72 protein-coding genes and 1 riboswitch are annotated in these 98,478 nt (G+C 73.4%); of the genes, 20 read left to right on the top strand and 52 right to left on the bottom strand.

Annotated features, from left to right (window positions below; genetic code table 11):
• Positions 1-235: 235 nt before the first annotated feature.
• Positions 236-1,339 carry a helix-turn-helix transcriptional regulator gene (locus ACZ5OX_RS12650; RefSeq protein WP_465629895.1) on the bottom strand — a complete coding sequence of 368 codons (1,104 nt, stop codon included), beginning with the start codon at positions 1,337-1,339 and terminating at the stop codon, positions 236-238.
• A 150-nt stretch (positions 1,340-1,489) separates the two neighbouring features.
• Here ACZ5OX_RS12650 and ACZ5OX_RS12645 point away from each other — a divergent pair, with 150 nt between their 5' ends.
• Positions 1,490-2,233, top strand: coding sequence for a helix-turn-helix transcriptional regulator (locus tag ACZ5OX_RS12645; RefSeq protein ID WP_465629894.1), 744 nt, complete (start codon positions 1,490-1,492; stop codon positions 2,231-2,233).
• Between the two features lie 25 nt (positions 2,234-2,258).
• On the opposite strand, the gene ACZ5OX_RS12640 is transcribed toward ACZ5OX_RS12645, so the two are convergent.
• From ACZ5OX_RS12640 to ACZ5OX_RS12565, 16 genes are all read right to left on the bottom strand, one after another.
• Positions 2,259-3,059, bottom strand: coding sequence for a metal-dependent hydrolase (locus tag ACZ5OX_RS12640; protein ID WP_449787632.1), 801 nt, complete (start codon positions 3,057-3,059; stop codon positions 2,259-2,261).
• Between the two features lie 117 nt (positions 3,060-3,176).
• Complete coding sequence (locus ACZ5OX_RS12635; RefSeq protein WP_465629893.1) at positions 3,177-3,998, bottom strand: lipase family protein; 822 nt, start codon at positions 3,996-3,998, stop codon at positions 3,177-3,179.
• A 175-nt stretch (positions 3,999-4,173) separates the two neighbouring features.
• Positions 4,174-4,443 (bottom strand): hypothetical protein, encoded by a 270-nt coding sequence (locus tag ACZ5OX_RS12630; protein WP_465629892.1) that lies wholly within the window; start codon positions 4,441-4,443, stop codon positions 4,174-4,176.
• 434 nt (positions 4,444-4,877) lie between these two features.
• Positions 4,878-5,465, bottom strand: a complete 588-nt coding sequence (locus ACZ5OX_RS12625; RefSeq protein WP_465629891.1) for a restriction endonuclease — start codon at positions 5,463-5,465, stop codon at positions 4,878-4,880.
• A 233-nt stretch (positions 5,466-5,698) separates the two neighbouring features.
• The gene (locus ACZ5OX_RS12620) at positions 5,699-6,157 is read right to left on the bottom strand and encodes an SRPBCC family protein (RefSeq protein ID WP_449787635.1); all 459 of its coding nucleotides are present in this window, start codon (positions 6,155-6,157) and stop codon (positions 5,699-5,701) included.
• A 43-nt stretch (positions 6,158-6,200) separates the two neighbouring features.
• Complete coding sequence (locus tag ACZ5OX_RS12615; RefSeq protein WP_465629890.1) at positions 6,201-7,235, bottom strand: ANTAR domain-containing protein; 1,035 nt, start codon at positions 7,233-7,235, stop codon at positions 6,201-6,203.
• 141 nt (positions 7,236-7,376) lie between these two features.
• Entirely contained in the window at positions 7,377-8,102 is a 726-nt protein-coding gene (locus tag ACZ5OX_RS12610) for an ANTAR domain-containing protein (RefSeq protein WP_465629889.1), read from the bottom strand.
• Positions 8,103-8,161: 59 nt separating this feature from the next.
• Positions 8,162-8,905 (bottom strand): GAF and ANTAR domain-containing protein, encoded by a 744-nt coding sequence (locus ACZ5OX_RS12605; RefSeq protein ID WP_465629888.1) that lies wholly within the window; start codon positions 8,903-8,905, stop codon positions 8,162-8,164.
• A 650-nt stretch (positions 8,906-9,555) separates the two neighbouring features.
• Positions 9,556-12,027 carry a SpoIIE family protein phosphatase gene (locus ACZ5OX_RS12600; protein WP_465629887.1) on the bottom strand — a complete coding sequence of 824 codons (2,472 nt, stop codon included), beginning with the start codon at positions 12,025-12,027 and terminating at the stop codon, positions 9,556-9,558.
• Positions 12,020-12,343 (bottom strand): STAS domain-containing protein, encoded by a 324-nt coding sequence (locus ACZ5OX_RS12595; protein ID WP_449787640.1) that lies wholly within the window; start codon positions 12,341-12,343, stop codon positions 12,020-12,022. The genes ACZ5OX_RS12600 and ACZ5OX_RS12595 overlap by 8 nt, the downstream gene beginning before the upstream one ends.
• A 91-nt stretch (positions 12,344-12,434) precedes the next feature.
• Entirely contained in the window at positions 12,435-13,397 is a 963-nt protein-coding gene (locus tag ACZ5OX_RS12590) for a SigB/SigF/SigG family RNA polymerase sigma factor (protein WP_465629886.1), read from the bottom strand.
• Between the two features lie 175 nt (positions 13,398-13,572).
• Complete coding sequence (locus ACZ5OX_RS12585) at positions 13,573-15,270, bottom strand: multicopper oxidase family protein (RefSeq protein ID WP_465629885.1); 1,698 nt, start codon at positions 15,268-15,270, stop codon at positions 13,573-13,575.
• A gap of 86 nt (positions 15,271-15,356) precedes the next feature.
• Positions 15,357-16,550 (bottom strand): ABC transporter ATP-binding protein, encoded by a 1,194-nt coding sequence (locus ACZ5OX_RS12580; protein ID WP_465629884.1) that lies wholly within the window; start codon positions 16,548-16,550, stop codon positions 15,357-15,359.
• A 71-nt stretch (positions 16,551-16,621) separates the two neighbouring features.
• Entirely contained in the window at positions 16,622-17,455 is an 834-nt protein-coding gene (locus ACZ5OX_RS12575) for a carbohydrate ABC transporter permease (RefSeq protein ID WP_465629883.1), read from the bottom strand.
• Positions 17,452-18,384, bottom strand: a complete 933-nt coding sequence (locus tag ACZ5OX_RS12570) for a carbohydrate ABC transporter permease (protein ID WP_465629882.1) — start codon at positions 18,382-18,384, stop codon at positions 17,452-17,454. Before ACZ5OX_RS12570 ends, ACZ5OX_RS12575 begins: the two co-directional genes overlap by 4 nt.
• A complete protein-coding gene (locus ACZ5OX_RS12565; protein ID WP_465629881.1) occupies positions 18,381-19,658 on the bottom strand; it encodes an ABC transporter substrate-binding protein in 1,278 nt (425 codons plus the stop codon). Before ACZ5OX_RS12565 ends, ACZ5OX_RS12570 begins: the two co-directional genes overlap by 4 nt.
• A gap of 205 nt (positions 19,659-19,863) precedes the next feature.
• Between ACZ5OX_RS12565 and ACZ5OX_RS12560 the strand changes: the two genes are divergently transcribed.
• Complete coding sequence (locus ACZ5OX_RS12560; protein WP_465629880.1) at positions 19,864-20,712, top strand: universal stress protein; 849 nt, start codon at positions 19,864-19,866, stop codon at positions 20,710-20,712.
• A gap of 28 nt (positions 20,713-20,740) precedes the next feature.
• On the opposite strand, the gene ACZ5OX_RS12555 is transcribed toward ACZ5OX_RS12560, so the two are convergent.
• The 3 genes from ACZ5OX_RS12555 to ACZ5OX_RS12545 are packed head-to-tail and all read right to left on the bottom strand — an operon-like array spanning position 20,741 to position 23,660.
• Complete coding sequence (locus tag ACZ5OX_RS12555; RefSeq protein WP_465629879.1) at positions 20,741-21,574, bottom strand: ABC transporter ATP-binding protein; 834 nt, start codon at positions 21,572-21,574, stop codon at positions 20,741-20,743.
• Positions 21,571-22,665 (bottom strand): FecCD family ABC transporter permease, encoded by a 1,095-nt coding sequence (locus ACZ5OX_RS12550; protein ID WP_465629878.1) that lies wholly within the window; start codon positions 22,663-22,665, stop codon positions 21,571-21,573. Before ACZ5OX_RS12550 ends, ACZ5OX_RS12555 begins: the two co-directional genes overlap by 4 nt.
• A complete protein-coding gene (locus tag ACZ5OX_RS12545) occupies positions 22,662-23,660 on the bottom strand; it encodes a FecCD family ABC transporter permease (protein WP_465629877.1) in 999 nt (332 codons plus the stop codon). Before ACZ5OX_RS12545 ends, ACZ5OX_RS12550 begins: the two co-directional genes overlap by 4 nt.
• Positions 23,661-23,751: 91 nt before the next feature.
• Here ACZ5OX_RS12545 and ACZ5OX_RS12540 point away from each other — a divergent pair, with 91 nt between their 5' ends.
• On the top strand, positions 23,752-24,714 hold the full coding sequence (locus tag ACZ5OX_RS12540; protein ID WP_465629876.1) for an ABC transporter substrate-binding protein: 963 nt from the start codon (positions 23,752-23,754) through the stop codon (positions 24,712-24,714).
• A 108-nt stretch (positions 24,715-24,822) separates the two neighbouring features.
• Here the strand turns inward: ACZ5OX_RS12540 and ACZ5OX_RS12535 are convergent, their stop codons facing one another.
• Complete coding sequence (locus ACZ5OX_RS12535; protein WP_465629875.1) at positions 24,823-25,242, bottom strand: MarR family winged helix-turn-helix transcriptional regulator; 420 nt, start codon at positions 25,240-25,242, stop codon at positions 24,823-24,825.
• A gap of 69 nt (positions 25,243-25,311) precedes the next feature.
• Here ACZ5OX_RS12535 and ACZ5OX_RS12530 point away from each other — a divergent pair, with 69 nt between their 5' ends.
• Positions 25,312-26,166, top strand: coding sequence for an SDR family oxidoreductase (locus ACZ5OX_RS12530; protein ID WP_465629874.1), 855 nt, complete (start codon positions 25,312-25,314; stop codon positions 26,164-26,166).
• On the opposite strand, the gene ACZ5OX_RS12525 is transcribed toward ACZ5OX_RS12530, so the two are convergent.
• From ACZ5OX_RS12525 to ACZ5OX_RS12515, 3 genes are all read right to left on the bottom strand, one after another.
• The gene (locus ACZ5OX_RS12525) at positions 26,167-26,376 is read right to left on the bottom strand and encodes a hypothetical protein (RefSeq protein WP_465629873.1); all 210 of its coding nucleotides are present in this window, start codon (positions 26,374-26,376) and stop codon (positions 26,167-26,169) included. It lies immediately after the preceding gene.
• 34 nt (positions 26,377-26,410) lie between these two features.
• Complete coding sequence (gene metE, locus ACZ5OX_RS12520) at positions 26,411-28,726, bottom strand: 5-methyltetrahydropteroyltriglutamate--homocysteine S-methyltransferase (protein ID WP_465629872.1); 2,316 nt, start codon at positions 28,724-28,726, stop codon at positions 26,411-26,413.
• A gap of 173 nt (positions 28,727-28,899) precedes the next feature.
• Positions 28,900-29,108, bottom strand: a riboswitch (cobalamin riboswitch).
• 90 nt (positions 29,109-29,198) lie between these two features.
• A complete protein-coding gene (locus ACZ5OX_RS12515; protein WP_465629871.1) occupies positions 29,199-29,651 on the bottom strand; it encodes an acyl-CoA thioesterase in 453 nt (150 codons plus the stop codon).
• Between the two features lie 497 nt (positions 29,652-30,148).
• Here ACZ5OX_RS12515 and cobF point away from each other — a divergent pair, with 497 nt between their 5' ends.
• A complete protein-coding gene (gene cobF / locus ACZ5OX_RS12510; RefSeq protein ID WP_465629870.1) occupies positions 30,149-30,907 on the top strand; it encodes a precorrin-6A synthase (deacetylating) in 759 nt (252 codons plus the stop codon).
• 106 nt (positions 30,908-31,013) lie between these two features.
• Here cobF and ACZ5OX_RS12505 read toward each other — a convergent pair whose 3' ends face one another.
• From ACZ5OX_RS12505 to ACZ5OX_RS12475, 7 genes are all read right to left on the bottom strand, one after another.
• Positions 31,014-31,466: a MarR family winged helix-turn-helix transcriptional regulator gene (locus ACZ5OX_RS12505; RefSeq protein ID WP_465629869.1), complete on the bottom strand. Its 453-nt coding sequence runs from the start codon at positions 31,464-31,466 to the stop codon at positions 31,014-31,016.
• Positions 31,466-32,929: an MFS transporter gene (locus tag ACZ5OX_RS12500; RefSeq protein WP_465629868.1), complete on the bottom strand. Its 1,464-nt coding sequence runs from the start codon at positions 32,927-32,929 to the stop codon at positions 31,466-31,468. The genes ACZ5OX_RS12505 and ACZ5OX_RS12500 overlap by 1 nt, the downstream gene beginning before the upstream one ends.
• Before the next feature lie 159 nt (positions 32,930-33,088).
• Positions 33,089-33,445, bottom strand: coding sequence for a zinc ribbon domain-containing protein YjdM (locus ACZ5OX_RS12495; protein ID WP_465629867.1), 357 nt, complete (start codon positions 33,443-33,445; stop codon positions 33,089-33,091).
• A 53-nt stretch (positions 33,446-33,498) separates the two neighbouring features.
• Positions 33,499-35,322: a SulP family inorganic anion transporter gene (locus ACZ5OX_RS12490; RefSeq protein ID WP_465629866.1), complete on the bottom strand. Its 1,824-nt coding sequence runs from the start codon at positions 35,320-35,322 to the stop codon at positions 33,499-33,501.
• Positions 35,323-35,628: 306 nt separating this feature from the next.
• Positions 35,629-36,675: an IPT/TIG domain-containing protein gene (locus ACZ5OX_RS12485; RefSeq protein ID WP_465629865.1), complete on the bottom strand. Its 1,047-nt coding sequence runs from the start codon at positions 36,673-36,675 to the stop codon at positions 35,629-35,631.
• Between the two features lie 156 nt (positions 36,676-36,831).
• Positions 36,832-38,943 (bottom strand): HelD family protein, encoded by a 2,112-nt coding sequence (locus ACZ5OX_RS12480; protein WP_465629864.1) that lies wholly within the window; start codon positions 38,941-38,943, stop codon positions 36,832-36,834.
• Between the two features lie 116 nt (positions 38,944-39,059).
• A complete protein-coding gene (locus ACZ5OX_RS12475; protein WP_465629863.1) occupies positions 39,060-40,679 on the bottom strand; it encodes an ADP-ribosyltransferase domain-containing protein in 1,620 nt (539 codons plus the stop codon).
• A 252-nt stretch (positions 40,680-40,931) separates the two neighbouring features.
• Between ACZ5OX_RS12475 and ACZ5OX_RS12470 the strand changes: the two genes are divergently transcribed.
• The gene (locus tag ACZ5OX_RS12470; protein ID WP_465629862.1) at positions 40,932-41,618 is read left to right on the top strand and encodes a macro domain-containing protein; all 687 of its coding nucleotides are present in this window, start codon (positions 40,932-40,934) and stop codon (positions 41,616-41,618) included.
• Positions 41,619-41,728: 110 nt separating this feature from the next.
• On the opposite strand, the gene ACZ5OX_RS12465 is transcribed toward ACZ5OX_RS12470, so the two are convergent.
• The gene (locus ACZ5OX_RS12465; RefSeq protein ID WP_465629861.1) at positions 41,729-42,391 is read right to left on the bottom strand and encodes a TetR/AcrR family transcriptional regulator; all 663 of its coding nucleotides are present in this window, start codon (positions 42,389-42,391) and stop codon (positions 41,729-41,731) included.
• Between the two features lie 100 nt (positions 42,392-42,491).
• Here ACZ5OX_RS12465 and ACZ5OX_RS12460 point away from each other — a divergent pair, with 100 nt between their 5' ends.
• The gene (locus tag ACZ5OX_RS12460) at positions 42,492-43,505 is read left to right on the top strand and encodes a zinc-binding dehydrogenase (protein ID WP_465629860.1); all 1,014 of its coding nucleotides are present in this window, start codon (positions 42,492-42,494) and stop codon (positions 43,503-43,505) included.
• A 91-nt stretch (positions 43,506-43,596) separates the two neighbouring features.
• Here ACZ5OX_RS12460 and ACZ5OX_RS12455 read toward each other — a convergent pair whose 3' ends face one another.
• Positions 43,597-44,310, bottom strand: coding sequence for a DUF6159 family protein (locus tag ACZ5OX_RS12455; protein WP_465629859.1), 714 nt, complete (start codon positions 44,308-44,310; stop codon positions 43,597-43,599).
• Positions 44,311-44,534: 224 nt separating this feature from the next.
• Here ACZ5OX_RS12455 and ACZ5OX_RS12450 point away from each other — a divergent pair, with 224 nt between their 5' ends.
• Positions 44,535-47,357: a penicillin acylase family protein gene (locus ACZ5OX_RS12450; protein WP_465629858.1), complete on the top strand. Its 2,823-nt coding sequence runs from the start codon at positions 44,535-44,537 to the stop codon at positions 47,355-47,357.
• Between the two features lie 42 nt (positions 47,358-47,399).
• Here ACZ5OX_RS12450 and ACZ5OX_RS12445 read toward each other — a convergent pair whose 3' ends face one another.
• Positions 47,400-47,711: a hypothetical protein gene (locus ACZ5OX_RS12445; protein ID WP_465629857.1), complete on the bottom strand. Its 312-nt coding sequence runs from the start codon at positions 47,709-47,711 to the stop codon at positions 47,400-47,402.
• 175 nt (positions 47,712-47,886) lie between these two features.
• Between ACZ5OX_RS12445 and ACZ5OX_RS12440 the strand changes: the two genes are divergently transcribed.
• The 3 genes from ACZ5OX_RS12440 (at position 47,887) to ACZ5OX_RS12430 (ending at position 51,352) form a co-directional block, all read left to right on the top strand.
• Positions 47,887-48,441 carry a YceI family protein gene (locus tag ACZ5OX_RS12440; RefSeq protein WP_465629856.1) on the top strand — a complete coding sequence of 185 codons (555 nt, stop codon included), beginning with the start codon at positions 47,887-47,889 and terminating at the stop codon, positions 48,439-48,441.
• Positions 48,442-48,562: 121 nt separating this feature from the next.
• Complete coding sequence (locus ACZ5OX_RS12435) at positions 48,563-49,825, top strand: threonine synthase (RefSeq protein WP_465629855.1); 1,263 nt, start codon at positions 48,563-48,565, stop codon at positions 49,823-49,825.
• Between the two features lie 141 nt (positions 49,826-49,966).
• Positions 49,967-51,352, top strand: a complete 1,386-nt coding sequence (locus tag ACZ5OX_RS12430) for a hypothetical protein (RefSeq protein ID WP_465629854.1) — start codon at positions 49,967-49,969, stop codon at positions 51,350-51,352.
• Positions 51,353-51,411: 59 nt separating this feature from the next.
• On the opposite strand, the gene ACZ5OX_RS12425 is transcribed toward ACZ5OX_RS12430, so the two are convergent.
• From ACZ5OX_RS12425 to ACZ5OX_RS12400, 6 genes are all read right to left on the bottom strand, one after another.
• Positions 51,412-52,467: a zinc-binding dehydrogenase gene (locus tag ACZ5OX_RS12425; protein WP_465629853.1), complete on the bottom strand. Its 1,056-nt coding sequence runs from the start codon at positions 52,465-52,467 to the stop codon at positions 51,412-51,414.
• Positions 52,464-54,128, bottom strand: coding sequence for a phytoene desaturase family protein (locus tag ACZ5OX_RS12420; protein ID WP_465630132.1), 1,665 nt, complete (start codon positions 54,126-54,128; stop codon positions 52,464-52,466). The genes ACZ5OX_RS12425 and ACZ5OX_RS12420 overlap by 4 nt, the downstream gene beginning before the upstream one ends.
• Before the next feature lie 29 nt (positions 54,129-54,157).
• Positions 54,158-55,897 (bottom strand): phytoene desaturase family protein, encoded by a 1,740-nt coding sequence (locus tag ACZ5OX_RS12415; RefSeq protein ID WP_465629852.1) that lies wholly within the window; start codon positions 55,895-55,897, stop codon positions 54,158-54,160.
• Positions 55,884-65,129, bottom strand: coding sequence for a non-ribosomal peptide synthetase/type I polyketide synthase (locus tag ACZ5OX_RS12410; protein WP_465629851.1), 9,246 nt, complete (start codon positions 65,127-65,129; stop codon positions 55,884-55,886). Before ACZ5OX_RS12410 ends, ACZ5OX_RS12415 begins: the two co-directional genes overlap by 14 nt.
• A gap of 71 nt (positions 65,130-65,200) precedes the next feature.
• A complete protein-coding gene (locus ACZ5OX_RS12405) occupies positions 65,201-66,058 on the bottom strand; it encodes a sterol desaturase family protein (RefSeq protein WP_465629850.1) in 858 nt (285 codons plus the stop codon).
• Between the two features lie 310 nt (positions 66,059-66,368).
• Positions 66,369-67,802: a helix-turn-helix domain-containing protein gene (locus ACZ5OX_RS12400; RefSeq protein WP_465629849.1), complete on the bottom strand. Its 1,434-nt coding sequence runs from the start codon at positions 67,800-67,802 to the stop codon at positions 66,369-66,371.
• A gap of 356 nt (positions 67,803-68,158) precedes the next feature.
• Here ACZ5OX_RS12400 and ACZ5OX_RS12395 point away from each other — a divergent pair, with 356 nt between their 5' ends.
• Positions 68,159-71,365 carry a M28 family peptidase gene (locus tag ACZ5OX_RS12395; RefSeq protein WP_465629848.1) on the top strand — a complete coding sequence of 1,069 codons (3,207 nt, stop codon included), beginning with the start codon at positions 68,159-68,161 and terminating at the stop codon, positions 71,363-71,365.
• A 91-nt stretch (positions 71,366-71,456) separates the two neighbouring features.
• Here the strand turns inward: ACZ5OX_RS12395 and ACZ5OX_RS12390 are convergent, their stop codons facing one another.
• Together ACZ5OX_RS12390 and ACZ5OX_RS12385 are read right to left on the bottom strand one after the other, a co-directional pair.
• Positions 71,457-72,086, bottom strand: a complete 630-nt coding sequence (locus ACZ5OX_RS12390) for a hypothetical protein (protein ID WP_465629847.1) — start codon at positions 72,084-72,086, stop codon at positions 71,457-71,459.
• Between the two features lie 347 nt (positions 72,087-72,433).
• Positions 72,434-73,072 carry a hypothetical protein gene (locus tag ACZ5OX_RS12385; protein WP_465629846.1) on the bottom strand — a complete coding sequence of 213 codons (639 nt, stop codon included), beginning with the start codon at positions 73,070-73,072 and terminating at the stop codon, positions 72,434-72,436.
• A gap of 195 nt (positions 73,073-73,267) precedes the next feature.
• Here ACZ5OX_RS12385 and ACZ5OX_RS12380 point away from each other — a divergent pair, with 195 nt between their 5' ends.
• Both ACZ5OX_RS12380 and ACZ5OX_RS12375 read left to right on the top strand, forming a co-directional pair.
• Positions 73,268-74,506, top strand: coding sequence for a cytochrome P450 (locus ACZ5OX_RS12380; protein WP_465629845.1), 1,239 nt, complete (start codon positions 73,268-73,270; stop codon positions 74,504-74,506).
• A gap of 201 nt (positions 74,507-74,707) precedes the next feature.
• A complete protein-coding gene (locus tag ACZ5OX_RS12375; protein ID WP_465629844.1) occupies positions 74,708-76,483 on the top strand; it encodes a penicillin-binding transpeptidase domain-containing protein in 1,776 nt (591 codons plus the stop codon).
• A 45-nt stretch (positions 76,484-76,528) separates the two neighbouring features.
• On the opposite strand, the gene ACZ5OX_RS12370 is transcribed toward ACZ5OX_RS12375, so the two are convergent.
• The 3 genes from ACZ5OX_RS12370 to ACZ5OX_RS12360 form a co-directional block, all read right to left on the bottom strand.
• Positions 76,529-77,260: a TetR/AcrR family transcriptional regulator gene (locus ACZ5OX_RS12370; protein WP_465629843.1), complete on the bottom strand. Its 732-nt coding sequence runs from the start codon at positions 77,258-77,260 to the stop codon at positions 76,529-76,531.
• 141 nt (positions 77,261-77,401) lie between these two features.
• Entirely contained in the window at positions 77,402-78,010 is a 609-nt protein-coding gene (locus ACZ5OX_RS12365; RefSeq protein ID WP_465629842.1) for a RipA family octameric membrane protein, read from the bottom strand.
• On the bottom strand, positions 78,007-79,323 hold the full coding sequence (locus tag ACZ5OX_RS12360) for a hypothetical protein (RefSeq protein ID WP_465629841.1): 1,317 nt from the start codon (positions 79,321-79,323) through the stop codon (positions 78,007-78,009). The genes ACZ5OX_RS12365 and ACZ5OX_RS12360 overlap by 4 nt, the downstream gene beginning before the upstream one ends.
• A gap of 235 nt (positions 79,324-79,558) precedes the next feature.
• Here ACZ5OX_RS12360 and ACZ5OX_RS12355 point away from each other — a divergent pair, with 235 nt between their 5' ends.
• A complete protein-coding gene (locus ACZ5OX_RS12355) occupies positions 79,559-80,467 on the top strand; it encodes a UTP--glucose-1-phosphate uridylyltransferase (RefSeq protein WP_402399100.1) in 909 nt (302 codons plus the stop codon).
• 86 nt (positions 80,468-80,553) lie between these two features.
• Here the strand turns inward: ACZ5OX_RS12355 and ACZ5OX_RS12350 are convergent, their stop codons facing one another.
• The gene (locus ACZ5OX_RS12350; protein WP_465629840.1) at positions 80,554-81,321 is read right to left on the bottom strand and encodes a hypothetical protein; all 768 of its coding nucleotides are present in this window, start codon (positions 81,319-81,321) and stop codon (positions 80,554-80,556) included.
• Positions 81,322-81,550: 229 nt separating this feature from the next.
• On the opposite strand from ACZ5OX_RS12350, the gene ACZ5OX_RS12345 reads away from it, so the two are divergent.
• The 4 genes from ACZ5OX_RS12345 to ACZ5OX_RS12330 all read left to right on the top strand — a co-directional run bounded on the left by ACZ5OX_RS12345 (position 81,551) and on the right by ACZ5OX_RS12330 (position 84,473).
• Positions 81,551-81,808: a ricin-type beta-trefoil lectin domain protein gene (locus ACZ5OX_RS12345; protein ID WP_465630131.1), complete on the top strand. Its 258-nt coding sequence runs from the start codon at positions 81,551-81,553 to the stop codon at positions 81,806-81,808.
• A gap of 98 nt (positions 81,809-81,906) precedes the next feature.
• Positions 81,907-82,110 (top strand): hypothetical protein, encoded by a 204-nt coding sequence (locus ACZ5OX_RS12340; RefSeq protein ID WP_465629839.1) that lies wholly within the window; start codon positions 81,907-81,909, stop codon positions 82,108-82,110.
• Positions 82,111-82,209: 99 nt separating this feature from the next.
• Complete coding sequence (locus tag ACZ5OX_RS12335) at positions 82,210-83,028, top strand: glycerophosphodiester phosphodiesterase (protein ID WP_465629838.1); 819 nt, start codon at positions 82,210-82,212, stop codon at positions 83,026-83,028.
• Positions 83,025-84,473: an MFS transporter gene (locus ACZ5OX_RS12330; protein ID WP_465629837.1), complete on the top strand. Its 1,449-nt coding sequence runs from the start codon at positions 83,025-83,027 to the stop codon at positions 84,471-84,473. The genes ACZ5OX_RS12335 and ACZ5OX_RS12330 overlap by 4 nt, the downstream gene beginning before the upstream one ends.
• Before the next feature lie 129 nt (positions 84,474-84,602).
• Here ACZ5OX_RS12330 and ACZ5OX_RS12325 read toward each other — a convergent pair whose 3' ends face one another.
• The 6 genes from ACZ5OX_RS12325 to ACZ5OX_RS12300 form a co-directional block, all read right to left on the bottom strand.
• Positions 84,603-86,441 carry a DUF8189 domain-containing protein gene (locus ACZ5OX_RS12325; RefSeq protein ID WP_465629836.1) on the bottom strand — a complete coding sequence of 613 codons (1,839 nt, stop codon included), beginning with the start codon at positions 86,439-86,441 and terminating at the stop codon, positions 84,603-84,605.
• Positions 86,442-86,548: 107 nt separating this feature from the next.
• The gene (locus ACZ5OX_RS12320; protein WP_465629835.1) at positions 86,549-88,189 is read right to left on the bottom strand and encodes a trypsin-like serine protease; all 1,641 of its coding nucleotides are present in this window, start codon (positions 88,187-88,189) and stop codon (positions 86,549-86,551) included.
• A gap of 157 nt (positions 88,190-88,346) precedes the next feature.
• A complete protein-coding gene (locus tag ACZ5OX_RS12315) occupies positions 88,347-90,092 on the bottom strand; it encodes a trypsin-like serine protease (RefSeq protein ID WP_465629834.1) in 1,746 nt (581 codons plus the stop codon).
• A gap of 95 nt (positions 90,093-90,187) precedes the next feature.
• Positions 90,188-91,762, bottom strand: coding sequence for a trypsin-like serine protease (locus ACZ5OX_RS12310; protein WP_465629833.1), 1,575 nt, complete (start codon positions 91,760-91,762; stop codon positions 90,188-90,190).
• Positions 91,763-91,856: 94 nt separating this feature from the next.
• Positions 91,857-93,404, bottom strand: a complete 1,548-nt coding sequence (locus ACZ5OX_RS12305; RefSeq protein ID WP_465629832.1) for a trypsin-like serine protease — start codon at positions 93,402-93,404, stop codon at positions 91,857-91,859.
• Positions 93,405-93,762: 358 nt separating this feature from the next.
• Complete coding sequence (locus tag ACZ5OX_RS12300; protein ID WP_465629831.1) at positions 93,763-94,266, bottom strand: hypothetical protein; 504 nt, start codon at positions 94,264-94,266, stop codon at positions 93,763-93,765.
• A gap of 397 nt (positions 94,267-94,663) precedes the next feature.
• Here ACZ5OX_RS12300 and ACZ5OX_RS12295 point away from each other — a divergent pair, with 397 nt between their 5' ends.
• A complete protein-coding gene (locus ACZ5OX_RS12295) occupies positions 94,664-98,290 on the top strand; it encodes a CdiA C-terminal domain-containing protein (protein WP_465629830.1) in 3,627 nt (1,208 codons plus the stop codon).
• Positions 98,291-98,478: the final 188 nt, after the last annotated feature.

Genomic DNA, 98,478 nt, shown 5'->3' with positions numbered 1-98,478 from the left:
GGACCAACGAGGAGAGGACACACTGATGTCGAAGATCCTGGCCCTTCAGGCCCTTGAGAGCGACACCGCGACGTCGGCCGTGGTGAGCAGCTTCCTGAGCACCGATTCCCACCTGTGGGTGGACAGCCCGGTCGAGTCCGAGAAGTAACCGCCGATCGGCGACGCGGCTGCCCGTCGGGCCCACCCCGACGGGCAGCCGCCCTTGCGCACCCTGCGGCCGGCACGGCGACCCGCCTCAGCGCGGCACCGCGCCGGCCGCAGGGGCGCCCACCGGAGCGCCTGCCGGGAGGTCCGCCGGGATGGTCAGCCCTTCGCGCTCGGCCAGCACCCCGGCCTGGAACCGGCTCTGCGCCCCGAGCCGCGCCAGCAGCTCGGCGACGTGGCGCCGGCAGGTACGGGTCGACATGCCCAGCCGCCGGGCGATCGTGTCGTCCTTCTCCCCCGCGGCGAGCAGCCGGGCGATCGCGTCCGAGACGTCGCGGGACACCGTACGGGCCGCGGCAGGCGCGGCGTCGTACGGCACGGCCTGGCCCCACTCGTGTTCGAAGAGCCGGACGAAGTGCGCCACCAGGGCCGGTTCCCGGACCATCAGCGCCCCGCCGGTGGCCCGCCGGGCCGGCACGAAGGCCGTGATCCGGTCCACCACGACCAGTTTGGCCGGCACCTCCGCGCGGGTGCGGATCTCCGCCCCTTCGGCGATGACCCGCTCCGCGTAGGAGCGGGTCGGCGGGTCGAACCGGGTCGGGTGCTGGTACACGCTCCGCAGCCGCACGCCCCGCTCCAGCATCTCCAGGTCCCGGGGCAGCAGCTCGGCCAGGGCCGCCTGCGGGTGCCCGCCGCCCGGCCGGATCGCCAGCACCTCCTCCTTCGCGGCGCCCACCACCGAGTCGAGGGCCGAGCGCAGGACGTACGCGTCCTCCAGCAGCCGGACCGAGCCGTCCGAGCCACCGCCCTGCGACCGGTACACCGGCGCCAGCGAGGCCACCTCCGCGCGCAGCCTGGCCAGCTCCGCCTGTCGGCGCCCCAACTCGGCCTCCTCCAGGCGCAGCCGTGCCTCCTCCTGCCCGGTCAGCCGCGCCACGGCCGCCTCCGGACCGACCGTCACGTAGCAGCCGCGCTCGGCGCCCGGACGCCGGACCAGCAGGCAGAGCGCCGCCAGCAGGTCGACGGCCCGGCGGCACCGCGCCTCGGTGAGCCCGAGCGCGCCGGCCATCCGCGCCGGGTCGGCCGGCCCGAGCCGCCCGTGCCGCACCGCCCACTCGTAGACCAGCCGCGTCTCGTGGTCGAGCAGGGCCCCCCGCCCCGACGACCGGATCGTGTCCGTGTTCACCGGATTCATCCACCCCTCCTCAGTCGGCCATTCATCTTCCTGACCCCCCTCGGCCCTTGGCCGCCGCCGTGACCTGTGACGACTATCGAACAACCGCTCCGGAGACCTGCCGTTCACCGGACGCGTCGTCCACCGCCACCTGCTGTCAAGAGGGCCGCCATGAAAGAACGTGGAACCGCCCGGGTCGCGTTCACCGCACCCGCCCCGGCGGACCGGGGAGCCGTACGCGACACGGCGGAGCGGGCCGCCGTCCGCGACACGGTCGGCGACCGGCTGCGGCGGGCCCGCCGGGAGGTCTTCCTCTGCTGCCCCGGCGGCGACCCGACCGCGGCGGCGCTGGCCGACCTGGTGCTCGCCGAGCTGGCGCCGACCGAGCAGCCGCGCGGCGGCCCCGCGCCGCGCACCCGGATCGTCCAGCAGCACCCCGCCCGCTTCCACCTGCCCGCCCAGCGCCAGGCCCGGGCCGCCACGCGGGCCGGCGCCGAGGTGCGGACCACCGACGAGAGCTACGGTCCGCTGCTGGTCATCGACCGGGAGAGCGCCTTCCTGGCGGAACGGGGGCGGCCCGAGGGGCTGGTGCTGGTGACGCAGCCGTCGGTGGTGGGCCACCTGGCCGACTCCTTCGAGACGCTCTGGCACCGGGGCGCGGCCTTCCACAGCGGGCCGGCCGCCGCCCGCGCCGTCTCCGACGACCTCCGCACCGCGATCCTGCGGCTGCTCGCCGACGGGCTGAAGGACGAGACCATCGCCCGCCGGCTCGGGCTGTCGCTGCGCAACTGCCGGCGGCACATCGCCGGCCTGTACAGCGCGCTGGGCGCCGACAGCCGCTTCCAGGCGGGCGTGCTGGCGGAGCGCCACGGCCTCACCGGGAAGGCGCCGGAGGCCGCCGGCGAGCCCCGGTGAACGCCCCCGCCGGCGGTGGCCGACCTCAGCCGTTGCCGAAGAAGCCGAGCGCCCCCACCGCGCAGACCCCGCCGGCCCCCATGAACACCGGGGTCAGCACCTTGATCTCCACCCAGCTGCCGGCCCGGAACCGCATGCCCTTCGGCGGCCCGACCGGGTACCACCGCCGGCGCCCGATCGGGATCGGCCACAGCACCGGACAGCCCGAGACGGTCAACGCGTCGCCCAGGCAGTGCACCAGCGCGCCGAGCGCGATCGGCAGCCCGATCCACAGGTACTGCTGCCCGGGCTCCTCGAACAGCCACTGCGAGCCGTTGCCGGGCTTGTCGAGGACCTCCGCGAGCATCCACGCGCTGGCCGCGCCCAGCAGCCACACCAGGACGTCGCTGGAGACCCGGGCCTGCCGCCACAGCAGGCCCTCGATCGCCAGCACCATGTGCACGAACAGCACCACCAGCACGCCCCAGCGGCCGCCGAACACGGCCACCGCCGCGGCGCCCGCCCCGCACAGCACCGCCCAGAGCCAGGTGTGCGTCAGCGTCCGGTGGCCGCCCGAGCGCCGCGGGTCACCCTTGCCCCGGGTGGCCTTGTACACCGCGTACGAGAGGTTGTCGATCACCTCGCAGAGCGCCCGGGACACCGGCCCGAACGCCCTGGATATCGTCGCCGCCTTGTGGTCCAGGTCCGGCGCCAGCGCCGCCCCGGCACAGATCAGCGCCCCCGCGAGCAGGACCGGCCAGGGCATCGGCTCCCCCATGCCGGCCGCCACCGCGCCCACCCCCAGCCATGCGGTCGCACCCGACAGCGAATGCGCCGGTCCCATCATGTCCGTACACCACCGATCCTCATCAGCTCCGTCCTCACCGCGAGGACCTGACATCACGGCAGCCTATCCGTCCAAGATCACCGACCGGCCGCGGTCGGCCGCCCCCCCGCCCGCAGCTCAGGCCAGGGCCTTCTCCAGCGCCGCGAGGTAACTCCGCATCAGGTGGTCGCGGATGCCCTCGCCGTCCGGGGCGAACGCCGCGGCACCCAGCCCCTTGGCCCGGCCGGCCAGCCCGGCGACCAGCCCGGCCTTCTCCTGGACCCGGCCCGCGGAGTCGATGTGGCGCAGCGCGTCGACGTGGGTGAAGGCGGGCTCCGGGGGCAGCTCGGGGACGATGTCGTTGCCGTGGACGAAGCGGTAGGTGCGCCCCTTCAGGCCCTTGTCGTACGCGGCGGCGAGCAGCCGGTCGCAGGTGCGGGGCTGGCCGAAGGTGTAGACGCCGTCGGCCGCCAGCCGGGGGTCCTCCAGGTCGAGCCGGGCGGCGGCGAGCATGGCGAGGGCGCCGCCGAGGCTGTGGCCGGTGAACCAGACCGTCTGGTCGCCGGTCCGCAGGTCGGAGAGGGCCTTGGCGACGTCGGGGTAGATCGACTCCAGGGCCTCGGCGAAGCCGTAGTGGACGAAGCCCGTCCGGGCGGGCCCCGGCCAGGGCGGGGTCGTGGCGTCGGTGAGCCAGTCACGGATCTGCGCGGGCTCGGTGCCCCGGAACGCCGTGACGATCATGTTCTCGCCGGCCATCGTGTACGCCTGGGTGTCCTGCAGCGGGAACGGCGGGGTGAACCGCGTCTGGTGGTGGCGCACGGTGTCGAAGCCCCAGTCGCGGGCCTGCTCGTCGATGGTGGCCTCGTCCTTGTACGCCAGGTCGGACGCCCTGGCCAGCCAGTAGGCGAGCGGAAGGCTGTAACCGGTGACGCGCTGGTCGAAGACGGTGGGGACGGCCATGGAAACACTCCTGTCGGATCGACGGACGGAACGACTGGTCCACCCGGAGCCCGACCGGCACCTACCACACACCGCGACACCCCGGTGACCAGGAGTGACGCTACCCTCCCATCCCCTCCCCCAACGACCACACCACCCCCGACACCCCGCGGCACCCCAGCCGCGGGCCCGCCGATCAGGCCTCCGGGATGTCCGCTTTCGCCGAGCCGAGCATGCGGCCGGGAATGACGACGAGTCGCTCACCCGGACCCAGCGCGACACCTTCCGGGAGACGGCCGCGGTAGTCCTCGGTGAGGTCCCGACCGATCACGGCGACATCGCCGTTCGAGAGCTGCCAGATGTCCGGGCACTCATCCCTGCCGTCGGACACTCCGAGCTCCTTCGCGGACTCCCCCAGGCGCTTCTCGAACGAAGCGGACCGATCGGCTTCCCATCCACGATCCACAACTGCCCCCGCCCATCGGTCTCGTGGCGTCGCGCACCGGCTCCGCATCCTACGCCTGACGCCAAGTCAGTAGTCTGTTCGGCACATTCGCCGTCAAGTGAGAGGAGCCGCCGCCGTGGACGACGGAACACCCCTGGGCGAGCAGCGCCGCGCTGCCGCCGACGGCAGCGCGGCGCGAACGCAAGAGCTGGTGGCGGGAGTTACGTCGGCCTCGCCCGGCGCCGCGAGGAGGACGCCGTGAGCGGCAGGATTCCGCGTGAGCGGCAGGGCCGGTGGCACGACCGGCGGGGTCGTGGGTCGCGTGGGCCGGCCAGGGGGCCGGAGCAGCCGCTGATGCCGTTGCCGGACGGGGTCGCGCTGCCCGAGGAGTTCGAGCGGGAGCCGTCGCAGGACGGGAGCGGCGGACCCGGCGACGTCGCGCGATAGCCTCCGGGTCAGGCCCACGGGGGCCTGCCCCGGCCGTCCGCCCACAGGGCGAGCGCCCGCTGGTCGACGGCGCGGATGCCGACCTGGGTGCAGAAGGCGGCGGCGGCCTTGGTGAAGGAGCTTGTCGTCACCACGGCGGCCAGATCGCAGTGGTGCACGTCGCGGTAGGTGCCGTTGACCACCTGGACGTCGTTCGAGCCGACGAAGGTCCGCGGTCCGTAGCGCTTGGCCTGGATGAGGATGCGCTGCCCGGTGGGGGTGGTGGCCAGGACGTCCGCCGCAAGGTCGCCGGCCCCGCCGACGACCCTGACCTTCGTGCAGCCGTCCCGGCGGCACAGGTCCGCCAGGGCGTGTTCGAAGGCCTTCGGTGTCATCGCCAGGAACGGCCCGATGTGCCGCAGTCGGGCGGTCCGCGCCTCCACCTCCCGTTGACGGGCGCGCACCCGCGAGCGCAGTACGGCGACGCCCACCGCGGCTGCGGCGATCAGCAGGGCGGTGACCAGGAGGAGGTGCTGGGCCGACCAGCGGACCACCGCCGTGGCCAGAACGAGCACGACCACCGCGGTCGCACCCAGCAGCGGAGCGTTGCGCTTCATCCGCCGCGCCCGGCGGGCAGCGGTCGACCGGCGTCGCCGGACAGGCCTGCGGGCCATGGCACCCCCCTCACCCCACGGTGTTCGGGCGAGCCTAGGAGCAACCGCGCCCGACGCGCCCGCGATCCCGGTGAACTCCACCCTCCGCGCCGCCGAGTTGACCGGATCCCGCCCCCCGACGGCCGGTAGCCGGGTCGCGGCGTCGCGGGAGGAGGTGGAACCGGCCGGCGGCGGGCTCAGTCCGGGTCGGGCCGCCCCCGCCGGTCGCCCTCCTCCCGGGCGCGTTCCTCGATGAACTCCTTGAACCGTCTCAGGTCCGCCTTCACCCGGTGGCCGACCGTGCCCGTGGCGCCGGCGGCCGCCCGCGCCGCGCCCTGGGGCCGGAGGTCGACGGCCATGGCGACCCGGGTGTGGCCCGGGTCGAGCCGCTGGAAGGTCACCACGTCCTCCTGGTCCACCTCGCCGTCGGTGGTCCGCCAGGCGATCCGTTCGTCGGGCTCCTGGTCGACGGTCTCGGTGTCGAACTCGCGGGTGACGCCGCCGAGGCTGGTGCGCCAGTGGTTGTGGCGGCCGTCCAGCCGGGTCACCGAGTCGACGCCCTCCATGAAGCGCGGGAACTCCTCGAACAGCGTCCACTGGTGGTAGGCGGCATGCAGGGGCACGGCCACGTCCACGGACTCCTTCACTCTGTTCATCAGGTCCTCCTCGGACGGTGGGGTCGGCGCCCTCCCGGCCCCGCTACGAGCCGCTCCACCCGCCGGGCGGCACCGACGACGGCGCCGGCGAAAGCACCGACGACGGCACCGACGAAAGCACCGGAGGCGGCACCGACGAAAGCACCGCCGAAGACCCGGCCGACGCGGAAGACACGGAAGACGGCCGCTCGCCCTCGGCGAGGTGCCGGGCCACCGACTCGAGGTCCGTGCCGAGCCGTTGGGCGGCCCGGACCAGCAGGCTCAGCGCGGTGTGCGGGGTCACGTCGAACCTCTCGGCGGTGATGCCGATGGCCAGGCCGGTGGCGTGCCGGCGGTCCAGCAGGTCGGCCACCGCCCTGGACAGCGCGAAGCGGTCGAGTGCGGCCGACGCCTGAAGGGCGAGCACCTCCACCAGCCCGAGGGCGGGCGTGCCGGGCTCGACGGGTGTGCGCAGGTAGGCGCTGAACACGGTGCAGCCGTGCGGGTGGGTGCGCAGGTGGGCGCCGGCCACGGCCCGTACACCGCAGCGCCGGGCCCGGTCGGCGAACCGGTCCGGCCGGCCCGGGTCCAGCCGGACCACGACCTGTCCCTCGCCCTGGCGGCGGAGCCGGGGCAGCGGGCCCGCCTCCGCCCCGCCCTGGGCGCGTTCGAGGGCCAGCAGGTACGACGGTGTCGCCGCGAAGGTCTCGACCGAGCCGTCGTCGTGCCAGGTGCTCACGGCGGCGCCCACGCAGTCCGGGACGGTGACGCCGGTCAGCTGCACCACGTCGTGCAGGCTCGGGACGGGCCCGGACCGCGCCCGTTCGCGGGCCGCGAGTTCGCCGAGTTCGGTCAGCAGCGCCGCGCGGGCCCACTCGGTCGCCGGGGCGCCGGCGGCCGCTCCGCCGGGGCCGGCCGGGCCTTGACGGTCCAGCAGGATGCGGGCCCTGGTGACGGCCCGGTCCGCGTCGGCCTCCCCCGTGTAGATGCCGATCGTGTAGCAGACGTCGCGCAGTCGTTGACCGGCCTCCGGCGAGCCCGACAAGGACAGGGCCTCGTACTCCGCGACCAGTCGGCCGAGGGCAGCGACATCCACCATGGGCATGAGCACCTCCGTTTGTTTACGGAAAGTATGCGCCGATCACGCTGCGAAACCACGTCGCCGGGCGAGGCGCCCGCACGGGCCGGCCCCGAGCGGTCTGCCCACCCGCCGGAGTCACGGCCGCCAGGGTCACGGCCGTCAGCCCGTCAGCAGCCCGGCCGGGTCCAGCCGGCCCTCGACCAGCGCGCGGGCCGCGTCGGCCACCCCGCCGCCGCTGCGGCGGGCGTGGGAGCGGAGCGCCTCGAAGGCGGCGTCCATGTCGAGTCCGCCGGCTTCCGCGAGCACGCCCTTCGCCCGCTCGATGGCGGTGCGGTCCGCGAGCGCGCCGCTGATCTCCTCCGCGGCCGTCCGTTCCCGTCCGTACCGGCGCTGGAGCAGGGCGATGACCGCCAGGTCCGCGAGCGGCTGGACGACGTCCGGCCCCTCGTGGTCGGGCCCGGCACCGGTCCGGACGTCGAACACGTTGAGGGTGCCCATGACCCGGCCGTCCAGGCGCAGCGGCACCGCGCGCACGGAGCGGAAGCCGAGTGCGACGGCCTTCGGGGCGAACCTGGGCCACCGTGCCCGGGCCAGGTCGAGGTCGTGCTCCACGACCTGCTCGCCGGTCCGCTGGCAGTCCAGGCAGGGGCCTTCGCCGGTGGCGATCTGGAGGCTCTCCAGGCGCCGGACCAGGTCGCTGGAGTACGCGACGTCCCGCAGTTCCCCGTGCCGGTCCGCGACGACCAGCCCAGCCCCGGCCGTCCCGCTGAGCGCCGTGCAGACCTCGGTGAGCCGGTGCAGGAACTCGACGGTGTCGTAACCCGGGCCGACGAGCGTGCCGGTGAGCCCGGCGAACGCCTCGTTCACCCGGGCCTCGCGCGTCATGGCGGCCTCCATCTCCCCTCCTGGCAAGGCTACGCCGGAGGTCCGGCGTCGGTCATCCGTCATCGGTCCTCCTCCGTGAACCGCAGTCGCCGCTCCACCAAGTCGTGCGCGACCTCGTCGATCTCCCGGCCGCGCGCGAAGGCGTGGGCCCGCAGCCGGTCGAGTGCCTCCGCGGCGGGCACGCCCAGCTGCACCATGATCATGCCGACCGCCTGGTCCACCTCGACGCCGTTGAGCGGCGACTCGTCCAGCCACGGCTGTTGCGGCAGTGCTCCGGACGGGGCCAGGAAGGAGCCGACGATCGCGAGGGTCACGCTGGTCGCGGCGACCTGGATGTCGGCTGCCCGCGTCCGTTCCGGGACGCCCGGCCGCGCGCCGTAGAGGCTGAGGACGCCGATCCCGGACGTGCCGAGGTGGAGCGGTGAGGCGTAGGCGCTGCGCAGCGTCGGGCCGGCGGGGCCGGCCGGTGTCCCCAGGCCGGCGGCCAGGTCGACGGTGAGGACCGGCCAGCGCACCTCCTCGGGCGACAGCAGGTCGGCGACGGCGACCGGGCTCCGGGTGCGGAAAGCGTCCACGCTCGGGCCCTCCCCGAGACCGAACTGCCGCTCCTCGATCCGCCGCGCCCGGTCGTCGCTGGCCCAGACCCCGGCCCGGTGCCCGGGGTCGGCCATCAGGGTGATCGCCGCGGCGTCGGCGGCCAGCGCCTCGACGCAGGCGACGCAGAGCCGCTCGGGCAGGGAGGGGAGGCCCGGGCCGTTGACGGCCTCGGCCACGATCTGCGCGATGCGCGTCAGATCGGCCATCTCCGCGCCTCGTTCTTCCGTTCGTTCTTCCGTCGTCCTGCCACCGTCGTACGGCGGTCGGCTGTCCGGGGGGCCACGCCGTCCGTGCCGCGACGTGATCATCGCAGTATAGGTGTTCACGACCGGACGGCCGCCCGACGTCAGCCGGACGGCACCCCGACGACAGCTCGACGGCGCCCCGCCCCCCGGCGGCGCTCGGCCGCCCCGGCACCGGACGCCACCGGCATCCGGCCACCCCCGCCAACCGGGCGTCCGACCACCCCTTGCGCGCCTACCCCGATCGGCCCCGGACACACTCCGGCGCCCGGGTCCGACGGGCCCGTACCCGGCCGGCCGCCCCGGTGCGGACACCACTCCCCCGCCCACCCACCGGTGGTCGCGCCGGCTGCGCCGGTCGCTGGACGCACCGGCCTGGCGCACGCCCTCCGCAACACCACCGGCGTGCCGCTGCCCCTGCTGGAGGGCTGCCCGCGCTGCCCCTGGCCCGGCAGCACGTTCCGGCTCCGGGACGGCGGATGGTGCACGGCCCGGCCACCGCGCCCCGGCCAGGCCCTGGAGACCCGGGTGCTCTCCGGGCGCCTGGACGCCCGGCTCCCCCGGCGCCCGAGGGCCGCGCCGACAACTCCGACTCCCGTCGATGGCACCCGACTTCAGACCGCCCCGGCAACACGCTCCCCCCGGACGCGCGGTCGCTGACGCCCCGGGCGCCGCCGCAGCCGGACGGCCAGCAGGCAGCTGTCGTCGTCCGGGTTGGGGCCGCCGAGGCGGGCGGCGATGTGGTCCAGGCAGTCCGCCAGGTCGCGGGCGCCGCACTCCTCGGCCGCGCGCAGCAGCCGGTCCGGGCGGATGGTGCCGTCGTCCCGGCGGTTCAGCAGGCCGTCGGTCCAGAACAGCACGGTGTCCTCGGCCGCCCGCAGCGGCAGTACGGTGTCGCGGCAGCGGGTCTCCGGCAGGGCCCCGAGGACGGTCCCGGTGGGGCCCTCGGCGAGGACGGCGGTCGTCCCCCGCAGCACGGCCGGCGGCGAGTGCCCGGCCGCGGTCCAGGTGAGCGTCCCCGCCTCCGGGTCGAGCAGGCCGCACAGCACGCTGGCGATCCGGCTGCCGCCCTGGTGGCAGAGCATCGTGTTGAGCCGCCCGAGCATCTCCGCGGGCCCCTGGCCGGTGTAGCAGAGGCCGTGCAGCGCGTGCCGGAGTTCCGTCATGCCGACGGCGGCGGCCAGGCCGTGGCCGCTGACGTCGCCGACGGCGAGCAGGACCCGGCCGTCGGCGAGGGCGGCCAGGTCGTACCAGTCGCCGCCGACCCTGGGGCGGTCCCCGGCGGGCAGGTAGCGGGCGGCGTGGTCGAGGACGGCGGCGTCGGGCTCGGGCTCGTGGGGCCCGGCCACCAGGGCGTTCTGCAGGGCCCGGACGGTCCGGTGCTCGGCCCCGGCCCGGCGGCGCTGCTCGGCGAGCCGGGCCCGGGCGTCCGCCAGGGCCCGCTCGGTGCGGTGCCACCGGCTGACGTCCTGCAGCACGCCCCGGATCACCCGAGGGCGGCCGGTGTCCGGGTCCCCGGCCGCCTCCGCGGTGACCCGCAGGGTGCGCGGCGCCTCGCCGGGCCGCTCGGTGTCGAACTCCAGGGCCGCGGTCCGCCGCCCGGCCAGCAGCCGGCGCAGGAACAGCCGGGCGGCCGGTCGGTCGGCGGGGTGCACGCGGGCCACCAGCTCGGTCGGCGCGACCGGCTCGGTGCGGTCGGGGTCGAGGCCGAGCAGCCACAGGGCCTGCGCGGACAGCTCCGGCGGCGATCCGGGCGCCCACTCGAAGCTGCCCAGTCCGGCCAGCCGCTGCGCCCGGTGCAGCCGGGCCGCGCGCTCGGCGCCGTTCCCGGGGCGCCAGGTGAGCAGCACGCCGTCGAGGAACGGCTCCGCCCGCAGGACCAGCGTCCGGTCCGGTCCGGCACCGGTGAAGTCCTCCGCCCGCCCCTCGTACCCGGCGCCGGTCGTCGCGGCCTCCAGGATCCGCGCGAAGTGCCCGGTCGTGACCAGTCCGGGGTGGAGTTCGCTCAGGCGCCGGCCTGCCGCCGCGCCGAGGCCGGCGGCGGCGTTGGCGTACCGGACCCGCAGGTCGGTGATCGCACCGCCGGGGGTGGTCCCGCGGACGGCCGAGAGCACCAGGACGGGGTCGAACACGGCGTCCAGCACGGCGCGGACCCAGTGCTCGCCGCCGGGCACCGCCGCCGGCGGCTCGTCCTCGTCGGTGGCCTCGAACCGCAGCAGGTGCCCCGCGACGAGCGCGGACAGCGCGTCGACGTACCTGGTCGCCGCGCGGGCCCGCACGGCCGGCACGTCCCAGCCGAGGCTCATCGCCCCGACGATCCGCTCGCCGCGGCGCAGCGGTACGGCGCACGCGCTGCGGCCGGGGACGATCCGTCCGCTGCCCGGCGACCGGCCGCCGTGGCTGCGCTCGAACTCCCAGACCAGGCTGCCGCCGTGGGCGGCGGCCACCAGCGGCACCCCGGTCTCCGGCGGGATGCGCTGCCACTGGCTGACCCGGCGGGGCGCCACGCCGTGGCTGCCGACCAGGAGCAGCGCGCCGTCCGGCTCCAGTCGGCCCAGCACCACGGCGACGACGCCGACCGGGGCCAGGGCCACCTGGTGCAGCAGTCGGGCCAGTTCCTCGGGCGTCTCCGCGCTGGCCAGGGCCGAGGCCGCCAGGTGGTAGCGCGCGGCCAGGCCGGGCGCCGCGGCGGCCGGGGCGGCCTTCGGCGGCCCGGGCACGGGCGCGAGTACGGGGACGGGCGCGGGAACCGGGAGCCCAGGCGCGGAGCCGGGCTCCGCCGCCGTGTCCGCGCCGGTGAGCGCCGCCGTCCCCGTGAGCGGGGCGGCGAGGCCGACCAGGCCGGCGGCGATGTCCGCGAGCCGGCGGTTGGTGTCCTGCGAGAGCTGGACGAGGTGCCCGAAGGCCTCCTCCGGCGTGCACTCCAGCCGCTCCGCGAGCATGCCCTTGGCCTGCTCGATGACGCCCCTGGTGCGCATCGCGCGCCGCAATCCCTCGGCCTCGGCGCGCAGCCGGTCGACGGCCTCCCGCAGCACCGCCGCCTCGTCGGTCAGGGCGGGTTCCGCGGGGTTCCGGTCCTCACGCACAGGCCGCCGCCACGTCCGGGTAGAGCGGCAGCACCGTGGCGACGCCGCTCAGCTCCACGAGGTCCCGCACCCTCGGTACCGCCCCGGCCAGCCGCAGCGTGCCCTGCTCGCCGCGCACCCGCCGGGCGGCGCCGATCAGGACGTTGAGGCCGGTGGAGTCGAGGAAACCGACGGCCGTGAGGTCCACGACCACGCGGGTGGCGCCCGTGTCCGCGAGCGCGTCGAACAGGTGCCGCACCTCGCGGGCGGAGAAGTCGTCGAGGTCCCCGCTGAGCGGCACCACCGTCCAGCCGTTGGCGACCGGAAAGTCCTTCATCACGGACCGTCCTCGTTGCTCGGCCCGGCCTCCGCCCCCGCCCGGGCTCCCCTCCCAGGCTAACCACCCGTGCCCCGGGCCTCCCACTCCCTCACCCGCACGCGGGCTCGTCGGCCCAGCCGGGGGCGCCGCGGTCCTCCAGCTCCTCCCGCAGCCAGGCCAGCGTGGCGCTGAGCAGCCGCGAGACGTGCATCTGGGAGACCCCGATCCGCTCGGCGATCCGGGACTGTGTCCAGCCGTCCCAGAACCGCAGCTTCAGGACGGTCTGCTCGCGTTCGGGCAGTCGGGCCAGCAGCGGCCGCACGGCGATGCGGAAGTCGACGAGTTCGATGCCGGGGTCGCACCCGCCGAGGTGGTCCAGCAGGGCACTGCCGGTCTGGTCGGCGTCCTGGTCGCGCAGCGCGTCGAGGGAGTCGGGGCGGTAGACCCGGCCCGCCATGAGGCCCTCGGTGGCCTGTTCGACGGTGAGGTGGAGGTCCTCGGCGATCTCCCCGGGCTGCGGGAGGCGGCCGAGTTCCTGCTCGAGGCGGTCGGAGCCGCGGGCGACGGAGAGGTAGAGCTCCTGCATGCCGCGCGGGACCCGCACCGGCCAGGAGGTGTCGCGGAAGAACCGCTTGATCTCGCCCGCGATGGTGGGGATGGCGTAGGTGACGAACTCGACGCCGCGCCGCGGGTCGTAGCCGTCGACGGCCTTGATCAGACCGATCGTGCCGACCTGGAGGATGTCCTCCATCTCCTCGGCGCGGTGCCGGAAACGGGCCGCGATGAAGCGCACCAGCGGCATGTTCAGTTCGATGATCGTGCCGCGGACGTAGCTGTAGGCGTGGCTCTCCCGGGCCAGCCCGGCCAGCCGCTCGAACAGGGCGTCGCTCAGCTCCCTGGCCTCGGACTTCCCCATGCGGCGCAGTGCGGCCGCCGTCGGTCGTCGCGGCAGGTCGGGCGGCAGGCCCGCGGGCACGGCTTCCCTGTCAGCGGCTTCCCGGTCGGTGGTTTCGAGGTCGGTGGTTTCGAGGTCGGTGGTTTCCAGGTCGGTGGTTTCCAGGTGGATGGACACGTGATCGCTCCTGGGCATCGGGGTGAACGCCCGGCGACGCGTGCTGGAGCCACACCTCGTGCGCCCCGGGCCTCTTCCCCCAGGACCTGTGCCCGGCTTCTTCAAGCGCGGTCCCGGTGGCACCGCCAACGGTGCCGGAGCAGCCGGAACGGTCACGGCCGCTGCATGACGGGTTCTACCCCGGGATGCGGGTCCGAACTCCTGTTCCGGCCGTTTTCCTGTTCCGCCCGCCCTGCCGCCGCGGCCCGCGGGGCCGCTGCGGCTGGACGTAGTCGATCAGCTGCATCATGCCGAGGTCCTCGTGTTGGAGCTGGTGGCAGTGCAGGACGGTGCGGCCGGTGAAGTCCTCGTACCTGACGAGGAGGGTGACGGTGTCGCCCGGCTTGCCGCCGGCCAGGTCGACGGTGTCCTGCCAGACCGGCGGGTCGAGCCGGACGCCGTTGCGGTGGGTGACGAGGACGTGGTTGGTGTGCAGGTGGAAGGGGTGGTGGACGACCGGCAAGCTGTCGTCGGTGCGCAGGGTCCACCGCTCGACGGTGCCGAGTTCCAGGGTGTGGTTGACGTACTCGGGGTCGAACAGGCCGTAGTCGGGGTCGCGGGTGAGGTCGCCCGCGGGGTCGGCGGCCGGGGTGGGGTGGCTGCCGAGGATGCGGTAGGCGTTGGGGAAGGGCTTGGCGAAGACCCCGGGGTCGACGTGGAAGACCACGGTGCGGTCGGCGCCGGGGTTGGCGATGTCCTTCTCGTCGAGGAACGGTCTGCCCTGCGGCAGCGAGGAGGGCAGCGCCATGGGCGGCCGGACGGCCGCTCCCGCCACCTCGATCGTCATCAGCGGGACGGGTACGCCCTTGGCCCGCAGTTCGTACGTCCCCGGTTCCCCGCCCCGGACCAGCACGTCGGCGCGGTTGCCCACGGCCAGGGTCACCGCCTCGGTGGCGACCGGCGCGGGGAAGGTGATCCCGTCCATGGCGATCTGATGCATCGTCAACTTCCCTTCCTCGCCGATGACCTGGAGCGAGAGGGTGGTGAACGCGGTGGCCGCGACCAGGCGCCAGCGCTGCACCTCGCCGGGGCGCAGCGCGAGGGTGGGGTTGACCGCGCCGTTGACGGTGAAGGTGGGTGGGACGGCGGCCAGGGCGTCGCCGGAGGTGAACGCGGGCACCTTTCCGTCCTTGACCCGGAGTTCGTTGACGCAGACGACGAGGTCGGCGGCGGCCTTGATCTGCGGCACCTCGTCGACGTCGCCCTCGACGATGATGACCCCGGCCATCCCTCCGGCGATCTGCTCGGCGGTGGCCCCGTGCACGTGCGGGTGGTACCAGTAGGTCCCGGCCGGGTGGTCGCGCGGGATCTCGACGGTGGTCAGGTAGCGCGGCTCCGCGGCTCCGGCCGCGGCCTCCTCGGCGGTGCGCGGCGGGAACTCGCGCAGGATGTTGTCGGCGTTGCCGGACGGCGAGACGTGCAGGCCGTGGGTGTGCAGGTTGAAGCTGTTCGGCCGGTGCGGCCGGTTGTGGCCGCCGTGGCGTGACGGGCTCGACGGCTCGGGCGGGTTCGGCGGCAGGCCGTTGATCTGGGCCAGCCAGAGCGTGTCCCCGCCGCGCACCCGCAGGGTCGGCCCCGGGATGGTCCCGTTGTAGGTGCGCGTGGTGACCGTCCCGTAGCCCGGGACGGGGGTGGCGGTGAACCGTACGTCGAGGGTCTGGTCGAGGATCACCCTCTGCGGGCCGGAGGCCGGGCGCCGTACGACCGGCTGCGGGAAGGAACTCGCCGCCGCGGCGGGCCGGGCGAGGATCCCGTCGGAGGCCGCCGCGAGGACGGCGGCTGCGGGAACGGCCTTGAGCGCCGATCGGCGGCTGATTCGGACATCTTCTCTCATAGCCGGGCAATCTAGGTCGGCTTCCGCGGGACCCCGGTCAGGCACACCGCTCACCCACGAGGGGTTGGGCCTTCCGCAGTACCCGGCTACGCATGCTCCGGATGGGTCAGGTTGGCCCCGCTGCGGGGGTCGAAGACGTGGATGCGCGCGGTGTCCACCCACAGCTCCAGCGGGCTGCCCTCGGCGGCCCGGGTGGCGGTGTTCAGCCGGGCGACCACCCGGTGCTCCAGCATGCCGGTGTCCGCCCGGCCCGAGTCGGCGGCGAGCTCGGCGAGTTCCTCGGTCACCGCCGGTCCGCCCTCCTCCGCGAAGTGGACGTAGACGTCCGAGCCGACCGACTCCCGGACCTCCACCGTCACCGTGACGGTGACCCCGCCGGGGTGCCCCTCGGCCAGGGCGGCGTCCTCGAAGTCCTCGGGGCGGATGCCGACGATCAGGTCGCGCGGCGCGTCCGCGCGCTCCAGGGCGCGCCGGGTGCGGTCGTCCAGCGGAAGGTCGCCCAACGACGTCCGCAGCGAGGCGCGCCCGGCGTCCTGCCGCAGCGCGGCGCCGAGGAAGTTCATGCCGGGCGAGCCGATGAACCCGGCGACGAAGAGGTTCACCGGTTCGTCGTACAACTGCTGCGGGGAGCCGACCTGCTGGACGACACCGGCGCGCATCACCACCACCCGGTCGCCGAGCGTCATCGCCTCGACCTGGTCGTGGGTGACGTAGACGGTGGTGGTGCCCAGACGGCGCTGGAGCGCGGCGATCTGGGTGCGCATCTGCACCCGGAGCTTGGCGTCCAGGTTGGACAGCGGCTCGTCCATCAGGAAGACCTTGGGGTCGCGGACGATCGCCCGGCCCATCGCGACCCGCTGGCGCTGCCCGCCGGAGAGGTTGGCGGGTTTGCGGTCCAGGTGCCGGGTGAGGTCCAGGATGCGGGCGGCCTCCTCGACCTTGGCGGCGATGGTCGCCCTGTCGACCTTGGCCAGCCGCAGCGCGAAGCCCATGTTGTCGCGCACGCTCATGTGCGGGTAGAGGGCGTAGCTCTGGAAGACCATCGCGATGTCGCGGTCCTTGGGCGCGCGGTCGTTGACCACCTCCCCGGCGATCCGCAGGGTGCCCTCGGTGATGTCCTCCAGCCCGGCGATCATGTTGAGGGTGGTGGACTTGCCGCAGCCGGACGGCCCGACCAGGATCACGAACTCGCCGTCGGCGATGGTGAGGTCGATGTCGCGGACGGCGAGGGCGCCGTCGGGGTAGCGCTTGGTGATGCCGTCGAGGACGATCTCGGCCACGATCCGCCTTCCTGGTCCGCCGGGTGGGGCGGCCCGTCCACTCGGGTCCGACTCGGGGGTTCGACTCGGGTTCAGCCTTTGACTGCGCCGGCGGTGAGCCCGGCGACGATGCGGCGCTGGAACAGCAGCACGAAGACCACGATCGGGATCGTGATGATCACGGCGGCGGCCGCGATCGAGCCGGTCGGCTGCTCGAACTGGGAGCTCCCGGTGAAGAAGGCGATGGCCGCCGGGACCGTCCGGGCCGAGGTGGTGGAGGTCAGCGAGATCGCGAACAGGAAGTCGTTCCAGCAGAAGATGAAGACCAGGATGCCGGTGGTGAACACCCCCGGCGCCGCCAGCGGCGCGATGACCAGCCGGAACGCCTGCCAGGGCGTGGCGCCGTCCACCTTGGCCGCCTTCTCCAGGTCCCAGGGGATCTCCCGGAAGAACGCCGAGAGCGTGTAGATCGCCAGCGGCAGCGAGAAGGTCATGTACGGGATGATCAGCCCGGCCCAGGTGTCGAACAGGCCGAGTGCCCGCTCGATGTCGAACAGCGGCGAGACCAGCGAGATCGGCGGGAACATCGCGATCAGCAGGGACACCCCGATCAGCAGCCGCTTGCCGGGGAAGCGCAGCCGGGCCACCGCGTACGCGGCCATGGTGCCCAGCACGACGGCGATGGCGGTGGCGGTCACCGCGATGCCGATCGAGTTGACCAGGGCCCGGGTGAACTCCGAAGTCTCGAAGATGCCGCGGTAGTTGGCGAGGGTCCACTTCCGGGGCACGAACGCGCCGTCGGAGAGGGTGCTCGGGTCCTTGAAGGAGAGCGCCACGATCCACCACACCGGGAAGAGCGCGTAGAGCACGACCACCAGGTTGGCGACGCCCCAGCCGGTCAGCGTCCGGTTGTGCCGGCCGCTCATCGGTGCTCCGGTTCCGCGCCCGGCGTCGCCGTGCCGAACAGCTTGACGAAGACCACGGCGATCAGCGCCACGCAGACGAAGATCAGCACCGAGATCGCCGAGCCGATGCCCAGGTTGAGCGCGGTGAACAGGTTGTCGTAGCCGAGGATCGACACCGAGCCGGTGCCGTTGGAGCCGCCGGTCAGCACGTAGATGTTGTCGAAGATCCGGAAGGCGTCCAGGGTGCGGAAGAGCAGCGCGACCAGGATCGCCGGCTTCATCAGCGGCAGGATCACCAGCCGCAGCCGCTGCCCGAAGCCCGCGCCGTCCACCATCGCCGCCCGGACCGTCTCGTCCGGCACGAGGGCCAGGCCGGCGAGCAGCAGCAGCGCCATGAACGGGGTGGTCTTCCACACCTCCGCGAGGATGATCAGACCGACGGCCGGCCACCGCTCCGTCAGCGGCGCACTGCCCTCCGGCAGCAGGGCGGCCAGGTAGCCGGTGCCCGGGGTCCAGGCGTACTGCCAGGAGTAGGCCGCCACCACGGTGACGATCCCGTACGGCACCAGCACCGCGGTGCGCACCGTGCCGCGCCCGAAGAGCGTCCGGTGCATCACCAGCGCGAGCGCCAGGCCGAGCGCCAGCTCCACGGCCACCGACACCACGGTGATCAGCACCGTGACGCCGAGCGCCTGCCACCAGTACGGCGAGGCCAGCACCGCGCCGTAGTTGGCGAGCCCGACCCAGTGCGCCTGCTCGGGGAAGCGCAGGTCGTAGCGCTGCAGGGACAGGTAGACGGCGTAGCCGATCGGGTAGGCGGTGACGGCGAGCATCACGATCACCGCGGGGGCGCACAGCAGCCAGCCCAGCCGGCGCTCCTGGCGGGCGCCGAGCGAGGGCCCGGCCGGTCGCGGTACGGCCGCGGCGGCGGCCTCGGTGGACGGTGTCACGGGATCAGCCCCTTCGAGCCGAGGGCGTCCTGGATCTGCCCGCGGAGGTCGGCCACGTCCTTCTCCGGATGGATGCCGGCGGGCGGGGAGAGGGTGTGCGAGACGGCGATGGAGACGTTCTGGTAGGCCGGGGTCTGCGGCCGCACGCTGGCTGAGTCGAGGGCGGCCAGCACGTCGGCGGCGAACGGGTAGCTGGCGGTGAGTTCGGCCGTCTCGTACAGGCTGCGCAGCGAGGGCGGCAGGCCGCCCTTCAGCGCGTTGGTGAGCTGGTTGTCCCGGTCGCGCAGGCAGAGGGTGGCCTCGGCGGCGAGGTCCGGGTGCCGGCTGTAGGCGCCCACCGCCAGGTCGATCCCGCCGATGGTCACGGTGGCGGGGCGGTCGGCGCTCACCGCGGGGTACGGGGCCCAGCGGAAGTGCGGGAACAGCTCCGGCCGGTTGGCCTTCATCGAGGGGTAGACGAAGGGGTAGTTGAGTTCGAAGGCGGCCGTGCCGGACTCCATCGCGAGCCGGTTCTGGTCCTCCATCTGGTTCGGCAGCGAGGGGTCGGCGGCCACCGACGTCGCCAGGTCGCGCATCACCCCGGCGGCCGTGACGGCCGGCTCCCCGAGCGAGGGCGCCTGCGCGTCGGGGGTGAGGATGGTGCCGCCCGCGCTGGTGACCAGCGTGTTGAACCAGACCGTCAGCCCCTCGTACTGGGCGCCCTGGATCTCCACGAAGTGCGGCTTGCCCTCGTCGGCCAGCTCCCGCGCCCGGGAGAGCATCTGCGCCCAGGTGTCGGGCGGGGTCGGCACCAGGTCGTCGCGGTACCAGAGCAGCTGGGTGTTGGAGTTGTACGGCACCGCGTACAGCCGGTCCCGCCAGGTCGCGGTGCGCACCGCCGCGGCGAGGGTGTCGGCGGTGGCCTGTTCGCGCATCGCCCCGGTCCACTCGCGGATCCAGCCGGCCTCGGCGAACTCGGCGGGCCAGGTGACGTCCAGGCCGAGGATGTCGACCTCGGTGTCGTGCGCCGCCATCCGGCGCACCAGCTGCTGGCGCTGGCCGTCGGCGCCGCGCGGCAGCTTGTTGTAGCGGATCGTGTAGCGGCCGCCGGACCGCTGCCCGCAACGGTCGGCGGCCTGCTGGAGGGCACCCGAGTCGTCCGGGAAGTTGTACCAGTTCAGGGTGACCGGGCCGCCGCCCCCGCCACCCCCGCAGCCGACCAGGGCGGAGGCGAGCACGGCCAGTCCGGCGGCGGCGCTCGCCCACCGCGAGCGGAGACGGGGGACCCTCGGCATCGTTCTCCCGGAGTGGGACGGACCGGTCCGGGAGACCCTAGCCGGGCTCCCCCGCCCGGCCCGGGCTGTGCCGCGCCGCCCGCCCGCCGACCAGCCGGACGGCCGAACCGGGGGCCGGGCCTCCGGGAGGCGCCGGTCGGGGCCCGCGCGGATACTGGGCGCACACGCAGAGACCTCCGGCCGCACCGGAACCGAGGAGCACGCCGTGACCGGACCCGTCGTCGTCGGATTCGACGGCTCACCCGAGAGCCAGGCCGCCGCCGTGTGGGCCGCCCGCGAGGCGCAGCGCCGCGGCCTGCGCCTGGACGTCCTCCAGGCCTGGCCCCGCCCGAAGCACCTCGCTCCCGGCAGCGAACGCGGCGACCACCAAGCACTGGCGCAACTCGCCGAACACGAGGGCGAGTTGCGCTCCCTCGCGCCCGAGGTGGAGGTCGCCGCCTCCTCCGTGGCCGGCGATCCCGTGGAGGCGCTGGAGGCCGCCGGGCGGAGCGCCGCCGTGCTGGTGCTCGGCTCGCGCGGCCTGAGCACCCTGCGCGGGTTCCTGGTCGGCTCGGTGAGCCAGGAGGTGCTGCGGCGGGCGGCCTGCCCGGTGGTGCTGGTCCGCTCCGACGCGGACGAGCCGGAGGGCGAGGTGACGCTCGGCCTGGACCTCGGGCGCCCGGCGGAGCCGGTGCTGGCCTTCGCCTTCGAGGCCGCCGCGCTCCGCTCGGCGCCGCTGCGCGTGGTGCACGTCTGGTCCCCGCCGGCCGGCAGCGAGTACATGTCCTACGGGGCGATCGGCGGGCTGGAGCGCGAGACGTCCGCGGCCGAGGACAGCGGGCTGGCGCGGGCCCTGGCGCCCTGGCGGGCCCACCACCCGGAGGTCGAGGTGACCACCGAGCTGATCCGGGGCAAGCCCGCCGTGGACCTGGTGGACGCCGCCGCGTCGTCCCGGCTGCTGGTGGTCGGCCGCAGGGTCCGGCACCTGCCGCTGCGCCACCACCACATCGGCCCGGTCGCGCACGCCGCGATCCACCACGTGCACTGCCCGGTCGCGGTCGTCCCGTACGGCTGAGGGCGCTGCGGGTGCGCCGCCCGGGAGGTCAGCGGGTCCGGGGGGCGAGGCCGACGGGGCAGACGACCGGGGTGCCGTGGACCGGGTCGGTGAGGATCGCGCTCTCCACCCCGTACAGCTCGCGCACCAGCTCCGGGGTGACGATGTCGCGCGGCGCACCCTGGGCGGCGACCTTCCCGTCCCGCATGGCCACCATGTGGTCGGCGTAGCGGCAGGCGGTACTGAGGTCGTGCAGGACGAGGACGATGGTGCGGCCGCGCGCGGTCAGGCCGCGCACCATCTCCAGCACCTCCAGGGCGTGGCCCATGTCCAGCGCCGAGGTGGGTTCGTCCAGCATCAGGATGTCGGTGTCCTGGGCGACGGCCATGGCGATCCAGGCGCGCTGGCGCTGGCCGCCGGAGAGGGTGTCCAGCGGGCGGTCGGCCAGCTCGTGCAGGTCGGCGGCGGTGAGCGCGTGCTCGACCGCCTCGGCGTCGGCGGCGGACCACTGCCGCAGCAGGCCCTGGTGCGGCTGGCGGCCGTAGCGGACCAGGTCACGGACGGTCAGCCCGTCCGGGGCGGTGGCGGACTGCGGCAGCAGGCCGATGATCCGGGCGATCGCCCGGGTGGAGAGCGAGGTCAGCGGCTTGCCGTCGAGCAGCACGGCGCCGGAGCGCGGGGCGATGGTCCGGGCGAGGCCGCCGAGCAGGGTGGACTTGCCGCAGCCGTTCGGGCCGACGATGACGGTGACCTGCTGCCGCGGCAGTTCGAGGTCCAGCTCGCGGACCACGATGGTGCGGTCGTGGCCGAGGCTGAGCGCACTGGTCGCCAGGCGGTGGGCCGGGGCGGCGGCGGTCGCGGCGGTCGCGGTGCGGGCGGTCATGCGGTCCTCCGGGGACGGGTGGTGAGCAGCAGCCAGAGCAGGTAGGGGCCGCCCACGACGGCGGTGACCAGGCCGGCCGGCACCTCCAGCGGCGACAGGACGGTGCGGCCGATCAGGTCGGCGAGCAGGGTGAAGGCGGCGCCGGCGGCGGCCGAGGTGAGCACCGGCACGCAGCGCGGCCCGGCGATCCGGCGGGCGGCCTCGGGCGCGGCGAGCGCGATCATGCCGAGCGGTCCTGCGACGGCCACCGCCAGGCCCGCGCAGACCACGGCGACCGCCAGGACGCCGATCCGCAGGCCGCGCACCCGGACGCCCAGTCCGGTGGCGACGGCGTCGGAGAAGCGCAGCAATGACAGTCGCCGGCCGAGCAGCACGGCGGCGGGCAGGCAGGCCAGCAGGCCGAGTTCGAGGAGGCCGACGGTGTCGGCGTCCCGGCTGTTGAGGGTGCCGACCGTCCAGCCGTAGGCGGAGTTGGCGGCGTCGATGGCGGCGCGGGAGAGCATCAGGTTGGTCACCGCGCCGAAGACCGCGCCGATGCCGAGGCCGACGACCAGGAAGCGGTAACCGTTGCGGCCGGCCCCGCCGCCGAGCGCGAAGGCGAGCGAGGCGGCGGTGGCGGCGCCCACCAGGGCGGCGGCGGAGGGCAGCAGCTGGGTGGCGACGCCGGTGACTGAGGCGACGGCGAAGGCGGTGGCGCCCTCGTTGAAACCGACGGTGTCCGGGGTGGCCAGCCGGTTCTGGGCGAGGGTCTGCATCAGGCAGCCCGCGACGCCGAGGGCGGCGCCGACGGCCAGGGCCGCCTCGGCGCGGGGCAGCCGCAGCTTCTCCACCAGCAGCACGTCGCGCGCGGTGCCGTCGCCGAAGGCGGCGCGCAGGGCGGTCACCGGATTCAGGTTCGTCTCGCCGACGGCCAGGCAGACGGCGGTCACCGCGACCACGACGAGCAGCAGGGCGGTGCAGCCGAGCAGCGGCCGGACCGGGACGAGCACCGAGCGGCCGCTCAGGGCGAGCAGCCGGGTGCCGGGCGGGGTCGACGGCCGGGGCGCGGCCGAGTGGGTGTCGGGGTTCGAGGCTTTCAGGGTGGGGGTCACAGCGCGGGCATTCTGTGCGAGCGGACGACGGCGACCAGGACGGGGGCGCCGCACAGGGCGGTCATCACGCCGAGCGGCATCTCGTACGGGCGGGCGACCAGTCGGGAGGCCACGTCGGCGAGCAGCACGACGGCCGGCCCGAGCAGGGCGGAGACCACGAGCAGTCGGCGCAGGTCGGGGCCGACCAGGGCCCGGGCGGCGAAGGGCACCACCAGGCCGACGAAGGAGACCGGCCCGGCGATCGCGGTGGCGGCGCCGACCAGCAGGGCGACGGCTGCCACCGCGAGGGCGCGGGCCCGGCGGGGCTTGTGGCCGAGGCCGGTGGCGACGTCGTCGCCGAGGCTGAGCGCGGTCAGCGCCGGGCCGGAGAGCAGCGCCAGGACCAGGCCGAGCAGCAGCACCGGCAGCACGGCCAGCAGTTGGTCGGTGCCCCGGCCGGCGACCGAGCCGATGGTCCAGAACCGGATCTCGTCCGCGGCCCGGGCGTCGGACAGCAGCAGTACGGAGGAGCCGGCGTTCATCAGCCCGCTCAGCGCCGCTCCGGCCAGCACCAGCCGGACGGGGTCGTCGCCGGTGCCGCGCAGCCGGGCGGCACCGAGCGCCAGCAGGCAGCCGGCGGCGGCGCCCAGCACGGCGACGTACGGGCCGACGCTCGCCGCGCCGGCGCCGAGCACGATCGCGATCACCACGGCGAAGGAGGCGCCGGTGCTCACTCCGAGCAGGCCGGGCTCGGCCAGCGGGTTGCGGGCGGCGGCCTGGAGCACGGTGCCGGCCACGCCGAGCGCGAGGCCGACCGCGAGGGCCACGGCGGTGCGCGGGGCGCGCAGGTGGAACACGGTGAACCGGGAGTCGGAGTCGCCGTCACCGAGCAGGGTGGCGAACGCCCGTGACGGCCCCACATCGCCCGCGCCGAGCAGCAGGCTCGCCAGCACGGCGAGCAGCAGGATCCCGCCGGCGGGCAGCAGTCCGCGCAGCAGGAGTGATCGGGTTGTCACACCGGGCCTCCCCCGTCAGGGCTTTACGTACGGTTAGGCTAACCTCAGAAAAACGGTTCGCCCGTAAACTACCATTGCTCGGAGAACACCCATGCTTGGCACCCGCTTTACCAAGACCGTGCTCGGCGCGGCCGTCGTCGGCGCCCTCTCCCTGGGCCTGACCGCGTGCGGCTCCTCCGGGTCCGACGGCTCCGCGGGTGACTCCGGCTCCTCGTCCACCGCCGCCGCGAAGGACGGCAAGCGCAGCATCGACACCGCCTTCGGCGCCGTGGAGGTCCCGGCCGAGGCCAAGCGGGTCGTCGCCCTCAACGACACCTCGCTGGACACCGCACTCTCACTCGGCGTCACCCCGGTCGGCACCAGCTCCAGCCGCGGCGGCACCACCGCCCCCGCCTACCTGAAGGCCGACGCCATCCCGCTGGTGGCCACGGTCAAGGAGCCCAACATCGAGGCGATCCTCAAGGCCACGCCCGACCTCATCCTGGCCTCCTCGGGCATCGAGAAGTCCCAGTACGAGAAGCTCTCCGCGGTCGCCCCGACCATCGTCCCCAAGGCCGGCGACTGGCGCTCGGTGCTCGCCGTGTACGGCGACGCGCTCGGCCACAAGGACGACCTGACGGCCAAGCTGGACGCCCTGGACAAGCGCGCCGCCAAGGCCGGCGAGGGCAGGACCGGCAGCGCCGTGGTGATGCGCTGGATGCCCAACGGGCCGATCGTGATGAACACCACCAACATGCCCGGCGACCTGCTGAAGAAGGCCGGCGCCGGCACCATGCCGATCGCCGACGACCTGGGCGCCCAGCCCCACTCGGACCCGCTGTCCCTGGAGAACCTCAACAAGGCCGACGCCGACCGGGTGTTCGTCGCCACCCTCAACGCCGACGGCGAGAAGGCCCTGGAGAGCGCCCGCAAGCAGGAGGCCTTCACCCGCCTCAAGGCGGTGGGCACCAACCAGCTCATGGGCGTCGACGGCCAGGTGTGGAGCAGCAGCTCCGGCCCGATCGCGGCGGAGAAGGTCGTCGAGGACATCGAGAAGGCCTTCGGCGCGAAGTAGCCCCACCCGGCAGGGAATTACCCCCCCCCCGAGAACTTCCGAAGGGATTCCGAAGGAGTTCCGAGGGAAGGGCCGCAGCCCCCCGGACAACCGCCCGGGGGGCTGCCGTCATGCCTCCAGGACCAGCCGCAGGAGCTCGCGCAGGGACTCGCGCTGCTCGGCGCCGAGCCGGGCCAGCGGGTCTCCGGCGAAGGGCATCCGGGCCCGCAGGTCGGCGGCGACCTCGCGCCCGGCGGCGGTGGCGGCGACCCGCTTCACGCGGCGGTCGGCGGGGTCGACGCTGCGCTCGACCAGACCGCGGGACTCCAGCCGGTCGATGATCACCGTCACGTTGGACGGCTCCGCGTGCAGCTTCTCGGCGATCCGGCGGGTCGGGACCGGCGCTTCGGCCGCGAGCAGCGCCTTGGCCTGCAGCGCGGTCAGCTCGTGGACCGCCGCGGCCGCCTCGGACTCCCGGCCGTAGCGGCGGTTGATGGCCGCGAAGAGTCCGACGATCTCGGGGGTGAGGTCATCCGATGGGTGGGGCATGACCACCAGGGTATCGAGGTGCTTGACAAAGTGAAATATCGGACCACATAGTTATGGATCATATTGGTTATGAACCATAAGCATATGGAGTCCAGCGCGATGAGCAACAAGACCGTCCTGATCACCGGCACCTCCTCCGGCATCGGCCTGACCACCGCCGTCGCCGCAGCCCGCGGCGGCTGGCACGTGATCGCCACCATGCGGAACACCGCGAAGGCCGGCGCACTGCTGGCCGCCGCCGAGCAGGCCGGGGTCACCGTCGACGTCCGGGCGCTGGACGTCACCGACCCGGCCTCGGTCGAGGCCTGCCTGTCCGGCGTCGACCGGCTGGACGCCCTGGTCAACAACGCCGGCGCCGGCCACATCGGCACCCTGGAGCAGGAGAGCGTCGACGACGTCCGCGCCGTCATGGAGGTCAACTTCTTCGGCGTACTGCACGTCACCAAGGCCGCCCTGCCCCTGCTGCGGGCGAGCAAGGGCCGGGTGCTGACCGTGACCAGCGTCGGCGGCGTGGTCGGCCAGCCCTTCAACGAGGCGTACTGCGCTGCCAAGTTCGCGGTGGAGGGCTTCATGGAGTCCCTCGCCCCGGTCGCGGCCACCGCCGGGGTGTCCGTCAGCGTGGTCGAACCTGGCGCGGTGGCCAGCGAGTTCGTCAGCAACGTGGGCCTCACGGACGACGCCGCCGAGCAGGCCGGGCCGTACGCGCCGGCCCTGGCCGGCTACCTGGAGCGCACCCGCAACGCCTTCGCCAACGCACAGGCGGCCGAGGACGTGGCCACCCGCATCCTCGGCCTGCTCGAGGCCGAGCGCCCCGCCTTCCGGCTGCTCACCTCCGACGCCGCCCGGGCCTTCGCCGGGGTGAAGCTCAAGGACCTCGACGGCTCGGCCGTGCAGACGCTGACCGCCGGCTGGGTCACCCCGTGATCACCCGAGCCGCAGGGCCGGCCAGGTAGCCGGCCGGGCCCCGCGGGCGTCCGGGACACGGCAGCCGGGCACCGTCCACGGGTGCGGCAGCGGCTGCCCCTGGGCGCGCCGCTCGCGGTCGAGCTCGGCACCGGCCGCGCCGCCCGGTACACCCTCCGTCAACGCCCGCTGGAGGACGCGCAGCCGCCGGGGCGGGCGCGGCGGCCTCACCGCGCCCGCTCCGGCTCCCGCCAGCCGACCTCCGTCAGCCGGCCAGTTCCGCGCGCAGCGTCCGGGCGGCGGCGACCAGGCTCTCCAGCGAGGCCCGGGTCTCCGGCCAGCCGCGGGTCTTCAACCCGCAGTCCGGGTTGACCCAGAGCCGCTCCGCCGGGATCGCCGCCAGGCCCGCGCGCAGCAGGGAGACCGCCTCCGCGGTGCCGGGGACGCGCGGCGAGTGGATGTCCCAGACGCCGGGGCCCACCTCGCGCGGGTAGCCCGCCTCGGCGAGTTCACCGGCCACCTCCATGTGGGAGCGGGTGGCCTCCAGCGAGATGACGTCCGCGTCGAGGTCGTCGATCGCGGTCATGATCGCGCCGAACTCGGCGTAGCACATGTGGGTGTGGATCTGGGTGTCGGCCCGCACCCCGGAAGTGGCCAGCCGGAAGGCCTCGGTGGCCCAGTCCAGGTACGCCGGGCGGGCGGCGGCCCGCAGCGGGAGGGTCTCGCGCAGGGCCGGTTCGTCCACCTGGACCACGGCCGCGCCCGCCGCCTCCAGGTCGCCGACCTCGTCGCGCAGGGCGAGGGCGACCTGGCGGGCGGTGTCGGCGAGCGGCTGGTCGTCGCGGACGAAGGACCACGCGAGCATGGTGACCGGGCCGGTGAGCATGCCCTTGACCGGGCGGTCGGTCAGGCTCTGCGCGTAGCCGAACCAGTCGGTGGTCATCGGGTGCGGGCGGGAGATGTCCCCGGCCAGCACCGGCGGGCGTACGTACCGGGTGCCGTACGACTGGACCCAGCCGTGCCGGGTGGCGAGGTAGCCGGTGAGCTGCTCGGCGAAGTACTGGACCATGTCGTTGCGTTCGGGCTCGCCGTGCACCAGGACGTCCAGGCCGGCCTTCTCCTGGTAGGCGATGACCTCGCGGATCTCGGCCTCCATCCGCTCCCGGTAGGTGTTCGCGTCGATCCGACCAGCCGTCAGATCGGCGCGTGCGGTGCGCAGTTCGGTGGTCTGCGGGAAGGATCCGATGGTGGTGGTCGGCAGCAGCGGCAGGCCGAGCCGGGCGCGCTGGGCCTCGGCCCGCTGCGGGTAGGCCTGGGCCCGGCGGGTGTCGTCGGCGGTGACGGCGGCGGCCCGGGCGCGCACCGCCGGGTCGTGGGTGATCGGGGAGTTGGCGCGGGAGGCGAGGTCGGCTCGGTTGGCGGCGAGTTCGGCGGTGATCGCGCCGGTGCCCTCGCGCAGGCCGCGGGCGAGCAGCGCCGTCTCGGCGGCCTTCTGCTTGGCGAAGGCCAGCCAGCGGGCGATCTGCGGGTCCAACTCCCGTTCGGCGGCGGCGTCGAGCGGGACGTGCAGCAGGGAGCAGGACGGCGCGACGTCGACGATGCCGGCGAGGCCCAGCAGGGTCGCCAGGGTGGACAGCGACTTCTCCAGGTCGTTGATCCAGATGTTGCGCCCGTCGATCACCCCGGCGACCAGCCGCTTGCCGGGCAGGCCGCCGACGGCGGCGAGGTCCTCCAGGTTGGCGGCGGCCGGACCGGTGAAGTCCAGCGCCAGGCCCTCCACCGGGGCCTTGGCCAGCACCGGCAGCGCCTCGCCGAGCCGGTCGAAGTAGCTCGCGATCAGCAGCTTGGGCCGCTCGGTGAGGGCGCCGAGCTCGCGGTAGGCCCGGGCGGCGGCGTTCAGCTCGGCCGGGGTCCGGTCCTGGACCAGCGCGGGCTCGTCCAGCTGGACCCACTCGGCCCCCGCGGCCCCGAGCGCCGCGAGCAGCTCCGCGTAGACCGGCAGCAGCCGGTCCAGCAGGGTGATCGGCTGGAAGTCCTCGGCCACCCCGGGGGCCGGCTTGGCCAGCAGCAGGTAGGTCACCGGACCGACCAGCACCGGACGGGCGGTGTGGCCGAGCGCGAGGGCCTCCTCGAACTCGCCGACCGCCTTGGCCGGGTTCGCGGCGAACACCGTGTCCGGCCCCAACTCCGGCACCAGGTAGTGGTAGTTGGTGTCGAACCACTTGGTCATCTCCAGCGGCGCGACGTCCTGGTTGCCGCGCGCCATCGCGAAGTACCCGTCCAGCGGGTCGGCGTCGACCGCCTCCCGGTGCCGCGGCGGGATCGCGCCGACCGCCACGCTGGCGTCCAGCACGTGGTCGTAGAACGAGAAGTCACCGGTCGGGACCTCCCCGACCCCCGCCTCGGCGAGCTGGGCCCAGTTGGTCCGGCGCAGGTCGGCCGCGGTCGACAGCAGCGCCTCGGCCGTGACCACGCCCTTCCAGTAGCCCTCGATCGCCTTCTTCAGTTCACGGTCACGACCCTGCCGGGGGTAGCCGTACGCGGTGGCCACGGACGCCGCGGCTGCGGACTTCGCTGTCAAGGGACTCTCCTTCGCGAGCCTGAATCCTCAAGTGCACCGGTGGTGGCACGAGGACGCGAAGGGATGACGAACCGGACGGACACCCGCACCCGTGCACGGCTCCGCCTGGTATGGTCGCCGACCCGCCCACGAGGTCACCGGATGGCCGCACGCGAACGGTCGCGCACGGGCAGTGGCAGGTCTTCGGACTCGTGGGCACGCCCACCCGGCCGAAACCGGGGCGGACACCTACTGGCCGTCGCTTCCCAGACCCGTCCCGGGTCCAGTGCGTATGACGGCGGTCGTTCCCACTCACCGCTGCGGGGCAGTCCCGGACTGGCCAGTTGAAAGGCGTCACCGGGTTCCCTCTTACGACACCCCGCCTGGCGGACGGGGCGAACCAGCTGCGTCGCCAGCTTAGGGGCAGAAGGTCGCCGTCGAGGCGGAAATCTCGAAAGGCGTCCGTATCGTGGGACGTCGCCGCCGCGTACGGCTACTCGGCCGAAGGTCCGCGCAGCTTGTCGGGGCCGCCGTCCTCCGGGACCAGCTCGGGGACGGGGTGGGGCCGCCCCTGCGAGTCGATCGCCACGAAGACCAGCTCCGCCGTCGCCACCCGGGTCACCGGCCCGGCGAGGTTCCAACGCTCCGAGGTCACCTCCACCGACACGTCCATCGAGGTCCGCCCGACGCTGCCGACCCGGGCTCGGACGGTGAGGAGGTCTCCCGCCCGGACGGGCGCGAGGAACGACATCCCCCGGACGGAGACGGTGACCGCGGGAACACCGGCGTGCCGGCCCGCGGCCGCGGCGGCCGCGTCGTCGATCAGCTTCATCATCACGCCGCCGTGCACCGAACCGTAGAGGTTGGTGTCGTGGTCGCTCATGATGTGGGCGAGGGTGACCGCCGAGTCGGCCGGGGTGCGGGAGAGGACAGCGGGACTGGTCACAGCGACGGCCCGCCCGTCATGGCGCCGTGGGAATCGTGGTCGGCGTTCCGCTGCACGGAACTCTCCTTCGTGAGGTCGCGCACCTCGGGCACGCCGAGGAGCGGGCAGCCGTCCGTATACGGCCCACCCGCACCATCGGCCCGCCCTCGGGGTCGTGGTGGGCCGCGGGCCACCACGGCACGCGGGCAGCGGCAGGTCTTCGGACTCGTGGGCGCGCCCTCCCGGCCGAACCGGGACGGACACCCACCGGTCGTCGCTCCCCGGACCCGTTGCCGGGCCCGGCGCGCAGGACGGCGGTCGTTGCCGCTCGCCGCCGCGGGCGGTCCCGGACTCCCTCCGGGTTCCCTCGTGACGACACCCCGCCCGGCGGGCGGGGCGAACCAGCTGCCTCGCCAGCTTACGTCCATCCGCGCAGCTCACAGCCACCGCCCACCGCTTCGGCCGGCCATGCACGGCCCCCGGGCCCGTACGCCGGGGCGGACGGCAGAATGTCCCCCATGCGGCACATCTTCGTCATCGGCATCGGTGCGGGCGACCCGGACCACCTCACCCTGCAAGCGGTCAAGGCGATCGGTCGCACCGACGTCTTCTTCATCCTCGACAAGAGCGAGGAACGGCAGGACCTGATCGCGCTGCGCCGCCGGATGCTGGCCGAGCACGGACGGCCCGGGCACCGCGTGGTCGAGGTGCCGGACGCCGAGCGGGACCGCACGACCCCGGCGTACGCGGCCGCCGTGGACGACTGGCGCGTCCGCCGCGCCGACCTGGTCGAACAGCTGCTCGCCGAGCACCTCGGCCCGGGCGAGAGCGGCGCGTTCCTGGTCTGGGGCGACCCGGCCCTCTACGACAGCGTCATCGCCGTGGTGGACGACGTGTCCACCCGGGGCGGCGCGCCGTTCGAGTACCAGGTCATCCCGGGCATCAGTAGCGTCTCCGCGCTCGCCGCCCGGCACCGCACCACGCTGACCAGGGTCGGCCGCCCGGTGCAGATCACCACCGGCCGCCGCCTGGCCGAGGGCTTCCCCGAGGGGGTGGACGACGTGGTGGTGATGCTCGACGGCCGGGCCGCCTTCACCGAGATCGACCCCGAGGGGCTGGAGATCCACTACGGCGCCTACCTCGGCACCCCCGACGAGGTGCTCGACTCCGGGCCGCTCGCCGAGGCGGCCCCGCGGATCCGTGAACTGCGGGAGCGGGCCCGGGAGCGCAAGGGCTGGATCATGGACACCTACCTGCTCCGGCGCTCGGACGGCTGACGGCCCACGGCTGACGGCTCACGGCTCACGGCTCACGGCTCACGGCTCACGGCTGACCGCTTCTCGCTTCCCGCCGACCGGGTCAGACGGTGAGCCGACCGCGGCCTCAGTCCAGCAGCTTCGCCAGTACCCGGTCGAGCGCGCGCAGGTCCTCCGGCGGCAGTCCGAGCAGCGCGTCCGGCGGCGTGGTGAGGATCGCGGTGGCGAGCGCCGCCTTCGCCTCGCCCTCCTCGGTGAGGTGGACCAGCTTGGAGCGCCGGTCGGCCGGGTTGGTGATGCGTTCGGCGAGCCCGCGCCGCACCAGGTCGTCCACGATGACGGTGGTGTACGGCGGATCGGCGGTCAGCCGCTCGGCCAGCTCCCGCAGGGTGATCGGGCCGGCGGCGAGCCGGCGCAGCGCCCTGACCCGACTGAAGCTCATGCCCAGGGCGTCGGCGACGGTCTTGCGGCGGTCGTCGCGCTCCAGCACGAGCGCGTACATCCCCTGCCAGACCCGGGCCGCCATGGCGGCGTCGGCCCCGCTCCCCTTGGGGTGCCCGCCGGTGTCAAGGCGCTCCATCAGGCGTCCACCGTCTCCTTCGTCTCCTCGGTTCCCTCGGCCGGCTCCTGCTCGGCGAGCCGTCGCGCCACGCGCTCGGCCGTCGTCCGGGCCCAGCGGCCGGAAGTGAGCGTACCGGTGACCAGCACGGCCGCCCCGCAGCCGGCGATGATCCACCAGGCCGTCCGCGCGGCCCCGGTGAAGTCCGCCGGGTCCGCCAGGGCGGTTCCGGCCATCAGGGCGCCGGTCACCGCGACGCCCAGGGACTGGCCGACCTGCCGGCTGGTGGAGGCCACGGCCGCCGCCACCCCGGCCTGAGAGCGGGGCATCCCGGAGACGGCGGTGTTGGTGATGGGCGCGTTGACCAGGCCGAAGCCGGTACCGAAGAGCAGGAAGGCGACGACCAGCAGCCCGGTCGGCAGGTGCTCGGAGTAGCCGACCGCCTGGAGCACGGCGCTCGCGGTGAGCGTCGTCCCGGCCAGCAGCAGCGGCGTGCGCGGCCCCCGGGTGGCCACCATCCGGCCGGACAGCGGCGCGGTGAGCAGCGACATGACGGCCATCGGCAGCATGAACAGCCCGGCGTGCAGCGGGTCGAGACCGCGGACGTCCTGGAGGTACAGGGAGCTGAGGAACAGGAAGCCGCCGAGGCCGGCGAAGGCGGCGACCGCGATCACGGTGGCACCGGAGAACGGTGCGGAGCGGAAGAACCGCAGGTCGATCAGCGGGTCGGTGCGCCGGGGTTCGTACCAGAGCAGGCCCAGCAGGGCGGCCGGCGCGGCCGCGGCGCAGCCGAGCACCACGGGCGAGGTCCAGCCGCGCTCCGGCGACTCGATGATCGCGTAGGTGAGGGCGGCGAGCAGCACGATGACCAGCAGCTGTCCGATCGGGTCCACCCGGCGGGTGCGGGCCGCCCGCGACTCCGGCACGTAGCGGGTGGTGAGGAAGAGTGCGGCCAGGCCGATCGGGACGTTGATCCAGAAGATCGCCCGCCAGCCGGCCGACTCGACCAGCGCGCCGCCGATGATCGGCCCGGCGGCCATGCTGATGCCCACCACGCCGCTCCAGACGCCGATCGCGCGGGCGCGCTGCCGGGAGTCGGTGAAGGTGTTGCTGATGATCGACATGGCGACGGGGTTCAGCATCGAGCCGCCGACCGCCTGCAGCATCCGCGCGGCGATCAGCCAGCCGAGCCCGGGGGCGAGGCTGCACAGCAGGGAGGCGCCGGTGAACACCACCAGCCCGATCCGGAACACCCGGCGGCGGCCGATCCGGTCGGCGGTGGAGCCGGAGAGCATCAGCAGGCTCGCCAGTACCAGGGTGTAGGCGTCGACCGTCCATTGCAGTCCGGACACCGAGGTGTCCAGGTCGCGCCGGATGGCGGGCAGGGCCACGTTCAGGATGGTGTTGTCGAGGCTGACGATCAGCAGGCTCATGCAGCAGATGGCGAGCACGAGCCAGGGCCGCGGTCGAGCGGCATCGGGCATGACGAACGCTCCATGATTATTTGTGTTGTTGTAATCATTGTGAGCATATAACTAACTCGGGCGACGGCTCCACCCCCGCCCCCGGGGAGTCCTCCGGACGACGAAACGGCCGCGCCCCGCCGATCTCCTCGGCGGGGCGCGGCCGTTCAGGCGCGCGGGTCAGGCCTTCTTGACCACGCTGGACTTGAGCTGCATCGCGCCGAAGCCCTCGATCCGGCAGTCGATGTCGTGCCCGTCGACACCGTCCACCAGCCGGATGTTGCGCACCTTGGTGCCGGCCTTGATGCCGGAGACGCTGCCCTTGACCTTCAGCGCCTTGACCACCGTGACGGTGTCGCCGTCGTTCAGCACGTTGCCGACGGCGTCCTTGATCACACGCTCGCCGGCCGGCGCTCCGTCCTGGTCGCCACCGCCGGGCACCCACTCGTGGGCGCACTCGGGGCAGACCATGAGGGCGTTCATCTCATAGGTGTACTCGCTGGAGCACTGCGGGCACGGGGGGAGGTTGTCGCTCATGAGTTCAGATTATCCAGGGTGTTCGGGGGTGGCCTGAGGGACGGGTGAGGAGGTCAGCGGGGGTGCCGGTGCCGGCGGGCACCGGCCCCGGCGGCCGTGCGGCCGTGGTCGGCGGGGGCCGTGCGGTCGTGGTCGGCGGGAGCCGACCGCTCGCGCAGGTGGGTGCGGGCGTGGGCGATGGCCTCGGGGGTCGTGGCGAAGACGTGCCCGTCGGCGCGCAGCCCGTCCAGCACGCCGAGGGCGTCCAGCGGGCGGTGGTGTTCGTCCCGCACGCCGGAGACCAGCACCAGGGTGCCGCGCCGTCGGAGCGCGGAGATGGCGTCGCCGAGGACGGTCGCCCCGCTGGCGTCGATCGCGCTGACCCGCGACATCCGCAGGATCGCGACCTCGACCTCGGCGGACTCGGTGAGTTCGAGCAGGAAGCGGTGGGCGGCCGCGAACAGCAGCGGCCCGTCGATCCGGTAGGCGACGATGTGCTCGGCGAGCAGCGCCCGCTCCTCCTCGCCGTGGTCACCGCGGTCGGGCCGGGGCCCGGGAACCTCCCGGCCGGAGGGCCCGGGAACCTCCCGGCCGGGGGCCTCGGGAACCTCGGCGAGCAGCGGGACCTGTTCCACCCGGGCCGCCCGGGCGACGGCGGCGAGCGCCAGGACGCCGGAGACCAGCACACCGACCACCACGGCGGTGACCAGGTCGAAGGCCAGCGTGGCGACGGCCGTCAGGGCCAGCACGGCGGCCTCGCCGCGCCCGGTGCGGGCCAGCGCCCGCAGCGAGCCGACCTCGACCATCCGGACGGCGGTGGCGATCAGCACCCCGGCCAGCGCCGCCAACGGGATCCCCGCGACCAGCGGCGCGGCGGCGAAGACGATCACCGCGAGCACCCCGGCGTGCACCAGGGCGGCGAGCCGGGAGGCGGCACCCGACCGCACGTTGACGGCGGTACGGGCGATCGCGCCGGTCGCGGCGACGCCGCCGAACAGCGGGGCCGCCAGGTTCGCCAGCCCCTGGCCGAACAGCTCGCGGTCGCTGTCGTGCCGGCCCGACACGCTCATCGCGTCGGCGGCCGTCGCGGACATCAGGGACTCCAGCACGGCCAGCGCGGCGACGGCGAACGCGGAGGGCAGCAGCGCGGGGACGGCGGAGAGGTCCAGGAAGCCGAGCGAGGGCGCCGGCAGCCCGCTGGGCAGGTGGCCGATGGTGGCGACGGGCAGGCCGGCCAGGTCGGCGGTGACGGTCGCGGCGACGACGGCGATCAGCGAAAACGGCAGCGCTGGCCGCAGTCGTACGCCGACCAGCATCACGGCGGCGACGGCGAGCGCCACGCCGACGGAGGCCCAGTGGGGCGCGGCGGCGAAGTCGCGCACCGCCCGGGCCGCGACCACGGCCGGGTTGTCGCCCTCGGGCTTGCGCACCCCGAGCGCGCCGGGCACCTGCTGGAGGGCGATGACCCCGGCGATGCCCACGGTGAAGCCCTCCACCACGGGCACCGGCACGTACGCCATCCAGCGCCCGGCCCGGACCAGGGCGAGGACCACCAGGAGCACCCCGGCGAGCAGGCCGACAGTCAGCACGCCGTCGGTGCCGTAGCGGGCGACGATCGGGACGAGGACCACGGTCATGGCGCCGGTCGGCCCGGACACCTGGAGGTCGGAGCCGCCGAAGACGGCGGCCAACGCCCCGGCCACGACGGCGGTGGCCAGTCCGGCCTCGGCGCCCGCGCCGGAGGAGATGCCGAAGCCCAGGGCCAGCGGCAGTGCCACGATCGCCACCGTGAGGCCGGCGAGCAGGTCCCTGCGCGGGGCGCGGCCCATGGTGGCGAGGATCGCCCGGGTGGGCAGGACGGCCCGCACCCGGTCGCCCATGGCGGTGGCGAGGCTCATTCCGCGCCCGCCTCCGCCTGCCGGGCGGGCGGCCACTGTTCGCCGATTGCCGCGGTCACGACCGCCCCTTCCTGCGTCCGACGGCGCCCGGACGCGCCTTCCACCGGTTCAACGGCACGACAGCATGTATGAACTTGAAGAATTTTTCAAATCACTTGTTTCGCATGTGATGGATTCCGACAGTAGTGGCGTCCTGCGGTCGGTGGTGGTCACGGGAACGGCCGACCCCGGTTGCCGGGGCGCTGCTCGCCCTGGCCTCCGGGGCCGGTCCGGCCGCCAGGTCCCGCCCGGCGGCGGTGAGCCGCGCTACGGCGCGTAGGTGAACGCCACCGGGCCGCTGGTGCCGCCCGCCGTGGTGACCGTGACGTCCACCGGCCCCGGCCGGTCGGCCGCCGGTGCGGTGGCGGTGCACAGCCGCGGGCCGCAGGAGTGCCGGGTGGCGGGCCGGCCGCCGAAGGAGACCGTGCCGCCGGCCAGGTCGTCGCCGGTCACGATGACCGCGGTGCCGCCGCCGACCGGGCCCGAGGGCGTGTTCAGGCCGGAGAGCGAGGGAGCCGGCGGGGGCGGCGGCGGGGCGCCGGTGTAGTCGAAGGCCGCCGGGGCCGTGGCCTTCCCACCCGGTCCGACCACCGTGACGGCGGCGCTGCCCGAGCCTCCGGGCGTGGTCACCGTGCAGGCGGTGTCGGTGCAGGTGCCGGGCGCCGGGACGCCGCCGACCAGCACCATCGCGCCCTCCAGGCCGACACCGGTGACGGTCACGGGGGTGCCGCCCGCGCCCGGTCCCGTGCTGGCGCTGACGTCGTCGATCCGCGGCTGCGAGCCGATCAGCGGCGGCAGCAGGCCGATGCCGAGCAGGTAGGTGGAGACGTGCCCGGTCGGGATCGTGTCGTTGGCGTTGGCCACCCGCGCGGTGATCGCGCCGGTGACCGGTCCGGTCCCCTCCGCGACGACCGGGATCTTCATGAACTCCTCGGTCCCGGAGCGGCGGTTGCCGTACAGGACGGCCTCCAGGTGGCGGCCGTCGGGCGAGACGGTCTCGGTGAAGGTGTAGTCGTTCGGCGTGGAGTAGAACATCGCGCCGCCGGTGGTCACGCCCGGCGGCAGGTCGACGGTGAAGTGGGTCGGCCCGGCGAGGTCCTCGGTGCCGAACGCGTGCCAGGACACCGAGAAGACGCCGTACCGGTTCTGCTCGGTGGGGTAGTTCCCGGCCTGGGTGAGGACCACCCGCTGGGTGATGACGGTGGCGGTGCGCGCTTCGCCGGGCAGGTCGGTCGCCCCCGCCGGAGTCGCGGCGGCGGTCAGGGACAGGGCTGCGGCAAAACCGGCTCCCGCAAGTCTGATGATCGTAGGCATACGGAAATCCTCCCGGGCGCCCGGCAGTTCGGCGGCCGCTTTCCCGAATTGCCCGGAGCGGCATCGCATTTGGCGCGATCCCACACCCACCCGCGCTCCCGGCCCTTTCCGTCACCGGCCCTGCCGTCACCCGCCCTACCGTCACCCGCCCTGCCGTCACCCGCCCAACGGCGCGGGCAGCGGCCGGGCGTGCAGGACGTCCAGCCGGGAGACCGCCCTGGTCACCACCACGTACAGCCGGTACAGACCGCGCGGCTCGGCCTCCACGATGGCGGCCGGCTCCAGCACCACCACGTGGTCGTACTCCAGCCCCTTCACCAGGGAGGCCGGCAGCACCGTCACCCGCGCCGTGGTGCCGACCTGTTCGGCCGCCCCGGTCGGGATGCCCGCGGCGAGCAGCGCCTCGGCGGTCCGCGCCGCCGCGCCGTCGGCCGCGATCACCGCGATCGAGCCCTCGCGCTCCAGCGCGGCCCGCACCGCCGCGACGGCCGCCGCGTCCAGGCCGCCGTCGGCCACCCGCCGCACCGTCAGCTCACCGTCCCGGCGCAGCGACACGGCCGGCGGCACGTCCACGTCCAGCGCGCCCAGCAGGGTGTTGGCGAGCTCCGTCACGGCGGCCGGGACACGGAAGCCGGTGGTCAGCGGCACCACCGCGGCCTGCGGCTTGCCCAGGTGGGCGAGCTGCTCGGACCAGCTGCGCGCGGCCCACGGGGCGGTCGCCTGGGCGAGGTCGCCGAGGACGGTCAGGGAGCCGAAGGCGCTCCTGCGGGCGATCGCCCGGCACTGCATCGGGGAGAGGTCCTGGGCCTCGTCCACCACGACGTGGCCGAAGCCGGCCGGGCGCTCGATCAGACCGGCCACCTCGTCCAGGAGCATCAGGTCGTGCTCGGACCACGCGGCGCTCCGCTCCGAGCGCGGCGGCCGGCGCCACAGGATCGCCGCCTGCTCCCCGGGGCCGAGCACCCCGTCGGCGGCCTCGGCCAGCACCGCGGGGTCGCCCAGCAGGGCGGCGACCACGGTCTCCGGCCGCAGCCGGGGCCAGGCGGCCTCCAGGAAGGCCGCGACCGGCTTGCAGCGGCCGACCGTCCGCGTCCAGGCGCCGGACCGCACGCCCGTCCGGCGCTCGGCCTGGTCCTGGAGCATCGCCACCACCCGGGTGCGCAGGCTCTCCCGGCCGACGGCGTACGGCGGCGCCTGCTCGCGAAGTTCGGCGACGACCCGGTCGAGCCGCTCCGGGGACACCCGCCACCGGTAGGAGCCGTCCGGGACGACCAGCGGCTCCGCGGCCGCCGCCCGGACCCGGCCGTACAGCGCCCGGCGCAGCACCGTCGCCATCCGCCCGTCCTGTTTGACGGCGGCGGCCCGCTCGTCGTCCACCGAGGTGACCGGCCGGGTGGCGACCAGGTCCTCCACGGTGCACTGGCCCACGTCGATCTCGCCGAGCGCGGGGAGCACCTCGGCGATGTAGCGCAGGAAGGTCCGGTTGGGGCCGATGACCAACAGGCCGCCGCGCTGGATCCGCTGCGGGAAGGTGTAGAGCAGGTACGCGGCGCGGTGCAGCCCGACGGCGGTCTTGCCGCTGCCGGGCGCGCCCTGCACGCACACCGACTCGCCCAGCCCGCCCCGCACCAGCGCATCCTGCTCGGGCTGGATGGTGGCGACGATGTCCCGCATCGGGCCGGTGCGGGGCCGTTCGATCTCGGTGGCCAGGATGCCGTCCGCACCGCCCTCCCGGTTCCCCGGCGCACCGCCGTCCGCCGAGCCGACTCCACCCGGCCCACCCGGCCCACCGAGGGGTTCGTCCTCCAGCCCGGTCAGCTCCTCCGGTGCGCCCAGGCTCCAGGGCGCCCAGCCGAACCGGCGGCGGCGCGCCAGCCCGAGCGGGGCGTGGGCGCTCGCCTGGTAGAACGCCCGGGAGACCGGGGCCCGCCAGTCGACCACCAGCGGCGGCACCGTCGGGTCCTCGGAGATCCTCCGGCGGCCGACGTAGTAGCGCTGCCGCCGGTGATCCCCGGCCTCCGCGGTGTCGGCGAAGTCCAGGCGGCCGAAGAACGACGGGCTCTCCGGCAGCTCCTTCATCCGCTTGGCGCGGGTGCGCAGGTACCGGCCGAGCGCCTCCGCGCTGGCGCCGTCGCCGGAGACGTCCTCCGCGGCGACGACCTGGAAGTCCGCGTCCTCGACCTGCCGGGCCATCGCCGCCCGGCAGACCTCGACGTAGGCCCGCTCCCGCTCCAGTTCGCCGCCGAGGTTCCCGGTTTCCGAGGTCATCGTTCGCGTCCCTTCCTGCACCACGGGGCCCATCCGCCGTTCGACGTCCAGCATAACTTAACCAAGTTAAAATACTGACTTGGTCACTGAACGAGAGCGGGTCCGGCCCCGACACCTCAGGACACCAGGGGCGCCTCCTCCAGCTCGGTCAGCGTCACCGTGCACAGACCGCCGCGCTCGACCCGGACGTCCGTGACCTCCAGCTGCGTGCCGGGCAGCAGGATGAACTCCTCCTCACCGGTGAACGCCGAGAAGTTCTGGATGCCGGCGGCCCGCACCGGGCGCACCTCGAAGAGCGTCCGCTTGCCCCGGCTCCCCAGGAAGGACTGCGCCACCCCGAGCTTGGAGGTGCAGGAGGACACGCCCCACCACGTCACCGTCTCGCCGAGCGGGTACTGCCGCCGCAGGTCCAGCGACACCCCTCGCCACAGCGGCGCCGTCCGGACGGGCAGCCGCGACACCGCCGCGAACAGCAGCCGCAGGTACGGCAGGTACGGCACCAGCCGGCCGCGGTCCGGCGAGCGCAGCACCGCGTTGATCTCCCGGTAGAACGCGGACTCGCAGGTGTAGAGGTAGAGCGCGGCGATCTCGTCGGCGGACAGGCCGGTGGCCCCCTCGTCCGCCCGCCGCTTGCCGAAGTCGTGCGACAGCGAGACGTGCCGGTCCAGGCCGCGCAGCAGCTCGGCGACCGGCGACACCGCCTCCCGGAAGCCCGTCGGCGGGGCGTCGAACACCCCGGTGATGGCGGGCAGGACGAGGCCCTCGTCCTTCACTCCGGCGAGCCGGTCCAGGTAGAGCTGGTGCAGCTCCATGGTGGAGGCGATGAAGGCGCCCATCCGCTCGGCGACCCCGTCGTCCGCCCCGCCGCCCTGCGCCGACGCGGCGTTCCACCCGGTGCTGGGCAGCCAGTCGACCTCGTCGGCGCCGAGCGAGGCGAGCGCGGCGTTCACCGTGGCGAAGTGCTCGCCGTCGCAGAAGATGTCGCCCTGGGCCGCCGGGTTGGCGTGGTCGATGTGCCGGACCTCGACCTCAGGGTACTTCTTCTGCAGCCGCAGCACGACGTTCTTCAGGCTGCGCGCGTGCGCGCCCCACCAGGCGAAGACCACGTAGCGGTCCTCCTCGGCGGCCTGCTGCTTGGCACGGAGGATCTCCTCCACGATCCGCTCGGCGACCGGCCGCCAGAACGCGGTGTGCTGGTCCGGCCCCATCGCGCCGTCACTACTCGCGGTGAGCGCCGCGTTCAGCAGCAACACGCCCTGGGTGAGCATGGCCTGGAACCACTCCGGCGGCTGGACCGTCTCCTGCTTCTTCAGCAGCGCCCGTATGTCGGCGATCGGCGTCTTCTTGGGAATGCCGTACTTCCACATCGCCGCGGCCTTGATGAGGCAGCGGATGCTGATCACCCGGCCGAACTGGCTGTCCTTCCAGTCGTGGAAGGTGTTGTCGAACATCGCGATGCCGGTGGCGCTCTCCGGCCTCGGGTACGGGTTCTGGCCGAAGACGACGACCTTCCACTTGTGCGGCGCGTGCGGCTTGAGCGCCTGGAAGGTCAGCTCGCGGACCGGGACGACCTCCGGGCCGCGACCGGGGCCGATGAACGAGGCCGCGCCCGGCTGCGCCTCGATGACCGGCTTCAGCAGCGGCAGCCACGGCTCGCCGCCGCCGGTGAAGAGCTCCGCGAGGGCGAGCGGGTCGTTCGGGTCGGGCTGGGTGGCGGGGGTGTCGACGGCGCTCATGGTGGTGCGACTCCGGCTGGTCGGGACCGTACGAATGACAGACGAACGGCAGGTGATGGCCCGTCAGCTTCCCTGGCGGACAGCACAGTCCTACCAGCAGGGTCTGACAATCCCGGCCGCCCCGACCGGCCCACCGGCCGGCCCCCGACCGGCGCGGACGAGACCGGACGGATTGTCAGTGCCGGGCGCTAGCGTCCTCGGCGTCATCAAGGAACCGGCCCACGGGCCACACCCGACCGACAGGAGCCCCGCATGGCCACCGACCGCACCCAGTCGCCCCTCAAGGTGGTGCTGACCGACCTCAACGCGTCGGTCGTGGAGTCCTGGCGGGCGGCCTTCGCCGACGTCCCCGGGATCGAGATCCGGCACGCCTCCATCCTCACCGCGAAGGTCGACGCCTGGGTCAGCCCCACCAACTCCCACGGCCGGATGGACGGCGGGACGGACGCGGCGATCAAGCGCCACCTCGGCGCGGGCATCCAGCTGCGGGTCCAGAAGGCGATCCGCGAGCGACACGCCGGCCACCTCCCGGTCGGCAGCGCGGTCTGCGTCCCGTCCGGCGCCGTCAACCCCGGGTTCCTGATCTCGGCCCCGACGATGCAGACCTCCTCGCAGAACGTCAGTGAGACGTTGAACGTGGCCCTGGCCTGCGCCGCCGCCTTCCAGGCCGTCCACCGGCAGAACCGGCTGCGGCCTGGCTCCATCCGCTCCGTCGCCCTGGTCGGCATGGGCGCGCAGACCGGCAAGGTGCCGCCCCGGGTCTGCGCCAATCTGATGTGGTCCGGCTACACCCTCTTCAACGACCACCACTTCGAGGACGACGACGACCTGCGCGCCACCGTCCTCGCCCAGCTGGACGACCTCGAGCAGGCGCCCGCCACCGAGCGGGTGCGCATATCGCCTCCCGCGCACCGGAGTTCGACCGCCCGGCGGGCCTGACGTCACCCCGGCCGGCCGCGGGCCCCGGGTCCGCAGCCCCGCTGCCCGCCGCCCGACGGCCCACGACCCACGACCCGACGACACACCGTCAGCCCGTCGTGGGCGCGAGGTCAGCCCGCCGTGAGCGCGAGCCGGATCCACCGCTCGGACTCCGCGACCGCCACCCCCACGTCGAAGGCCTCCGGGGCGGCCGCGGCCTGCACCACGAGCCCCTTCAGCAGCCCGACGAAGGCCAGTGCGAAGGCCCCCGGGTCCACCACGGGGCTCAGCTCCCCGTCCCGCTGCCCCTGTCCGACCACCTCGGCCGTCCACGCCCGGGTCCTGGCGTCCAGCTCCGCCACCGCGGCGGTCAGCTCCGAGGCCCCGGCGAGCGCCTCGGCCCCCAGCACCACGAACGCCCGGCCCAGGTCGGTCGGATTGCGCACGCCCTCCAGGCAGCCGCGCGCGAACCCGCACAGCTCGTCCACCGCCCCCGCCCCGCTGCGCTCCGGCGCGGCCGCCGCCACCGCCTCGGCCAGCGCCGCCTCCTGGAGCCGGGCGAGCAGCGCGGCCTTGGAGCCGAAGTAGTGGGTGGCCAGCCCACGGCTGAAGCCCGCCTCCTCCCCCACCCTGGCGAGCGTGACCCCGGTGCTGCCGTGCTCGGCGATCAGCCGGGCGGCGGCGGCGATCAGCGCGGACTCGGCCCGGGCCCGCCGTTCGGCCTGGGTACGGCGGGCCGGCGCCCCCCGAAGCGTCCCGGTCCGGCCGCTTCCGTCCTCATCGTGCGTAGACATGACACCATGCTAGTGTGAACTTGCTTGTCAGATAACAAGTAACTTCCGGAGTGGCGGGCACTCCCCCCGACCCGCCGCCCCCGCGAGAAGGGAAGTCCCGATGACCGCCACGATGCTGGCCGGCCGGCTCGACGTCGCGAAGGGCGCCTTCGCCGTGGAGGAGGTCCCCGTCCCGGTACCCGGTCCGGGCGAGGTGCTGATCAAGGTGGAGGCCGCCGGCGTCTGCCTCTCGGACGTCCACCTGATCGAGGGCATGCTCAAGCCGCTCTACCTCAGGGGCGACAAGGTCACCCTCGGCCACGAGGTCGCGGGCACCGTGCACACCCTCGGCGAGGGCGTGACGACCGCCGCCGTCGGAGACCGGGTGCTGCTGCAGGCCGGCGAGACCCGCGACGGCGCCGTGCACACCCGCGGCGTGGACTACGACGGCGGCTGGGCCGAGTACGCGCTCGCCACCGCCACCACCCTGGTGCCGATCCCGGACGAGCTCCCCTTCGAGCAGGCCTGCTTCATCCCCGACGCGGTCTCCACCCCCTGGGCCGCCATCACCACCACCGGCGCCGTGCGCCCGGCCGAGGCGGTCGGCGTCTGGGGCGTCGGCGGGCTGGGCGCCCACGGCGTGCAGTTGCTGCGGTCCATCGGCGCCTTCCCGATCGTCGCCGTCGACCCGCTGCCGGCCGCCCGCGAACGCGCCCTGGCCTTCGGCGCCGACGCCGCCCTCGACCCGGCCGACCCCGGCTTCGCCGGACTGCTCCGCGAGGCCACCGGCGGCCGCCCGCTGTCCGCCGCCTTCGACTTCGCCGGGGTCGCCCCGGTGCGCGAGCAGGCCATGGCCACCCTCGGCGAGCACGGCCGCCTGGTGCTGGTCGGCCTCACCGACAAGCCGCTGACCGTCACCAACGGCACCCTGGTCAGCTACCTGCGCCAGCAGATCCGCGGCCACTACGGCTCGGACGGCCAGGACGTCGTCGACCTGGTCAACCTGGTCCGCGGCGGCCGGCTGGAGTTCTCCCGCTCGGTGAGCGGCACCTTCCCGCTGGCCGAGGCCGCCCGCGCGGTCGAGGCACTGGAGCGCAAGGAGGGCAACCCGATCCGCCTGGTGCTCAAGCCCTGACCCGGCGCAAGCCCTGACCCGGCGCGCCACCGACCCGGCGCCGCACCTCCGGACTGAGCCCGGCAGGTGCGGCGCCGCCTCCTTCCCGCGGCTACCGCACCTCCGTGACCCGCAGTGCCGGGCGCACCGCCTCGGTCGCCGCCTCGACGACCGAATCGCGGTACAACGCGGCCCGGAAGACCCCGTACAGACTCGCCGTCACCGTCACGGCCGCGCCCAGGAAGAGCGCCGCCCCGGCCGTCAGCAGCACCCCGAGCTCCCGGTCCCTCACGGTGAGCCCCATGCCGAAGGCGACCAGGCACGGCACCAGCGCCACCTGGACGGGCATCGTCATCCGGCTCGACCCCCGGACGAACCTCCCGCGGTCCCGCCGGTAGGCCGCCCGCGAGTTCCGCCACGCCTCCCGCGGTCCCGCCCCGTCGAGCACGAGCGCCGGCAGCACCAGGTAGTTCGCCAACGACCACCCCATCCCCACCAGCAGCAGCGCCCCGACGACCCCCAGAGCCCCGACCGGCACCCAGCCCGCGATCGCCGGCAATCGCCGCGCCGCCCGGGTCCAGCAGGAACCGATCCCTGCCGGCCGCCCGCACAGCGCATCGTCCGCCGCGAGGAGCGTCACGGCGCTGCCGAAAGTGGCGGCCACGGCGATCACCACCACCCCCACCGCTCCCAGCGCCATGCTCCCGCCGGCCCACAGCTCCGCCCGGACCAGCCCCCACACCAGCCCGCCCACCACCGCGGTCGCGATCCCGGGCAGCAGCACCAGCTCCTTGCGCCGCCACACCACCCGCGCCAGTGCCCGCACGGACCCACTCTCGTCCAACGCCCCGCCCTGCTTCCCACGTCAACGAAGCGGTCAGGCTACTGCCCGGCGGCAGCCCGACCTCGACCCGGGTCGCACGCCCCGCGGACCACCGCCCCCTCAACTTCGCTGCCCCGCAACGAAAATGGCATGCACGCCACTAGCCAACCGGCCAGTAGCACCCCTACCGTCGACTCTTCCGTGAGACTTCGACGGAGGAGTCCGCCTTGCGTTCACGCCAACGCCAACGCCCCCACGCCCGCTCCCTCCGACTCCCGGCCGCCGCCCTCGCCTCGGCCCTGCTCGTCACCGCCGCCCTGACCACCACCCCCACCGCCACCGCCGCACCCACCACCGCGACGACGACCGCCGCCAACGACTACTGCGGCGGCCACTGCTCCGACATCCTGCCGCCCGGCGAGAACGGCAACGCCACCCTCGCCGACATCCTGCTCAACCGGGCCTTCGGCACCCGCCCCGCGCACACCGACGACCAACTCGGCCCGTACGCCGCCCTGGCCTCCGGCTACCCCGGCCTGACCGAAGCCAAGCTGCGCGACTTCTTCAACGACGCCTCCTTCGGCGTCCCCGCCGACCAGGTGGCCAGTTCCACCAGCCCGCGCCCGGACGTCACCATCGTGCGTGACAAGGCCACCGGCGTCCCGCACATCACCGGCACCACCCGCTACGGCACCGAGTTCGGCGCGGGCTACGCCGCCGCCCAGGACCGGCTCTGGGTGATGGACCTCTTCCGGCACGTCGGCCGCGGCCAGCTGTCCGGCTTCGCGGGCGGCGCCGCCGCCAACCGCCAACTGGAGCAGACCTTCTGGCAGGCCGCGCCGTACACCGAGGCGGAGCTCCAGCAGCAGATCGACGCCATCGCCGCCCGCGGCGGCCGGGCCACCCAGGCGCTCGCCGACGCCAACGCCTACCTCGACGGCATCAACCAGTACGCCAAGGAGTCCTACAACGCCCGCACCTTCCCGGGCGAGTACGACCTCACCGGGCACATCGACCCGATCACCAACGCCGGTTCGATCGAGCCCTTCAAACTGACCGACCTGGTCGCCCTCGCCTCCGTGGTCGGCGCGCTGTTCGGCTCCGGCGGCGGGGGCGAACTGGCCTCCGCCCAGGTCAAGTCGGCCGCCGAGGCCCGCTACGGCAAGGACGCCGGGGACGCGGTCTGGAAGTCACTGCGCGAGGCGGACGACCCGGAGGCCGTCCACACCCTGCACAACGGCCAGAGCTTCCCGTACGCGACCGTCCCGGACCAGCCGCAGGGCGCGGCGCTGCCCGACCCCGGCTCGGTGGTGCCCGAGCGGGTGGTCTACGACGCCACCGGATCCGCGAACTCGCTCACCACCGGGGCGAACGGCGTCCTGCCCGGGAACCTGCTGACCGCCAAGCACGGCATGTCCAACGCCCTGCTGGTCTCCGGAGCCCACACCGACGACGGCCACCCGGTGGCCGTGTTCGGCCCGCAGACCGGCTACTTCGCCCCGCAGCTGCTGATGCTGGAGGAGATCCAGGGCCCCGGGATCAGCGCCCGTGGCGCCGCCTTCGCCGGCCTGAGCTTCTACGTCCAGCTCGGCCGCGGCCAGGACTACGCCTGGAGCGCGACCTCCGCCGGGCAGGACATCACCGACACCTACGCCGTCCCGCTCTGCACCACCGACGGCTCGCCGGTCACCACCGCCGCCAACTCCTACCTCTGGCACGGCCAGTGCCTGCCCTTCGACCGGCTGGAACGCAAGAACTCCTGGAACCCGACGACCGCCGACTCCACCCCCGCCGGCTCCTACACCCTGGTGATGTACCGCTCCAGGTACGGCCTGGTGAGCGCCCGCGGCACGGTCGGCGGCGCACCCGTCGCCTTCACCTCGCTGCGCTCCACCTACCGGCACGAGGCCGACTCCATCATCGGCTTCCAGGAGCTGAACGACCCCGCCACGGTGCGCGACGCCGCGGGCTTCCAGCAGGCGGCGCAGGACATCAACTACACCTTCAACTGGTTCTACGCCGACTCGCGGGACATCGCCTACTACAACTCCGGCAGCAATCCGGTCCGCGCCCCCGGGGTGGACCCGGGACTCCCCGTCCAGGCCCAACCGGCCTACGAGTGGGCCGACTTCGACCCCGCCGCCAACACCGCCCGGTACACCCCGGCGGCCGAGCACCCGCAGTCCGTCAACCAGGACTACTACATCTCCTGGAACAACAAGCAGGCGAACGGCTACACCTCGGCCGGCTTCGGCAACGGCTCGGTGCACCGCGGCAACCTGCTGGACGACCGGGTCAAGTCCCTGCTCGGCAACGGCGGCAAGGCGAGCCGGGTCTCGCTCACCCAGGCCATGGAGAGCGCCGCCCTGGCCGACCTCCGGGCCGAGGACGTGCTGCCCGACCTGATCCGCGTGCTGCGCGGCGCACCCGTCACCGACCAGGCCGCCCTCACCGCCCTGCAGCAGCTGGAGGCCTGGCTCGCCAACGGCGCCCAGCGGAAGGAGACTTCACCGGGCAGCCACAGCTACGCGGACGCCACCGCGATCCGGGTGATGGACGCCTGGTGGCCGCTGGTCGCCGACGGCGTCATGCGACCGGGCCTCGGCGACCCGCTGTTCGGCGCACTGACCGGCGCCCTCCAGATCAACGAGTCCCCCTCCGGCGGCCAGACCGGCGCCGCCGGCGGCCCGGTGAGCGCCAACGAGGCCATCCCGCACAAGGGTTCGGCCTTCCAGTACGGCTGGTGGAGCTACCTGGACAAGGACCTGCGCGCCGTCCTCGGCGACCGGGTGTCCGGCCCGCTCGCCCGTCCGTTCTGCGGCGGGGGCGACCTCGCGGCCTGCCGGACCGTCCTGCTGAACACCCTGAAGCAGGCCGCCGCCCAGACCGCCGCCCAGGTCTACCCGGGCGACGCGGACTGCGCGGCCGGCGACCAGTGGTGCGCCGACACGATCATCCAGCGCCCGCTGGGCGGCGTGACGGACGCCAAGACCACCTGGCAGAACCGCCCCACCTACCAGCAGGTGGTGCAGTTCCCCAGCCACCGCTGAACCGCCGCGGCCGGTGCCCCGCTCCGGGGCACCGGCCGTCGGTCACTCCGGTCCGCCCACCCGCTTCTCGATCACCGCCGTGTCCTCCCGCAAGTACCGGGGCTGGTCCCGCAGCCGCCGGACCACCTTGATGTACGCCTCGCGACTGTCGCCCGTGGTCATCCGGTCCGAGGCTGCCCGGGTCAGATCGACGAAGGCCTCCATCAGCCCGGCCATCGCCCCCATCAGCGCCGCCTCCTCCTTCTCCGGCACCTTCTCCCGACCGCTGTCCTGCGCCTTCGGCAGCGCGTTCTCCCTCAGCTGCCGCCGCGCCTCCTCGACCGCGTCGACGATCGCCCGTATCCCGCTGTCCATCCAGGCCCCCTCGCCCTTCCGTCCTCCGACGTACCCCGCGAGCCTTCCCACCCCGTCTCCCGCTTAGGCCCAGCCCGGCGCGCGGACCGCCGGAACTGCCCCTAGCGTGGTCCGGGGACCGCCCCGACCACCCCCGGGCCGAGACCCGGGCCCCGCACCAGGAGGCATGCCGACCATGACCATCCCCCTCTCCGAGCTCACCGGCGACTACGTCCTCGACCCCGCCCACACCCGGATCGGCTTCGTCGCCCGGCACGCCATGGTGACCAAGGTCCGCGGCGCGTTCCACCGGTTCGAGGGCACGGCCCACCTCGACGGGAAGGAGCCGTCCCGCTCCTCCGTCCAGGTGGTGATCAAGGTCGACAGCATCGACACCGGCGTGGAGCAGCGCGACCAGCACCTGCGCACCAACGACTTCCTGGACGCGCCGACCTACCCCGACATCACCTTCCGCTCCACCGCGGTCGAGGCCCGCTCCGACAGCGACTACCGGGTCACCGGCGACCTCACCATCAAGGACACCACCCGCCCGGTCACCATCGACTTCGAGTACACCGGCAACGCCGTCGACCCGTACGGCAACCTCCGGGTGGGCCTGGAGGGCTCGGTCACCATCAACCGCAAGGACTACGGCGTCACCTGGAACGCGGCCCTGGAGGGCGGCGGCGTCCTGGTCGGCGAGAAGGTCGTCCTGGAGTTCGACATCTCGGCGATCCGCCAGGGCACCTGAACCACCGCCCCGCGCAACCACCGCCCCGCGCAAACACCGCACCGCGCGACAACCGAACCGCGGAACCACCGAACCGCGCAACCGCCGGACCGCACCACGGCCGCCCGGCTAGTCTCCTGGCATGCCGACAGAAGACTCCCTCGCGACCGGCCAGCGTTCCCTCGGCGACCCGGCCCTCGACTATCCGCTCTGGCCCCCGCTCACCGCCGGCTGCCCGCGCACCGGCACGGAGGACGTCTCCTACCCCGTCGAGGTCGACTACGCCTACGAGAAGGCCGACCCCGCCGCCCTGTTCGGCACCGCCCCGGCGAACACCGCCCCGGCCCACGGCACCCCGGCCCACGGCACCCCGGCGCGCCGCGGCCTGGAGCGCTGGGCCCCGCTGCTGCCGCCGCTGCTCGCCCCGGGCCTGGGCGAGGGCTCCACCCCGCTGGTGGAACTCGAGCCCGGGGTGTACGTCAAGGACGAGTCCCGCAACCCCACCTGGAGCCACAAGGACCGGCTGAACCGCTGCACCACCAGCGCCGCCGTGGGCGTCGGCGCGCCGGGCATCGCGGTCGCCTCCTCCGGCAACCACGGCGCCTCGGCGGCCGCCTACGCCGCCCGCGCCGGACTGCCCTGCGTGGTGTTCACCGGCCCGGACCTGCCGCCGAACGTCGACGCCTTCCTCAACGCGTACGGCGCGGTGGTGCTCCCGGTGCCGTGGGAGGCCCGCTGGCCGCTGCTGCGCCAGACGGTCGAGCGGCTGGGCCTGCACCCGGTCAGCAACCTGACCACCACCCACACCGGCCACGCGTACGGGCCCGAGGGCTACAAGACGGTGGCCTACGAGATCTTCCACGACGTCGGCGTGCCGAGCGCGGTGTTCGTCCCGACCGGCTACGGCGAGCTGCTGTTCGGCGTCTGGAAGGGCTTCGCCGAGCTGCGGCGGCTGGGCCTGACCGACCGGGTGCCGCGCGTCCACTCCTGCGAGACCGCAGCCTCCGGGCCGCTGGCCCGGGCGATCGCCGAGGGCCTGCCGGCCGCCCGTGTGACGGTCGGCCCGAGCGCCGCGTACTCGATCACCTCCCCGGTCAGCGGCTACCGGGGCGTGCTCGCCGTCCGGGCGAGCGGCGGCCGGGCGCTGACCCTCGACGACACGCAACTCACCGCCGCACAGCGCGAGCTGGCCAGGGCCGGGCTGTGGACCGAGCTTTCCTCGGCCGCCGGCCTGGCCGGGCTGCGCAGCCTCGGCGCACCTGACCTCTCCGAGGGCCCGGTGGTCTGCGTGTCGACCTCCAGCGGCTTCAAGGACCTGGGCGTCGGCACCCACCGCACCGAGCCGGTCGCCCCCGACTGGGACGCGGTCGGCCGCCGTCTGCGCGCGGCCGGCCTCACCGACTGAGGCCCGGCCCTCCCCCGCCGCGAGGCCTGCTGTTCGCCCGCCCGCCCACACTCGTAGGGTCGCCGTAGGGTCGGTGTTCGCCGAACGCCACCAGGCTTGCACCCTCCGTCAACTCCCCCCGCCTGCCGAAGGGTAGCCACCGTGTCGCGTTCCCTCCGCCGCCTGCTGCCGCTCGCCGCCGCCGTCGCGGCGGTGCCCGTGCTCGCCCTGCCCGCCCTCCCGGCCGGCGCGGTCACGTACGGCACCCCGACGATCACCTTCTCGGCCGGGTACCTGTCCGGCGCGGTCGGCGCCACCGGCGACCCGACCGTGACGGTGACGGTCGCCCAGTCCGGCGCCTCGGCCTCGGCACTGACCGTCGCCGCCTCCGCCACCACCCGCAGCGCCGTGGCCCGTACCGGAGACGTCACGGTGAGCGGCACCGGCGGCACCCGCACCCTGGCGGTGGCCGCCCAGGGCGTCGGCTACGCCGACCTCACCATCAAGGTCACCGGCCTCGGCGGCAAGAGCGCCACCCGCACCCTGCACTACGCCGCCTCCCCCTCCGTCCAGTTCTCCGCCACCAGCCGCTACCTGACCGGCTCCAGCGACGCCTCGGCCGCCGTGGACGCGGGCGGCGGCTACCTCGTGGTCGGCGACGACGAGTCCAACACCCTGCGCCTGTACGACCGCGACAACTCCGGTGCGCCGATCCGCACCTGGGACTTCAGCTCGGCCCTCGGCGTCTCCAAGGAGATCGACATCGAGGCCGCCACCCGGGTCGGCGACACCATCTACTGGACGGGCTCGCTCGGCAACAACAAGGACGGCGTGGTCAAGCCCGACCGGCACACCGTCTTCGCCACCACCATCACCGGCTCCGGCGCCGACACCCAGCTCTCCCTGGCCGGTTCGTACCACGGCCTGCGCGACGACCTGATCACCTGGGACAACGCCCACGGCAAGCGCTACGGCTTCGCGGCCGGCGCCGCCGACGGCCAGGTGCCCAAGCAGATCGACGGGTTCAACGTCGAGGGCCTGGAGTTCGCCCCCGGCAGCACCAGCACCGCCTACGTCGGCTTCCGCGCGCCGCTCACCCCGGCCGTCACCGGCGGCCGGGCGCTGCTCGTCCCGGTCACCAACCTCCCGTCCCTGCTGAACGGTTCGGCCGCGCACGCGACCTTCGGCGACGCGATCGAGCTGGACCTCGGCGGGCTGTCCGTCCGCGACATCCGCCGCAACGACCTCGGCCAGTACCTGATCGTGGCCGGCTCCTGGGCCGCCGAGGACAACTCCGCCCCGTACGCGCTCTACCGCTGGAACGGGCAGCCGGGCTCGCAGCCGACGAAGCTGATCGACCTGCCGACCAGCGACTACGGCGCCTGGGAGGCGATCGCGGACGTGCCGGACCTGGACGCCCCGGGCGCCCGTGCCCAGCTGATCACCGACGACGGCTCCGCCGACCTCTACGGCGACGCCACCGCCGCCAAGGACCTCACCCACCCCGAGTGGAAGAAGTCCCGCAGCACCTGGTTCACCCTGAACTGACCACGCGCCAGGGCCCTTCGGCGGATCCGCCGAAGGGCCCGAACGCGCGTCCGCTCCGTTCAGAGCTCGACCAGCACCTTCCCCCGGTTGGCCGAACGGTCGAGGTAGAGGCCGCGGTAGGCCCCCGGGATGCTGTCGAATCCCTGGTGCACGGTCTGCCGGTACGTCAGCTGACCGCTGCGGACCAGCGGCCCGAGGTCCCGCCGCAGCGCGGCCCAGTTCTCCTCGGTGAACCACTCCAGCGAGAAGATGCCGCGGATCGTGGCACGCGGGAACATGATCATCGGCAGCAGCCGGGGTCCCGACCAGTTCCCGCCGACCTGGCTCCCCCACTGCCAGCAGACGGCGACCCTGCTCTCCACCGCGAGCATGCCGAAGACCACGTCGGTCAGCGTCCCGCCGAGGCTGTCGAAGTATCGGTCGATGCCGTCCGGCGCGAGCGCCGCCAGCTCCTTCTCCACCTGCTCCGGCGCGTCACCGTCGTGGTACAGCAGCACCCCGTCGAAGCCCAGCTGCCACAGCCACTCGACCTTCTCCGGCGTCGCCGTGGTACCGATCACCCGCGCGCCCCGGTGCTTGGCCAGCTGCCCGACCAGTGAACCGACCGCCCCGGACGCCCCGCTGACCAGCACCGTGGACCCGGGCCGCACGTCGAGGAACTTCTCGACCGTCCCCCACGCCGTCATCCCCGGCCCGCCCAGCACGCCGAGCGCGGTGGACAGCGGCAGGGCCTCGTCGTAGTCGGCCGGGTCCAGCCGGCGGAACGCCGGGAAGACCATCGGGAAGGTCCCGGTCTGCCAGAGCCGGGGCTCCCCGTCGCTGATCAGGTGGCTGCGCCAGCCGCCGAAGCCCTGCACCAGGTCGCCGACCGCGAAGCGCGCGGCCGGCCCGGCCTCCAGCACCTCCATGATCGAGTCCGCGCCCATGTGGTCGCCGATCGGCGTGTCCAGCGCGATCCCCTGGAGGTACGGGTCGACCGACACGTACCGGGTGCGCAGCAGCATCTCGTCCGCGGCGAGCCGGACGTCCACCTCCTCCACGACCTTCCGGTACACCCGCTCGACGTCCGGCACGCCGTCCTCGTGCTCCTGGACGACCCACTTCTCGAATCTCACGAGGTGACTCCAAACTGCCGGTCGGCGGGGCCGACCGGTTCGATGAGCAGGGTGGGCAGCGGGGCGCTGTCGTCCACCTCGGCGGTGAAGGGCCTGTCGTCGTCGCGGCAGATGAACTGGACGACGTGCCGGCCGGCCGCCGCCGCCCTGATCAGCCCGCCGGTGGTCGCCCAGACCCCGGAGAGGTAGAAGTTGGCCAGTCCGGGCAGCCCCGGGCCGTTGCGCTTGATCTCCTCCTCCAGGGTCTCGCCGCTCTCCACGAAGGGCTGCCAACCCAGCACCGTGCCGTTGTAGTTGCCGGTGTAGCGGACCTGGGTGAGTGGGGTGGAGACGTCCTTGACGGCCACCGCCTGCCGGAGCCCGGGGTGGTGGCCGTCAAGGAACTCCACGATGGCGTCGCGCACCCGGCGCTTCTCCCGCTGGTACTCCCGTCCCCGGCCGACCGGCAGGGTGTGCAGTTCCTCGCCGCGCCGCACCCTGGGCTCCTGCTCCGGCCCGGTGCTCAGCTCCCGCCAGGGCTCGATGTCGCAGAAGTAACTGGCGTACACCACGGTGGTGTCGGTCGGCGACAGCTCCGGATAGTGGCGGCTGCGGAACTGGACGTTGATGCTCGGGTGCCGGATGCCGGTGAGCCGCTCGGCGACCTCGTCCTCCAGCAGGTAAGTGGTGCACGGGTCCCCCGCCGGGAAGGGTCTGCGCAGGCCGAGGAAGACGGTCACGTAGCCGGGGAAGACCATGCCCGGTTCGGTGATGGTCTGGGTGTACAGCCGGCGGTAGGTGTCGCTCAGGTAGCGGCCCTTGAGCAGGTCCATCATGGTGGTCCGGCCGTCGCAGGCGGCCACCACGATGTCCGCCCGCACCTCCCGGCCGTCGCTCAGCCGCACCCCCACCGCGTGGTCGTCCTCGATCAGGACCTCCGTCACCTTGGTGTTGTACGTGATCTCGCCGCCCAGCCGCCGGTAGCGCTGCTCGATCGAGTTGGCCAGCCCCAGCGAGCCGCCCTCCGGCACCCCGGCCGACTGCCCGGCGTGGCAGGCGAGTTGGAAGTAGTTGGGCAGCACCGGGAAGTTGGGGTGCTTCTCGTACAGGATGAAGTTGAACGCCTCCCGCAGCAGCGGGCTCCTGAACCGCGCCGAGTAGTCGCTCATCAGCACCGTGATCGAGCGCCGGATCACGTTGAAGTACGGCAGGAAGGAGGCCAGCATCCGCATCCGCTCCCACCGGCCCATCAGCCCGACCGGCTTGAGGAAGGGGTAACGGGCCAGGGCCAGGCGGAACTTGCGCAGCCCGGCGCAGAACTGCCGGATCTGCCGGGCGTCCTCGGGGGCGAGGTCCAGCAGGTGGGCCTCCAGCCGGTCCGGGTCGGAGTAGAAGTAGACCGCCCGGCCGTCCCGGGTGCGCACCACGTTGAAGACGTCGAAGTTGCGCATCCGCTTGCCCTGCAGTGCGCCGAGTTCGAGCCAGATCTGGTGCATCTCGTTGCCCGGGCCGCTGCCCAGCAGCCAGCTGACGCAGCAGTCGAAGGTGAACTCGCCGCGGTCCCAGCCGGTGCAGCAGCCGCCGGGGATCTCGTGCATCTCCAGGATCCGGGTGCGGTAGCCGTTCATCTGCGCGTAGCAGCCGGTGGACAGGCCGCCGAGCCCTCCGCCGATGATGACCATGCTCCGCCGGCCGTCGGTCGTCGTCCCGCTCACTCCGCAACTCCCACTTCCGCCACTTCGGCCCCCGCCACTCCCGCGTCCGCCGCTCCCGGGCCCGGCAGTCCGACGGTGGCCCGGCCGAGTTGCGGCAGGCGGCCCCACTTGCCCGGGTGCCAGGGTTCCCGGTTGTCGCTCGGCCAGGCCCGGAACGGCCGGCCGAGCTCCTCGCACAGGTACTGCGCGGCGAACCGCCCGCTGGTGGCCGCCCGGATCAGCCCCCCGAGCGAGGTCCACTGGCCCGCCATGGAGAAGCCGCTCAGCCCGGGCAGCCGCATCCGGTCCCGGTTGACCAGCCGGTTGGCGGCGTCCTCGGCCTCGGAGAACGCCTGCCAGGCGAGGATGCTGCCGTAGGTGTTCCCGGTGAACCGCTCGGTGGTCACCGGCGATGCCACGTCCACGAGTTCGATCCGCCGGCCGAGCTCGGGGTACGTCCGCTCCAGGAACTCCCGGACGAACGCGGCGACTTCCTGCTTGCGCGCCCGGTAGGCCCGGCGGTCACTGGTCCGCAGGTCCTTCCAGGAGCGGTAGTCGCTGAAGTAGGTGCAGTGCAGCACCGACTTGCCCGGCGGCGCGAAGCCGTCCGCATAGGAGGAGCGCAGTTGCACCACCAGGCTGCGCTGGAGCGAGCCGGGCAGCCGCTCGCCGTCCTCGGGCGTCAGCAGGTAGGTGGTGCTGTGCGGCTCGCCTTCGGGCAGCGGGCCGTCGATGCCGACGAAGGCGGAGACCACGGACGGGTACAGGTTGCCCGGCTTGTCCAGCAGTTCGCCGTACAGCTTCTCGGTGGCGGGGCTGGAGTAGCGGCCCTCGAGCAGCCGGTCGAGCACCGTCGGGCCGTCGCAGGCGGCCACCACGTGGTCGGCGAAGTGCCGTGATCCGTCCTTGAGTTCCACCCCGATCGCGCGCCCGCCCTCGACCAGGACGCGCTCCACCCGGCGGCGGTAGCCGATCACCCCGCCGAGCGAGGTGTAGCGCTCCTCCACCGATCGGGCCAGGCCGAGCGAACCGCCCTGCGGGAAGCCGGCGTTGCCGTTGTGGGCGGCCGCCAGGGTGTAGAGGTACGGCAGCAGCGGGAAGCCGGCGGGCTCCTGGAGGAACATGTTGGGGAAGGCCCGCCGCAGCAGCGGGTCCTGGAAGCGCTCCGCGAAGCCGCTCATCGGGGTGGTCGCGGTGCGCCAGAACAGCCGGAAGGCGGGCAGTACGGTGCGCAGGGTGCGCAGCCGTTCCGCCGTGGTGCGCAGCGGCGGCGGGGTGAGGTCCCATGGCAGCTCGATCGCGGCGTAGCGGCGCAGGTCCCGGCAGAACTCCCGGATCGGCTTGGCGTCGCCGGGCGCGAGGTCCAGCAGGTGGGCCTCCAGCCGGTCCGGGTCGCCGTAGAAGGTGACGGCCCGGCCGTGTTCGTCGACGACGCGGTTGAAGGTGTCGAAGAGGGTCACCGACTTGCCGTCCAGGGCGCCGAGTTCGCTCCAGACCTGGTGGGCTCCGGTGCCCTCGGCGGTGCCGATCAGCCAGTCGATGCAGTAGTCGAACAGGTAGCCGTGCCGGGACCACGCGGTGCAGCAGCCGCCGGGCAGTACGTGTTTCTCGAAGATCCGGGTCTCCAGGCCGCTCATCTGCGCGTAGCAGCCGGTGGCGAGGCCGGCCAGGCCGGCCCCGATCACGATGACCCTGGGCGGGCCGTCGTCGGCCCGCTCCCGGTCGGACCAGTCCGGTCCGCGGTCAGCCGAGGACATCGGCGGTGCCTCCGGCCAGGATGGCGCCCGCCAGTTCGGCGTTGCGGGCGGCGAACTCCCCGTCGAGCATCTCGGCGTGGACGCCGTGCCCGACGTACACCGCGGTGCCCGTGGTGGAGGCGCCGTGCCAGGAGCCCGGTTCGCCCCCCAGGTGCACGGAGAGCCGGTCCTGCTCGCAGACCACGTCCAACTGGGCCTTCACCGTCCCGGTGTTGGGGGTTCGACTGCTGAACTCCAGGTAGTCCCTGGCCTGTTCGAGGGTCTCCTGGGCGACGATCCAGGAGCCGGTGTGCCGGTGCAGGTGCTCGTGGAGTTCGCGTTCGAAGACGGCCAGGTGCTCCTCGCCGAGGTCGAACGCCTCGGTGACCCGGTAGGCGTCCAGCAGCAGCACCGAGGCCACGGTGCGTCCGCGCCGCTCCAGCTCCTTGGCGACCTCGAAGGCGAGGTTGCCGCCGAGCGAGTAGCCGAGCAGGACGTACGGCCCGTCGGCGTGCAGTTGCTCGACCAGGTCCGCGTAGCGGGCGGTCTTGTCGTCGCCGGTCAGGTAGTTGAAGGAGGCGATCCGGTGCTCCGGCAGGTGCGCGGCGAGCTGCCGGTAGACCAGCCCGTGGCCACCGGCCGGCGGGAAGCAGAAGACCGTACGGTCCTCGGGCGCCCCGGCGTTGAACCAGAGGTAGGCCTCGCCGCCGGCCAGCTCGCCGGTGATGATCTGCTCCACGGTGCGGGCCATTCCGTGCAGGGTGGTGACCTTGAACAGCTGGCCCACCGGGATGCTGATGTTGAACTCGCTCTGGAGGTGGTGGATCAGCTCGATGAGCCGGATCGAGCTGCCGCCGAGTTCGAAGAAGTCGTGCTGGAGGCCGACCTCGTCCAGTCCGAGCAGGTTCTGCCAGTGCTCGGCGACCCTCGTCTCGTAGAGCGTGACGGGCGGTTCGTGCTGGGCGGCCGCGGTGTCGGCCTTCGGCTCGGGCAGGGCCGCGAGGTCCACCTTGCCGTTCGGGGTGAGCGGCAGGGCGGGCAGCTCGGTGAGGTAGGAGGGGATCATCACGGTGGGCAGGTGCTCGGCCAGGTGGCGGCGCAGTTCGCGGCGGTCCAGCACGGTCCCCTCGGCGGGCACCACGTAGGCGGCGAGGACGGCCTCGCCCCTGGCGTCCTGGCGGACCGCCACGCAGGCCTGGGCGAGCTCCGGGCGGGCGGTGAGGTGGGCCTCGATCTCACCCAGCTCGATCCGGTGGCCGCGGACCTTGACCTGGTTGTCGATCCGGCCGAGCAGGTGCACGGTGCCGGCGGTGTCCCAGTGGCCGAGGTCGCCGGTGCGGTAGAGCCGTACGGGCGTTCCGTCGAGGTCCAGGGTGCGGAAGCGCCGGGCGGTCTGCTCCGGGTCTTTGGGGTAGCCGGCCGCGACGCCCGCGCCGCCGATCCACAGCTCGCCGGGCACGCCCACCGGGACGGGCTCGCCGTACGGGTCCAGGACGTACACCGCGCTGTTCGGGAACGGCCGGCCGATCGGCACCATCCGGCCGGGTTCCAGCGCGTCGGTCGCGCCCTCGTAGTAGGTGCTGTCGACGCTGGCCTCGGTCAGCCCGTAGGAGTTGACCAACCGGGTGTGCGGACCGCACAGGGCGCGCAGCCGCTGGTGCTCGGCGGCCTTCCAGGAGTCGGAGCCGACGATCAACAGCCGCAGGAAGTCCAGCGTCAGGCCCTCGCGCTCGCAGTGGGCCAGCAGCGCGCGGGCCACGGCGGGCACGAACTCGCCGCCGTCCACGGCCTCCTCGCGCATCACCCGGTAGAGCCGGGCGGTGTCGAAGAGCAGCTCGCGGTCGACCAGGACGAGGGTGCCGCCGGTGCTGAGCGCCCGGGCGAGGTCGCCGGAGAAGACGTCGAAGGCGGTGCCGGCCATCTGGAGGTGCACCCGCACGTCGGTGTCGAGCCGGTACTCGGCGCGCCAGCCGGCGGTGACGGCGGCCAGGTTGCGGTGGTCGACCCGGACCCCCTTCGGGCGGCCGGTGGAGCCCGAGGTGTGGATCAGGTAGGCGGCCCGGTCCGGATCGGCAGCGGGCAGCGGCACGGCGCCCCCCAGCACGGGCCGGTCCAGGGCCTCCAGGGTGACCAGTTCGGCGGGCAGTTCGGCCGCGAGCGGGCGCCGCTCGTCGACCACCACCAGCGCTGCTCCGGCGTCCGCCACCTGGTAAGCGAGCCGGTCGGCCGGGTGTCCGGGGTCGAGCGGGAGGTAGGCGGCGCCGGCCCGCCAGATCCCCAGCAGGGTGGTGATCAGCTCGGGTGACTTGTCCAGGCAGACCGCGACCACCGAGCCCTCGCCGACGCCGAGCTCGCGCAGCCGTACGGCGGTGCGCTGGGCCTGCCGTTCCAGTTCGGCGTAGGTCAGCCTGCGGACGCCGTCCCGGCCGGGCGCGACCACCGCGACGGCCCCCGGCCGCTCGGCGGCGGCCTTGGCGATCAGCTCCGGAACCGGGGTGCCGTGCTCGATCCGGCGCTCGGCGCCGCTGAAGGCGGTGAGGATCCGACGCCGTTCCGCCTGCCCCAGCATCCGCAGCCGACCGACCGGCTCGCTCTCGGCGGCGCGGGTCATGGCGTCCAGCAGGTTGCGGTAGTGCTCGGCCAGCCGCTGGACGGTGGCGGGGTCGAAGAGGTCGGAGTTGTACTTGAAGACGCAGTGGAAGCAGCCGTCCGCGCGGTCCTCGTAGGCGGACAGCGTGAGGTCGAACTGGCCCTCTTCCTCGGGGAGTTCGATGTAGTCCAGGCGGTAGCCGAAGCGCTCCACGGCGACCTTGTGGGTGAGCAGGATGAACATCGCCTGGAACACCGCGGAACGGCTCGGGTCGTGCTGGAGGCCCAGCTGCTCGACCAGCAACGGGAAGGGGTACTCCTGGTTGTCCAGCCCGCCGAGCACGCTCTCCCGCACCCGGGCCAGCAGCTCGGCCACGGTCGGCTCCCCGGCCAGGCTCACGTGCAGCGGCAGCGGGTTGACGAAGTAGCCGTAGACGGAGGCGAACTCCTCCTGGGTGCGGCCGGTGACCGGGCTGCCGACCACGATGTCCTGCTGCCCGGACCACCGGTTCAGCAGCAGGTAGTAGGCGCCGAGCAGCACCATGAACGGGGTGGCGCCGTTGGCGCGGGCCAACTCGTGGACCCGGGCGGTGAGTTCGGCGTCCAGCCGGAAGAACTCGGAGGCGCCGTTGTGGGTCTGGACGGGCGGGCGCGGCCGGTCGGTGGGCAGTGCCAGCACCGGCATCTCGGCCGGCAGGTGGCCGCGCCAGTAGTCGAGCATCCGCCGGGCCTCGGGGCCGGCCAGGAAGCGGTTCTGGCGGTTGAGGAAGTCCAGGTAGCGGGCGGGCACCGGGGGCAGGTCCGGGGTGCGCCCCTGCCGCAGCGCCTCGTAGACCTCGAACAGCTCCTCGATGAAGGTGAAGGTGGAGATCGCGTCCGAGACGATGTGGTGGACGGCCTTCATCAGCACCCAGCGGTCCGGGCCGCGCCGGAACAGCCGCAGCCGCACCAGCGGGTCCTCGGCGAGGTCGTACGGCCGCCGGTACTCGCGGACGATCAGGTCGTGGATCTCCTCCCACGGCCGGCCCTCGACGTCGAACAGCCCGGTGTCGGCCTCGACCTCCGCCCGGATGCGCTGGACCGGCCGGCCCTGCTCAGCGGTGAAGGCCGCGCGCAGCTCGGGGTGCCGGGCCACGAGGTGGCGGAAGGCCTCGAACATCAGCTCCGGGTCGAGTTCGGCGCGGACCTCGACGGCGCCGCCGATGTTGTACGCGAAGCCGTCCGGGTGCAGCAGCCGCAGGAACCAGAGCGCCTGCTGGTTGTGGGTGAGCGGGAAGCGGGACTCGTCGGTGTACAGCTCCACCTCGGCCTCGGCCGGGCCACCGTCGGCGGCGAGCCGCTCGGCCAGCCCTTCGGCGAGCAGGTCCACCAGGTCGCCGACGGTGCCGTTGCTGAGCAGGGCCACCACCGGCAGGGCGACGCCCAGTTCGCCGTGCACCCGGGCGCGCAGCTCCATGGCGAGCAGCGAGTCCAGGCCGTGCGCGCCGAGCCTGGTCTCCTCGTCGATCCGCTCGGCGCCGATCCGCAGCACGGCCGCGGCGGCGGCGGTGAACCGTTCGGTGACCAGTTCCCGGCGGGCCTGGGGGCCGGCCGCGCGGTAGGCGTCGAGGAAGCCGCCGGTCTCGGCCGGGGCCTGCTCGGCGGCGCTCGCCGCCAGGTCGGCGACCAGCGGCGGCGGCGCCGGGTACCAGGCGAGGAAGGTCGGCCAGTCGACCACGGTGGCGACCAGCAGTTGGGCGCGGTCCTGGCCGAGGACGCGCTCCAGGATGGCCGTTCCGGCGTCCGGCGGCAGGGAGCTCATGCCACGGGCGTCGCGGTAGTGGGCTACCAGGCCCAGCTCCTCGATCATGCCGGTGGCCCACGGGCCCCAGTCCAGGCTGAGCCCCGGCAGCCCCTCGGCCCTGCGGTGGTGGGCCAGGGCGTCCAGGAAGGCGTTGCCGGCCGCGTAGTTGGTCTGCCCCGCGGTGGTGAGCAGCGAGGCGACGGAGGCGAACAGCACGAAGTGGTCGAGCGGTTCGTCGCGCAGCAGCCGGTGCAGCAGGTGGCCGCCGATCACCTTGGGGGCGTAGCCGGCGTCGAAGGCCGTACGGTCCATCTGGGCGAGCAGGGTGTCCTTGACCTGCCCGGCGAGGTGGAACACGCCTCGGATGGGCGGGAGTTGGCGCTGCCGGTAGTCGGCGAGCCAGTCCGCGAGGGCGGTCTCGTCGGTGACGTCGACCTGGGCGAGCAGGGGTTCGGCGCCGAGCGCCTGGAGTTCGCGCAGGAAGGCGATCCGCTCGCCGGCGGGGGTGTCCGGGTCGGTGTACGCCCACGCGGAGCGCTCGGGCAGGGCGGTGCGGCCGACCAGGATCAGCCGCCGGGCGCCGCGCCGGACGAGGGTGCGGCAGAGCAGTCGGCCGAGGGCACCGAAGGCGCCGGTGACCAGGTAGCTGCCGTCGGGGCGCAGGACCGGCGGCAGCGGGCGGGTGAGGCCCTCGGCCTGCCGCAGCCTGCTGGTGAGCCGGGTGCCGGCCCGCAGGGCGATCTCCTGCTCGTCCCGGGCGGCGAGTTCGGTGAGCAGCGCCTCGGCCTGGTCGGCGGCGTCGACGGCCGGGTCGAGGTCGATCAGGGTGCCGCGCTGGGCGACCAGCTCCTGCTGCCACAGCACCCGGCCGATGCCCCAGGCGGGGGCGCCGAGCGGCTCGACCCGGTCGCCGGGGGCGGCGGGCTGGGTGCCCCGGGTGACGATGTGCAGCCGGCCCTCGGGGCGGGCGGCAGGCAGGGCCTGGGCGAGGATGATCAGGGAGTAGGCGCCGAGGGTGGCGAGCGGGCCGAGCCGGTCGGCGCCGGCGGTGGCCAGGGCGGGCTGGTCGAGGTTCCAGAGGTGGACGACGGTGCCGAAGCCTGGGTCGAGGTCGGCGAACAGCTTCCGGACGTCCTCGGCGGAGTCGGGCCGGACGGTCGAGCGTCCCTCGCCGTGCCGGTACTCGTCGCCGGGCCGGACCAGGTGGCAGCGGGCGCCGCGAGCGGCGGCCAGTGCGGCGAGCCGCTCGCCGAGGCCGTCCTCGTCGGCGAAGAGCAGCAGGTCTCCGGGAGCCTCGTCGGCGGCCGGCCGGGCGGCTTCGACCCAGCCGACCTCGGTGAGCCAGCCGTCGATGGTGGCGAGCCCGACGGAGGCCGGGGCCTGGGCGACGTCGGCCACCCGGAAGCCGGTGACCCTGCCGACCGGGGTGCCGTCCTCGGTGTACAGCGCGAGGTCGCCGACGAGCTCCTCGCCGCTGTCCCGGGTGACGGTGGCGTGCACCCAGAGCGGGCGGTCGCCGATCTCGTCGAGCCGGACCTCCTCGATCGAGACCGGGAGCCGGACGCTGCCGTCCTCGGGCGTCTCCAGCCGGGTGGCCAGCAGGGTCTGGAAGCAGCCGTCCAGCAGCACCGGGTGCAGGTGGTGGTCGGCCGCGTCCGCACCGAGCTGCGCCGGAGGCCTGACCCGGGCCAGCGCCTCGCCGGGGCCCGTCCACACCTCGGCGATGGCCTGGAACGCGGGCCCGTAGTCGTAGCCGCGCCCGGCCAGCCGCCGGTAGCAGTCCGGGCCGTCGAGGTGCCGACCCCGGGCGCGCAGGGCGTCCACGTCCAGCGCGGGCCCGTAGGAGCGGCGCTGGCCGGTGCGGACCCGGCCGCTCGCGTGCACGCTCGGCTCGCCGCCGGCCGGGGTGGAGGCGACGGTGAAGCGGGCGTCCTCCGGTGCGTAGCCGAGCTGGACGGGGACGGGCTCGCTCTCGGAGAGGAACAGGGCCCGGTTCAGCTCGACCTCGGCCAGCGTCACCTCGGTGCCGCCGGTCAGGGTGCGGACGGCCTGGGCGGCCATCTCCAGGTATCCGGCGGCCGGGAAGACCACCTGGCCCTCGATCCGGTGGTCGGTCAGGTAGGGCAGCCGCTCGGGGTCGAGCGCGCTGGTCCAGCCGGGCTGGGCGCTCGCGGTGCGGCGGCCGAGCAGCGGGTGGTCGAGCTGCCCGAGCCGGACCTGCTCGACCGGCTTGGGCTCCACCCAGTAGCGGTCGCGCCGCCACGGGTAGGTCGGCAGCGGCACCGGGCGGCCGGCCGGGTGCAGCGCGTCCCAGCTCAACTCGACGCCGAGGGTGTGCAGTTCGGCGAGGCTGCGGGCGAGGCGCTCGGGCTCGTCCTGCTGCCGGCGGATCGACGGCACGGTGTGCGCCTGCTCCGCGCACTCGCGGATCGCGTGGCCGAGCACCGGGTGCGGGCCGAGCTCCAGGAACAGCCGGTGGCCGTCCTCGGCCATCCGCTCGACGGCGGCCCGGAAGCGGACCGGGTTGCGGACGTTCTGCCACCAGTACTCGCCGTCCAGCTCCGGCCCGCGGGCGAGCCCCTCGCGGGCGGTCAGGTAGAGCGGCAGCCGCGCCTCCTGCGGCTTGATGGCGGCGAGCGCGGCCACCAGCTCGTCCCGGATCGGGTCCATCCGCACGCTGTGGTACGGGACTTCGACGTCCAGCAGGCGGGCGAAGACGCCCTGCTGCCGCAGTTCCTCGGCCAGCGCGCCCAGCGCCTCGGCGTCCCCGGCCAGGGTCACCGCGGAGGGGCTGTTGACCGCGCCGAGCGAGACCTCGGAGCGGTACGGGCGGATCCGGCGCTCCACCTCGGCCTCCGGCAGGCCGACCGCGAGCATGGTGCCGGTGCCGGCCAGGCGCTGCTGGAGCCGGCTGCGGGCGAGCACCACCCGCACGGCGTCGGCCAGGTCGTACACCCCGGCCTCGTGGAACGCGGCGACCTCGCCGGTGCTGTGCCCGACGACCGCGTCGGGGCGCAGGCCGTGGCTCCGCCAGAGCGCCGAAAGTCCCACCTGGACGGCGAAGTTGGCGGGCTGGGCCAGCCAGGTCTCGGCCATCCGGGAGTCCGCCTCGTCACGGCCCAGCTCGGTCAGCAGCGACCAGTCGGCCTGCGCGCGGATCTCCCGGTCGACGGCCTGCACGGCCTCCCGGTAGACCGGCTCGTGCTCGTACAGCCCCCGGCCCATCCCCCACCACTGCGGGCCCATGCCGGTGAACACCCAGGCCAGTCGGCGCTGCCCGCGCTCCCGGGCGCGGCCCTGGACCACCCGGGGGTGCTCCTCGCCGCGCCCGTACGCGGCCAGTGCCTCGTCCAGGTCCTCCCGGGTGGAGTAGACGACCCCGAGCCGCTCGGGGAGGTGCTGGCGGCGGTGCGCCAGGGTGTGGCCGAGGTCGGCCAGGGACGCCCCGTCGGCGAGCTCCTGCCGTACGGCTGCGGCCAGTTCGGGCAGTCCGGCGGCGTCCTTGGTGCTCAGCGGCAGGACCGTGCGGGCCGGCTCGGCCGCCGGCGCGGCGGGGGCGGGCCGCGGCGGCTCCTCCAGCAGGACGTGGGCGTTGGTGCCGCCGAATCCGAAGGAGTTGACGCCGGCGCGGGCCGGGCCCCGGTGCTCGGGCCAGTCCGTCGGGGCGGTCGGGATCTCGAACGGCAGCGCGTCCAGGTCGATGCCGGGGTTGGGCCGCTCCAGGTTGAGGTGCGGCGGGATGCGGCGGTGCTTGATCGCGAGCGCGGTCTTGATCAGCCCGGCGACGCCGGCCGCCGCCTCGGTGTGCCCGATGTTGGTCTTGACCGAGCCGACGTAGCAGCGGTCCCCGGCGCGCCGGCCGATGCCGAGCACCCGGCCGAGGGCGGCGGCCTCGATCGGGTCGCCGACCGGGGTGGAGGTGCCGTGGGCCTCGACGTACTGGAGGCTGCCGGGCTCCACCCCTGCCTCGGCGCAGACCCGCTCGATCAGGGTGACCTGCGCGTCCGCGCTGGGGACGGTGATGCCGTTGGTGCGGCCGTCCTGGTTGACGCCGGTGCCGAGGATGACGGCGTGCACCGGGTCCCCGTCGCGCAGCGCGTCGGAGAGCCGCTTGAGCACGACCACGCCGACGCCCTCGGCCCGGACGTAGCCGTCGGCGGAGGCGTCGAAGGCGCGTGAGCGGCCGTCCGCGGAGAGGAAGCCGCCCTTGGTCTCGGCGATCGTGTACTGCGGCGCCATGTGCAGCAACGCCCCGCCGGCCAGCGCTAGTTCGGTCTCGCCGCGGAGCAGGCTCTGGCAGGCGAGGTGGACCGCGACCAGCGAGGAACTGCAGGCGGTGTCGATCGAGACGCTGGGCCCGCGGAAGTCGAAGCAGTGCGAGATCCGGTTGGACACCATCGTCATCATGGTGCCGGTGGCGGTGTGCGCCGCGATGGTGGCGAAGTCGAGGTCGGCGAACTGGAGGATCTTCCAGTCGAGGGTGAAGGCGCCCATGTAGACGCCGACTTCCCGGCCGGCCAGTTCGCCGGGGCGCAGCCCGCCGTCCTCCAGGGCCTCCCAGCTGACCTCCAGGAGCTTGCGCTGCTGCGGGTCCATGTGTTCGGCTTCACGCGGGCTGATCCCGAAGAAGTCGGGGTCGAAGGTGTCGAAGCCGTCGATGTAGCCGCCCCGGCCGCCGATCAGCCGTCCCGGCTTGGCCCGGTCCCGACTGCCCAGTGTTCCGGTGTCGTAGCGGTCGGCGGGCGTCTCGGTGAGACAGTCCCGGCCCTCGATCAGGTTGCGCCAGTAGGAGCGGTGGTCGTTGGCGTGTCCCGGCAGGCGGCAGCCGATACCGGTGATCGCGATGCGTTCGCGGGGCGCGGCGAAGGGCGAGGAGGTCATGATCCAATCCGGGGGTGACGGCGTGGCGCCGGGGACACGGGCAAGTGGGAGCGGCCTCTCGGGGGCCGGGTTCAGACGGACTGCTCGGTGGTCTTCGCCCGGCGCCAGGGGTGCAGCAGAGTGGCGCCGAGTTCACCGGTGGTGGGGAACGCGGCCGGGTCGGTGAGGCCGACGGCCTTCGGCACTCTGCCGGGCCGCCAGGTGAAGCTCCCGAACACGTGGTCCCAGAGCGAGAGGTCGGAGGCGTAGTGGCCGGCTTCGGCGAGGTCGGTGCTGTGGTGCAGGCGGTGGAGTTCCGGCCCGGCCAGGACGTGGCCGAGCGGGCCGATGCGGACTTCGATGTTGGCGTGGACGAAATACCCCTGAGCCAGGACGAATATTCCGACCACGAACACTGAATCCGGCGAGAATCCGATCAGCGCCAGCGACAGTTGGACAACGGACTGCGCGACCAACACGTCCAGGAAATGATTCACGCCGTTGTTCGCGACGTTCACCTTGTCCGGGACGTGGTGCACCCCGTGCAGCCGCCAGAGCCACCGGTTGCGGTGGGACCAGCGGTGCACGAGGTAGTCGCCGAGCGAGCCGACCAGCAGCGCGAGTGGGATCTCCATCGCGAACGGCAGCGCCGGATGGGCCGGGCCGAGCATCTCCACCAGCGCCGCCACCAGCCCCTGGGCCAGTGCCCCGCCGACCATGCTCAGCACGAAGTAGACGCTGTACCAGCCGAGTTCACGTCGACTCGGGTGCCAGTCGGTCCGGTACGGGATCACCCGTTCCAGGACCGCCAGATATCCGAGGACGGCGACCAGGAAGAGCGGGGAGACCCGGTCCGGCGCCCAGTGGAAGTGCAGGGTCGCGACGGCCGTGCACAGCACACCCAGGAGCAGTAGCGGATGGGCGAGCCGGCGGGCAATGGCTGACAGCACGCGCCCCCCGTTCTTCGCGGACTAACGACTGGAAACGTCAGAGACTCTAGCGGCAGACACGCGCCGTGACAGTCATTCGACGTGTTAACTCCATGAATGACCCGATCGGCGGACTATACGCTCACGAAGTTGACGTTTGTACGGCGCGAAAGGGGCGCATTTTCGAGAACGGCGGGAGTTGACGGTGTGACAGGACCGCTGTGCGGGGTGCCGGGCGCTGGCGCGCCCCCTCTCGCGCCGCCGCGCGCGGCGCCCGATCCGGCCACATCGGACGACGGTCACCGCCGGGAGCTCACGGAGCGCCGCCGGGTCAGGAGCGGGCCGGCTCCGCCAACCGGTGTGCGGCACGGGGCGCGTGCGCCGCGAGGCGATCGCGCAGACCGCGCAGTTCGTACTCGACCAGCGCGGGCAGAGCCGTCGCGCCGGTCGCCTCCAGGGCCGGGCCGAGCAGGTCGACGGCCGCCGCCGGGTCGTGCGCGCAGACGTGGCAGTCCGCCGCCCGGACGGTGAAGAGGAGGCGACTGGAGGGAAGTTGGTCCGGACCGAGCAGGCCGAGGGCGGTCTCGGTGGCGTCCAGTGCCCGGCGGGCCAGCCGGGGGTCGTCGGTGGCCGCGGCGAGGTCGCGCAGTGCGGCGGCCGCGGCGGACTCGACCCGCATCCGCATCGAGGCGATGGAGAGCCAGGGCACGTCGACCTCGTCCTGCGCGCCGATGTGGTCCAGGTGCGCCCGGGCCAGGCCGATCTGCCGGACGGTCGCCCGCACGTCGCCGGTGAGCGCGTACGCCCGGGCCCGGCTGATCCGTCCCATCGCCCCGGCCCAGTGCCGGCCCGGCGCGACCTGCTCCATCTCGCGGGCGTAGCCGAGGGCGGCGACCGGGTCCCCGTCCAGCCGGGCCAGGATGCTCATGTCGCTGAGCGTGCCGACCTGGGTGGCCTGGTCCGCGGCCAGTCCGGCCCAGGTGAGGGCGCGGTCGTAGCTGGCCATCGCGGTGGCGTTGCGGCCGCCCTGCATCCGCAGCGCGCCGGCCGCGTGGGCGTGCTCGGCGGCCAGCCGGACCAGCGGGCCGCGCTGCGCGGCGGGGGCGGTGGCGAGCCGGGCGAGCACGGCTCGCAGGGTGCGCTCGACGGCGGCGGCCAGGACCGGCCGGTCGCCGGTCTCGCCGGAGCGCAGGTGGGCGGCGAGCAGCCCGGTCAGGGCGTGCGCGGTGACGGCGTCCAGCGGGCGGGCGGCGGCCCGGCCGCCGAGCGTCTCGGGGGCGCAGAACTCGGCGTGCAGGTCGGCGAGTTCCCTGGATTCCGGGACCGGACAGCCCTCGGCGCCGTGCAGCGGGCAGAGCAGGCCGTAGTCGGGCAGCCGCAGCGGAGCGGGGGCCGGCAGCGGGGCGGGCGGGCCGAACGTGGCCCCGCCCGGCAGCGGGGGCCGGAGCAGGGCGGGCGAGAAGGCGTTGACGTGGCAGAGTTCGGCGCTCTCGGCGCGCTGGCAGGCGGCGCTCAACTCACCGGCGGCACCGAGGAGGTCGTCGATCCGGTCGGCGGTCCTGGGGGTGACCCGGCGGGCACCGTGCTCGATCTTGCTGACCGCGGTGTGGTCGTAACCGATCCCGGCGCCGAGCTGCGCCTGGGTGAGGCCGGCCCGGCGCCGCCAGTGCCGCAGCCGGGCGCCGAACTCCCGCCAGGCCTCCTGGTCCCGACCGGTCGGCGGTGCCGGCACCGCCGCCGCGGGGGCCACACGGTTGCGCTGCACGGCTGCCTCCCCGGGCGCGTCGTCCCCGGCCGCTCGCACGGCCGCCGACGATTCCAGTGGTTCCGACGACTCCGATGACGAGGACGGTACTCGATCGACACCCGCTCCGTACATGACGTGGTCTCAACCACTTGAGGAAAACCCCAGCTTGACACAAAGAGGGGCCTGCCGCCTTGACGGAATTTGCCAAGTCCTTGCCTCGATCGCACCAGGCATTGACCTGGGCATGACGTCGTGTGAGGGTTCGGGCACCCGAGCGCGGACGGCCCGCACGGCCGTCCCCCAGACGCGGCCCTGCGGTGCGCCACCAGCCCTGGTCGTCCGCGGTCGAGGACCCCCACATGCGAGGAGCCTCGATGCAACGCAGAGTTTCCGCAGGCCGGCTGCTGACCACGGCGACCACCCTGACCGTACTGGCCGGCATGATCGCCGCCACCGCGGGCCCGGCCGGCGCCGCACCCGCCCCCTCCCCGACACCGCCCAGCGTCCTGGCCGCCGCGGTGAACGCGGCCGACGCCGCGGCCGCGGCCGGCCTGGACGCCCTGGCCAAGGGCCCCGACGAGACCTACGAACGCAAGGCCGTCACCCCGTGGGTGGGCGGTCTGTACTCGGTGGCGTACGAGCGCAGCTACCGCGGCCTGCCGGTGGTCGGCGGTGACGCGGTGGTCCTGGCCGACGGGCAGGGCAAGGTCCGCGCCCTGCAGTCGGCCGCCCCCGGCCCCGTCGGCGGCTCGGTCACCCCGCAGGTCGGCGCCGACCAGGCGGAGCGGACCGCCCGCACCGAGCTGCCCGCCGTGGACTCGGTGGAGTCCCGCCGCCTGGTCGTCCGGGTCAAGGACGGCAGCAGCCGCCTCGCCTGGGAGACCGTCCTCACCGGCCACCGGGGCAGCGCACCCAGCCGCCTGCACGTCTTCGTCGACGCGGCGACCGGCGAGGTCGTCGACCGCTACGACGACGTGCGCGCGGGCACCGTCAACAGCGAGTGGAACGGCCCCTCCCCGGTCACCATCAGCACCACCGGCTCCGGCGGCTCGTACTCGCTGCGCGACCCCAACCGGCCCGGCCTGTCCTGCTCCGACTACGGCACCGGTCAGGTGTTCTCCAAGTCGGGCGACTCCTGGGGCACCGGCAGCGCCTCCAGCAAGGAGACCGGCTGCGGGGACGCCATGTTCGCGGCCCAGAAGGAATGGGACATGCTCCGCGACTGGCTGGGGCGCAACGGGCACAACGGCAACGGCGGCAGCTGGCCGGTGAAGGTCGGCCTCAGCGACGTCAACGCCTACTGGGACGGCTCGACGATATCCATCGGCCACAGCCAGGCCAACAAGTGGATCGCCGCCATCGACGTCGTCGGCCACGAGTTCGGCCACGGCATCGACCAGTACACCCCCGGCGGCGCCAACAACGAGTCCGGCCTGGGCGAGGCCACCGGCGACATCATGGGCGCGCTCACCGAGGCCTACGCCAACGAGCCCGCCCCCTACGACTCCCCGGACTACACCGTCGGCGAGATGATCAACCTGGTCGGCAACGGCCCGATCCGCAACATGTACAACCCCTCCCTGGTGAGCAACAACCCCAACTGCTACTCGGCGTCGATCCCGCAGACCGAGGAGCACGCGGCGGCCGGACCGCTGAACCACTGGTTCTACCTGCTCGCCGAGGGCTCCAACCCCGGCGGCGGCAAGCCCACCAGCCCCACCTGCAACAACTCCTCCGTCACCGGCATCGGGATCAAGGACGCCGGCCGGGTGTTCTACGGCGGCATGCTGCTCAAGACCAGCGGCATGACCTACAAGCGCTACCGCACCGCCACCCTGACGGCGGCGAAGAGCCTGGACGCGAGCTGCACCTTCTTCAACCGGGCCAAGGCCGCCTGGGACGCCGTCAGCGTCCCCGCGCAGAGCGGCGACCCGACCTGCACGCCGTCCGGCACCAACGACTTCTCGCTCTCGCTCGGCCCGGCCTCCGGCTCCGTCCAGCCCGGCGCCTCGACCTCGTCGACCGTGAGCACCGCCGTCACCTCCGGCACCGCCCAGACCGTCGGCCTGACCGCCTCCGGCCTGCCCTCGGGCGTCACCGCGAGCTTCAACCCCTCGTCGGTGCAGGCCGGTTCGTCCTCGACGCTGACCCTGTCCGCCTCCGCGGCGGCCGTGGCCGGGACGTACCAGATCACCGTCACCGGCACCGCCGGCGCCACCACCCACACCGCCCAGTACGGCCTGACCGTCGGCGGCGGGGGCAACCCCGGCGGGCCCGCACCCGACATCGACGTCGCCAGGATCCAGGCCCACCTGTCCCAGCTGAACACCATCGCCAACCAGAACGGCGGCCACCGCCGGGCGGGCAGCGCCGGACACAGCCAGTCGCTGGCGTACATCAAGGGCAAGCTCCAGGCCGCCGGCTACAGCGTCACCGAGCAGACCTGCACCTCCTGCACGTACCAGTCCAACAACCTGATCGCCGACTGGCCCGGCGGCCCGTCCGACCAGGTCACCATGTTCGGCGCCCACCTGGACAGCGTCTCGGCCGGGCCCGGCATCAACGACAACGGCTCCGGCTCGGCGACCCTGCTGGAGAACGCGCTCGTGCTCGCCCAGCAGAACCCCGGCCTGACCCGGCACGTCCGGTTCGCCTGGTGGACCGGCGAGGAGCAGGGCATGCAGGGCTCGCAGTCCTACGTCGGCCAGCTGAGCTCCGCCCAGCGCTCCGCGATCAAGGCGTACTACAACTTCGACATGATCGGCTCGACCAACGCCGGCTACTTCATCAACAACCTCAACTCCACCGCCGCCGCGCCGATGAAGGCCTACTGGGACTCGCTGAACCTCAAGCCGGAGGAGAACGTCGAGGGCCAGGGCCGCTCGGACGACTACTCCTTCCAGCAGGCCGGCATCCCGACCTCGGGCTACGCGGCCGGCGCCAGCGACACCAAGACCTCGGCGCAGGCGGCCAAGTGGGGAGGCACCGCGGGCCGCTCCTACGACTCCTGCTACCACTCGTCCTGCGACACCACCGGCAACGTCGACGCGACGGTGCTCAACCGCAACGCCGACGGCGTGGCGTACACCATCTGGAAGACCTCGGTCGGCGGCAGCACGCCCACCAACGACTTCTCCGTCTCGGTGAACCCGACCACCGCCACCGTCAAGCCCGGTGAGACCGCCACCGCGACGGTCGCCACCTCGACCACCGCCGGCACGGCCCAGACGGTCAACCTGACCGCCTCGGGCGCCCCGGCCGGCGTGACGGTCTCCTTCAACCCGTCCTCGGTGCAGTCCGGCGGCTCGGCGACGCTCACCGTCGCCACCTCCGCCTCGACCGCCGCCGGCACCTACAGCATCACCCTGACCGGGACCGGCTCGGCCACCCACAGCACCAGCTTCTCCCTGGTGGTGGGCAACGGCCCGACCGACCCGGGCGGTACCTGGACCCCCGGCACCACCTACCAGGCGGGTGACGTGGTGACCTACAACGGGGTCGGCTACCGCTGCCTCCAGACCCACACCGCCCAGGTCGGCTGGGAGCCGCCGATCGTGCCCGCGCTCTGGCAGCAGGTGTGATCAAGGTGTTCTGACACCCGGTGAAGCCGCTGCGCCGCGGTCCGTCGAGGGGACGGGCCGCGGCGCAGCCGTGTGGGGTCGGGGCGGGCGCTCAGCCGGCGTGGAAGGCCACCCGGACACTGGCGTCGACCGGGAGGACCAGCACGTTGCCGGTCTCCCAGAGCCATCGCCGCGGGATCAGGAACATCCGGTTGTCGGACTGCGCCAGCAGCCGCAGGCCCTCGTAGCGGTAGTGGAAGTGCGACCCGGCCCCCGCCCCCGGCAGTGGCGTCTCCCGCACCCCGGGCCAGTCCAGTGCGAGCGGCTCCGAGGTGTCGAGCAGGACGGCCGGCCGCACCTGGAGGTTGTGGGAGAGCGCTTCGGCGTCGGCTGCCCCCTTCTGCTGGGCGTAGCTGCCGACCGCCCAGTACGCGCACAGCGCGAGGATCGCCACCGTGACGCCCAGCGCCACCCGCTCGCCCGCCACGGGGAACGGCGCGCCGGTGCCCCGCACGTACAGCAGCCGCGCCAGGAGGGCGAACAGCAGCCCGCCGCCGATCAGCAGTGGGGTGCCCATCGGCCCGGCGTCGATGACCTCGAACCCCGCCGCCAGGCCGAGCGCCAGCAGCGCGACCACCGGCAGGACGGCGGCGACGCACACCCGGCGCAGCACCCGGGAAGCACCCGCACCGCGGCGGGCGGCGCCGGACACCAGCGGGAACGCCAGGGCCGCCACCAGCACCCCGCTGAGCGCGACCCCGACGGGCAGGTAGAGCGCCGGGGAACTGCGCAGGAGCAGTTCCTGGGTGGAGAAGCCGATCGTCTCGGCGTCGATGCCGAAGTAGCCGTAGAGCGCGTCGGTGTAGGCGTAGCCGAAGAAGAAGAGCAGTGCGGTGACGAAGGTGGTCGGGGCGATCCAGCCCGCGAGCGTGCTGATCCAGCCGCGCCACGGGCTCGCGGCCGGCTGCTCCTCGGCATCGGACGACCGCTCCCCCGCTTCGGACGACCGCTCCTCGGCGTCGGTCGACCGCTCCTCGGCGTCGGACGGCCGCTCCCCCGCTTCGGCGGGCCGGTCCTCCCCGGCAGGGCTCAGGGGGTGCTCCCGGTGCCGGTCCCCCCGTTGCTCTGGTACGGGGTTCCGCTCCCGCCGGGGCTCGTCGATCCGCCGGTCGGACCGGTCTTGCCGGTGGTGGGCATGCCCGGGCTGGGAGACGCCGTGCCGGTGATCTCCCCCTCGGCCTTGAGCTCCCGGCTCTCCCCACCGATGGCCACCGTGTAGCAGATCGGTCGACTCGCCCCGCTCGACGTCGGGAGGGTGAACTCCAGCGGTTCGCTGCCGTGGTCGGTCACGGTCACCGCGGCCTGGCTCGGGGTGGCGTGCTCGGCGTTGTGCGTGCAGTCGGTGACGTCGCTGACGAGGGCCTGGACCGGTTTGGGCGAGGAGCTCCTCAAGGTGACGACGGCCCTCTTGCCGGAACCCCGCGCACTGGCCGACACCGCGCCGGCGTCCTGGAAGCTCGCCACGGTCTCGGGGGCCTTGGTCCGCTGGTCGTCGGGCTGGGGGCTGGAGGTCTGCCCGTTGCCGTTCTGGCCGTTGCCGTTCTGCCCGTTGCCGTTCTGGCCGGAGCCGCCGCCACAGGCCGCAAGGGCCGGTACGAGCAGGGCGGCCACCAGCCACCGGGCCGCTCGGCCGGTCGGGCCGCCTCCGAAGTGCCGGTTCCCGGGCATGCGTTCTCCCATCCGCGCAGCGATCAGGGCCGTTCGGCCCCGCCGCACGGTACTCGGGCGGGTGCCGTGCGACGGGGTGCCGCGCTGCCCGGGCCGCCGCCCGCCGCCCGGTCGGCGCAACCCGGGCCGGGGGCGCCCTGACATAGAGTCGGTCCGGCACGGACGCACCGTCAGCAGACCGGAAGGAAACGCCCCGTGAGCACGGACACCCGCCCGGTACCGGAACTGGCCGCCGAGGTCGTCGAGCAGTGGCGGGCCGAGGAGGCCGAGCTCGTCGACCTGCTGGCCCGCACCCAGCGCGGCGTCGGTGGCGTCGCCGCCTTCCGGCTCGGCCCGACGCCGACCGTCCTGGTCACGGACCCGGCCGCCGTGCAGCACGTCCTGGGCCGCCATCCGGACCGGTACGTCAAGCGCTCGCACCGCGCCCGGATGCTGGTCGGGGACGGCGTGCTGTCCGCCGCCGGGGACGCCTGGAAGCGTCAACGGCGGCTGCTGCAGTCGCAGTTCACCGGCACCGGGATGCGCCGCTACGAGCACAGGATCGCCGCGGCGGCACAGCGCACCGCCGAGCGCTGGGCGGGGTACCGGCGCACCGGGGAGACCTTCGACCTCGGCGAGGAGATGCGCCGCTTCGCCCTGGACACCGTCTGGCGGGCGCTCACCGGGCTGCCGCTGGACGACCGGACGGACCACGAACTCCGCTCGGTGGAGCGGGTGGTGGCCGCTATGCCGAAACTGCCGACCGACGCGGCGGACGCCCGGGACGCCGTCGCCGGGGACCTCGCCCGGATCGACGCGGTGGCCCACGCGGCGATCGACGCGGCACGCTCGGCCGGCCCGACCGACGAGCCCGGAGTGCTCCGGGTGCTGGTCGAGGCGGGCGAGCGGTACCCCGAGTACACCGACCGGCTGATCCGCGACGAGCTGGTCACCCTGCTCGTCGCCGGTCACGAGACCACGGCCACCACGCTCACCTGGCTCTTCCTGCTGCTCGACCGCCACTCCGGGGCCCGGACGGCCGATCCGCAGGCGCTGGTGAGCGAGACCCTGCGGCTCTACCCCTCCGCCTGGCTGCTCCCCCGGCACGCCGTCGAGGACGACGTCATCGCCGGGCACCGCGTCGCCGCCGGGACGGACGTGCTGGTCTGCCCGTACCTCACCCACCGCGACCCGGCGCTGTGGCCCGACCCGGAGCGCTTCGACCCGGACCGCTTCGCCCCCGGCGCGGACCGCCCCGGGCAGCTCGGCGCGTACTTCCCGTTCGGCCTCGGCGCCCGCGCCTGCCTGGGCACCCAGTTCGCGCTGCGCGAGACCACGGCGCTGCTGGAACTCCTGCTGCCGATGGGGCCCCTGGCGTTCCGCTCGCGGCCGGCGGGGGCGGCGTACAGCATCACGGTGCGGCCGGACGGGCCGACGCCGGCGGTGCTGGGCTGAGGGCGGGCCCGAAGACGTGTGCAACCTTCCGGGCCTGCGCCGCATTGATGGGGTGGACCGGCCCGGCTGTCGACCGACCATCCGTCTCGGCATAGGCTGATCCGCGCCCGAACGGACTCTCGTCCGGTCTCGGGCCCGCGGGCCGATCCGCCGAATGGGACAGGCCCGCGGCAGACGAAGGATCGCAGGGGGGACGGAAGCGTGTTCGAGGAACACAGGGACAACAGGCACGAAGGTCATCAGGAGTACGACCAACTCGCCGACGACGAGGTCGAGTACGACCTCGACGACCCGGACCGCGACGAGGACGGTGGCGGTGGGGGCCGGCGCGGCTCGACCGCGCGCCGGGTCGTGATGGTGACGGCCGGCGGGGTGTTCGCCGCCCTGCTGGCGGTCGGCGGCTACGGCGCCTACAACGTGCTGAACGCCGTGACGGACAACGACCCCTCCGGCGGCGGCCACCAGGGCTCCGCCACCGTGGCGAAGGCCCCGCAGGACCCGCCGACCGCCGAGCAGGCCGAGGCGGCGGCCAAGGAGTTCCTGGCGGCCTGGAGCAGCGGCGACATCGCCGCCGCGGCCGGCCTGACGGACCACCCGGAGACCGCCCGCGCCGCGCTGGCCACGTTCCACGAGCAGGTGGGCGCCCGCTCGCTCGCGCTGACCGGGACGGGCCGCGCGCCGGCCGACACCCCGAGCGAGCCGGCCCTCGGCTTCCGGGTGAAGGCGGAGTTCGAGGGCATCCCGGACGCCTGGGAGTACGACAGCGTGCTGAGCTTCGTCCGGTCCCAGGACGGGCGGCCCGTGGTGCGCTGGAAGCCCTCGGTGATCCACCCCCAGCTCGCCCCGGGCCGGACCATCGCGGTGAAGGCGCTGCCCAACGCCGTGTCCAAGCCCACCGACCGCAAGGGCCGGCCGCTCGACGCCTTCCCCTCGCTGCGCGCCGTCCTCCCCCAGATCACCCCGCCGGAGGGCGGCACCACCGCGCCCGGCCAGGCCGTGGTGCTCTCGGGCGCGGGCGGCGGCGCGGAGGCGGAGCAGCTGTTCGTGCTGACCCCGCCGACCGCCCCGAAGGTCAGGCTCACCCTGGACGCCGACCTCCAGCAGGCGGCCGAGGAGGCGGTCAAGCAGCAGTCGGCGAACGGCAATCCGGCCTCACTGGTGGCCATCGAGCCGAGCACCGGCTTCATCCTGGCGATGGCGTACGCCCCGCAGGGCGGCTTCAACCGCGCGATCGCCGGCGGCCAGGCGCCCGGCTCGACGATGAAGGTGATCACCTCGGCCGCCCTGCTGGAGGCCGGGGTGAGCCCGGACACCGTGGTGCCGTGCAAGGCCACCACCAACTCCCCGCGCGCCTGGCACAACGACGAGCCCGGCGACTTCCCGTCCTACACGCTCGCCGACGACTTCTCCCACTCCTGCAACACCGGCTTCATCGACAAGGGCCTGGAGAAGCTCCAGCCCGGCACGCTGGCCTCGGTGGCCCGCGAGCAGTTCGGCCTCGGTCTGGAGTGGCACATCGGCGTCCCGAGCCGGGACGTCACCATCCCGCCGCCGGGGAACAAGGACGAGGCCGCGGCCGCGTACATCGGCCAGGGCCGGATCCAGGCCAACTCACTGGCGATGGCCTCGGTCGCCGCCACCGTACAGAGCGGAACATTCCGCCAGCCCGTGCTGCGCGAGGACGTGAAGCGGGTGACGGCGCCCGGCAAGCTCCCCGCCGACGTCGCCAGGGACCTGCGCGCCATGATGGCCAAGACCGCCACCCAGGGCACCGCCCGCACCCCGATGGCCGGGCTGTCCGGCCAGATCGGCGCCAAGACCGGCACCGTCGAGGCAGGCGGCCAGGCGAACAACAGCTGGTTCATCGCCTACCGCGGCGACCTCGCCGTCGCGGCCGAGGTCGAGGGCGGCGGGCACGGCTTCAGCGCGGCGGGAGTGGCGGCGGCGCAGGTGCTGAAGGCGGGCAACAAGGGCTGACGGCCCGCGGCCGCGCCTTCCCAGGCGGTCCGGCCGGCCGCCGACCTACGCTCCGGCGAGGGTCGGCGGCCGGTAGTCCGCCCCCAGGCCCATCCGGTCCATCAGGTCCCGCATCAGCATCTCGAACATCGGCTCCTGGTCGACGATCAGGGGCGCGAAGTGCGCGAACACCTCCAGCGCCACCTGGCCGTAGATCGAACGCCAGCTGGAGAGCATCACGACCACCGCGCCGAGCGGCATCTCCACCCCGGTCGCCGCGCGGTACGCCGCCATCTGCTGCCGCAGCAGCGGCTCCAGTTCGTCGTCGGCCGGCACCGGGTAGGGGCGGGCGTTCCAGAGCTGCACGAACACCGGGCCCCAGACCTCGGAGAGCCGGCGGACCCAGTCGCTGCTCATGTCCGTCTGGGCGCCCGCCGCCGTGGCCGTCGGCGTGCCGAACAGCAGGTTGAACTCCTCGCGATGGGCGAGCGCCCACTGGCGGAAGACCCGGGTGGGGGCGATCAGCCGGGCCGCGAAGTCGGTCTCGGCCTGCGCGTCGACCGCGGCCTGGAGTTCCAGCGCGAGGTCGGCGACGATGTCGCGGGCGGCGTGCCGGACGATGTCCGCCAGGTTCTCGAAGTGCCGGTAGAGCGCCGCGGGGGTCACCTGCACCCGCCGGGCGATCTCGGCGAGACTCAGGGCCTCCACCCCGCGCGCCGCGATGATGTCCCGTGCGACGGCCCGCACGTCCTCCGACATCTGGAGACGGAGTCGGTCGCGTCGCGTCAGCGTGTTCATCTTCCCGCTCTTCCCAGGCCCCGACGATCGCACGTTCGAATGCGTCGTATCCTACCGACCACCGGATCTGACCCGGCGTCGGGGCGGTACCGATGTCGGGGCCAGGCATGTCGCGGCGCTGCCCGTCCCCCTGTCCCACCGTCAGGCCAGGCTCACCGCCACGGCACCGGCGGTGAGGTAGAAGAGCAGGAACAGCACCGGGATCCACAGCTCCACCAGCGTGAGCGGGAGGTACCTCCGGATCGTCTTGCCGTCCCCGAGCTCCACCCACTCGGCATCGTACGCGCGCGCCGGAAGCCGCTGCTCCAGTGCGTTGATCACCCGGTACTTGGCCCGGTTGAGCTGCCGGTAGGACGCGATCAGCAGGAACCAGGCCGCGCACTGCCCCACCGCCACCAGGCCGACCACCACCAGCCCCCAGGTCGGCAGCCCCTCCAGCGCGCCGCCCCGGACCGCGCCGACCCCGGCCAGCAGGGCGGCGTTGACGGTCAGGAAGAAGGTGTTGGTCAGGCTGCGGCGGGCGCTGACCCGGTCCGCCATCTCCACGTACAGCTTGTACTGCTCCAGGACGGCCGCCTGGTACTTCTCGCCCGCCTCGTACTCCCGCGCGCCGACCAGGCTGTTCCACAGCCTCGCGTCGAGCGGGGTCGGTGGGTTCGACGGGGCGGCCGGCGGAGTGGCCGACGGGGTGGGCGGCGCGCCGGTCGGCGGGGCGGGCGGCGGGACGGAGGGTGCCTGGCCGGGGCTCACCACGCGGGCACCTCCGCCACCGACCCGCCCTGCGGCGGCAGTTCGCCCTCGACCTCGCGCACCCGGATGTCGACCCGGCCCGGCTTGGTCCGCGAGGGGCCGACCTCCTCGACGTCGACCAGGACCCGTCGGCCCTCCGCCAACCTGCCCGCCTCCAGCTCCTCGCGGAGCGCGGGCAGCATGCGCCGCGCGTGCAGCAGCGCCAGCGTGGGCAGCTCGGGGTGGTCGTCCAACCTCACCAGGACGAAGGACTCGTTGACGACGGTGACGGTGGCCCCCTGCCGCTCCCCCGGCCGCGGGTAGTCCTCCAGCGACAGGGCCTGCAGCGGAACGGCCGGGAAGGCGGCGGAGGTTCCGGCCGGCGGGTTCGCGGCACCGATCTCGATCCGCTGGCGCGCCCGGTCGATCCACCGGATCACCACCTGCACCTCGTCGTTCTCCTTCAGCCCCGCCGCCTCGTGCGCCCGCATCCGGGAGCGGCCGCCCCCGGGCAGCTCGACCCAGACGCCCGCGTTGTTCACCTGGTAGACCCGCGCGGTGAACACGGCGCCGCGCTGGTAGGTCCGCTCCCAGCCGTCCCAGGGGTCCTCGCCCTCCTGCTGGGTGAAGACCAGCACGTTGTCCCGGTACACGAAGAAGCCGGGGTAGTCCCGACCGACGTGGAAGCGCTGCGACATGTGGTCCGGGATGGTCTCGTGGTAGCCGATGTCGCGCTTGTGCATCTCGGCGATCCGGCGCGGGTTGCGGAGGTCACGGACCCGGATGTGGTCCTCGCTGACCTCCTCCACCCTGGCTCTGGCGCGCTGGCGGTCCTCCGGCGTGTACGGCCGCAGGTCCATCTCCGGCGCGCGGGGCTGCCGGCGCAGGGCCTCGATCTCCGCCTGCAGGCTCCTGCGCAGCTCGAACAGGCCCCGCACGCTCCACTCGTACCACACCACCCGGAACTGTCCCAGGGCGTTGCTGGGCACCTGGGCGCCCTTGTGCGCGATCACCACCAGCCGCTTGCGCAGGCACAGCGCCCAGGCCAGCTCCATGGCCACGGACGTCGACGGGACGGAGAGGTCGGCGACCACGATCCCGGCCCGGTCGATCCCGGCCCAGGCTACGTCCATCGCACTCTCGGTGGTGCCGGGGACCTTGTCGGCGCGCTCGGCGCGCAGGTCCCAGTTCCTGATCCAGTCCTCGAAGTGGCCCTCGTACAGGTCGTCGAAGTTCTCCGTCCTGCCGTTCGGCAACTCCTTGTCCTCGTACGGCATCGCGAAGAAGACCATGTCCTCCTCGACCGACCCCTGTCGCCGCAGATCCAGTGTCAACTTCCCCTCCGGCTTCCCTGATGGCTCGTTACAAAGTAACGGGTGTTTACACCTTGGAGCAGGGGCGGCGCAACGCGGAGGGCTGGACTCCGGTGCGGTGCGACGCCCTACGGCCGCCGCGGGGCCAACTCCCGTACACCGCCGGTCGACTCGACACCACGTCGGCTCTTGGTAGCGTCGGCGGTGCCGCCGCGTCACCCCGGCGCAGCTCCACCGCCGAACGAGAGGGCGTCACATGGCCCCCAGGACGATCCGCCGAGCCGTCATCCCCGCCGCGGGCCTCGGCTCCCGCCTCCTGCCGCTGACCAAGGCCACACCGAAGGAGATGCTGCCGGTCGGCGACAAGCCGGTGATCGAGCACACCGTGCGTGAGCTGGTCGAGAGCGGCATCACCGACATCACCATCGTCGTGAACGGCGACAAGGGCCTGATCCAGGAGCACTTCCGCCCCAACCCCGTCCTGGTCGAGCAGCTGCGCCGGGACGGCAAGGCGGCCTTCGCCGCGGCGGTCGAGGAGGTCGGCGAGCTGTCCCGCAAGGGCCACATCAGCTACCTCTACCAGCACGGTCCGTACGGCAACGGCACCCCGGTGCTGAACGCCGCCCGCCACTTCGGCGACGAGCCCTGCCTGGTGCTCTGGCCCGACGACGTCTTCGTGGCGGAGGTCCCCCGCGCACAGCAGCTGATCCGGGCGTACGAGCAGACCAACGCGCCGGTGCTCGCGCTGATGCCGATGGCTCCCGAGGATTCCTACCGCTACGGCGTGCCGGTGGTGAAGGAGGACCTGGGCGGCGGCTCACTGCGGATCACCGGCCTGGTCGAGAAGCCGAAGCCGGCCGACGCGCCCTCCTCGTACGCGGCGATCGGCGGCTACGTGATCACCCCCGGCATCGTCGACGAACTGCGCGAACTCACCCTCCGGTGGCACGAGAAGCCCGAGGACGAGGTCTACCTGACCGACGCCATCAACGCCTACGCGGCCCGGCGGGCGGTGTACGGGCAGGTCATCGCCGGCACCTGGTACGACACCGGCAACCCCGCCGCCTACCTGCGCGCCCAGTTCGCCGCCGCGCTGGCCAACCCCGAGTACGGGCCCGAGCTGCGCCGGCTCGCCGCGGAGCTCTCCCCGGCGGCCGCCCGGTAGGGCCCGGGGCACGACCGTCGGCGCGCTGACAGGACAGCGGGGCCGCCACCGTGGTGGTGGCGGCCCCGCTCCGGTGGTGCGCGGTGTCACGAATAGAATCGGACGCGGACGATGAGGGCGTCGTCCGGCAGTTCGCGGAGGTACCGGTCCGCGAAGTCGAAGTACGCGTCGGCGGCGATCGGCTGCTGCGGCGTGGGGGTGTACTCGAAGCAGTCGGTCCACCGGCCGTCGAGGGTGACCAGGACGTTCGTGGTCCGGACCCGTACGGCGGCTCGGTGCGCGTACTGCTCGCGGCTCTCGCCGAAGCGCCAGACGGGATCCGAGTCCCTGGTCCATGTCGGGGCGTTCGGGTCGGACTGCCGCCAGGCGACAAGAGCGCGCATGAGCGGTTGTTCCCTGAACGCCTGATAGGGCGAGCCGTCGGCGGGGGGAGCCGACGGGCCGCGTTCGGACATCGCCCGAAGGGAGCGCGCGGGCGGGAACCGCGCGGCGAACGCCGACCAGTCGTCCCACTCCCGGGCAGCGGCGACGGCTGCGGCCGTGCGCTCGGTGTCGAGGTCGAGGAGGCCTCGAGGTCCGCCGTCGCACCGGTGCGCCGGCGGCGCCGGGCGCGGGGAGCCGTCCAGCCAGACGGGGCTGCGGATCAGTCGCGGGTCGCTCTCATGACCGGAGCGGACGGCCAGGCCGTGCTCACCGTCTCCCCCGTAGATGTGCCACCAGTCCCATTCGCCCTGCCAGCGGCCGTCCACCGGCTGGGCGTCGTGCGCGAAGGGGGCGAGGGCCTCGGTGAGGGCGGCCGTCACATCGTCGGCGGCCGTCCCGTCCAGGCAGACCGTGGCGATGTCCCTGGGCATGCTTTCTCCTTGTGCGGAAGGGGTGCTACAGCGGCCTGAGTGCGGATCAGGTCATCGGGCCGTCCGGCAGCGGACAGTCCCAGCAAACGGAACAAGGGCACCGTGCTGGATTCCGAGACAAGTGCCAGGACGTCGCGCGGCGGTGGAATCGGTGGCAAGATCCTCAACGGAGCCGGCATCCTCGGCGAGGTGACCACCCTCGTCCAGGGTATTCGGCTCCGACGGCACCCTGCGCACCGGCGGACGCTGCGTCGGCATCAAGGACAACGCCACCAACCTCGGCGCCCAGGTCGTCATCAGCGACTGCGTCGGGGCGACCGGCCAGGTCTGGACCCTCCGCGCCGACGGCAGCATCTACAACCCGAACGCCGACCGCTGCCTCGAACTCCCCAACTGGGCGGACGCCAACGGCACGGCCCTCGGCGTGTGGGAGTGCATCTCCGGCCACGCCAACCAGCGCTGGACGATGTTCCCAAACAACGTCTGACGTTCGTAGCAGCATCCCCTCGACCGTGACGGGGCCCGCGGCGCAGCCTTGCGCCGCGGGCCCCGTCCGCGTCTCCCCGGCTCCGCCGGCGCGGCCGGGTGCGGGCGGGCGAGCAGCGGCGCGGCCTGGACTCGAGCGGGCCGGCGGCTGCGACGGACGGTGGACGGGTCGCCGGACGCCGGGACGAGCGCCACCCGAAGCTGCTCCGCCAGGTGCTCGACGCGGCCGAGCGCACCGATGCCCGACCCGTCGAGCGGGAGCGGTTCCCGTACGGGCCGGGCGAGGTGATCGTTACTGCTTGACAGGGTGCGTAATACTGTAACGCGCTGGCACCGGTACGCCCCCGGGATCCCGGCCCGCGGGCCGCCCCGGATCCCTCTCCCCGCAGCTCGGAGCACCACATGCACCCCTTCCTCGACCACCCCGGGCCGCTCGCCTTCGCACATCGGGGCGGTGACCTCGGGCGCCCCGAGAACTCGCTCGCCGCCTTCGAGGCCGCCGTCGCGCTCGGGTACCGCTACCTGGAGACGGACGTGCACGCGACGGCCGACGGTGTGCTGGTGGCCTTCCACGACTCGCGCCTCGACCGGGTCACCGACCGCACCGGAACGGTGGCGGAGCTGCCCTGGGAGGACGTCAGGCGGGCCCGGATCGGCGGGACCGAGCCGGTGCCGCTGCTGGAGGACCTGCTCGGCGCGTTCCCGGAGGCCCGGTTCAACATCGACGTCAAGGCGGCGCCGGCCGTCGGCCCGCTGGTCGAGGCGATCCGCCGGACCGACGCCTGGGACCGGGTCTGCGTCGGCGGCTTCTCCGACACCCGGCTGGCCGCCGTCCGCGCCGCCGCCGGCCCCCGGCTGGCCACCTCGCTCGGCCCGCGCGAGGTGGCCCGGCTGCGGCTGCGCTCGCTGGCGGAATCGTTCCTGCAGCCGTTCCTGTCCCAGCGCCCCGGAGCGCCGTTCGCCGGGCTGTGCGCCCAGGTGCCGGAGCGGCACCGGGGCGTGCGGGTCGTCGACCGGGCCTTCGTCCGCACCGCCCACCGGCTCGGCCTCCAGGTGCACGTCTGGACTGTGGACGATCCCACACGGATCAGGGCTCTCCTCGACCTGGGTGTGGATGGCATCATGGCCGATCGCATCGACGTCCTGCGGGACGTCCTCGGCGAGCGCGGCTGCTGGACGGACGGCAGTACCGGCTCCAGCACGGTGATGGGAACCCCATGAGCACCACGAACTCGGCGACGCCCCTGCCGGACGACCCACCGACCGACCCGGCCACGGCTGCCGCTGCCAGCGCTGCCACCACTGCCACCACTGCCACCGACGACGGACGGTCCCTGCGCCGGATGCAGTTCGGCTGGTACGTCAACGACTGGGCCAACGCCGCCTTCTCGGCCACCGTCCTGACGGTGTTCCTCGGCCCGTACCTGACCTCCGTCGCCAAGGACGCCGCCGACGCGGCCGGCAACGTGCACCCGCTCGGCCTGACGATCCGCGCAGGATCGTTCTTCCCGTACACGGTCTCGTTCTCCGTGCTGCTCTCGGTCGCCGTGATGCTGCTGACCGGCACCCTCGCCGACCGCACCGGGCGGCACAAGGAGCTGATGTGCGGCTTCGCGTACCTCGGCTCGCTCGCCACGATGGGGATGTTCTTCCTCCAGGGCGACCGCTACCTGCTCGGCGGCGCGCTGCTCGTCGTCGCCAACATCTCGTACGCGGTCTCGGTCGCGCTCTCCTACGCCTACCTGCCCGGCCTGGCCTCCCCCGACGAGCGGGACAAGGTCTCCTCCAAGGGCTGGGCCTACGGCTACGCGGGCGGCGGACTGCTGCTGATCGCCAACCTGGCGCTGTTCCAGGGCCACGACGCGTTCGGCCTGGACTCCGGCACCGCCGTCCGGATCTGCCTCGCCTCGGCCGGCCTGTGGTGGGCGCTGTTCACCATCGTCCCCCTGCTCCGGCTTCCCTCCCGCGCCGGCGTCGCCCCGGTCGTGGCCACGGCGACGGCGACCGAGGACGGCAAGCCCACCGCCGGCAGCCTGCGCGAACTCGCCCGCACCCTGCGCGGCATGCGCGAGCACCCGCTCACCCTGCTCTACCTCGCCGCCTTCCTCTGCTACAACGACGGCATCCAGACCGTCGTCTCCCAGGCCTCGCTCTACGGCAGCGAGGAACTCGGCATGGAGCAGACCTCGCTGGTCACCGCCGTACTCCTGGTCCAGGTCGTGGCGATCGGCGGCGCCCTGCTGCTCGGCCGGATAGCCCACCGCTACGGCGCCAAGCGGACCATCCTCGGCTCCCTGGTCGGCTGGGTCGTCACCCTCGCCCTCGGCTACTTCATGCCCGCCCACCAGCCCGCCTGGTTCTACGTCCTGGCCTGCATGATCGGCCTGGTCCTCGGCGGCAGCCAGGCCCTCTCCCGCTCCCTCTTCTCCCACCTCATCCCGCCCGGCCGGGAAGCCGAGTACTTCAGCTTCTACAAGGTCAGCGACCGCGGCACCAGCTGGATGGGGCCGCTCGTCTTCGGCCTCGCCTACCAGCTCACCGGCAGCTACCGCTCGGCGATCATCTCCCTGCTGGTCTTCTTCGTCATCGGCTTCGCCGTGCTGCTCAAGGTGCCGGTCCGCCGCGCCATCGAGGCCGTCGGCAACCCGGTGCCCGAGCGGCTCTGACGGTCCGAACGCCTCTGACGGTCCGAACGCCTCTGACGGCTCGCGCGGCGCCCCCTGAAAACGAGCCGGGCCCGGCTGCTCCCCCGACGGATCGGAGGAGCGGCCGGGCCCGTGCCGTGCACGGCCTCGTCAGCCGGTGATCATGGTCTTGCCGCCGATCGTCTTCCAGCCGCCCCAGGTCTGGCCCGGGCCGGCCTTGTACGACGCGTAGTTCAGGGCGCCGTCGTCCCGGCCGGTGGCGAAGAGGTTCATGACTCCGGCCGTGGCGTTGGACGTCGCGGCCGGGAACCGGCCGGCGGTGAACTTCCAGTCCCCCATGGAGGTCCAGGGCCGCCACGGCTTGCCGTCGGGCACCCACTCCGTGCGGGCGAGGATGCCGCCGCCGTCGACCGCGAACAGCTCGAAGCCGCCGGTCGCGGGGTCGAAGACGGCCGTCGGCGAGCCGGCGAACTGCTTGCCCGGGATCTCGTACCAGCCGCTCCACTCGCCCATGCCCGGCGTGAAGTAGGAGTGCGCGACCACCCCGTTGTCCTTGGTGGCGAAGACCTCCGCGGTCCTGGTCACCGGGTTGTAGGCGGCGGTCGGGCTGCCGGTGAACTTCACCTCGGAGTGCAGCGTGCTCCAGCCGCGCCAGGGCTTGCCGTCGGGCAGCCAGTAGGTCTGGGACAGCACGCCGTCGCCGCCGATCACGAACAGCTCGATGCCGCCGGTGGCGGGGTTGTAGACGGCGGTCGGGCTGCTCGCGAACTGCCAGTCGTTGATGTCGTACCAGCCGCTCCACGCCGTCATGCCCGGCGTGTAGTACGAGTGCGCGACCACCCCGTTGGCCCTGGTGGCGAAGACCTCCGCGGTCTTCGTCGCCGGGTTGTAGACGGCGGTGGGGCTGCCGGTGAACTTCCGGTCGGGGGTGGGCTTGAGGTCCTGGGCGTACCACTCGCGCCAGCCCTTGCCGTCCGGCATCCAGTACGTCTGGCTGAGCACACCGTCGGTGCCGACGGCGAACAGCTCGGTGCCGCCGGTGGCGGGGTTGTACAGCGCGGCGGGGACGCTCGCGAACTCCCAGTTGCCGGCGACCTGCTCCCAACCGCTCCAGGTCGTGCCGTCCGCGCTGGAGGAGGACACCACGTGGCGGTTGCCGTCGACGGCGAAGACCGTCGTGATCTTCCGGACCGGGTCGTAGACCGAGCTGCGGGCCGGCGGGTTGGCGGTGACGCTCTCCCACCAGCCGTCGCGGACCTGCTGGATCCACCCGCCGAGGTCGTCGACGCGCGTGTCGTACGCGCCGGTGCGGGTCTCGGTGGCGGGCACGCCCAGGCAGCCGCCCTGCCAGGAGCGGGAGGCGACGGCGACCAGCTCGGCAGCCCTGCCATTGACCTCGCGGATCGCCGGGGCGCCGGTGTCGCCCTTGCAGATCGCCGCGCCACCCGTGCCGGTGGTGCCGATGCCCGTCGCGCTCACGGTGTCGAGGCTGAAGGAGCCAGTGTGCAGCTTGGCCGGGACCCACTCGTCCTTGGTCCGGCCGTACCCTGGCACCCGCAGCGTCTCCCCGGCACTGGGGGTGGTGGTGGCGACCGCGACCGGGGCGACGCCGTTGACGGGCGCGGCAAGGCGGGCTAGCACCAGGTCGCGGTCCTGACGCGGCGCCAGTTCGGCGATCTCCACCGACCTGTCGCCGACGGTGGCGATGGTCTTCCACTTCGGCGCGCCGGCCGCCGGCGCCTGCGGTTGCGCCGGGTCGTCCGAGAAGCATGACGCGGCGGTCAGCACCCAGTAGCGGTCCACCAGCGCACCCGTGCAGGCACGCACGTTGTCACCGATCACCAGGCGCGCGGTGAAGGCGTAGGAGCCGTCGGCGGCCGCATCGCCGACCACGGCACCGGCCGGGGAGAAACTGCTCAGCGTGCCGGCGGTCGCGGCAGCGACCAGCACACCGGCCCGCCAGGAACGGGGCTGGGACTTGCGAGACATGAGGGTTCTCCTGAAACGTTCGGAACTGACGGCGCCCCGCGAGTACGCGGGGCGCCGCTCGGTTTCACCGGCGGCAGGGGCGCCCGGCGCGCCGACTGCTGCTCTTGCTAGAGGGAGCTGGTGATCACGGTTCCGGTGTGGTTGCCGGGGATCGCGGTGAGGTTGAGGTCCGCGGGGGCGCTCCAGCCGCCGTCGGCGTGGCGGGCGGTGAGGAGGACCTTGTTGTCGTTCGTGGTGACGGCGAACACGGCGTCGGTGTCGACGGTGGCGGCGCTGATGCCGGTACCGGTGACGTTCCCGACGACGCTGCCGAGCGACCTGACCGGCTGCCAACTGCCGCTGGCGTAGCGCATGGTGTGGTACTGGCCGTCGCTCGCGATCAGGGCGAGGTTGAGGTCGTCGTTCTGCCGGGTGACGGCAACCGCGCTCACCGGCGCGGTGGCGCCGGCGGCCTCGGCGACCGAGCCCCAGCGGGACCAGCTTCCGGAGGCGAAACGGGCCGTGTGGTAGACCTTCCCGCCCGACACGGCGGCGATGTGCAGTTCCCCGCCGGCAGCGCCGGCGGCGGAGATGGACGTGATCCCGGTGAGCGGACCGGTCGCGTCGGTGACGAGCTTGAACGACGTCCACTGCCCGTTCGCGGAGCGGACGTTGTGGAACAGGTAGCCGTCCGCGACGACGACCACGTGCAGGTCACCACCGACCGAGGCGATGGTCACCTGGGTGATCTTGCCGAGGTCGGACACCGTCGTGTTCAGGTCGACGAACTTCTGGCCCCAGCCGCCGTCGAGGTTGTGCACGGCGTAGTGCAGGTGCCCGTCACCACCGAGCGCGACGACATGGGTGTCACCGTTGATGCCGACCGAGGACGCGGCCCGCACACCGCCGATGTTCCCGGCCACGGCCTGGACGTCCTCGTACGGGGTCCACGAACCGTCGTACAGCCGGGACGCGAAGAACAGGTTCGCGTCGCTGCGCACCAGCGCCTGGGTCTTCCAGCCCACGGCCGTCGCGCGGACCTGCTGGACCCAGCCGGCGACGTCGTCGGTGCGGGAGTTGACGGCGCCGGTGCGGGTCTCGGTGGTGGGCACGCCCAGGCAGCCGCCCTGCCAGGAGCGGGAGGCGACGGCGACCAGCTCGGCCTTGCCGTTGACCTCGCGGAGCACCGGGGCGCCGGTGTCGCCCTTGCAGATCGCCGCACCGCCGGTGCCGGTGGTGGCGACGGTGGTCGCGCTCACCGAGTCAAGGCTGAACACGCCGGTGTGCAGCTTCAGCGGCGCCCACTCGTCCTTGGTCCGCCCGTACGCGGGCACCCGCAGAGTCTGCCCGGCGGCGGGCGCGGCGGTGGCGACCGGCAGCGTGGCGACGCCGTCGACGGGCGTGGCCAGACGGGCCATCACCAGGTCACGGTCGGCGCGCGGCACCAGAGCGGAGACCTCCGCCGACTTGCCGCCGACGGTCACGGTCGTCTTCCACTTCGGCGCACCCGCCGCCAGCGCCTGCGGCTGCGCCGGGTCGTCGGCGAAGCAGGAGGCGGCGGTGAGCACCCAGTTGCGGTCCACCAGCGCGCCGGTGCAGGCCCGCACGTTGTCGCCCATCGCCAGGCGTGCGGTGAAGGCGTAGGAGCCGTCGGCGGCCGCATCGCCCACCACGGCGCCGGCCGGGGAGAAGGTGCTCAGCGTGCCGGCGGTCGCGGCCGCGACCAGCACACCGGTCCGCCAGGAACGGGACGGGGTCTTGCGGGACATGGGAGAGGTCTCCTTGGGAGGTTCGAAAGAGCGGCACCCGCGCGAGTCGGGGGTGCGGATGAGGTTCACCGGCGGTGGTGCTCCGGTCGACGCCGGCGCCGACCGGGTATGGGCCGCCCTGTGCGTGGCAGGGCGGCCCGCCCAGGCCCGCCGCGGGTCAGGGGGCGGAGGGGCCGCCGTGGAAGCGGACCCAGCCCGGCCCCAGTGGATCGACGGACCACAGGGTGTTGTTGACGTCCCGCACGTAGGTGACCGGGTGCCCGGTGGCCGGGTCGAGGACGGTCTGCGGGACGGTGTCCGCGGCCATCGCGGTCTGGGCCGGGGTGAGGACGAACTCGGTCCGCTTACCGGTGGACAGGTCGATCGAGTTCAGCTTGTTGTCCGGCCCGTTGACGTACACCACGGTCCGCTTGCCGGCTTCGTCGGCGAACGCGACCGGGTCGGTGGCGGCCAGCGAGCCGAAGTCGCGCCAGCCCGGGCCGAAGGGGTCGACGGACCACAGGTGGTGGGCGGTGTCGCGGATGAAGGTGGTGAAGTGCCCGGTGGCGGGGTCGACGACGGTCGAGGGGACGGCGTCCGGGGCCATCGCCGTGCCGGAGGTGGTCAGGACGAACTCGACCCGGCCCGCTCCGCGCCGGTCGATGGAGTTCAGCCGGTTGTCCGGCCCGTTGACGTAGACCACGATGTGGCCGTCGTTCGGGTTGACCACCGGAACGGGGTCGGTGGCGGCCAGCGGGCCGAAGTCGTACCAGCCCTCGCCCTGCGGGTCGACGGACCACAGGTGGTGGACGGTGTCCCGGACGAAGGTGACCAGGTGCCCTGTGGCCGGGTCCACGACCGTGCGCGGCACGGCGTCGGGGGCCAGCACCGTCCCGGCGGGGGTCGGGATGAACGCGGTCCACCGGCCGCTGGTGCGGTCGTGCGACCAGAGCTTGTTGTCCGGCCCGTTGACGTACACCATCACGTGGCCGTCGGCCGGGTTGGCGATCGCGGTGGGGCGGCCGGCGGCGTAGGCGCCCAGGTCGAGCCAGCCCTCGCTCCGGGGGTCGACCGACCACAGGTGGTTCCTGCTGTCCTGCACGAAGGTCAGCGGATGGCCGGTGGCGGGGTCGATCACCGTGGACGGCGAGGCCGTCACCACGGTCCCCGAGGGGGTGGAGTGCCTGGTCCTGGTGATCCACGTGCCGACGTCGTCGACCCGGGTGGCGTACGCGCCGGTGCGGGTCTCGGAGGCGGGCATGCCCAGGCAGCCACCCTGCCAGGAGCGGGAGGCGACGGCGACCAGCTCGGGCCTGCCGTCGACCTCCCGGACGGCCGGAGCGCCGGTGTCGCCCTTGCAGACGGCCGCGCCGCCCGTGCCCGTGATGCCGACGCCGGTCGCGCTCGTGGTGTCGAGGCTGAACGCGCCGGTGTGCGGCTTGTTCGGCACCCACTCGTCCTTGGTCCGCCCGAAACCGGGGACCCGCAGCGTCTGCCCGGCCGCCGGCTCCGAGGTGCCGACCATGAGCGGCGCGACACCCTCGATGGGCGTGGCGAGGCGGGCCATCACCAGGTCACGGTCCTGACGCGGCGCCAGTTCGACCACCTGGACCGAGTTGGAGCCGACGGTGGCGGTGGTCTTCCACTTCGGCGCGCCGGCCGCCAGGGCCTGCGGCTGCGCCGGGTCGTCGGCGAAGCAGGAGGCGGCGCTGATCACCCAGTACTGGTCGATCAGCGCGCCGGTGCAGGCACGCTGGTTGTCGCCGATCGCCAGGCGGGCGGTGAAGGCGTAGGAGCCGTCGGCGGCCGGGTCGCCGACCACGGCACCGGCCGGGGAGAAGGTGCTCAGTGTGCCGGCGACGGCGGCCGAGACGGCTGCCAGCATGCCCGCCTGCCAGGAGCGGGACGGGGTCTTGCGGGACATGAGGATTCCTCTTCGAGTCAGTAAGGAGCAGCCCGCGGGAGCGGCCGGCATCGTGTCGGCATGCCCCCGCGGGGAACGGCGGGTTGGGCCCGGGATCAGCTGGTGGTGGCGGTGATGGACTGGATGCCCTTGCTGGCGACGGCGTAGAAGGTGGTCCAGCTGCCGTCGGCCTTCTTGTCGGCGGTCCAGATCTGGTCGTCGGTGCCGATGGCGAACAGGCGGACGGTGTCGCCGATGGTGGTGGTGGCCACCTGCTTGGCGCCGCGGACGCCGGGGACCGGGTCGAAGGTGGTCCAGGGGCCGCCGTTGGTGCTGTCGGTGGTCCAGATCAGGCTGTCGCCGCCGACGGCGAACACGCGCACGGTGTTGCCGATGGTGGTGGCGGCGATGTGCTGGATGCCGGTGCTGGGGAGGGCCTCGAAGGTGGTCCACGTGCCGGCGGTGTAGTCGCCGGTGGTGGTCCAGATCTTGTTGTCGCCGCCGATCGCGAACAGGCGCACCGTGTTGCCGACGGCGACGGCCGTCACCTGCTTGATGCCGGTGCTGGGCATCTCCACGAACGGGGTCCAGGTTCCGGCGGTGTAGTCGCCGGTCGCGGTCCAGATCTTGTCGTCGCCGCCGATCGCGAACAGGCGGACCTTGTCGCCCATGGCGACGGCGGTCACCTGCTTGACGCCGTTGGTGTTGGGCACGAGGCCGAACGGGGTCCAGACCCCGGTGGCGGCGTCCCTGGCCGCGGTGCGGATCCGCCCGTCGGTGTCGGCCGCGAACAGGCGGACCTTGTCGCCCATCGTGACGACACTGGCCTGACGGATGCCGCCGCTCGCGGGAACGGCCTCGAAGGTGCCCCACACGTTCGTGGCGTACGAGCCGTCGTTCATCCAGATCTGGTTGTCGCCGCCGACCGCGAACAGCCGGCTGCCCGCACGGGACGCCTTCACCTGCTGCACCCAGCCGCCGAGGTCGTCGACCCGGGAGCTGGAGGCGCCGGTGCGGGTCTCCGTGGCCGGGGTGCCCAGGCAGCCACCCTGCCACGAGCGGGACGCGACGGCGACCAGCTCGGCCTTGCCGTTCACCTCACGAATCGCCGGGGCACCGGTGTCGCCCTTGCAGATCGCCGCACCACCCGTACCGGTGATGCCGATGCCGGTCGCGCTCACCGAGTCGAGGCTGAACACGCCGGTGTGGAGCTTGCTCGGCACCCACTCGTCCTTGGTCCGGCCGAAACCGGGCACCCGCAGCGCCTGCCCGGCCGTCGGAGCCGTGGTCGCCAGCGACAGCGGAGCGACACCCTCGACGGGAGTGGCCAGGCGGGCCATCACCAGATCGCGGTCCTGACGCGGCACCAACTCGGCCACCTGGACCGACGTGGCACCCACCGTGACGGTCGTCTTCCACTTCGGCGCACCCGCCGCGAGCGCCTGCGGCTGCGCCGGGTCGTCGGAGAAGCACGACGCCGCGGTCAGCACCCAACTGCGGTCCACCAGCGCGCCGGTGCAGGCACGCAGGTTGTCACCGATCACCAGGCGCGCGGTGAAGGCGTAGGTACCGTCGGCGGCCGCGTCGCCCACCACGGCGTGGGCCGAGGGGATCGAAAGGGTGGCCAGCACGCCGGAGGCCGCGGCGGCCACCAACGCGCCCGCTCGCCGGGAACGGAACTTGTCGGACATCAGGATTCCCCCCTGGGGTTGTACGTGACGGTGACGTCCCGCCGGACCGGCGGCCGGGCGGCGACCGGTCCGGCGGGACGTGAGGCGGGCTTGGTCAGCCCGTGGTGGTGGCGGTGATGGCCTTGGCACCGGTGGCGCCGCCGGGGACCTCGCCCCACGGGGTCCACTTGCCGGCGTTGTAGTCGGCGTCGCGGCTGTAGACCTTGTCGTCCTCGTTGACGGCGACGACATGGACGACGTTGCCCTCGGCGCTGCTGGAGATGGCCTTCAGCTTGTTGTCGCTGACCTTCTGCCACTGCTGGTCCCAGCGGCCGAGGTCGTAGTGGCCGTAGGTGGTGAACAGGTCGCCGGCGCCGCCGATGATCTGCAGGTCGACGGTGTAGCCGCGGGCGGCGGCGGTGATGCCCTGAACGCCGACGGCGCCGCCGGGGAGCTCACCCCACGGCGTCCACTGGCCGTTGGTCAGCTGGTCGCGGGTGTAGACGCGGCTGTCCTCGTTGACCGCGAAGACGTGGACCACGTTGTCGGGGGTGGTGGCGCTGGTGATGGCCTTCAGGTTGTTGGTACCGGCCTGCTCCCAGTTCCTCGCCCAGGCGCCGGCGGTGTAGTCGGCGGAGGTGCTGTAGAGGGAGCCGTCGGAGCCGATGATCTGCAGGCTGACGGTGTTGCCGCGGGCCGTGGCGGTGATCGCCTTGGCGCCGCCGGCGCCGCCGGGCACCTCGCCCCACGGGGTCCACGCGCCGCCGACCTTGCCGTCGTGGGTGTAGACCTTGCCGTCGGAGCCGACGGCGAAGACGTGCACGGTGTCGCCGATGGCGACGCTGTCCACGGCGGTCAGCGAGCCGCTGCTGACGGGCGACCAGCTGCGGAGCCAGTCGCCGGCCTTGTAGTCGGCGACGGTGTCCCACAGCCTGCTGTTGATGTCGATGATCTGCACGTGCAGGCCGGACTTGACCTCCGCCGTGCGGTAGCGCAGGTCCTTCACCCAGTCGCCGAGGTCGTCGACACGGGAGCTGGAGGCGCCGGTACGGGTCTCGGAGGCAGGGGTGCCCAGGCAACCGCCCTGCCACGAACGGGACGCGACGGCCACCACCTCGGCCTTCCCGTTCACCTCACGCACCACCGGGGCACCGGTGTCACCCTTGCAGACCGCCGCACCACCGGTGCCGGTGATGCCGACAGCCGTCGCACTCACGGTGTCGAGCGAGAAGACCCCGGTGTGGAGCTTGCTCGGCACCCACTCGTCCTTGGTCCGGCCGAAACCGGACACCCGCAGCGTCTGCCCGGCCGTCGGGGCCGTGGCCGTCAGCGACATCGGAGCGACCCCGTCCACCGGAGTGGACAGCCGGGCCATCACCAGGTCACGATCCTGACGCGGCACCAACTCGACCACCTCGGCCGGCTTCGCACCCACGGTGACGGTCGACTTCCACTTCGGCGTACCCGCCGCCAGCGCCTGCGGCTGCGCCGGATCGTCGGCGAAGCAGGAGGCGGCGGTGAGCACCCAGTAGCGGTCCACCAGCGCACCCGTGCAGCCACGCAGGTTGTCACCGATGACGATCCGGGCGGTGGCGATATAGGAAGCGTCGGCGACTGCGTCACCAACTACCGCGTGAGCTTGTGAGATTGGGAACGCTGACATCAGGAATGCGGCAGCAGTCATGCCGACCGCCACTCGAGGGTGTGTGGCCCTAAGAATCATGAGTCGAATCCTCAAATGGGAGCATACGATCTGGAGGCCGTCGGGAAGAATTCCGCCTCCGGGCGGCCGAACGGATCCCGGGCGACGTTCGGACGGTGACGAGCGTCACTTTGCCGTCGACCGGAAACCCCTGGCGGTCCACTGGCAGAGACGGAAAAATCCGTCCACAACCAGCTCTGACCGAAGCCGTGTTGGCGCACGGGTCAGAAAGGTCCGAACCACCTCACGCCAGGGGTCTGGCCTTCTTTCGACCAACCACCTCTACGGGAAGCGGATTTCCGCAGACAACACGACGGCCTCAGCCGGCAACACGCAGCTCCACGAGCGTGGACCTGGCGCCTCCGACCGTGCCCTCGCCGACGCTCTTGTAGCCGCCCTGGGCCAAGCTGACGGTCTGGGTGGCGCCGGCGGCGGTGAGGTCCGCGCTGATGGGGCGGTCCGCGGCCTCCAGGGCGAAGACCCGGGTCATCTCCAGGGTCAGGTAGGCGTCCGGGCCGGTCGCCCGGAAGCAGGCGTCGCCATTGCGGCTGTAGACCTTGATCTGGGGAGTCGCCGGGTCACAGTCGACCATCATGAGACGGCCGTTGCCCTTGATGAGCTTGATCCCCGTTGCCTGCAGGATCTCCGCGGCACCCGGGTAGGTGAAGTCCTCGACCGCGGTCGGCGGCAGCTCCTCACCGGCAGTGACAGCGGCAGCGGAAGCCGTGGAGGCCGACGCCGACGCGAGCGTCGGCACCGCGACCGCGGCGAGAAGCGCACCGGATGCGGACGCCAGGAGAATCCGACGGAGACGGTGAGTCACGACAAGTCCTTTCAGGCCGGCCCCGGGCCGTGCCATGGATCGATGCGGTTCGGCAATGGCCCGGTAGAGGCCATGTGCCGTCACGGCAAAGTACTGGATTCGAATGATGCTTCGTCAACCCCTCTCTGATTTCCGTGCCTTGAAGTCGAATGGTTCGCGTAGACGAAAGCTGGTTTGTATCTATACACATGGAGATGAGGTAAGCGCCCGAATTGTCCTAGACCTTTTCTCAAACATGCTTCGGCGTCAATCAAACGACTGGCTAATTGTCATGACGTCGTGTTAGAGATCCTCCTTGTCGCCGAGATCCGGCGTCGCGGCACACGGCCGTCACACCGACACGATGGGTGTTACCTTGACGCAGAGAACACGCGTGAGGAACCGAGCAGGGCAGGGGGTGCGCGCAACACGGGCACTGTGCCTGTCCTTGCTCTCATCCGCTCTCATTGCCGGGGTTGTCTCCTCACCGCCCCGGGCATTCGCGGACGGCGGCGTGCCGTCCGCTGTTGACACAGGAACGTTCCCCCTGACGGACCGGGGCCGGACGGTCCAGCTCTGGATGGATGGGGGACCCGGCGTCCGGGCTGCCGCCGAGGTCGCGCTGACGGGTACCGATGACGATGTGCGGCGGTTCCTGTCGCAAGCACCCGCGGAGGAGTACCAGGACAACAGGGTCTACGTCGCGCAGATCGCCACGGCCGGAGGCGCCGGCCTGCAGGATGCCGCCCGACAGGCCCTCAGTGGCACCCCGGATCAGCTGAAGTCGTTCCTGAAGGAGGGCTGGAAGGCCCCGCTTCTCCAGGATCAGCGGGTGCGCGTCGCGCAGATCATCAGTACCGGTGGGCCTGGGGTTCAGGAGGCCGGTCGCGCCGCACTGAACGGCACACCTGACAACGTCAAGCTGTTCCTGGAAGCGGGCCAGTACGACGAGCAGGAGAACGACGAGCGGGTCCAGGTCTCGCAGATCATGAGCGTCGGCGGACCTTCGGTGGTGGCGGCGGGCAGGATCGCCCTCAGCGGCACCGCGGACGACGTCCACGAGTTCATCGAGGTCGGCCAGCACATCGCGCGCAACCGCGACCAGGAGACCCTGACGGTCGCCCAACTGGCCGCCCTGGCCAAGTCTGCCGGCGTCCAGGCGGCCGCCCAGAAGGAAGCCGCCAAGGAGGCCTCCGCCCGCGCCGTGTTCATCGCCCAGCAGGCGAAGGAGGCGGCTGCGAACGCCGCCCGCGAGACGGAGCAGGCGAAGAACGACTCCCAACGCGCGGCTGCCGCCACCGAGAACGCGGCCAGGGCCGCAGAGCAGGCCGCCGCTGCCGCCCAGCAGGCGGTCGGCGCAGCCCGCGCGGCGAACACCTCGGCCAAGGTGGCGGCGAACGCCGCCGCCCAGGCCGCCTCCGCCGCCGCCGGAGCTGCTCGAGCGGCCTCCCGGGCCCAGTCCGCGGCAGCCGGAGCGGCCGGCGACGCGTCCCAGGCGAGTGTGGCCCGTCAGGCTGCGACTGACGCCCGCACCGCGGCCGACGGGGCCGACGAAGCCGCCGACGCCGCCGAGCAGGCCGGCTTCGCGGCGAACGCCGCAGGCGAGGCCGCCAAGAGCGCCGCGAGCGCCGGTCAGAACGCGGGCGCGGCAGCCGACGCGGCGGATCAGGCGAACGGCTACGCGGCTCAGGCCGGAGTGCAGTCCAAGTCGGCGGCCCAGGCCGCGGCCATCACCCGACGTCACGCGCAGGAGGCCACTCGGGCAGCCAACGCGGCCCAGGCCCTCGCCGCGAAGTCCGCGGCTGCGGCCAACGAGGCGCGTGACGCCGCTCGTTCGGCCGCCCTGCACGCGCGCGCGGCCGCCAAGGAGGCGGACGACGCTGCCGCCCACGCCGGAGAAGCCGCCAACGCGGCAGCACAGGCGACCAGCCACGCGAACTCCGCGCGGGAACTCGCCAACGAGGCCACTGCCGCCGTCGCCAAGGCCCAGGCCACACACACGCTCACGCAGCAGATCGAGGCCGAGGGTCTGACCGCCCGGACCAACGCCAGTGTCGAGAAGGCGAAGGATCTGAAGTGGCAGGAGGACCAGCGCAACGCCAAGCTGGCCGCCGCGGCCCAGCAGGTCAAGGACATCGCGGCACAGGCCCGTGGCCTGATAGCCGACGCTTCGCGTCCGGATGCCAACACGACGGACATCGCCGCCAAGGGCCGGAAGGTCGCGGTCCTGACCCTCAAGTCGGGCGGTGCCTGGAGCCGGACCGCGGCCGGCTTGGCGCTGTCCGGCGATGACACGGCGGTCGTGGACTACGTCCGCACCGGGTGGACGTCCGCGACTCAGCAGGATGAGCGCCAGGAGGTCCAGCGTCTGGCCGCCACGACGCGTTCTGACGCGATCGCCACCGCCGCCCGCAGCACACTGGCCACGAACGACCCCGCGAAGGTGACGGAGTTCCTGACGAGCGGCCAGTACCAGTCGGCCGTCCAGGACCTCCGCGTGCACATCGCGAAGATCATTTCCATCGGCGGTCCGGGCGTGCAGGAAGCCGGCCGGGCGGCTCTGGACTCGGGATCCGTCGACAAGTACCGGGAGTTCATCTCCACCGGACAGCACGAGGCGGCCTACCAGGACGACCGCGTCCGCGCCGCTCAGCTCATCGACAGCGGCACGCCCGAAGTCGCCGCCACAGCCCGGATCTCGCTCATGAGCCCGATCCGCACGCTGCGCTCGTACATCCAGTTCGGCCAGTACCAGGCCCAGCGCGAGGACGAGCTGGCGGCCACGCACGCCGCGCAGATCGAGCAGGTGATCGCGGAGGCCTCCACCGTGGCCGCCACGGCTCAGAAGGACGCCGCGGAGGCGGCACAGGCCGCAGCGACCGCGAGGAACGCGTCCGGCGAGGCCGACGTGTACCGTCAGCAGGCCCAGGCCTCCGCTGCCCAGGCCCAGGTGTACTCCACCCAGGCGGCCCAATCCGCCAAGTCGGCCGAAGCGTCCTCGGTGAAGGCCGCCCAGTCCGCCAAGACCGCGCGGAAGGCCGAGTCCGAAGCCGTCTCCGCGGTGAACCGTGCGATCAACTCGGCTGCCAGCGCCCAGTATTCGGCGAACTGGGCCAACGAGTCCGCGAGCACCGCCCGCACCGCGGCCATGAGCGCCTGGAACTCCGCGGTCAACGCGCACGAGGACGCGAAGGCCGCTGACGCGGCGTACCGGGACACCTTCGCCAGGGCCGTCGAGCTCCAGAAGCAGGACATGGCCAACTGGCTGAGGGAGCAGGAGGACCTCCGCAAGGCGGCGGCCGAGGCCCAGGCGGGCCAGCCTCAGGAGAAGAAGGACGACAGCTGGATCCCGGGCTGGCTCTCCGGGACCATCGACTCGGCCTGGAACACCGCCAAGCCCTTCTTCAACAAGGACATCTGGATCGGGGCGGGCGAGACCGTCCTGGGCGGAGTCATGATCGGAGCCGGCGCGAGCGAGGACTTCGCGGGTGGCGTCGCCTGTCTCAGCGGGGTCGGCTGCCTGGTCGGTGCCCCGGCCATCGTCATGGGCACCACGCTCATCGTCGGCGGCATCGGCGTCGGGGTGGACGGGGCCAACCGCTTCGGCAACGGCATCAAGACCGCTCTGAGGGAGGCCCAGGAGGGCGGGTCCGCCTCTCGCGGGGCCTCCCACCCCATCGACGAGTCCGCGAAGCCCTTCAGCCCGCAGGAGCGGAAGATCGCCGATCTCCTCTCGGGAGAAGGCCGCCATGTCAAGTCCGTACTGGAATCCAAGGTGGACGGGGTGAAGACCGCCGACGCCATCGTCGATGGCGTTCCCACGGAGTTCAAGAGCCTCAATCCTGGCCCCCAGGCCAGTACGGTCAGGAACCAGATCAACGACGCCAAGAATCAGGCCTTGAATGTGATCATCGACGGGCGAGGCGCCGGCCTGACCGAGGCCCAAGCCCGCGAAGGCATCGATCTCTTCTTCAAGAAGAACCGGCCGGACAGGATGAACCACATTCGCATCCTCGGTGACGGTTTCGAGGTCACCTACCCCTAGCCCGGAGCCGCCGGAATTCGCCGATGCGAATCTTCGACAGTTTCCGGAAATCATTACGCCCTTAGCGCCAGCGGGGGGGGGGGGGGGGGGGGGGGGGGGGGGGGGGGGGGGGGGGGGGGGGGGGGGGGGGGGGGGGGGAGGGAGGGGGGGGGGGGGGGGGGGGAGGGGGGGGGCGGGTGGGGGGCGGG

This window comes from Kitasatospora sp. NPDC032121 (assembly GCF_055580145.1).
Note: the sequence above shows the minus strand (reverse complement) of the source record. Positions and strands in the feature narration are given on the sequence as shown.

Coding starts and splice junctions, on each gene's coding strand:
- ACZ5OX_RS12650 (WP_465629895.1), bottom strand. CDS start 1,339: ATGAATCCGGTGAACACGGACACGATCCGGTCGTCGGGGCGGGGGGCC.
- ACZ5OX_RS12645 (WP_465629894.1), top strand. CDS start 1,490: ATGAAAGAACGTGGAACCGCCCGGGTCGCGTTCACCGCACCCGCCCCG.
- ACZ5OX_RS12640 (WP_449787632.1), bottom strand. CDS start 3,059: ATGATGGGACCGGCGCATTCGCTGTCGGGTGCGACCGCATGGCTGGGG.
- ACZ5OX_RS12635 (WP_465629893.1), bottom strand. CDS start 3,998: ATGGCCGTCCCCACCGTCTTCGACCAGCGCGTCACCGGTTACAGCCTT.
- ACZ5OX_RS12625 (WP_465629891.1), bottom strand. CDS start 5,465: ATGAAGCGCAACGCTCCGCTGCTGGGTGCGACCGCGGTGGTCGTGCTC.
- ACZ5OX_RS12620 (WP_449787635.1), bottom strand. CDS start 6,157: ATGAACAGAGTGAAGGAGTCCGTGGACGTGGCCGTGCCCCTGCATGCC.
- ACZ5OX_RS12615 (WP_465629890.1), bottom strand. CDS start 7,235: ATGGTGGATGTCGCTGCCCTCGGCCGACTGGTCGCGGAGTACGAGGCC.
- ACZ5OX_RS12610 (WP_465629889.1), bottom strand. CDS start 8,102: ATGACGCGCGAGGCCCGGGTGAACGAGGCGTTCGCCGGGCTCACCGGC.
- ACZ5OX_RS12605 (WP_465629888.1), bottom strand. CDS start 8,905: ATGGCCGATCTGACGCGCATCGCGCAGATCGTGGCCGAGGCCGTCAAC.
- ACZ5OX_RS12595 (WP_449787640.1), bottom strand. CDS start 12,343: ATGAAGGACTTTCCGGTCGCCAACGGCTGGACGGTGGTGCCGCTCAGC.
- ACZ5OX_RS12585 (WP_465629885.1), bottom strand. CDS start 15,270: ATGAGAGAAGATGTCCGAATCAGCCGCCGATCGGCGCTCAAGGCCGTT.
- ACZ5OX_RS12575 (WP_465629883.1), bottom strand. CDS start 17,455: ATGAGCGGCCGGCACAACCGGACGCTGACCGGCTGGGGCGTCGCCAAC.
- ACZ5OX_RS12565 (WP_465629881.1), bottom strand. CDS start 19,658: ATGCCGAGGGTCCCCCGTCTCCGCTCGCGGTGGGCGAGCGCCGCCGCC.
- ACZ5OX_RS12555 (WP_465629879.1), bottom strand. CDS start 21,574: ATGACCGCCCGCACCGCGACCGCCGCGACCGCCGCCGCCCCGGCCCAC.
- ACZ5OX_RS12540 (WP_465629876.1), top strand. CDS start 23,752: ATGCTTGGCACCCGCTTTACCAAGACCGTGCTCGGCGCGGCCGTCGTC.
- ACZ5OX_RS12535 (WP_465629875.1), bottom strand. CDS start 25,242: ATGCCCCACCCATCGGATGACCTCACCCCCGAGATCGTCGGACTCTTC.
- ACZ5OX_RS12530 (WP_465629874.1), top strand. CDS start 25,312: ATGAACCATAAGCATATGGAGTCCAGCGCGATGAGCAACAAGACCGTC.
- cobF (WP_465629870.1), top strand. CDS start 30,149: ATGCGGCACATCTTCGTCATCGGCATCGGTGCGGGCGACCCGGACCAC.
- ACZ5OX_RS12505 (WP_465629869.1), bottom strand. CDS start 31,466: ATGGAGCGCCTTGACACCGGCGGGCACCCCAAGGGGAGCGGGGCCGAC.
- ACZ5OX_RS12500 (WP_465629868.1), bottom strand. CDS start 32,929: ATGCCCGATGCCGCTCGACCGCGGCCCTGGCTCGTGCTCGCCATCTGC.
- ACZ5OX_RS12495 (WP_465629867.1), bottom strand. CDS start 33,445: ATGAGCGACAACCTCCCCCCGTGCCCGCAGTGCTCCAGCGAGTACACC.
- ACZ5OX_RS12490 (WP_465629866.1), bottom strand. CDS start 35,322: ATGAGCCTCGCCACCGCCATGGGCGACCGGGTGCGGGCCGTCCTGCCC.
- ACZ5OX_RS12485 (WP_465629865.1), bottom strand. CDS start 36,675: ATGCCTACGATCATCAGACTTGCGGGAGCCGGTTTTGCCGCAGCCCTG.
- ACZ5OX_RS12480 (WP_465629864.1), bottom strand. CDS start 38,943: ATGACCTCGGAAACCGGGAACCTCGGCGGCGAACTGGAGCGGGAGCGG.
- ACZ5OX_RS12475 (WP_465629863.1), bottom strand. CDS start 40,679: ATGAGCGCCGTCGACACCCCCGCCACCCAGCCCGACCCGAACGACCCG.
- ACZ5OX_RS12470 (WP_465629862.1), top strand. CDS start 40,932: ATGGCCACCGACCGCACCCAGTCGCCCCTCAAGGTGGTGCTGACCGAC.
- ACZ5OX_RS12465 (WP_465629861.1), bottom strand. CDS start 42,391: ATGTCTACGCACGATGAGGACGGAAGCGGCCGGACCGGGACGCTTCGG.
- ACZ5OX_RS12460 (WP_465629860.1), top strand. CDS start 42,492: ATGACCGCCACGATGCTGGCCGGCCGGCTCGACGTCGCGAAGGGCGCC.
- ACZ5OX_RS12445 (WP_465629857.1), bottom strand. CDS start 47,711: ATGGACAGCGGGATACGGGCGATCGTCGACGCGGTCGAGGAGGCGCGG.
- ACZ5OX_RS12440 (WP_465629856.1), top strand. CDS start 47,887: ATGACCATCCCCCTCTCCGAGCTCACCGGCGACTACGTCCTCGACCCC.
- ACZ5OX_RS12435 (WP_465629855.1), top strand. CDS start 48,563: ATGCCGACAGAAGACTCCCTCGCGACCGGCCAGCGTTCCCTCGGCGAC.
- ACZ5OX_RS12420 (WP_465630132.1), bottom strand. CDS start 54,128: ATGGTCATCATCGGCGGAGGGCTCGGCGGCCTGTCCACCGGCTGCTAC.
- ACZ5OX_RS12415 (WP_465629852.1), bottom strand. CDS start 55,897: ATGTCCTCGGCTGACCGCGGACCGGACTGGTCCGACCGGGAGCGGGCC.
- ACZ5OX_RS12410 (WP_465629851.1), bottom strand. CDS start 65,129: ATGACCTCCTCGCCCTTCGCCGCGCCCCGCGAACGCATCGCGATCACC.
- ACZ5OX_RS12395 (WP_465629848.1), top strand. CDS start 68,159: ATGCAACGCAGAGTTTCCGCAGGCCGGCTGCTGACCACGGCGACCACC.
- ACZ5OX_RS12385 (WP_465629846.1), bottom strand. CDS start 73,072: ATGCCCGGGAACCGGCACTTCGGAGGCGGCCCGACCGGCCGAGCGGCC.
- ACZ5OX_RS12370 (WP_465629843.1), bottom strand. CDS start 77,260: ATGAACACGCTGACGCGACGCGACCGACTCCGTCTCCAGATGTCGGAG.
- ACZ5OX_RS12355 (WP_402399100.1), top strand. CDS start 79,559: ATGGCCCCCAGGACGATCCGCCGAGCCGTCATCCCCGCCGCGGGCCTC.
- ACZ5OX_RS12350 (WP_465629840.1), bottom strand. CDS start 81,321: ATGCCCAGGGACATCGCCACGGTCTGCCTGGACGGGACGGCCGCCGAC.
- ACZ5OX_RS12335 (WP_465629838.1), top strand. CDS start 82,210: ATGCACCCCTTCCTCGACCACCCCGGGCCGCTCGCCTTCGCACATCGG.
- ACZ5OX_RS12330 (WP_465629837.1), top strand. CDS start 83,025: ATGAGCACCACGAACTCGGCGACGCCCCTGCCGGACGACCCACCGACC.
- ACZ5OX_RS12325 (WP_465629836.1), bottom strand. CDS start 86,441: ATGTCTCGCAAGTCCCAGCCCCGTTCCTGGCGGGCCGGTGTGCTGGTC.
- ACZ5OX_RS12320 (WP_465629835.1), bottom strand. CDS start 88,189: ATGTCCCGCAAGACCCCGTCCCGTTCCTGGCGGACCGGTGTGCTGGTC.
- ACZ5OX_RS12315 (WP_465629834.1), bottom strand. CDS start 90,092: ATGTCCCGCAAGACCCCGTCCCGCTCCTGGCAGGCGGGCATGCTGGCA.
- ACZ5OX_RS12310 (WP_465629833.1), bottom strand. CDS start 91,762: ATGTCCGACAAGTTCCGTTCCCGGCGAGCGGGCGCGTTGGTGGCCGCC.
- ACZ5OX_RS12305 (WP_465629832.1), bottom strand. CDS start 93,404: ATGTCAGCGTTCCCAATCTCACAAGCTCACGCGGTAGTTGGTGACGCA.